The 101990-nt window shown below is 73.6% G+C and carries 79 protein-coding genes (1 of these 79 cut by a window edge); 42 read left to right on the forward strand and 37 right to left on the reverse strand.

Annotated elements, in window-relative coordinates; genetic code table 11:
* From ACFTWP_RS08495 to ACFTWP_RS08515, 5 genes are all read right to left on the reverse strand, one after another.
* Positions 1–6, reverse strand: the 5' portion of a protein-coding gene (locus tag ACFTWP_RS08495) for a VOC family protein (RefSeq protein ID WP_380263482.1). 930 nt of this gene lie to the left of the window's left edge; only the first 6 of its 936 coding nucleotides appear in the window; it begins with the start codon at positions 4–6; its stop codon lies off the left edge, out of view.
* An 11-nt stretch (positions 7–17) separates the two neighbouring features.
* Complete coding sequence (locus ACFTWP_RS08500; protein WP_380263483.1) at positions 18–1013, reverse strand: amidohydrolase family protein; 996 nt, start codon at positions 1011–1013, stop codon at positions 18–20.
* Positions 1010–2137, reverse strand: coding sequence for an FAD-dependent oxidoreductase (locus ACFTWP_RS08505; RefSeq protein WP_380263484.1), 1128 nt, complete (start codon positions 2135–2137; stop codon positions 1010–1012). The genes ACFTWP_RS08500 and ACFTWP_RS08505 overlap by 4 nt, the downstream gene beginning before the upstream one ends.
* Before the next feature lie 135 nt (positions 2138–2272).
* On the reverse strand, positions 2273–3244 hold the full coding sequence (locus ACFTWP_RS08510; RefSeq protein WP_380263485.1) for a cyclase family protein: 972 nt from the start codon (positions 3242–3244) through the stop codon (positions 2273–2275).
* Positions 3241–4182: a fumarylacetoacetate hydrolase family protein gene (locus tag ACFTWP_RS08515; RefSeq protein WP_380263562.1), complete on the reverse strand. Its 942-nt coding sequence runs from the start codon at positions 4180–4182 to the stop codon at positions 3241–3243. The genes ACFTWP_RS08510 and ACFTWP_RS08515 overlap by 4 nt, the downstream gene beginning before the upstream one ends.
* A 155-nt stretch (positions 4183–4337) precedes the next feature.
* Here ACFTWP_RS08515 and ACFTWP_RS08520 point away from each other — a divergent pair, with 155 nt between their 5' ends.
* The 3 genes from ACFTWP_RS08520 to ACFTWP_RS08530 all read left to right on the forward strand — a co-directional run bounded on the left by ACFTWP_RS08520 (position 4338) and on the right by ACFTWP_RS08530 (position 7847).
* Positions 4338–5237, forward strand: coding sequence for a LysR family transcriptional regulator (locus ACFTWP_RS08520; RefSeq protein ID WP_380263486.1), 900 nt, complete (start codon positions 4338–4340; stop codon positions 5235–5237).
* A gap of 256 nt (positions 5238–5493) precedes the next feature.
* Positions 5494–6738, forward strand: coding sequence for an MFS transporter (locus ACFTWP_RS08525; protein ID WP_380263487.1), 1245 nt, complete (start codon positions 5494–5496; stop codon positions 6736–6738).
* A gap of 164 nt (positions 6739–6902) precedes the next feature.
* Positions 6903–7847: a hypothetical protein gene (locus tag ACFTWP_RS08530; protein WP_380263488.1), complete on the forward strand. Its 945-nt coding sequence runs from the start codon at positions 6903–6905 to the stop codon at positions 7845–7847.
* A 34-nt stretch (positions 7848–7881) separates the two neighbouring features.
* On the opposite strand, the gene ACFTWP_RS08535 is transcribed toward ACFTWP_RS08530, so the two are convergent.
* The gene (locus tag ACFTWP_RS08535; protein ID WP_380263489.1) at positions 7882–10362 is read right to left on the reverse strand and encodes a glycoside hydrolase family 3 protein; all 2481 of its coding nucleotides are present in this window, start codon (positions 10360–10362) and stop codon (positions 7882–7884) included.
* A 620-nt stretch (positions 10363–10982) separates the two neighbouring features.
* On the opposite strand from ACFTWP_RS08535, the gene ACFTWP_RS08540 reads away from it, so the two are divergent.
* The 5 genes from ACFTWP_RS08540 (at position 10983) to ACFTWP_RS08560 (ending at position 17084) form a co-directional block, all read left to right on the forward strand.
* Positions 10983–12227, forward strand: coding sequence for an FAD-dependent monooxygenase (locus ACFTWP_RS08540; RefSeq protein ID WP_380263490.1), 1245 nt, complete (start codon positions 10983–10985; stop codon positions 12225–12227).
* Positions 12224–13255, forward strand: coding sequence for a cupin domain-containing protein (locus ACFTWP_RS08545; RefSeq protein ID WP_380263491.1), 1032 nt, complete (start codon positions 12224–12226; stop codon positions 13253–13255). Before ACFTWP_RS08540 ends, ACFTWP_RS08545 begins: the two co-directional genes overlap by 4 nt.
* A 36-nt stretch (positions 13256–13291) precedes the next feature.
* The gene (locus ACFTWP_RS08550) at positions 13292–14173 is read left to right on the forward strand and encodes a fumarylacetoacetate hydrolase family protein (protein WP_380263492.1); all 882 of its coding nucleotides are present in this window, start codon (positions 13292–13294) and stop codon (positions 14171–14173) included.
* A gap of 102 nt (positions 14174–14275) precedes the next feature.
* Positions 14276–14743 carry a MarR family winged helix-turn-helix transcriptional regulator gene (locus tag ACFTWP_RS08555; RefSeq protein WP_380263493.1) on the forward strand — a complete coding sequence of 156 codons (468 nt, stop codon included), beginning with the start codon at positions 14276–14278 and terminating at the stop codon, positions 14741–14743.
* A gap of 634 nt (positions 14744–15377) precedes the next feature.
* The gene (locus ACFTWP_RS08560; protein ID WP_380263494.1) at positions 15378–17084 is read left to right on the forward strand and encodes a SpoIIE family protein phosphatase; all 1707 of its coding nucleotides are present in this window, start codon (positions 15378–15380) and stop codon (positions 17082–17084) included.
* 67 nt (positions 17085–17151) lie between these two features.
* Here ACFTWP_RS08560 and ACFTWP_RS08565 read toward each other — a convergent pair whose 3' ends face one another.
* A complete protein-coding gene (locus tag ACFTWP_RS08565) occupies positions 17152–17403 on the reverse strand; it encodes a hypothetical protein (RefSeq protein WP_380263495.1) in 252 nt (83 codons plus the stop codon).
* Between the two features lie 236 nt (positions 17404–17639).
* Between ACFTWP_RS08565 and ACFTWP_RS08570 the strand changes: the two genes are divergently transcribed.
* Positions 17640–18443, forward strand: coding sequence for a hemolysin III family protein (locus tag ACFTWP_RS08570; RefSeq protein WP_380263496.1), 804 nt, complete (start codon positions 17640–17642; stop codon positions 18441–18443).
* Between the two features lie 303 nt (positions 18444–18746).
* On the opposite strand, the gene ACFTWP_RS08575 is transcribed toward ACFTWP_RS08570, so the two are convergent.
* On the reverse strand, positions 18747–19124 hold the full coding sequence (locus ACFTWP_RS08575) for a hypothetical protein (RefSeq protein ID WP_380263497.1): 378 nt from the start codon (positions 19122–19124) through the stop codon (positions 18747–18749).
* A 23-nt stretch (positions 19125–19147) separates the two neighbouring features.
* On the opposite strand from ACFTWP_RS08575, the gene ACFTWP_RS08580 reads away from it, so the two are divergent.
* Together ACFTWP_RS08580 and ACFTWP_RS08585 are read left to right on the forward strand one after the other, a co-directional pair.
* Positions 19148–19732, forward strand: a complete 585-nt coding sequence (locus ACFTWP_RS08580; protein WP_380263563.1) for a TetR/AcrR family transcriptional regulator C-terminal domain-containing protein — start codon at positions 19148–19150, stop codon at positions 19730–19732.
* Positions 19639–20454, forward strand: coding sequence for a class I SAM-dependent methyltransferase (locus ACFTWP_RS08585; RefSeq protein ID WP_380263498.1), 816 nt, complete (start codon positions 19639–19641; stop codon positions 20452–20454). The genes ACFTWP_RS08580 and ACFTWP_RS08585 overlap by 94 nt, the downstream gene beginning before the upstream one ends.
* Positions 20455–20572: 118 nt before the next feature.
* Here the strand turns inward: ACFTWP_RS08585 and ACFTWP_RS08590 are convergent, their stop codons facing one another.
* Positions 20573–21202: a response regulator transcription factor gene (locus tag ACFTWP_RS08590; protein WP_380263499.1), complete on the reverse strand. Its 630-nt coding sequence runs from the start codon at positions 21200–21202 to the stop codon at positions 20573–20575.
* Positions 21203–21466: 264 nt separating this feature from the next.
* Here ACFTWP_RS08590 and ACFTWP_RS08595 point away from each other — a divergent pair, with 264 nt between their 5' ends.
* Complete coding sequence (locus ACFTWP_RS08595; RefSeq protein ID WP_380263500.1) at positions 21467–24922, forward strand: BTAD domain-containing putative transcriptional regulator; 3456 nt, start codon at positions 21467–21469, stop codon at positions 24920–24922.
* Between the two features lie 103 nt (positions 24923–25025).
* On the opposite strand, the gene ACFTWP_RS08600 is transcribed toward ACFTWP_RS08595, so the two are convergent.
* Positions 25026–25382 (reverse strand): hypothetical protein, encoded by a 357-nt coding sequence (locus ACFTWP_RS08600; RefSeq protein WP_380263501.1) that lies wholly within the window; start codon positions 25380–25382, stop codon positions 25026–25028.
* Between the two features lie 300 nt (positions 25383–25682).
* Here ACFTWP_RS08600 and ACFTWP_RS08605 point away from each other — a divergent pair, with 300 nt between their 5' ends.
* Positions 25683–26312 carry a DUF6304 family protein gene (locus ACFTWP_RS08605; RefSeq protein ID WP_380263502.1) on the forward strand — a complete coding sequence of 210 codons (630 nt, stop codon included), beginning with the start codon at positions 25683–25685 and terminating at the stop codon, positions 26310–26312.
* A gap of 64 nt (positions 26313–26376) precedes the next feature.
* Here the strand turns inward: ACFTWP_RS08605 and ACFTWP_RS08610 are convergent, their stop codons facing one another.
* Positions 26377–27543, reverse strand: a complete 1167-nt coding sequence (locus ACFTWP_RS08610; protein ID WP_380263503.1) for an FAD-dependent oxidoreductase — start codon at positions 27541–27543, stop codon at positions 26377–26379.
* A gap of 136 nt (positions 27544–27679) precedes the next feature.
* Here ACFTWP_RS08610 and ACFTWP_RS08615 point away from each other — a divergent pair, with 136 nt between their 5' ends.
* Complete coding sequence (locus ACFTWP_RS08615; RefSeq protein WP_380263504.1) at positions 27680–28351, forward strand: TetR/AcrR family transcriptional regulator; 672 nt, start codon at positions 27680–27682, stop codon at positions 28349–28351.
* A 111-nt stretch (positions 28352–28462) separates the two neighbouring features.
* On the opposite strand, the gene ACFTWP_RS08620 is transcribed toward ACFTWP_RS08615, so the two are convergent.
* From ACFTWP_RS08620 to ACFTWP_RS08630, 3 genes are read right to left on the reverse strand one after another with little or no spacing between them, the layout of a single operon-like run.
* Positions 28463–29401: a RimK family alpha-L-glutamate ligase gene (locus tag ACFTWP_RS08620; RefSeq protein WP_380263505.1), complete on the reverse strand. Its 939-nt coding sequence runs from the start codon at positions 29399–29401 to the stop codon at positions 28463–28465.
* Positions 29398–30138 (reverse strand): hypothetical protein, encoded by a 741-nt coding sequence (locus ACFTWP_RS08625; RefSeq protein WP_380263506.1) that lies wholly within the window; start codon positions 30136–30138, stop codon positions 29398–29400. The genes ACFTWP_RS08620 and ACFTWP_RS08625 overlap by 4 nt, the downstream gene beginning before the upstream one ends.
* Positions 30139–30190: 52 nt before the next feature.
* Positions 30191–31600 (reverse strand): hypothetical protein, encoded by a 1410-nt coding sequence (locus ACFTWP_RS08630; protein WP_380263507.1) that lies wholly within the window; start codon positions 31598–31600, stop codon positions 30191–30193.
* 113 nt (positions 31601–31713) lie between these two features.
* Here ACFTWP_RS08630 and ACFTWP_RS08635 point away from each other — a divergent pair, with 113 nt between their 5' ends.
* Positions 31714–31935, forward strand: a complete 222-nt coding sequence (locus ACFTWP_RS08635; RefSeq protein ID WP_380263508.1) for a hypothetical protein — start codon at positions 31714–31716, stop codon at positions 31933–31935.
* Between the two features lie 72 nt (positions 31936–32007).
* Here ACFTWP_RS08635 and ACFTWP_RS08640 read toward each other — a convergent pair whose 3' ends face one another.
* The gene (locus tag ACFTWP_RS08640; RefSeq protein ID WP_380263509.1) at positions 32008–32610 is read right to left on the reverse strand and encodes a hypothetical protein; all 603 of its coding nucleotides are present in this window, start codon (positions 32608–32610) and stop codon (positions 32008–32010) included.
* Positions 32611–32788: 178 nt separating this feature from the next.
* Positions 32789–33796: an Lrp/AsnC family transcriptional regulator gene (locus tag ACFTWP_RS08645; RefSeq protein WP_380263510.1), complete on the reverse strand. Its 1008-nt coding sequence runs from the start codon at positions 33794–33796 to the stop codon at positions 32789–32791.
* 336 nt (positions 33797–34132) lie between these two features.
* On the opposite strand from ACFTWP_RS08645, the gene ACFTWP_RS08650 reads away from it, so the two are divergent.
* Both ACFTWP_RS08650 and ACFTWP_RS08655 read left to right on the forward strand, forming a co-directional pair.
* Positions 34133–35563 (forward strand): MFS transporter, encoded by a 1431-nt coding sequence (locus ACFTWP_RS08650; protein ID WP_380263511.1) that lies wholly within the window; start codon positions 34133–34135, stop codon positions 35561–35563.
* A 65-nt stretch (positions 35564–35628) separates the two neighbouring features.
* On the forward strand, positions 35629–36831 hold the full coding sequence (locus tag ACFTWP_RS08655) for an amidohydrolase (RefSeq protein WP_380263512.1): 1203 nt from the start codon (positions 35629–35631) through the stop codon (positions 36829–36831).
* 133 nt (positions 36832–36964) lie between these two features.
* On the opposite strand, the gene ACFTWP_RS08660 is transcribed toward ACFTWP_RS08655, so the two are convergent.
* The 4 genes from ACFTWP_RS08660 to ACFTWP_RS08675 form a co-directional block, all read right to left on the reverse strand.
* Positions 36965–38473: a SulP family inorganic anion transporter gene (locus ACFTWP_RS08660; RefSeq protein ID WP_380263513.1), complete on the reverse strand. Its 1509-nt coding sequence runs from the start codon at positions 38471–38473 to the stop codon at positions 36965–36967.
* A 43-nt stretch (positions 38474–38516) separates the two neighbouring features.
* Positions 38517–39110 (reverse strand): carbonic anhydrase, encoded by a 594-nt coding sequence (locus ACFTWP_RS08665; RefSeq protein ID WP_380263514.1) that lies wholly within the window; start codon positions 39108–39110, stop codon positions 38517–38519.
* A gap of 617 nt (positions 39111–39727) precedes the next feature.
* Positions 39728–40093, reverse strand: coding sequence for a S24 family peptidase (locus ACFTWP_RS08670; protein WP_380263515.1), 366 nt, complete (start codon positions 40091–40093; stop codon positions 39728–39730).
* Positions 40094–40339: 246 nt separating this feature from the next.
* Positions 40340–40912, reverse strand: coding sequence for an SMI1/KNR4 family protein (locus ACFTWP_RS08675; protein ID WP_380263516.1), 573 nt, complete (start codon positions 40910–40912; stop codon positions 40340–40342).
* A gap of 191 nt (positions 40913–41103) precedes the next feature.
* Here ACFTWP_RS08675 and ACFTWP_RS08680 point away from each other — a divergent pair, with 191 nt between their 5' ends.
* Complete coding sequence (locus ACFTWP_RS08680) at positions 41104–41331, forward strand: S1 RNA-binding domain-containing protein (RefSeq protein ID WP_380263517.1); 228 nt, start codon at positions 41104–41106, stop codon at positions 41329–41331.
* Positions 41332–41493: 162 nt separating this feature from the next.
* On the opposite strand, the gene ACFTWP_RS08685 is transcribed toward ACFTWP_RS08680, so the two are convergent.
* Positions 41494–42273, reverse strand: a complete 780-nt coding sequence (locus ACFTWP_RS08685; protein WP_380263518.1) for an NAD(P)H-dependent oxidoreductase — start codon at positions 42271–42273, stop codon at positions 41494–41496.
* Positions 42274–42457: 184 nt separating this feature from the next.
* On the opposite strand from ACFTWP_RS08685, the gene ACFTWP_RS08690 reads away from it, so the two are divergent.
* Positions 42458–43306, forward strand: coding sequence for a helix-turn-helix transcriptional regulator (locus ACFTWP_RS08690; RefSeq protein WP_380263519.1), 849 nt, complete (start codon positions 42458–42460; stop codon positions 43304–43306).
* Between the two features lie 129 nt (positions 43307–43435).
* On the opposite strand, the gene ACFTWP_RS08695 is transcribed toward ACFTWP_RS08690, so the two are convergent.
* Together ACFTWP_RS08695 and ACFTWP_RS08700 are read right to left on the reverse strand one after the other, a co-directional pair.
* Positions 43436–45751 (reverse strand): ABC transporter permease, encoded by a 2316-nt coding sequence (locus ACFTWP_RS08695; RefSeq protein ID WP_380263520.1) that lies wholly within the window; start codon positions 45749–45751, stop codon positions 43436–43438.
* Positions 45748–46473, reverse strand: coding sequence for an ABC transporter ATP-binding protein (locus ACFTWP_RS08700; RefSeq protein WP_380263521.1), 726 nt, complete (start codon positions 46471–46473; stop codon positions 45748–45750). Before ACFTWP_RS08700 ends, ACFTWP_RS08695 begins: the two co-directional genes overlap by 4 nt.
* A 137-nt stretch (positions 46474–46610) precedes the next feature.
* On the opposite strand from ACFTWP_RS08700, the gene ACFTWP_RS08705 reads away from it, so the two are divergent.
* The 3 genes from ACFTWP_RS08705 (at position 46611) to ACFTWP_RS08715 (ending at position 51086) form a co-directional block, all read left to right on the forward strand.
* Positions 46611–47432, forward strand: coding sequence for a sensor histidine kinase (locus ACFTWP_RS08705; protein WP_380263522.1), 822 nt, complete (start codon positions 46611–46613; stop codon positions 47430–47432).
* Positions 47433–47506: 74 nt separating this feature from the next.
* A complete protein-coding gene (locus ACFTWP_RS08710; protein ID WP_380263564.1) occupies positions 47507–48172 on the forward strand; it encodes a response regulator in 666 nt (221 codons plus the stop codon).
* Positions 48173–48353: 181 nt separating this feature from the next.
* Positions 48354–51086: a PKD domain-containing protein gene (locus ACFTWP_RS08715; protein WP_380263523.1), complete on the forward strand. Its 2733-nt coding sequence runs from the start codon at positions 48354–48356 to the stop codon at positions 51084–51086.
* Between the two features lie 182 nt (positions 51087–51268).
* Here ACFTWP_RS08715 and ACFTWP_RS08720 read toward each other — a convergent pair whose 3' ends face one another.
* Positions 51269–52357 (reverse strand): vWA domain-containing protein, encoded by a 1089-nt coding sequence (locus ACFTWP_RS08720; RefSeq protein ID WP_380263524.1) that lies wholly within the window; start codon positions 52355–52357, stop codon positions 51269–51271.
* Positions 52358–52609: 252 nt separating this feature from the next.
* Between ACFTWP_RS08720 and ACFTWP_RS08725 the strand changes: the two genes are divergently transcribed.
* On the forward strand, positions 52610–53044 hold the full coding sequence (locus ACFTWP_RS08725) for a VOC family protein (protein WP_380263525.1): 435 nt from the start codon (positions 52610–52612) through the stop codon (positions 53042–53044).
* Positions 53045–53389: 345 nt separating this feature from the next.
* Here ACFTWP_RS08725 and ACFTWP_RS08730 read toward each other — a convergent pair whose 3' ends face one another.
* The 6 genes from ACFTWP_RS08730 to ACFTWP_RS08755 all read right to left on the reverse strand — a co-directional run bounded on the left by ACFTWP_RS08730 (position 53390) and on the right by ACFTWP_RS08755 (position 59838).
* Positions 53390–54277 (reverse strand): MurR/RpiR family transcriptional regulator, encoded by an 888-nt coding sequence (locus ACFTWP_RS08730; RefSeq protein WP_380263526.1) that lies wholly within the window; start codon positions 54275–54277, stop codon positions 53390–53392.
* A 116-nt stretch (positions 54278–54393) separates the two neighbouring features.
* On the reverse strand, positions 54394–55686 hold the full coding sequence (locus ACFTWP_RS08735; protein WP_380263527.1) for a cyanophycinase: 1293 nt from the start codon (positions 55684–55686) through the stop codon (positions 54394–54396).
* Positions 55687–55934: 248 nt separating this feature from the next.
* Positions 55935–57143, reverse strand: coding sequence for a M20/M25/M40 family metallo-hydrolase (locus ACFTWP_RS08740; RefSeq protein WP_380263528.1), 1209 nt, complete (start codon positions 57141–57143; stop codon positions 55935–55937).
* Positions 57140–57892, reverse strand: coding sequence for an amino acid ABC transporter ATP-binding protein (locus ACFTWP_RS08745; RefSeq protein WP_380263565.1), 753 nt, complete (start codon positions 57890–57892; stop codon positions 57140–57142). The genes ACFTWP_RS08740 and ACFTWP_RS08745 overlap by 4 nt, the downstream gene beginning before the upstream one ends.
* A gap of 16 nt (positions 57893–57908) precedes the next feature.
* The gene (locus ACFTWP_RS08750) at positions 57909–58871 is read right to left on the reverse strand and encodes an amino acid ABC transporter permease (protein ID WP_380263529.1); all 963 of its coding nucleotides are present in this window, start codon (positions 58869–58871) and stop codon (positions 57909–57911) included.
* Between the two features lies 1 nt (position 58872).
* Positions 58873–59838 carry an ABC transporter substrate-binding protein gene (locus tag ACFTWP_RS08755; RefSeq protein ID WP_380263530.1) on the reverse strand — a complete coding sequence of 322 codons (966 nt, stop codon included), beginning with the start codon at positions 59836–59838 and terminating at the stop codon, positions 58873–58875.
* Positions 59839–60138: 300 nt separating this feature from the next.
* Between ACFTWP_RS08755 and ACFTWP_RS08760 the strand changes: the two genes are divergently transcribed.
* The gene (locus ACFTWP_RS08760; RefSeq protein ID WP_380263531.1) at positions 60139–61425 is read left to right on the forward strand and encodes a cyanophycinase; all 1287 of its coding nucleotides are present in this window, start codon (positions 60139–60141) and stop codon (positions 61423–61425) included.
* Positions 61426–61716: 291 nt separating this feature from the next.
* Positions 61717–62685 carry an ABC transporter substrate-binding protein gene (locus ACFTWP_RS08765; RefSeq protein ID WP_380263532.1) on the forward strand — a complete coding sequence of 323 codons (969 nt, stop codon included), beginning with the start codon at positions 61717–61719 and terminating at the stop codon, positions 62683–62685.
* A gap of 25 nt (positions 62686–62710) precedes the next feature.
* Here ACFTWP_RS08765 and ACFTWP_RS08770 read toward each other — a convergent pair whose 3' ends face one another.
* Entirely contained in the window at positions 62711–62905 is a 195-nt protein-coding gene (locus ACFTWP_RS08770; RefSeq protein ID WP_380263533.1) for a hypothetical protein, read from the reverse strand.
* 309 nt (positions 62906–63214) lie between these two features.
* Here ACFTWP_RS08770 and ACFTWP_RS08775 point away from each other — a divergent pair, with 309 nt between their 5' ends.
* Positions 63215–64840: a DUF4038 domain-containing protein gene (locus ACFTWP_RS08775; RefSeq protein ID WP_380263534.1), complete on the forward strand. Its 1626-nt coding sequence runs from the start codon at positions 63215–63217 to the stop codon at positions 64838–64840.
* A gap of 81 nt (positions 64841–64921) precedes the next feature.
* Here ACFTWP_RS08775 and ACFTWP_RS08780 read toward each other — a convergent pair whose 3' ends face one another.
* Together ACFTWP_RS08780 and ACFTWP_RS08785 are read right to left on the reverse strand one after the other, a co-directional pair.
* Positions 64922–67456 (reverse strand): glycoside hydrolase family 2 protein, encoded by a 2535-nt coding sequence (locus tag ACFTWP_RS08780; protein WP_380263535.1) that lies wholly within the window; start codon positions 67454–67456, stop codon positions 64922–64924.
* A gap of 71 nt (positions 67457–67527) precedes the next feature.
* Positions 67528–68502: an acetylxylan esterase gene (locus tag ACFTWP_RS08785; protein ID WP_380263536.1), complete on the reverse strand. Its 975-nt coding sequence runs from the start codon at positions 68500–68502 to the stop codon at positions 67528–67530.
* 563 nt (positions 68503–69065) lie between these two features.
* Here ACFTWP_RS08785 and ACFTWP_RS08790 point away from each other — a divergent pair.
* The 7 genes from ACFTWP_RS08790 to ACFTWP_RS08820 all read left to right on the forward strand — a co-directional run bounded on the left by ACFTWP_RS08790 (position 69066) and on the right by ACFTWP_RS08820 (position 80482).
* Complete coding sequence (locus ACFTWP_RS08790) at positions 69066–71501, forward strand: WD40/YVTN/BNR-like repeat-containing protein (protein ID WP_380263537.1); 2436 nt, start codon at positions 69066–69068, stop codon at positions 71499–71501.
* A gap of 414 nt (positions 71502–71915) precedes the next feature.
* Positions 71916–72881: an aldo/keto reductase gene (locus ACFTWP_RS08795; RefSeq protein ID WP_380263566.1), complete on the forward strand. Its 966-nt coding sequence runs from the start codon at positions 71916–71918 to the stop codon at positions 72879–72881.
* A 131-nt stretch (positions 72882–73012) separates the two neighbouring features.
* A complete protein-coding gene (locus tag ACFTWP_RS08800; protein WP_380263538.1) occupies positions 73013–75085 on the forward strand; it encodes an alpha-galactosidase in 2073 nt (690 codons plus the stop codon).
* A 125-nt stretch (positions 75086–75210) separates the two neighbouring features.
* Entirely contained in the window at positions 75211–76299 is a 1089-nt protein-coding gene (locus ACFTWP_RS08805) for a Gfo/Idh/MocA family protein (protein ID WP_380263539.1), read from the forward strand.
* A complete protein-coding gene (locus ACFTWP_RS08810; RefSeq protein WP_380263540.1) occupies positions 76296–77216 on the forward strand; it encodes a sugar phosphate isomerase/epimerase family protein in 921 nt (306 codons plus the stop codon). Before ACFTWP_RS08805 ends, ACFTWP_RS08810 begins: the two co-directional genes overlap by 4 nt.
* 141 nt (positions 77217–77357) lie before the next feature.
* Entirely contained in the window at positions 77358–79460 is a 2103-nt protein-coding gene (locus tag ACFTWP_RS08815; RefSeq protein WP_380263541.1) for a glycoside hydrolase family 52 protein, read from the forward strand.
* 203 nt (positions 79461–79663) lie between these two features.
* Positions 79664–80482, forward strand: a complete 819-nt coding sequence (locus tag ACFTWP_RS08820; protein WP_380263542.1) for a hypothetical protein — start codon at positions 79664–79666, stop codon at positions 80480–80482.
* A gap of 68 nt (positions 80483–80550) precedes the next feature.
* On the opposite strand, the gene ACFTWP_RS08825 is transcribed toward ACFTWP_RS08820, so the two are convergent.
* Positions 80551–81729: a helix-turn-helix transcriptional regulator gene (locus tag ACFTWP_RS08825; protein WP_380263567.1), complete on the reverse strand. Its 1179-nt coding sequence runs from the start codon at positions 81727–81729 to the stop codon at positions 80551–80553.
* A 374-nt stretch (positions 81730–82103) separates the two neighbouring features.
* On the opposite strand from ACFTWP_RS08825, the gene ACFTWP_RS08830 reads away from it, so the two are divergent.
* From ACFTWP_RS08830 to ACFTWP_RS08865, 8 genes are all read left to right on the forward strand, one after another.
* Positions 82104–83129 carry a LacI family DNA-binding transcriptional regulator gene (locus tag ACFTWP_RS08830; protein ID WP_380263543.1) on the forward strand — a complete coding sequence of 342 codons (1026 nt, stop codon included), beginning with the start codon at positions 82104–82106 and terminating at the stop codon, positions 83127–83129.
* A gap of 410 nt (positions 83130–83539) precedes the next feature.
* Entirely contained in the window at positions 83540–84505 is a 966-nt protein-coding gene (locus tag ACFTWP_RS08835) for an ABC transporter permease (protein ID WP_380263544.1), read from the forward strand.
* Entirely contained in the window at positions 84505–85482 is a 978-nt protein-coding gene (locus ACFTWP_RS08840; protein WP_380263545.1) for a carbohydrate ABC transporter permease, read from the forward strand. The genes ACFTWP_RS08835 and ACFTWP_RS08840 overlap by 1 nt, the downstream gene beginning before the upstream one ends.
* Positions 85483–85649: 167 nt before the next feature.
* Positions 85650–87335 carry an extracellular solute-binding protein gene (locus ACFTWP_RS08845; RefSeq protein ID WP_380263546.1) on the forward strand — a complete coding sequence of 562 codons (1686 nt, stop codon included), beginning with the start codon at positions 85650–85652 and terminating at the stop codon, positions 87333–87335.
* A 40-nt stretch (positions 87336–87375) separates the two neighbouring features.
* The gene (locus tag ACFTWP_RS08850; protein ID WP_380263547.1) at positions 87376–88572 is read left to right on the forward strand and encodes a Gfo/Idh/MocA family protein; all 1197 of its coding nucleotides are present in this window, start codon (positions 87376–87378) and stop codon (positions 88570–88572) included.
* 243 nt (positions 88573–88815) lie between these two features.
* Entirely contained in the window at positions 88816–89568 is a 753-nt protein-coding gene (locus ACFTWP_RS08855) for a sugar phosphate isomerase/epimerase family protein (protein ID WP_380263548.1), read from the forward strand.
* The gene (locus tag ACFTWP_RS08860; RefSeq protein ID WP_380263549.1) at positions 89565–90686 is read left to right on the forward strand and encodes a Gfo/Idh/MocA family protein; all 1122 of its coding nucleotides are present in this window, start codon (positions 89565–89567) and stop codon (positions 90684–90686) included. The genes ACFTWP_RS08855 and ACFTWP_RS08860 overlap by 4 nt, the downstream gene beginning before the upstream one ends.
* 255 nt (positions 90687–90941) lie before the next feature.
* Positions 90942–93212, forward strand: coding sequence for a tetratricopeptide repeat protein (locus ACFTWP_RS08865; protein ID WP_380263550.1), 2271 nt, complete (start codon positions 90942–90944; stop codon positions 93210–93212).
* A 158-nt stretch (positions 93213–93370) separates the two neighbouring features.
* Here the strand turns inward: ACFTWP_RS08865 and ACFTWP_RS08870 are convergent, their stop codons facing one another.
* The 3 genes from ACFTWP_RS08870 to ACFTWP_RS08880 form a co-directional block, all read right to left on the reverse strand.
* The gene (locus ACFTWP_RS08870) at positions 93371–94729 is read right to left on the reverse strand and encodes a hypothetical protein (protein WP_380263551.1); all 1359 of its coding nucleotides are present in this window, start codon (positions 94727–94729) and stop codon (positions 93371–93373) included.
* 526 nt (positions 94730–95255) lie between these two features.
* Positions 95256–99596 (reverse strand): molybdopterin-dependent oxidoreductase, encoded by a 4341-nt coding sequence (locus ACFTWP_RS08875; protein WP_380263552.1) that lies wholly within the window; start codon positions 99594–99596, stop codon positions 95256–95258.
* Positions 99597–99893: 297 nt separating this feature from the next.
* Positions 99894–100259: a hypothetical protein gene (locus ACFTWP_RS08880; protein ID WP_380263553.1), complete on the reverse strand. Its 366-nt coding sequence runs from the start codon at positions 100257–100259 to the stop codon at positions 99894–99896.
* 350 nt (positions 100260–100609) lie between these two features.
* On the opposite strand from ACFTWP_RS08880, the gene ACFTWP_RS08885 reads away from it, so the two are divergent.
* Positions 100610–101791, forward strand: a complete 1182-nt coding sequence (locus ACFTWP_RS08885; protein ID WP_380263554.1) for a cytochrome P450 — start codon at positions 100610–100612, stop codon at positions 101789–101791.
* Positions 101792–101990 lie beyond the last annotated feature (199 nt).

A 101990-nucleotide genomic window follows, 5' to 3' on the forward strand; every position in this document is an offset into this window, starting at 1 on the left:
GGTCATGGTGGTCCTCCTCAGCCGAGGCCCAGCAGGGCGGCGGCGTTGCCGCCGCGGACGGCGTGGTGGTCGTGGTCGGGCAGCGCGGCGGCGGTGAGGACGCCGAGCGGGTCCTGGTTGCCCATGTCGAAGGGGAAGTCGGAGCCGAGGAGCACACGGTCGGCGCCGGCGGTGGCGACGAGGTGGCGCAGTACGGCGGGGTCGTGGACGAGGGAGTCGAACCACAGGTCCCTGAGGTAGCTGCTGGGTTCGCGGGCGCAGCCGCGGGCGTCGGGGCGGGCCCGCCAGGCGTGGTCGGAGCGGCCGATGTGGGTGGGCAGGTAGCCGCCGCCGTGGGCGGCGATGATCTTCAGGCCGGGGTGGCGGTCGAGGACGCCGGAGAAGATCAGGTGGGAGAGGGCGACGGCGTTCTCGGTGGGCTGGCCGACGGTGTTGGAGAGGTACCAGGCGTCGAGGCGCTCGTCGAGGGTGCAGCCGAAGGGGTGGAGGAAGAGGATCGCACCGGTCTCGGCGGCACGGGTCCAGAAGGGTTCGAGGCGCGGGTCCGAGAGCTCAACAGCGGGAGCGTGGCTGGAGATCTCGACGCCGAGGAGCCCGTGGTCGAGGGCGTCGTCGAGCGCCTCGACGGCGAGGTCGGGGTGTTGGAGGGGCACCAGGCCGAGGCCGCGCAGGCGCTCGGGGGCCTTGGCGCAGTGGTCCGCGGTGGCCCGGTTGGCGGTCCGCCACACCTGGCGGGCCGTCACCTCGTCGGACCAGTAGTGGTAGTGCGAGGGCGACGGGCTGACCAACTGGACGTCGACCCCCTGGGCGTCCATCCGCGCCAGGCGGGCGGCGACGTCGGTGAGCAGCGGGATGCGCTCGCGCACCATGGGACCGCTGACCGCCAGGGCTTCGGGCCCGTTGCGGCGGGCGTCCAGGGCCTTGGCCTCGGCCAGACCGGGCCGGTCGGCGACGAGGGCTTCGACCTCGGGCAGCAGCAGGTGGGCGTGGACGTCCACGGTGGGCGTGGTCACGGCAGCTCCCTGAGGACGGTCATGGTGCGGCCCATCAGGCCGGGGACGTCGGCGTCGCGGACGCCGTCGATCAGCCACTGGCCGATCTGGCAGGAGTTGTCGACGACCATGCGCACGCGCGGAAGGCGACGGGCGTGGTAGTCGATCAGCAGCTGCTCCTCGAACTCGTCCTTCGAAGTGAGCAGTTGGGCGAGGACCCAGGCGTCCTCCAGGGACATGGCGGCCCCCTGGGCGAGGGTGGGCGGGCAGGCGTGGGCGGCGTCGCCGACGAGGACGACGCGACCGCGGTGCCAGGGGCCCTCGACGAGGTGCCGGTCGAACCAGGTGTAGTTGACCTGCTCCGGGTCGGTGATGCTCGCGGCGATGCCGGCCCAGTGGCCGCCGTAACCGGCGGCGAGGCGGCGCATCTCGTCGGCGTACGAGTCGGGGTCGATGGTGGCCCGATCGCGCTTGGGCTCGACGAGGTAGGCGTAGACGGTGTCCGGGCCGGTGGGGCAGTAGCCGGCGATGTAGCACGGGCCGCCGTAGGCGAGGTCGGTGCGTTCCACCCCGGCGGGGCGCGGCGCCGGGGTGCGCCAGATGGCCATGCCGGTGGGTTCGGGGCGCTCGGTGATGCCGATCATGGCGCGGGTCGCGGAGCTGATGCCGTCGGCGCCGACGACGAGGTCGTAGCGGCCGCCGGTGCCGTCGTCGAAGCGGACCCACACGCCGGTGTCGTCCGAGGACAGGGACTCGACGGTGGTGCCGAGCCGGACCTTCGCGCCGGAGGCCTTCACGGCGTCGATCAGGATCCGCTGCAGCTGCGGGCGCTGCATGCCGAGGGTGGCGGGGAGGTCGTCGCCGCCGGTGCGGACGTCCCGGGCGACGTGCAGCACGGTGCCGTCGGGGGCGGTGATGCCGACCGAGCCGAAGCCGAAGCCGGTTTCGCGGACCTCGTCCCAGACACCGATCTCGCGCAGCACGCGCAGGGCGTTGCCCTGGAGGGTGATGCCGGAGCCGGAGACGTTCCAGTCGGTCTTGGCCTCGACGAGTTCGACGTCGATGCCGGCCTTGCGCAGGAGGACGGTGAGGCCGTTGCCTGCGGTGCCGCCGCCGATCACGAGGACGGTACGGACACTGGTCATGGTGCTCCCTGACGGGCGGGCCGCGCTTCGTCGCGCGGCGGACGGGAGGGGTGGGGGTGGTGGGGCCGGTCGGTGGACGGCTGTCCGGGTGCGTCCGCCGACCGGCCCGGTCGGTGGGGCGGTCGCCGGTCGGTGCTACTTGACGGCGACCGGGTTGACCGGGGAGCCGACGGCGCCGGTGATCGGCAGCGGTGCGGCGGTGAGCCAGAACTCGTACACGCCGTCGGCGGCGCAGTGCTCGGCGAGGGCGTCCGGGTCCCACATCTCGCCGATGAGCAGACCCATGTTGGGGATGGCGACCTGGTGCAGGGGTTGGAAGGCCTGGTCGAACTCGTTGGGCCGCACCTCGAAGCCCCAGGTGTCGGTGGCGACCGCGGCGATCTCGGTGCGGTGCAGCCAGCCGGCGGTGGTGAAGGAGAGCCCGGGGGCGTCCCCGCCGGCGTAGTCGCCCCAGCCCTCGCGGCGGGCGCGGGTGAGCTGGCCCGTGCGGATCACCACGAGGTCTCCACGCCCGACGGCCGAACTCGGGCCCTGGGCCTCGATGGTGGCGCGCAGGTGATCCTCGGTGATGGCGAAGCCGTCGGGGAGTTCGCCGTCGGTGCCGAACGCCCGGCCGACGTCGAGGAGGACGCCGCGCCCGGCGACGTCGGCGGCCATGTGCTCGATGCCGGTGACCTGGTCGCCCTCGGAGGTGACGGTGGTGGCGGCGTCACGGCCGTTCCACGCCCGGCCGTGGTCGAAGATGTGGCCGAGGCCGTCCCACTGGGTGGAGCACTGCAGCGGCATGGCGATCACGTCGTCGGCGCCGCCGATGCCGTGCGGGAACGGCTGGTGGCCGGCGGCCGCGTCGGTGCCGGTGTCCAGCATGGTGTGCACCGGGTTGGTGCGCCGGCGCCAGCCCTTCTGCGGGCCGTTCATGTCGAAGCGCTGGGAGAGCGAGAAGCTGACGCCCTGCCGGACGAGGGCGGCGCCCTGACGGCGCTTGTCGGCGTCGAGGTGGTTCAGGGTGCCGAGCCGGTCGTCCGCTCCCCACCGGCCCCAGTTGGAGTACGCGGCGGCGGCCTTGGCGATCTCGCCCTCGGGGTCGCGCCGGTCGTGGGCGGTCACCGCTCCTCCGCGACGCAGCGGGTGCGCTGGGCACCGAGGCCGGTGACGGTCCCGTCCATGACGTCGCCGTCGCGCAGCAGGCGGCCCCAGTGCATGCCGTTGCCGGCCGGGCTGCCGGTGAGGACGAGGTCGCCGGGCAGCAGGCGGGTGGTCTGCGAGGCGTAGGAGACCATCCGCGCCACGTCGAAGATCATGTCCTTGGTGGACTCGTCCTGCATGGTCTCGCCGTTGAGCTTGAGGGTGACCTGCAGGTCGGAGGGGTCGGCGACGAACGCGGCGGGCACCAGGTAGGGGCCGAGCGGGGTGAAGCCCGGGGCGTTCTTGCAGCGCAGCCAGTCGGTGCCGATCTCCGGCATGTCCTTGCGGAAGACGAGCTCGCGGGCCGTGAGGTCGTTGGCGATGGTGTAGGCGGCGACGTGCGCGAGCGCGTCCTCGGGGCCGACCCGGTAGGCCGGCCGGCCGATGACGGCGACGAGCTCCAGCTCCCAGTCGGGCTTGGTGCACCAGGCGGGCAGCACCACGTCGTCGTACGGGCCGGTGACGGAGGACGGCAGACCGATGAACATGTACGGCTGGTCCTCGGCTGCGCGGCGGTCCATCATCGCAGCGACGTCCGCCCGCGCCTGCTCGACCGTCCGGGTGTCGTCCGGGGAGCGGTGGGCCACGGCCAGGTCGACGACGTGCTGACGGTAGTTGGCGCCGGACTGCAGCAGCTGGCGGGGCTCGACGGGCGGCAGGGTGCGCAAGCCGTCCAGCGGACGCCAGGGCCGGTCCTCGTCCTGTGCCAGACGGTGCAGCGCGGGCAGCGTCTCCTCCCAGCGTTCCAGCAGGTCACGGGTGGTGGACGGGTTCCCGGCCTCCGGAACCTGACCGAGGTCGAGCACGAGGTCGCCGGCCACCAGGCCGGGGAAGGGCGCGCCGTCGGCATCGGCGAACATGCCGAGCGCGAAGGGGCCGGAGAGTTGCGCTTGCGTTGCCACGAGGTTTCCTCCTGATGCGATGCGACTAATGTGGCCCCCGATCCGGCAATCACGGAAATCGATTCTCTGGATGCCGACCATCCACCGAACAGATGCAACGGCGGACCCCGCGAATGAACCTTGCGACCCTCGACCTGAACCTCGTCCCCGCCCTGCGCGCCCTCCTGGAGGAACGCAACGTGACCCGGGCCGGCACCAAGGTCGGCCTCAGTCAGCCCGCCATGAGCGCCGCCCTCGCGCGGCTGCGCAAGCACTTCGGCGACGAGCTGCTCGCCCGCTCCGGCAACAGCTACACCCTGACCCCGCTCGGCACCGTACTGCTCGAACTGACCGCCACCACCTGCGAGTTGTTGGAACGTGTCTTCACCTGCCAGGCGTCCTTCGACCCGGCGATCGAGCGGCGGGAGTTCACCCTGCTCGCCTCCGACTACGCCGTCGCCGTCTTCGGCGCCGAGCTGGCCCGGGTCGTGCACGACGAGGCGCCCGGTGTGCGGCTGCGCTTCCTGCAGGTCGGGCCGGCCCTCGTCGAGTCCATCGCCACCTCGCTCAGTTCCGTGGACGGGCTGCTGATGCCGCACGGTGTGATCAGCGGATTCCCGTCCATGGACCTCTTCGCCGACCGGTGGACCTGCCTGGTCGCCGACGACCACCCCGAGATCGGCGACAGCCTCACCCTGCGCGACCTGGCCCGCCTGCCCTGGGCCGTCTACCAGCGCACCCACGACGCGCCGGCCGCCCGGCAGCTGTCGCTGCTCGGCATCGACGCGCGGGTCGAGGTCTCCGTGGAGACCTTCCAGCTGCTCCCGGCCATGGTCGCCGGCACCACCCGGGTCGCCCTCGTCCAGGAACGTCTGGCAGCACGGCTCGGCCCGCACAGCGGAGTCCGGACGCTGCCGTGCCCGTTCGACGCCGTCCCGCTCAACGAGGCCCTGTGGTGGCACCACGCCCACACCCAGGACGCCGCCCACACCTGGCTCCGGGACACCGCCGCCCGGGTCGGCGCCGCCCTGTGAGGCAGCGTCATCCGGGCGTGCGTCATCCAGGCGAGGGTCATCCGGACGTGCGTCATCCAGGCGGCGGATGGCGTGCATCCGCACAACCGATCGGCACGACCGTTCCCCTCGGCACCTGCGGCACCCAGGATGGCTGCCACTGCGACCCGCCCGCACGGTGTCCGGCACCGGCCCCGAGGAACCCTCCCGACCGGCCGGCCCCCGCCACACCCGCTACCGGCGGGCGCGGTCCCCCGACGATCGACACGGAGCCGTCATGCCCACACCTGCCCCCGGTCCCACCGCCGTGGCGAGCGCCGCACCGACTGGCGGCCCACCCCCGCGCCCGCGGCTGACGGCCGCCCTGCTGATGGCCGGCAGCTGCCTGCCGATCCTGGGGGCGGTCCTCATCGCCCCGGTCCTGCCCCGGATGCAGGACCACTTCGCCACCACACCGGGCGCCGAAGTCCTGGTGCCGGTCGTGCTCACCGTGCCGGCCCTCGCCCTCGCCCTGCTCGCACCGTTCGCCGGTGTCCTCGTGGACGGACTGGGCCGCAACCGACTGCTGACGATCTCCACCGTCGTGTACGCCCTCGTCGGCACCGCGCCGCTGTGGCTCGACTCGCTGAGCGCCATCGTGGCCAGCCGGGTCCTGGTGGGCATCGCCGAAGCCGCGATCATGACGTGCTGCACCACCCTGATCGGCGACTACTGGTCCGGCCGCGAACGCGAGCGCCTTCTCGCCCTCCAGACCATCTGCGCCTCACTGTCGGCGACCGCCTTCTTCGTGCTCGGCGGAGCGGCCGGCTCGGCCGGGTGGCGGGCACCGTTCTGGGCCTACGCGGTCGGGCTCGTGCTGGCGCCGCTGATGGCCTTGCGTCTGCGACCCGTCCACCGGGAGTCGACGGCGGACGCGCGCATCGGAGGACGCCGCCCGTTCCCCCTGCGGAGCCTCGCCGCCCCCTGCGCGCTGACCTTCTTCGGCGCGATGGTGTTCTACACCGTCCCGGTGGAGATGTCGTACCTGCTGGAAGACCTCGGGGTGACGTCGGCCGCCGCGGCCGGACTCGCCGCAGCCGCCGCCAGCGCGGCGACCGTCGCAGGCGCCGCCTCCTTCCCCCGGCTGGCCGGGCGCGCCGAGGCGCTGCTGCCGGTGGTGCTCGCCGTCTGCGCCGCCGGCTTCGCCGTCATGTGCTTCGCACCCGGCACTCCCCTGCTGGTGCTGGGCGCGGTGGTCAACTGCCTGGCCACGGGGCTGCTGCTGCCCACCCTGGTGACCCGCACCCTGGCGCTGCTGCACCACGAGGACCGGGGCCGCGGCACGGGCCTGTGGAACGCCGCCTTCTTCCTCGGCGAGTTCCTCTGCCCGCTCGCCCTGCTCGGGCTCGCCGGGGCCGTCGGCACCCTGGCCGGCGCCGTCGGAGTGCTCGCCGCGGTGACCGGCGCGGTGGCCCTGGGCCTGGCGGCCACCCGCGCCCGGCGCGCAGTGCCGTCGGCGACGGCGGAGAAGGCGGCTGCCTGACCTCGGCCGGGGCCGGCGGACGAGCGGCGTCACCGGGAGGTGGCGCCGCTCCGCCATGGGGCCGTACCGGTCGTGGCCGGGAACCCCAACCCCGTCCGTGACTCCTTCGCCGGCAGGACCGCCCGCCTGCTGCTCTGTCGGTCACGGCCGGTTCAATGTCCGCCATGAGCGCACAGGAAGAACTCCTCGCGGCCGTCCACCGACTGACCTGGCCGGGCAAGGGCGGGCTGGATTGCGACGAGGCGGGACACCCCTCCGGACACGTATGCCTGGAGCCTACGGACGAGAACGACCTCTCCGCACTCCGGGAGGCGCTCTGTGCACGGTACGGGCGACCTCGCAATCTCGCCATGGGCGGGTACGTCGATCCGACGGTGACCGCCCGGACCGGGCTTCCGCTCCTCACCCCGTTCGGCGAGCGGGTCGTGGAGATGGGCGCGTGGGCGTACGGAGGCCGTTGGATCGGCTGCGGTACCGTCCGCTTCGGCGACGCCGTGCGGACCGTAGCGCTGGTCGCGGAGCGGGAGGTTCCGGCGGCGGACCCTTCGGCGAACCCGGCGGCGAACCCGGCGGAGGTGACGTCCTGGGTGGACGACATCGTCGCCGTCACGGGATGGGACACGACACGTGCACGCACCGTGGACTGGGCGGCGGCCGAGGCCCGGATCGGTACCGCACTGCCCGGTGACTACAAGCAGCTCGCCGAGGTGTTCGGGTACGGCGCCTTCGACGGCTACCTCCAGCTCCATCTCCCCGGTGCCGGTTCCACGAGCGGTGACATCGTCCTGTACGCCGAGTGGCTGGGCGAGTGGGCCGGGGCTCACGCCGGCGACCTGTGGAAGCCCTACGGGGTGTACCCGGTCCCCGGCGGGCTGCTGCAGTGGGCGGCCTCCGAAACGGCCGACCGGTTCTACTGGCTCACCGAGGGACCGGACCCCGACAGGTGGCCCGTCCTCGCGAGCGACGAGACCCACGACTCGTGGGAGCGGTTCGACGGGACGACCGCCGAGTTCGTCCACCGGATGCTCACGGACCGACAGCATCCGTTCTCGACGGCCCAATACTTCGACACCCACTGGTTCGAGAGCTACGAGGGCGAGGAGGGCTGACGTCCCACGCCGTGCACGACGGCGGCCGGACGGGTCAGCCGATCGTGAGGGCCCGCTGGGCGGCCAGGTCACGGGAGGACCGGCCGGCGTGGACGGTGTAGAGGCCCGGGACGAGGGCCCAGCCGCCGGACTGCCGGACGGACAGGTCCTCGGCGGGCACGGTGAAGGTCACCCGGGTGCTGGCCTTGGGCACGAGCCGGAGCTTGCGGAACCCGACCAGCCGGCGGGGTTCCGCACGGGCTGACGCGGGGAGGGCCGCGTAGAGCTGGACGACGCTCCAGCCAGTCCGGGTACCGGAGTTGGTCACGTTGACGGTGGCGGTGAGCAGCTTGGTGGAGGCGTCGTAGGAGGTGGTGAGGTCTCCCAGGGCGAAGCTGGTGTAGGAGAGGCCGTGCCCGAAGGGGAACAGGGGGCTCTGGCCGTTGCGGTCGTAGTAGCGGTACCCGACGGCGATGTCCTCGTCGTACGCGACGGTGGTGCCGTCGCCGGGGTAGGTCGCGGGGGTACTGCCCGGCCCCTGGGCGGGTGTGGCGGGGAAGGTGACCGGCAGGCGGCCCGCGGGATCGCTGTCACCGAAGAGGACTGCGGCAAGGGCCGTCCCCATGGCCTGCCCGCCGTACCAGCTCTGCACCACGGCCGCGACGCTGCCGAGCCACGGCATGGCGACCGGTCCGTCGGTGTTGAGCACCACCACGGTGCGCGGGTTGACCGCGGCGACGGCCGCGATCAGCTGGTTCTGGTCGCCGGGGAGGTCGAGGCCGCCGTGGTCCATGTCCTCGCCGGCGATGCGGTTGGCGAGCACGACGACCGTGTCGGCGGCCCGCGCGGCGGCGACGGCCGCCGGGATCAGGGAGTCGGGCTGCCAGCCGAGCGTGAGGCCGACCTGTCCGTACTGGGCGGTGGCGTTGGTGTAGACGACCTCGATGTCGACGGTGCTGCCGGCGGTGAGGGTCGCGGTGCCCTGGAGGGGGTAGTCGAAGGGGCCGAGGAAGAAGCGCCGCATGTGGCGGGTCCCGGAGACCACCGTGGTCCCGTCGACCGTGAGGCCGGCGGTACCGGAGGGCAGCAGCGAGAAGCGGTGCAGGCCGGTACTGGTCGGGGTGAGTCTGCCCGTGTAGCGCGCCGACCAGACCGGGGGCAGGCTTGCGAGCGGCGCCTGCGCGAAGTCGATGCCGGTGACGGTCTCCGTGGCGACGGGGGTCCCGGTGGCCTGGGCTCCGGCGTAGTAGGTGGCGGTCAGGCCGGCGGCACCGGTGGGCGTGCGGAGCACTCCGGAGGGCACGGGAGTGAGGGGGATGTCACCGAGGCTGCCCTGGCTGTGGGTGACCGTCGTGCTGCCCGCCCGGTTCCTGACGGCCTGGAGCGGGGTGGTCCACGAGCCGGGGTCGACATGGGAAGAGCCGGAGACACCGGTGACGGCGTCGACACCCGCCGGGCCGATGACGGCGACGGAGGCGGAACCGGCCAGCGGCAGGACGGAGTTGCGGTTCTGCAGCAGTACGGTGCCGTGGACGGCCAGATCGTGGGCGAGGTCCCGGTTCGCCTGGGTGCTGACGTTCGCGGACGGGACCGGGAGCGGGTCGTCGAACAGCCCCGCGGCGATCATGGTGGTCAGGATCCGACGGGCCGCGTCGTCCAGGCGGGCGGCGCTGATGCCCGAGGTGAGGCTGCCGGCGGGTATCTGCACGGCGCCGGGGCCCAGGCCCGCGAGGTCCATGCCGGCGCGGGCGGCGGCCACCTGGTCGTCCCCGGCCCAGAAGTCGGGGACGGTGTAGCCCTGGAGGCCGATGGTCGCCTTGAGGTCGGTGAACAGGGCTGCGTTCTGGACGGCGAAGGTGCCGTTGACCTTGGGGTACGCCATCATCACCGAGGTGAGCGGCGTGGTGGCGACGACGCGGCGGACGGGCGCCTCGTAGATCTCGTGGAGGGCCCGGTCGGAGACCGTGACGTCGACGGAGGTGCGGTCGGTCTCCTGCGTGTAGGCGGCGAAGTGCTTCACCGTGGCGACCACGCCCTGCTGCTGCATCCGTGCCGTCAGGTTGGCCGCCAGCGTCCCCGCGAGGTACGGGTCCTCGCCCATGCCCTCGGCCTGGCGGCCGAACCGCCAGTGCCGGGCGATGTCGACGGTGGGGGCGAGCAGGTTGTTGTAGCCCTTCGCGCGGCCCTCGACTGCGAGGGCCGCGCCCAGGTCGCCGACACGTTCGACATCGAAGGTGGCGGCCTGGGCGACGGGCACGGGGAACGCCGTCACACCCGTCTCGCCACGGAGGCCCGCCGAGGCGTCGGCCATGCTCAGCGCCGGGATGCCCAGGGAGGCCAGAGCGGCGAAGTCGCAGCGGACGAGGGCTTCCTTCTGCGCCGGCGTCATCACGGCGAGGAGCTGGGCCGCGCGGCTCTGCGGGGTCGAGGCCGACGCCGACGCGACGGCACTGCGACCGGGCGCCGCGACCGCGGGCACCACGGTGGTGGCCAACGAGGTCAGGACGGCTGTGGTGAGGAACGTGCGACGGTTCATACGACTCTCCAGTCGAGTCTAGTGCCGGCCGGTGGCGCAGCAGGTGGGGGCGTTCCGGAGACGTGGGGGCAGCACGGGACGGCCGGGCGGTGCCTCGGCGGGGCGCCCGTCGGGTACGGCGGCGCGAATCCACGCGGGCGATGCCGCCGGGACGACGGGGACGGCGCGACGGCAGGGACAGCGGGGCGTCGCCTCGTTCGGAGGGACGTCGGACTGAACGGCGACGGCGGCCTTGGCGGGTGGGGGCAGGCAGCCGAGTCGGTGGGGCCGGCGCGCGACAGACGGCAGAAACTGAGCTCACAGCCAGCCAGTGAATCGTTTCACGCCATTCGGGAACCTAGGGTCTCCAAATCCAGAGGTCAAGACTTCTGCCAGCACCTGGCACATTCCGATAGACCGATCTCGAAGCATCGACGAAACGAATACCCGCACCAGCCGACCAACTGAACCGTTCCAGCAATGAACCCCTCCACTCACCCGGAGGCGACCAGGCCATTGACCTCCCGACCCCATGCCTCCTATCGTCTATGCATCAACGATTGATGTACTGATTATCTGCCTTGATGCAGATCCGTCGACCGTTCACCTTCCTCCACCCGCCTGCCCACCGAGGAGGCCCCATGCCCTCATCCCTCCGGTCCTGCCGACTCGCCGTAGTGGGCGGAGGCATCGGCGGACTGGCCGCGGCTCTCGCCGCCGCCCGCGCCGGTCGCACCGTCACCCTCGTCGAGCGCGCCACCCGGTTCGGCGAGATCGGTGCCGGCCTGCAGCTGGCCCCGAACGCCTCGCTCGCCCTGGACGAGCTCGGCATCCTGGCCGACGTGCAACGCACGGCCGTCACCCCTCCCCGGCTGGTCATGATGGATGCCGTCAGCGGCGTCCAGATCACCGAACTCGACCTGCGCAGCGAGGCCTACCGGGAGCGCTTCCGCCACCCCTACCTCGTCACCCACCGCACGGACCTGCACGCCGCGTTGCTCACCGCCTGCCGGGCCCACCCGCTCGTCACCCTGCACACCGGCCGCACCGTGACCCGCGCCGAGCAGGACGACTCCGGCGTACGGCTGCACTTCGAGGAGACGGCCGAGGTGCTGACGGCGGGCGCGGTGGTGGCCGCCGACGGCCTGCGCTCCAGGCTGCGTCAGGCACTCGTCGGTGACGAGGACCCCGTCTGCTCACGCTACGTCGCGTTCCGCGGGGCACTGCCCGCCGAGCGGATGACGGGTCGCATGTCCCGGCACGCCGCGTCCGAGGCCGTGATGGTGTGGGCCGGCCCCCGGTCGCACCTGGTCCAGTACCCGGTCCGCCGAGGCGAGTTGTACAACCAGGTCGCGGTCTTCGAGAGCGACCACTACACACCGGACTCCGACGACTGGGGCACCGAGGCCGAACTTGAGGAACGCTTCGCCGGTACCTGCCAGGCGGTCCGCGACGCCCTGCCCCTGGTGTCACGCGACCGGCGCTGGCCGCTGTACGACCGGCCGCCCCTCGACGCCTGGGTCCACGGACGGATCGCGCTCCTGGGCGACGCGGCCCACCCCATGCTCCAGTACCTCGCCCAGGGCGCCTGCCAGGCGCTGGAGGACGCGACCGCCCTCGGCCGAGCCCTGGAGGAGTCGGCCGACACCACGGAGGCATTCGCCGCCTACGCCGGGCGGCGCCGTGAACGCGCGGGGCTGATCCAGACCAACGCGCGTCGCTTCGGCGAGATCTGCCACCTGGAAGGCACGGCGGCCACCCTCCGCAACACCCTGCTCGGCAGCCGTTCAGCGGACGGCTTCGACGACATCTCCTGGGTGTGGACGCCGACCGCCGGCAGCGTCACCGCCGCAGCCCGACGAACGACCGAACGGAGACAGGCATGACCGACGACGCCTACAAGGCGCTGGAGGACCTCGGCGCAGCCCCGCTGTGGCGCTTCTACGGCAACCTCTTCCCTGCCGAGCCCCGCAGTCGGGCCGTCCCCCACCGGTGGAGCTGGCAGGAACTGCGCCCGCACCTGCTGCACTTCGCGCAGACGCTCTCCCTCGACGATGCCGAACGCCGGGTGCTGATGCTGGTCAATCCGGGCCTCACGGACCCGCCGGCCACCGTCAACACCCTTTACGCCGGGCTCCAGATCATCCTCCCCGGTGAGACCGCCCAGGCGCACCGGCACACCTCCAACGCCTTCCGGTTCGTCCTGGAGGGCAGCGGTGCCTGGACGACCGTCAACGGCGAGCCCGTCCACATGGCTCCCGGCGACCTGCTCCTGACGCCCGGCTGGCACTGGCACGACCACACCCACCGGGGCGACGCCCCGATGATCTGGCTCGACGCCCTGGACTACCCCCTCGTGAACGCGCTGGAGGCCGGCTTCTACGAGAAGTACCCGCAGCGCCTGCAACCGGTCACCCGGCCGGACGACGCGGGCAGTCGCCAGTTCCTGCACGGCCGGCTCACCCCGGCCTGGCTGACCCCGGACGGCCCCAACTCGCCCGTGACCCGCTACACCTGGACCGAGACCGCCCGCGCCCTGGACGCCATCGCGGACACCGCCGAAGGCAGCGACGTCGACGGCATCGTGCTGGAGTACACCAACCCCTGGACCGGCGGCCCCGTCATGCCCACCATCGGCTGTCGGATCCACCGCCTGCGCCCCGGCTTCCAAGGAGCCGGCTCCCGTCACACGGCATCCACCGTCTTCAGCGTGGTCCGCGGCGAGGGCGCCACCGTGGTCGACGGCGTACGACTCGACTGGTCGCAGCACGACACCTTCGCCGTCCCCGGCTGGAGCTCGTACCGGCACCTCAACACCGGCTCCCAGGACGCCGTCCTCTTCTCCTACAGCGACGAGCCCGTGATGCGCTCCCTCGGCCTCTACCGCGCCGAGCCGGCCGACCCCGGTGCCTGAACGACTCCTCGCCCCACCACCCAGCAAGGAACCCACATGCGCCTCGCCCTCTTCAACCACGGCAGACTCGGCATCGTCGACGGCGACGACCTGGTCGACGTCACCGAACAGCTCGCCGGACCGGGGCCCTACGGACCCGCGGGCCCGCTGCACCGCCACATCGAGCAGTCGGCCGCAGGCACGCTCCGGCTGCCCGACCTCGCCTCCGCCCCCCGCACGCCCCTGTCCGGGGCGGCACTCGAAGCCCCGCTCCCCCTCCCCGGGAAGATCGTCGGAGCGCCCGTCAACTACCTCGACCACAAGGCCGAGATGGAGTACACCACCTCGGTCGCCGACCTCGGCGTCTTCCTCAAGGCCAACTCCTCCGTGATCGGGCCCGGAGAGGACATCCTCCTGCCCTACAGCGACAAGCGGACCGACCAGGAGGGCGAGCTGGGCGTCGTCATCGGACGCACCGCCTCCCACGTGAGCGCCGAAGAGGCCCTCCGGCACGTCTTCGGCTACACCTGTCTCCTGGACATCACCGTCCGCTCCGACGAGGACCGGTCCACCCGCAAGTCCTTCGACACCTTCACCCCCATCGGCCCGTGGATCGTCACCGCCGACGAGATCCCCGAGCCCGACGCCCTGGACCTGCGCTGCGACGTCGGCGGCACGACCCGCCAGCGCACCAACACCGCCGACCTCATCTTCGGCGTCCGCGAACTGATCGCCTACACCAGTTCGGTCATGACCCTGCATCCCGGCGACGTCATCGCCACCGGCACGCCGGCCGGCGTCGGTCCGCTCAGCCACGGCGAGCGTGTCGTGGTCGACATCGAACGCGTCGGGCGTCTGGAGGTCGGCGTGGACGCGTCCCGCGCGACCCCCTACGGGCAGCGGCCCGGGCGACGGCCGGCGCCCGCCGCGTCGCACTGACACCAGGTGCAGCCCTTCGAGGTGGCGCCGTCGACTTGTAGAATCACGGACGGAACCCGCCCGCGACCCCGGCGGCGCCACCTCGGCAGCAAGGACGAAGCTTTGGCCCGCGCGCTCGACCTGGAGAACTACGTCGGGCATCTCATCCGCCGAGCCGAGCAGGTCCACACCGCCCTGTGGGCCGCCCACGTCTCACGGGACGTCACCTCCCAGCAGTTCGCCGTCCTCAACGCCCTGGCCCGGACCCCCGGCATCGACCAGCGCACCCTGGCCACCGCCACGTCCCTGGACCGCTCGACGGTCAACCACATCGTCCGCCGCCTCACCGACCAGCAGTACGTCACCCAGGTCCGGGACGAGGCGGACCGCAGGCGCACCCTGCTCGACCTCACGCCGGACGGCGACCGCCTCCTGAGCAGCCTCACTCCGGCCGCCGAACGTGTCAACGAGCAGCTCCTGGAGGCGCTTCCCCCTGCCGAGCGCGCCATGGCGGTCGGCATGCTGCGGAGGATCGCCGGTATGGACAACGATCTTTCCAGCACCAAATGCGGGGCGGACGAACAGGGGTAGCGGAGCAGGACCAGGAGCGACGGAGATCCTCGGGCCGAACCGCAGCGGGCAAGACGGCCGGCAGCCATGCCACCGTGCACGTGGCCGCGGCGGACGAACGCCGGACCGGTGGTGCGGTCCGCGGCACGCTGACTTGGCGGACCTGTTGGTCGCCGCGCACAGAGGCCACCCGCACCCGCCGGCGGGACCGCACCGGGAGTCGGTACTGCCCGCGGACCGCGACCAGTACCGGCGGGACGCGACGGGTCCGCCGCCAGGGCACCCGCCGTCGACAGCAGCGACGCCGAGTACGACAAGGCAGGCCTCGGACCGGCGAGCGCGGCGACGGGAAAGGTCGCAGGATGGAGTCGTCCCGGCAGCCTGGACGTTCGACACCGGGCTGCCGGCAGAGTGCGGGAGGAGTCGTGATGGAGCGGACCGAAGCTCCGGCCCCGGAGCTCTCGGCGGAGGTGGAAGCGCGCACGGAGTCACCGAGGGCGACCCGTACGGAGATCGGTGCACCGGGCCGGTACGGCAGGCGGCGTCACCGCGCCCTGGTGGAGTCGGCCCCTGCTGATCCGCCGGTGACCGGGGGCGTCGGGGCGTCCACCCCCTCCAGCGGTTGCAACCGTTGAGGGAGGGAGCGTGCGGCCCGATGCAGGACTTCGGTGGGTGCGAGGGCGGGCAGCCCTTGCTGACCTCGGCGTTCGAGGGGCTGGCGGCCGGAGTGCTGCTGGTCGATGCCCGCGGGCGGATCCTGACCGCCAACCCGCGGGCGGAGGAACTACTGGGTCGCCGGGCCACGGCGATGGCGGGAGCGGACGCCCACGACCTGCTGCACCGCGGTCCCGACGGCGCCGAGATCCCGCGCTCGCGGTGCGTGCTGCTGGCGGTCGCCGAGCACGGAAGGCCGGCCTGGGGCGACAGCGACACCTTCCTGACCGGTGACGGCCGGGCCCTGCCGGTGCGCTGGTCGGCAGCGCCCGTCGTGCACGCGGGCAGGACGGTCGGCCTGGCCGTCCTGTTCGCCGACATGGCGGGAAGCAGCGCGCCCGTCGGGCGGGAGGCCGCCCGGGTGGACCTGCTGGAGGACCTGACCGACCAGCTGACCCTGGTGGGCGCGATCACCGAGGTGCTCTCCGAGACGCTGGACGTCGAGGAGGCGGTGGACCGGCTCGGCCCCCTGCTCGTACCCAAGCTGGCCGACTGGGTGGCGGTGGACCTGCGGACCACCGAGGGCGAGGTCCGCCGGGTCGCCGTTCTCGGCCCGCAGGGCCGGGACCCCGCTCTGGAGGCCTGGCGAGGGCCGCTGCCGGCACCGACGACCCTCTCGCGTTCGGCACTGGTACGGGTACTCCGCGGCGCGCAGCCCGTACTGCTCGGCCCGCGGGAGATGGCCGAGCCGCCGGACGCCCCGCTCGCCGCCGTCCAGGCGGGGTTCCTGCGCGTCCTGGGCGCGACCTCGGCTGCCGTCGTTCCACTCACCAGCGCACGCGAGATCACCGGAGCGATCACGGCGGTGCGCACCGGTCCGGACCGCCCCTTCACCGACCGCGAACTCGCCCTGCTCGCGGACATCGGCCACCGGGCGGGCGTCGCCATCGACAACGCCCGCCTGTTCGGGGAGCAGCGCGACGTCGCCACCGCGATGCAGCGCCACCTGCTCACCGAACTCCCGCAGAGCCGGGGCCTTCAGCTGGCCGCCCGGTACCGGCCTGCCCCGGCCGGTTCGCGGGTCGGCGGCGACTGGTACGACGCGTTCGGGCTCAGGGACGGCAGGACCGCGTTGGTGATCGGCGACGTGATCGGGCACGACCTGCAGGCCGCCGCCGGAATGGCACAGCTGCGCAACCTCCTGCGGGCGCTGGCCTGGGACCGTCACGAAACACCGGCCGCCATCGTCGGACGGCTCGACGACGCCATGACGAGCCTGACCGACGTGCCGATGGCCACCATGATCCTCGCCTACGTGCAGGGGCACCCGGGTGGGGCGCGGCGGTTGTGGTGGACCAGCGCCGGACACCCGCCGCCGCTGCTGCTGCCCGCTCCCGGGGCCCCGGCCGGTGGCGAGGCGCGCTACCTGGAAGCCGGCCAGGGGATCATCCTCGGAGCCGGCGGCGACCCCGGGCGCCCCACCGGCCGGCAACGTCTACCGGCCGGCTCGACGCTGCTGCTGTTCACGGACGGCCTGGTGGAGGTGCCGGGAGCCGATCTCGGGGCCGGCCTGGAGGAACTGCGCCGTCACGCGGCCGACCTCACGCGGTACCCCCTGGAGGAATTCTGCGACCGGATCCTGCAGGTCATCCCGAGCGGCAGCACCGATGACACCGCCCTCCTCGCGGTCCGGGTGCCACCGCACTGAGTTGCCGAGGCGACGGTCAGGGCGCCGGCCGGCCGCGAACGGGAACGGGCTGGGCCACCCGGGTGAGTCATTCGCGCGACCACTCGGTCTCGGCCCCGGGCTCGCCAGCGGCATCGTCACCTTCCCAGACGCGGATCCTGACCGCCCGCGGGCCGGGAGCAGGCCGGGAGAGCGAGCGCACGAACACGTCCCGCAGGTGGTTCGCCGCCTGCTGGGGCGGACCGTCGTACTCCAGAGGATTCGAGAGGCTGTCACCGTCCTGCCGGGACCAGTGGCCGTCGTCGTCCTGTACCTCCAGAGCCCACCTGAACTGCCTCATCCCGGCCTCCCGTGCCAACCGTCCCGCCGGAAGCAACGCTATGAGCGGGGCGGCTCCACCGCGACCGGTGCACCGGCCCGCCCTGCCGATCCGCTTCCCCTTCCGCCTGAGCGACCGTCGTGGCGATCGTGCTCGGGCCGGTCGGCGTCGCTGCCGAGGCGAGGTCGGCGGCGACGGCGGCAGGTTCGGGTGCGGCGTGGGCCGTTCGCCCACCGCCGATTTCCTACAGTGAGCACATGGTCACCGAAGGCACTCAACCGTCGGCACGCGGACGGGAGTCCCAGTCCCGCCCGGGTACGACGTCCCGCACCCTCCAGACCCCCGCGGTCGATCCACCCGCCGGAACGACCGGCCGGCTGACCGGCGGTCAGGCAGCGGCCGACCCGACAGGCGACGTGGAGCGTGCGGCAGCGGCGCTGAAGCCGAGGATGCGCGGCTGGCTGCACGCGGGCATGTTCCCCCTCTCGCTGGCCGGAGGCATCGTCCTGATCGCCCTTGCGCGCCCCGGTGCGGCAGTGGCGGCCTGCTCGGTGTACGCGCTCTCGGCCTGCCTGCTGTTCGGTACCAGCGCGGTCTTCCACCGCGGGACGTGGGGTCCGCGCGGGGCGGCGGCCCTACGGCGGCTGGACCACGCCAACATCTTCCTGATCATCGCGGGCACCTACACCCCGCTGACGGTGCTGCTGCTGCCCCCGCGCCGGCAGCAGGTGCTGCTGGCCGTGGTGTGGGCGGGCGCCCTGGCCGGCATCGCCTTCCGCACCTTGTGGATGGGGGCTCCCCGGTGGCTGTACACCCCGTGCTACGTCGCCCTGGGCTGGGTGGCCGTCTTCTACCTGCCCGACTTCGCACGCACCGGCGGCACCGCAGTCGTCGTCCTCGTCGTCGTCGGCGGCCTGCTCTACACCACGGGCGGCGTCGTCTACGGACTGAAGCGCCCCGACCCGTCACCGTGCTGGTTCGGCTTCCACGAGGTCTTCCACGCCCTCACCATCGCCGCCTTCGGCGCGCACTACACGGCCGTGCTCCTGGCGGCCACCTGACAGGTGAAGCCGTCGCCGGGGCGGGGCGCGGGCGTGGCCGGCGCCCGCCGGGCGATGGCCCAAGGTGTGCGTCTCGGGTCCCGGCGGGCGCGTGCCACGGACGTTACCGGCCGGCGGGCTCAGGGGCGTGGACGCCGCGGCGAAGGACCCGGGTGTGTTCTCAGCCGTCGGGCACGAGCGGCTCCCCGCACTCCCGGCACCGGAGTGGTGCGGCAGGGCGCCGCGGGGTCGCCGACCAGCAGGCCGATCGCTCCGCATCGGAAGCCGGCGGCCTGTCACCGCACGGTTCGGCCACCGCGCGGTTCACGGCCCGCCCAGTCCGCCCAGCCCCGCCAGCTCGGCCAGCTCGGCCAGCTCGGCCAGCTCGGCCAGTCGGGTGTAGGACTCGCGCCGGTCGGCCGGGTCGTAGGTGTTGGTCACCACCATCACCTCGTCGGCGCCGGATTCGGCGACGAAGGCCTTGAGCTTCGCCGCGACCGTCGCGGGGCCGCCGACCACCTCCGCGCGCAGGTCGTTCAGGGGTGGCGCGCTCTGCGCGGCCCGTTCGACCGGCGTCGGCCGGTACCCGAGCGCCGCCTCGACGGGCAGCAGCGGTGAGGAGTTGCCCGCGGCGTGCCGGGCCAGCGCGAGCCGCCACGGGGTGGCCAGCGCCTCGGCGTGCGCGTCGTCGCGGCCCACCACCACCGTCAGGGTGAGGATCGCAACTGGAGCGCGTCGCCCACCGGGTGGTCGAGTGCCAGCTCAGCGACGAGGGGTGGGCGCTTCAGCGGCTGCGCTACGGAGAGGCGGCGCGCCTGCCCGACCTCTACGACCAGGTGGTGGCCCGGGGCTCCCAGCCGGTGCTGGACGTGCTGGCCGGTCGGCTCTCCAGCCTGGCCAACCGGGGGCACCTGGAGCTGAACGATCCGGTGGTGGCCGCCGCCCAGTTCATGGCGCTGGTCTCCGGCAACCTCCCCGGCCTGTCCGCCCTCGGCACCCGTCCCGTCAGCGACGAAGCCCTCCACACCGCCGTGCGCACCGGGGGGACACCTTCCTGCGCGCCTTCGGCACCCAGCGCCGCCCCCGCCCGCGCCGGACCTGACGACACGCCGGTCGCGCCCACGGCCACGCCACCGCACGGGCCGGCCGACTCGCGAGCCGCCCGCACCGAGCGTGTCCACGACCGGGACCCAGCCCCCTGCGCCATCGTGGACGCATGGACGAGCAGCGCTTCGACGTGTGGGCGGCCGGGGACGCCTACGAGCGGTACATGGGCCGGTGGAGCCGGCCGGTCGCGGATCGGTTCCTGACCTGGCTCGACGGCGATGGCGGCCCGCGATGGCTGGACGTGGGCTGCGGTACCGGAGCGTTGACCGCGACGCTGGCCGCCCGGTACCGGCCCCGTGTCGTACTCGGGTTGGACCGCTCCGCCGGTTTCGTGGCCTCGGCGCGGGCCGCCACCCCCGCCCCGGCCCGCTTCGCGGTGGCCGACGCCCAGGCGCTGCCGGTGCGGGACGGATGGTGCGACGGCGTCGTCAGCGGACTGGCACTCAACTTCCTCCCGGCGCCGGGAGCGGCGGTGGCGGAGGCGGCCCGGGTGGTCCGGCCCCGCGGGCTGGTCGCGGCGTACGTGTGGGACTACGCCGACGGCCTGGCGTTCCTGCATCGCTTCTGGGACGCGGCGGTCGCGGTCGATCCGGCAGCCGCCGCACTGCACGAGGGCCGCCGGTTCCCGCTGTGCCACCCGGATCCGCTGCACGACCTGTGGACCCGGGCCGGGCTGCACGAGGTGGCGGTCACGGCGATCGAAGTCCCCGTCGTCTTCGCCGACTTCGCCGACCTGTGGGAGCCGTTCCTGACCGGTCAGGGCCCCGCCCCCGGCTACGTCGCCGCGCTCACCCCCCTCGCCCGGGACGGCCTACGGGACGAGCTCGCCCGGAGTGTCCCCACCCGTCCGGACGGGTCGATCGCGTTCACCGCCCGCGCGTGGGCGGTCCGGGGACGACGTCCGGCCCGCGGCGGGAGCGGGTGACCGCTCGGCAGTGGCCATCGTGGTGGGCCGGCAGGGAAGCACCCCGGACGGACGGCGTGGCAGAGCGCGGGACGACACGAAGCAGGTACCAGGTACGCGGTCGGCCGCCCGTCGGACGTCAGCGCAGAGTGCCGGACCGCAGGGCGAAGGCGACGGCGTGGGCGCGGTTGCGCAGCCCCAGCCTGCTGGTCATGGCGCTGACGATGTTCTTGATGGTGCGCTCCGAATAGCTGAGCCTCCTCGCGATCTCCACCGTGCTGAAGCCGTCCGCCAGCAGGCGCAGGATCTCCACCTCCCGGCCCTCCAGCCCGGACGACGTGACACCCATGGGCCGCAGCACGTGCCGGTAGACGGATCCGACGTGGTCGAGCAGCCAGCCCTGGACCGGAGCCGGCAACGCCGCGCGCCCGGCGGCCACGGTCCGCACCGCCTCGACCACCGCCTCGTACCCGGCGTCCTGGCGCCACATCACACTGCGCAGACCGCAGTGCACGGCCCGCATCACCTGTGCCTCGTGCAGGCCGCCGGTGACCAGCACGATGCCCATGCCGGCGTTGGTCGATGCCGCGGCGGCGCCCTCCATCAGGAGCAGCGTCTCCTCGGTCACCTCCACCGTCAGCACCAACAGGACGTCCGCCAGGCGGTGTTCCTCCTCCGGCAGGACCTTCAGGCCACGCTGCGCGCGCAGGTAGCAGGCGGCCCCCTCACCGGTGATCCGGTCACTGGCGACGACGGCGATCGAGACCATTCCCCATGTTCCTTCCTGATCCCGACCCCCGAGGGGCCGGCGTGCGCCCCGATGCTCTCCCATCCGCCTTGGCATCCACTTGGCAAGCAGTGGGAACGCGTCCGGCACCCGGTCGCCGGTCCCGCTCCGCCGCCGTACGCACGTGTGCGGCCGCGTACGTCCGACGGTCCGACCCCGGAGGGCTCCACGGCCGCCACCGTGGCGACAAAGCGGCGGCCCGACCCGGCGATTCGCTCGTCCGTGCATTCGGTAGATTGCTCATCCATGCTGCGCTTGCACGTCCTCGGCCCCGTGGAGGCCCACTCCGACGGTGACCAGGTGGCCCTGGGCGGGCCACAACAACGGGCCGTACTGGCCATGTTGCTCATCGCCCGCGGCGGTGTGGTGCCGGCCGAGCGCATCGCCGACCACCTGTGGCGCCACACGGTCAAGGACCGGGCGCTGACCTCCCTCTACCCGCTGATCTCCAACCTGCGACGCGCCCTGGAGCCCGAGCGTCCGCCCAGGACGGCGTCCCGGGTACTGCCGAGCGTTCCCCCCGGCTACGCGCTGCGGGTGCCGGAGGAGGCGGTGGACGCGTGGCGGTTCGAGGCCGCCGTCCGCCGGGCACGCTCCGCGGAGCCCGAGGCCGCCTGGCAGGCGCTGAAGGAGGCCCTGACCTGGTGGCAGGGCTCGGCCTACTCCGAGTGGGCCGAGCAGCCGTGGGCCGTGGACGAGGTGGTCCGGCTGAACGAGCTGCACCTCATGGCCCGTGAACTGATCCTCCGGGTGGGCCTGAGCGCCGGACACGCCACCGAGGTCGTTCCCAGCGCCGAAGTGCTCGTGCGCGACGCACCGTTGAGGGAGGACGCCTGGCGGCTCCTCGCCCTGGCCCTGTGGGCCACCGGCCGCCAGGCCGACGCACTGGAGGCGCTGCGCCGGGCTCGTTCGGTGCTGATCAAGGCCGTCGGCCTCGCTCCCGGACAGCCTCTCCTGGAGCTGGAGGAGGCGATCCTGCGGGGCCGGCGCGAGACCCTCCACCAGGCGGTTCCGTCCCTCGGACACCAGCGCGGCGCCGTCCCGCTCGGGGACCGGACGGCGGACGGCGATCGAGGGCACTCCGCCCCGCGGTCGGCCGCCGGCACGGGCCCCGGAGCGGATCCCGTGCCCGTTCCGCCGACCGTCCCCGCCCTGCCGACCGTCCCCACCCCGTCGGCCGTCCCCGCGCCGCCCGGGATCCGCGCCCGGGGGGACGGCCTGTTGATCGGCCGCCGGGCTGAGCTGCGGATGCTGACGGAGGCGGCGCGCTCGGCCGCCCGCCACGGCGCCGTGGTGATGCTCGCCGGCGAGGCCGGTTCGGGGAAGTCGACTCTGCTGGAGCACTTCGGGCGCGCGCTGCGCACCGAGGGCTGGACCGTCATCACCGGCCAGTGCCCCGAGGGCGAGGGCGCTCCCCCGGCCTGGGCGTGGGTGCAGGCCCTGCGGGAGCTCGCCAGGATCTCACCCCCCACCGCCACCGGACCGCTGGCCGCCCTCCTGCACCCGGGCGACACCCGTACGCCGGTGCCGGCCGATCCGGCCGCCGGCCGCTTCAGGGTGCACACCGCCCTGCAGCACTGGCTCGCCAAGGCGGCGGCCGAGCAGCCCCTCGCCCTCTTCATGGACGATCTCCACCGGGCCGACGCCGAGACCCTGATGCTCCTGAACCGCGCGGCCTCGCTACGGGCGCCGGTGCTGGTGGTGGCGGCCTTCCGCCCCGACGAGTCCGGGCCACTTCTGGGCCCCCTGCAGGCCGAACTCGCCCGCCTCGCCGCCCACCGACTGAACCTGCGCGGACTCGACACGCCCGAGGTCGCCGAGGTGCTGCACACCCTGTGCGGGGTTCCCGTCGGCGCGGAGACGGTCGCCGCCCTCACCGAACGCACCGGCGGCAACCCGTTCTTCGTCACCGAGAGCGCCCGCCTACTGGCCGCCGAGGGCAGCCTCAAGGCGGTCACCGAGGTGCCCGAGGCCATCCGCGACGTGCTGCGCCTGCGGCTGACCGCGCTGTCGGCCGCTCAGCTCTCCGTGCTGCGCCTGGCGGCCGCCTGCGGCCGGGAGGCGGACGTCAACGTCCTGGTGGCGGCGGCCGACCTGACGCCGGCCCAGGTGTTCGACGCGCTGGAGGCCTGCGTCGGAGCCGGTCTGCTCACCGAGCCGACACCCGGACGTGTCCGGTTCACCCACGTCCTCCTGCGGGACGTCGCCTACGCCGACCTGAGCGGTATGCGACGCTGCGCGCTGCACGGCCGGCTCGCCGAGGTGATGGAGCGGCTCCACCCCAACGATCTCGACGCCCTGGCCCTGCACTTCCTTCGGTCCGCCGACCCGGCCAAGGCCGAGTCCGCCGTCGAGTACGCCGTCCGGGCGGCGGAGCGCGCCGAGCGCCGGTACGCCCACGACGTCGCCGTGGACCTCATCACCAACGCCGTCACCGTCGCCGACCGCATCCCCAGCACCGCGGAGGGTCGTGCCGAGCGGCTCGTCGACCTCTACGGCCGGTTGATGCGAGCGCAGGTCAGGACAGGTTCCGTGGGCGCCGCGCAGGACACCGGCGAGCGTGCGGTGCAGGAGGCGCGCGACGTCGGACGGGACGACCTGGTGGCGGCCGCCTTCGCCGCGTGGACCGAACCGACGCCGTGGCTGACCCGGCGGCACTGGGCGGTCGACGACCACGTCGTCGACACCCTGGAGCGCCTGCTCGCCCGATCGGACCTGCCACCGGCCGTGGTGGCGCGCCTGTTGCAACGACTCGTGGAGGAGCTGGCCGACTCGGGCTCCGAGCGGGTGGTCGAGGCGGCGGAGCGGCAACTGGCGATCGCCCGCCGCGCGGACGACCCGGCCCTGCTCGCCGCGGCCTTCACCACGATGACCAAGTTGATGCCGCACGAGCACCAGCTTCAACGCTGCTCGGCGGTGGTGTCCGAGCTCCGGGACCTCGTCCGCCGCCACGAGCTGCCGGCCCATCAGTGGGTCTGCGAGCACGTCGACTCGATGATCGCGGCGATCCGCAACGACGCCGAGGCCGTGGCCCGTCACGGTGAGCGGGGACTGGGCATCGCCCGCCGCTTCCACATCGTGGGGGCGGAGGCCGCGAGCATGTCCACGCTGGCGATGCTCGCCCACGCGCGTGGCGAGTTCGACGAGGCCGAGGCGTCCTACCTTCGGGTCCGTGAGCGCCTCAGCGGCCACAACCCCTGGCACGGCGCGGACATCTACACCCGCGGACTGATCACCATCAGGCTCAACCAGGGCCGGGTGCGGGAGATCGAGCCGCACACGCGCACGGTGTACGAGACCTGGGGGCCGCACGGCGGCGAGGCGCTCGCCCTGGTCCTGGCCCTGCAGGGCAAGACCGACGAGGCCCGGGCCGTCCGCTTCCACCGCGACCCGCCGCGCGACCACTTCTACGGTGTCCGGCTCGGTGCGCGGGCGAGGCTGGCCTGCCTCTTCGAGGACCGCCGGGCGGCCGCCCGCCTGATCCCCCTGCTCGAACCGATCAGGGACCAGCTCGGCTCGGCGGCGACCACCGCGTTCTGCACCCGCCCCCTGGCCCAGGCGCTCGGCGAGCTGCACGCGCTGCTCGGGGACACCACCGCCGCCCAGGAGGCCTTCGCCGGGGCGCAGCGGGTCGCCGCGCTCTGGGGTGCGGATCACCTCGCCGCGACCGCGCAGGCCTCCGTCGCGGGGCTGCCCGTGTGACGCCCGCCGCGGCCCGGCTCCGCTGGCCGGCCGTGCAGGCCCCTGTGAATGCTCCGGGCCGGTGCCGTCCGCCCGCGGGTGGACGGCACCGGCCCGGGGGGTGTCACCAGCGGTAGTAGCCCGGGGAGGAGGCGTTCCCGGTGGTGGAGACGCCGGTGCCCGCGCCGCGCTGGTAGGTGAAGCCGCCGATGCCCTGGCCGCTGCCGGCCACGTAGAGCTCGACGTACTCCGTCCCGTCGCCACCGAAGTAGAGCGTGCTGCAGGTGCCCGGCGCCACGACCTTGGTGCTCAGGTGCCGGTACGGGAAGACGGCGTACGAGCTGAAGTACCCGTCGGAGCAGAGCGTGAACTGGCCCGACGTCGCAGCGTTCGCCGGCCCGGCGGTGATCAGGCAGGTGGCGGCGACCGCTGCCGAGACGGCCGCCGTGCCCATCGTCCGGATCCAGGTGGTCTTCTTCATGGCTGCCTCGTGATGTTCGTAGGAGTGCCGGCCGTTCGGCGGCGGCGCCCAGCCAACCAAGCCGGCACCCGCCCGACCAAGCCCGTCGGCGGCCTCTGCCCGTACGTCTCCGAATTCCTGCCCCAAGGTCACGGGAATTCCCGCGAATAGGTTCTGTTCGGATACGTCTTTCTGATGGAGACGTGTCCGCCCATGACCCGACGGGAATCCCGTCCGCTCGGCTTGGAATCCGCTTGGAATCTCCTTGGAGCGACCCGGCATCCGCTCTCGCCGGCGCGCCGGACCGGCCACACTGGCCCCATGGAGGAGACGTTCACCTACGCGCAGCCCTTGACCGCGGTCGCAACGGTCACCGATCGATGGGGCGAGACCCAGGGGACCTTGGAGAACGACGGTCAACTGCTTCGGCTGGAGTTCAGGGGGAACCGGTACGAGGGGCGCAGCCCCGACGCCCTGGAGCTGGTGGGTGCGCCGGCGCGGACCGCGGAGCCGCCCGAGACGGACCGGTTCAACGAACTGCGCGCATACGTCCTCACCTGGCAGACTCCCGTCGACGTCAGGATCGGCGGGGAGGTCGAGAAGCTCCCGATGACGGTGCGGTTCACCAGCACGGGCGGGGACCACGGCGTTTCGCTGGGCCTCTCCCTGCCGGAGGGTGACGTGGGAACCGAGCGGGTGGGCGATCTCGAATCCGCACTACTGGATCTGCGGAAGGGCGCGCGCGAACACGGCGCGGCCGTACAGGCCTGCGCGACCTGTTCCCTTTCCGAGTACTCCCCGGCCGGCTTCGGTTTCATGGGGGATCTCGCCTGTTTCCGGAACACCAGGGAGGAAATCCGGGCCGCCCGCGGCAAGCAGGATGTTTTCGACCTCTGGGAGGCGCGGGCGGGCCTCGTCCAGGAGATCTTCAGCTGCTCGGACTTCGAATAGCGCCGCGGGCCCCGCTGCGACCGGCGGGCGCCGTCGGACGCCACCCGTCCGATCGGGTGGCGGCTCAGGACTGCGCCTGCACCGCGTGCTGTGCCTGGGAGTCGCCGCCGAAGAAGTCGATGAACCCGAACGGCGCGCGGTCGCCGAGGCAGATGTCCAGGATCTCGCGCGCGTCCGCGTAGAAGGCCTCACTGCGCGGGAAGAGGGCCTCCTCGTAGGCGGTCAGTGCCGCCTCGACGTCGTCGGGGTGGGCGGCGATCGCCTTGCCGAGTTCGGCGCCGTCGAACATCGCGAGGTTCGCGCCGTCGCCGGACGGCGGCATCAGGTGTGCGGCGTCGCCCAGGAGCGTCACTCCCGGCACGCGCTCCCAGCGGTGTCCGTCCGGGAGCGTGTGGATCATTCGGGCGACGGGGGCGGTCTCACCGTCGGTGATCAGCGCGGTGAGGTGCGGCGCCCACCCGTCGAACTCCGCCGCGACCCGGGCCCGTGCGGCGGCGGGGTCGGTGAAGTCGATGTCGGCGATCCACTCGGCGGAGCGGTTCAGCTCGACGTAGGTGTGCAGGATGCCTCCCGCCTCACGGTGCGCGACGATCCCCTTCCCCGGGGTCAGCGCGTACATCGCGCCGGCGCCGACCGCCTCGGCCGTGCCGGGGTGCCGGGTGTCGACGTCGTACAGGTAGGTCTCGACGAAGGTCGTGCCGACGTACCGGGGCTGCGCGTCGGAGAGCAGCGGCCGGATCCGTGACCAGGCGCCGTCGGCTCCGACGAGGAGGCCGCTGGTCACGGTCGAGCCGTCGGCGAAGGCCAGTTCGTGCCGGCCGTCGCCGACGGACCGGACACCGGTGACCTTGTGGCCCCACTGCACCGTCCCGTCGGGCAGCGATTCGAGCAGGATCCGGCGCAGGTCGCCGCGGAGGACCTCGGGACGCCCCGCCGCGCCGTCGTCGGGGGCGTCGAGCAGCACCGCGCCGTCGGGGTCGAGCACCCGCACCGCCTCGGCGCCCTCGTGGATGATCGCCCGGAACTCCTCGGTGAGGCCGGCGTCCGCGAGCGCGCGCTGCCCGTCGTCCTCGTGGATGTCGAGCTGGCCGCCCTGCGTGCGGGACTCGGCCGAGGGGTCGCTCTCGTAGACCGTGACGGGGATGCCGTGGACGTGCAGGACGCGCGCGAGGGTGAGGCCCCCGAGGCCCGCGCCGACGATCGTGACCGGGGTGTTCGGTGTCTTCGTCATGTTCTTCTCCCTTTCGAGCTTCCGGCTTCGAGCGGTCCGGATTCGAGTGGTCCGGCTTCGAGCTGTCGAGCGGACTGGAACGCCGTTCCATGACTCCAGTGTGGAACATCGTTCCAGACGTGTCAAAATGGAGCCCATGACGACCAGGAGTGAGCGGACCGAACGACGCGCGGACGCGCTCTCGAAGGAGCGCATCGTCGAGAGCGCGATCGAGATCCTCGACGCCGACGGCGAGAGCGCCCTCACCTTCCGCGCCCTCGCGGCGCGCCTGGCGACGGGGAGCGGGGCGATCTACTGGCACGTCGCCAACAAGAACGAGCTGCTCGCGGCCACCGCCGACCACGTCGTCGCCGGGGTCATGACCGAGGTGGTCAGTGCCGCGCCGCCGCGGGAGACGATCCGATCCATCGCCCTCGGAGTGTTCGACGCCATCGACGCGCACCCCTGGGTGGGCACCCAGCTCTCCCGCGAGCCGTGGCAGTCGGCGGTGCTGCAGATCTTCGAGGGCGTCGGCGGGCAGCTCCGGGCACTCGGCGTCCCCGAACGAGCGCAGTTCGACTGCGCCTCCGCGCTCGTCAACTACGTCCTCGGCCTGGCCGGGCAGTACGCCGCGGGCGCCCGCCTCGTGCCGCGCGGGACGGACCGGTCGGCCTTCCTCGCCGCCGTCGCCGACCGGTGGGTGCAGCTCGCCCCCGCCGAGTACCCCTTCCTCCACCAGGTGGCGGCGCAGCTGCCCGACCACGACGACCGCGAGCAGTTCCTGGCCGGCATCGACCTCATCCTGGTCGGCATCGAAGCCGCCCGCTGAGCACCCGAAGCCGCCGGAATCCCGAACCAGCGGCCCACCGCTCCCCGCCCGGCCGCTCCCGGCACCGGGCGAGCGCCCGAGCCGGACGGGAGCCCGACCGGGACGGTCCGCTCAGGCCGGGGTCAGCAGCCAGTCCGCGACCGCCGAGGCGATGGGCACCCCGGTCTCCGCCTCGAACCAGGAGAAACCCGGTGACGGATTCACCTCGAAGCAGGCCACCCGCCCGTCCGGCATCACCTTGAGGTCGATGCCGGCGAACGGCAGGCGCAGGTCGGCGGCGAGCGCGACGCAGCGCCCCGCGAGCTCCGCGTCAAGTGCGTGCGGGCGCAGCCGCGCGTCCGACCCGACCTGCGCCCTGGCGTAGCGGTAGTCGACGGCGGCGGTGTCGAGGATGACCGCGAGCACCCGGTCGCCCACGGTGTGGACCCGGACGTCGGGGCCGTCCAGGAGCTCCTGGAACTGGACCGGGCACCAGCGGAGCCGGGCCAACCGGTCGCGGTCGCGGACCGGGTCGAAGGCGGTGACGATGGACCGGATGCCGCTCGTCGACTTGTAGACGACCCTGCCGTGCCGCTCGACGAAGTCGAGGACCTCGTCGGGGTCGTCCGAGACCAGCGTGGCGGGGATGTAGAAGCCGTGACGGGCGATCAGCTGGGCCTGGTACGGCTTGGACATGTTGGAGGCCATGGCCGACAGCGGGTTCGCCAGCCGGCAGCCGCCGAGGGCGTCGGCGAGCTCGGTGAAGCTCAGCAGGGTGTCGTGCACCCGTTGCGCGCGCACGCGGTCGCCGGGTGCGAGGCCGGGTGCGAACGCGGGCTCCACCGGGCGGAGGTACATGCCGGTGACCGATCCCAGTTCGATCACCCGGTCCCCCAGGCGCAGGACGCCGTCGAGCAGCCGCTCGCCGTGGGCACCGGACAGGGCCAGGTCGATGGCCGCGCCGGCGGCGCGCGGATCGACCACGGCGGGCTCGGCGCCGCGCGCCGCCAGCGCGGCGGCGACCATCGCCATCGGAGGTTCGCTGGGCACGCCCCAGAGCAGGGTGGTCATCGCTGCCCCAGCGCGGTGAGCAGCGGCCGGTAGAGGTCGTCCCCGCCGGCCCGGAGGTCCGGCAGGGGCGACAGGCCGGCGTAGCGCCAGTGGTCGCCGTCGACGAGGAAGTCGACGCCGATCAGGGCGCGGTCCGCGCCGACCGCGGCGCACAGGGCCGGCACCGCCGCGGCGACCTTCGGGGGGACGTCCGGAGTGACGACGTGTCCGTCCAGGCAGACCGCCCGGACGGCGCGCGTCGGCCGGGGCAGCGCCCGCCCGGCCCCGGCCGGGACGGCGTCGACGGACGTCCACGGGTGGTCGGTGCCGAGCCGGACCGGTGCGCAGTCGAGCCCGGCCGCCCGTGCGGCGGCCCAGCACCGCAGCGGGTCGGGGACGGGCCCGGCCAGGCACTGCGGGGTGGGTCGGTTGCGGACCGGGCAGCGCAGGCCGGCGAGCCAGCTGAGCGAGAAGGCGTGCAGCTCGGCCGTGGCGTACTCGCGCTCCTGCGCCGGCGCGTGCCGCCAGGCGTCGGCCGGCGGCGCGACCGTCCGGTTGAGCACGCCGGTGACGTCCGCGGTGTCGACGACCGCACCGTCCGTCAGTTCGATGACGGTGTGCGGGTCGCCGCTCCGGTGGCCGCCGAGCCGGTGGGAGCGGCGGCGCGCGAAGGACAGCAGCTCGGTGGGGAGCAGCGTGCAGCGCAGGCCGTCGGCCGCGACGCGCCGGGCGAACCACAGCGCGCCGGGATCGTTCAACCCGCAGAGGATCAGCAGCACCGCGCCTTCTCCCGTCTCGCCGGCCCGCCGGTCACATCTGGGGCGTGTCGAACGCGGCCTTGGCCGCCGCGGCGTCCGCCGCCTGCTTCTCCAGCGCCGCGCGCAGCTCCTCGGTCCCCGGGTCGGGCGCCTGCGGTTCGTTGGAGAACGCCGCACCGCGCAGGTCGGGGCGCTGCCCCGGTTCGATGAAGGTGCTCAGCCGGGCCAGTTGGGCCTCGATCGCACTCAGCCGCTGCTCGAACGCGGACGGGGCGCCGACCGGCGGCGGCCCGCCCGGCAGGCCCGGCGGGAGCTCCGGCGGCTTGTGGACGTCGATGACGTCCTTGAGCTGCTTGTGCTCCAGGACCTCCTTCTCCTTGATGAGCTCCTTCTGCAGTTCCTTCTCCTTGACGAGGTCCTTGTGCAGTTCCTTGTCCTTGCTGAGGTCCTTGTGCAGCTCCTTGTCCTTGGTGAAGTCCTTCTGACCGTCCTTCAGGTCCTTGACGATGCTCTTCCGGCCGACGCACAGCGAGATGTCGAGCTCCGACTCGACGGCGGCGATCGGGTTGCCCACGGTGTTCGACCCCGAGCCGCCGAACAACAGGGCGATCACGAAGCCGCCGTCGTCGACGATGACCGAGCCGGAGTCGCCGTGGTCGGAGAAGACCGCGTTGCGGGGGGTGTCGGCGGCGATGCTCACCTGGTTGGTCAGGACGTGCACGCCGAGCCCGTCGCCGTAGTCCAGCCGGACGGAGGCGGAGATGCCGTCCACCGTGCCGTAGGTCAGGCCCGTCGTCCGGCCGCGCTTGCGGACCGCCGTTCCGAGGGCCGCGGTCTTGGTGCCCCGCACGTCGCCGATGTCGACGATCTGGCACGAGGTGGCGCGGCCGGGGTCGATGGAGATGACGGCGCCGTCCACGGCGTCCGACAGGGTGGCACGCAGGATCGCGCCGAACTCGTCGGTGGGGACCACTCCCGTGTCGATGCGGCTGGGCTGGACCATCCGGTCGCCCGTCTGCCAGGTCGAGTCCACGGCGGCGACGTGGAAGTTGGTCAGCGCCACATGGGCCTGGGTGGTGTTGTCGATGACGACGGCGCCCAGTGTCCCGGCGTAGACGAAGCCGCCGACCGCTCGGCTCGGGCCCATGCTGACGCCGCCCTGGAGGGTGGTGTAGTGCGTCGTGTCGGACTGCAGGGACACCCCGAGCGGGCGGGCGGCGACGTGCAGCTCGTAGGTCCGTTCCAGCACGTCGGTGACCACGCCGTCGATGTCGGGCGGGACTCGCTGATCGAGTGGGACGTCGTCGGTCTTCCTCGCCACGTACACGCGGACGGCGATCTCGCCGGTCCGCTCGCCGCCGACGACCTTGTAGCCGACGTCGATCCCGGTCACGCCGGGCTGGTCGAGAAAGCGCTGCTCGACCCGCTCCTTGATGGCCACCAGCTCTTCTACGGAAGGCATCCTCGGTTCTCCTCTCGGGGACAACGAGGATCACCTTGGACCGCGCACGAAGGATCCGCGCAACGACATGAGCCAGCGGGTTGACATCTATACAAACTGTGCACAATAGGGGCATGGACACCAGCCACGAGCAGGCCGTGCGGGTACAGAAGAGGAACGAGCCGCACATCATGGCGCTGCCCGGCGTCACCGGGATCGGCGTCAAGCTCCGCGACGGCCGGCTCGTCCTGGAGGTCACCGTCGCCCCGGACGCCGAGACCCCGGCCGAACTGCGGGCCGCCGAGATCGACGGCCTGCCCCTCGTGGTGGAGAAGCGGCGGTACGAGCCTCAGTAGCCGGCGGCCCGCCCGTACCGGGTGGAGCACCCGCCGCCGTCGAGGCCCGGCCCTGATCGGCCGGCCCGGATTTCAGCCGTGGACCGCGCAGCCCGCCGGCCGATGCGGCCGCGAGGAGGCCCGTACCGGCTCCAGGGCCGCCTCCCAGCCGTCACCACGACGACGCAGCACGACCAGCCGGTTCGTACCGGCGGCCCGGTCGCGGCGGTAGCCGGCCAGGGCGCTCGCCTCCGGGCCGGCCAGCTCGGCCGTCACCTCCTCGACCAGGCAGACCGGGCAGCCGCCGGTCACCATCACCGCGTCCCGCCGGACGGCGTCCGGCCACACGCCGTCCATCATCACGGCGCCGCCCGGGGCGACGGCCAGCGTCAACTGCTGCCGCCCGTCGGCACGGCGACAGTCCGCCAGCAACTGCTCCTTCACCTCGGCCGGATCGGTCCGGGGCATCCGCGCGCTCAGGCGTGCGGCGACGACGAAGTCCAGCACCGTCACGCCCAACAGGCCGACCGCCGGCCCGAGCAGCCAACCCGGCCCCGGGCCCAGCCCCCGCCACAGGCCGAGCCCGCCGAACACCAGCGCCAGCAGCAACGGCCCCGGCGTCGGCCCCCGCCGCACCAGCGCCCGCAGCAGCAGCGCGACCGACCCGACGGCCACCACGACGTCCAGGATGCCCATCACTCCCCCTCGCCCCGGGCGCCCGACGGGCCGCCGTCGCACACGTTTGTCGCACGTATGGTGCCAGCCGGACCGCCGGGAGGACAGCCGTCGCGCACGACCGCGGGGATCCGACCGGACGGCCCGGGCCGGGCCCGACCACCGAGGTGCCGCCGACGGGCGGAGCCGCCCGGGGCATTCAGGCGGCCATCCGCCCGACGCGCTTGTAGCTGCGCATCAGCAGGGCCGTCTCGACCGCGCTGCCGGCGTCCCGGAAGGCGCGGGTGGTGAAGGCGTCCAGTTCCTCCAGGGTGCGGTGGCTGGAGTAGCCGAGGAGGCTGTGGGTGCCGGTGGTGAGGACGAGGTGGCGGACGGCGGGCTCGCGGCCGAGCGCCCGCAGGACGGCGGAGCGCTCCTCCGGCGCGGCGGCCAGCCGGAACCGGGCCTCGACCGGGAAGCCGAGCAGTTCGGGTTCGGCCTCCAGCCGCAGGTGCAGGATGTGCGAGCCCATCAGTCGGGCCATCCGGCGGCGGGCGGTGCTCTCCCCCACCCGCAGCTCGCGGGCCAGGCGGGTCATCGACATCCTCGCGTCGGCCTGCAGCAGGGCCACCAACTGCTCGTCCAGTTCGTCGACGGCGATCGGCTCGGGCAGCGGCCGGCCCTCGCTGACGGCGCGGCGCAGCTCGGTCGGTTCGTCGTCGAACGGCGCCCAGTCGTTGGCGGTGAGCAGCAGTCGCAGGACGACCTGGGAGTGCACGCCGGTGACGCCGTCCATCCGGGCGATCGAGCCGTCGACGACGTTCAACAGGTGGCGCTGGTCGGGCACGGCCATCTCCACGAAGACCTCCGGGGTGCCGGTGGCGACCTCGACGGAGTGCGTGTCGGAGCGGCGGGCGAGGGCCAGCGCGGTGTCGTGGAGCCGGCCGGGGGCGCAGCGGACGGCGAGCTCGGCGATCAGTGAGCCGCCGAGGAAGTCGTGGATGAGCACGGCGGTGAAGCGGATCCGCCCGGTGGCGGTCAGTCGGTCCAGCCGGCGGGCGACGGTGCGTTCGTGGATGCCGAGAGCGGTGGCGACGTCGGCGAGCGGTGCGCGGGGGCGGCGGCGCAGCAGTCGCAGGACGGCGAGGTCGATGGTGTCGAGGACGGGGGTGGGGGAGGCGACGGAGGCGGAGGCCGGGCGTGGGGGTTCGGCGGGGGGACGGCTCATGGGGGCCTCGGTGGGTGGTTCGGAGCTGGTTCGGAGCTGGCGAGGGGCCTGCGAGGGGCTGGTTGGGGAGTTGATCGGGGGGCGGTCGGGCGGGCCGAGGGGCGGGCCGAGGGCGTACCGGCGGGGCGTCGGGGGCTGCATCGGGGTGTCCGACACCGGTTCCGGCGAGGTCCCGCACGCCGGTTTTCCGCCGCCACAACGGCCCCAGTGCTGCTTTCGCCCGATCTGGAAGGAAGATATTGCCCTGAAATTCGCTCGGGGTCCACATTTGCAGCCTGTTTCCGCCACTCCCCCGCGGCGGCCCCGGCCGCCCATCGAGAACAGGTACCGCCCCGTATGAGTGAGACCACCGTGCCGGCCGTCGTGGCCGGGAAGAGCGCGAGACCACTGTCGACCGCAGCCGTCCTGGCCGCTGTGGCCGTCGTGGAGCTGACCAGCGGCATCACCCAGGGATTCCTGTCGCCGCTGCTGAAGGCCCTGACGTCCGTCCTGCACGTGAGCGCCGCGCAGCTCAACTGGCTCAGCATCGCGAACCTGCTCGCCAGCGTGGCGTTCACGCCGGTGCTCTCGCGGCTGGGCGACCTGTACGGCCACCGCCGGGTGCTGCGGTGGAATCTGGCGATCGTGCTGGCCGGTTCGCTGCTGGTCGGCGCCGGCCGGTCGATCGGGATCCTGCTGGTCGGGCAGGTGCTGCAGGGTGCGTTCGCGGGCTTCTTCCCGCTGCTGATGGGGATCCTGCGCGGCCGCGGCACGGCGGCGGAGGGCCGCCGGGGCGTCAGCCTGATGGTCACGGCACTGGTCGCCGGACTGGCGGTGGGCCTGCTGTCCAGCGGCCTGATCGCCCGGTTCGTCGACAGCCCGACGGCGGCGCTCTGGCTGCCCGCGGTCGCGGTGTCGGCGGCGATGCTGGTGACCTGGCCGCTGCTGCCGGAGAGCGGACACCGGCCGGGCGGCCGGGTGGACTGGGCCGGCGGGGTGCTGCTGAGCGCGGGCATGGTGGCGGTGATGCTCGGACTCGGGCAGGGCGGTGCGCCGGGGTGGGAGTGGACGTCGGCGCGGACGCTCGCCTGCCTGCTCGGCGGTGTCGCGCTGCTCGCCCTCTGGGTGGCGGTGGAGCGGCGCACGGCGGAGCCGATGATCGACGTGCGGATGTTCGCCCGGCGCGGCGTGGCGGTGGTCTCGGTGGTGACCCTGGCCTTCACGTTCTGCATGATCGGGCTCCCGGTCGCCAACGCCGTGTTCCTCGGGACGAGTGCGGCGGAGTCCGGGTACGGCATGGGCCTGGACCCGCTGGGCATCGCCGTCGCCTCGGTCCCCGGGATGCTGGCGCTCGCGGCGGGCGCGCTGGCGGGCCCGGCCGTCGCCCGGGCGCTCTCCGACCGCGGCACGCTGGTGATCGGTTCGCTGCTGATGGCCGCCGGGTACGGATCCCTGGCCGCCTGGCACGGCTCACTCCCGGTGTTCCTGCTGCTCGGCGTGGTCTCCGGGGTGGGGACGGGCTTCCTCCAGCACTCCACCCGCACCCTCGCGGTGGAGGCGGTGCCGCACGACCGGACGTCGGTCGGCTCCGGGATCAACGAACTGCTGATCAACGTGGGCGGTTCGATCGGCGCCGCCGTGGTGCTGTCGGTCTTCGCCGCGCACACCGCCGCCGGCCAGGTGCTGCCGGGCGTCGGGGCCTACACCACGGCCTGGACCCTGGCCGCGGGCGTCGCCGCCCTCGGCGCCGCACTGGCGCTGCTCTACCGCGCGCCGGACACCCGGTGACCGGCGCCCTCTCCCCCACTCCCCCGACCGCTGCCGCTCCCCCGACCCCTGCCCGGAGGCCCCCCGTGTCCCTGTCCACCGAAGCCGAGTCGCTGCGCGAGCGCGCCAGGGCCCGACTCACCGCCCGTCAGGACGACGTGCTCGCGCTGAGCCACAGCCTGCACGCCGAGCCCGAAGTCGCCTACGAGGAGTACCGGTCCGCGGCGAAGATCGCCGACCTGATGGAGTCCTCCGGTTTCGCCGTGCGGCGCGGCGTGTGCGAGCTGCCGACCGCGTTCACCGCGACCGCCGGCAGCGGCGACCTGGTGATCGGCATCTGCGCGGAGTACGACGCCCTGCCGGGGATCGGCCACGCCTGCGGGCACAACGTGAACGGCGCCGCCTCGGTGGCGGCCGCGCTGGCCCTGGCCGAGGTCGCCGACGAGCTCGGCGTCACCGTCAAACTGCTCGGCACCCCGGCGGAGGAGTACGGCGGCGGCAAGGTCGACCTGCTCCGCGGCGGCGCGTTCGACGACGTCGCGGCCGCGATGATGGTCCACGCCGCACCCGAGGACGGCGTCGGCATGACCTCGCTGGCGATCAGCAGCTGGCAGGTGTCGTACACCGGCCGGGCGGCGCACGCGGCCGCGATGCCGCACCGGGGTGTGAACGCGGCCGACGCCATGACCCTCGCCCAGGTGGCGATCGGCCTCCAGCGACAGCAGATGCTGCCCGGCGGTGTGGTGCACGGCGTCGTCCACACCGCCGGCGACGCGCCGAACGTCATCCCCGCGCGCGCCACCGCCTCGTACGACTGCCGCGCGGAGAGCGCCGAGGACCTGCGCGAGCTCCAGCGGGCGATCCGCGCCTGCTTCGAGGCCGGGGCCCTGGCCACCGGCGCCGAACTCGACCTGCGGACCGTCGGCAACGACTACGCCGACCTGCGCCAGGACGTGGAGATCAGCCGGCTCTACACCGAGGCGGCCGGCCTGCTCGGCCGGACCGTCGCACCGGCCACCACCGGGATGCGCGGCGGCTCGACCGACATGGGCAACGTCTCCCACCTCGTCCCCACCATCCACCCGGCGATCGGCTACGGCACCGGCGACACGATCATGCACCACCCGGACTTCACCCGGTACGGCACCGGTGCCGGCGCCGACCGGGCCGTCCTCGACGGCGGCCTCGCGATGGCGTGGACCGCCATCGCCCTCGCCGCGGACGAGACCCACCGGGCTTCGCTGCTGGAGCGGCTGGCCCGCCGCCCCCGGCAGGCCGCGCTGGTCTGACCGGCGCACTCCGCGGGCCGTCGACCCCGGAGGAGGTCGCTGCGCCCCCTGCCCTTCCCGGCGAATTCCAGGGGCGCAGCGGCCTCCCGGCCCGGGCCGGACCCGGCCGCCGACAGGCCGGGGGCACCCGCGCTCAGACGCCGGCCGTGACGCGGACGACGACCGACTCGCCCACCCGGTTGTGGCGTTCCTCCCAGGTCTCCAGCGCGCTCCGGCAGGCATGGTCGAGGTGCCGCAGACCGCTCAGGTCCAGGTGGACGATCCGCCCGGTCGGCAGTTGCTCCAGCGTGTCCAGCAGCCGGGGCAGGCGCAGGAAGGTGGCGTTGCCGGCGAGCGTCACCCGGACCGGACCGTCGCCGCGCCGGTCGACGTCCACGTGCAGCTGCGAGGTGTCCCAGGCGCTCTTCAGCACGGAGAGCAGCAGGCCGAGCAGCACCCCCTCGAAGAGGTTGGTCACGACGACCGCGAGCGCCGTGGCCACCAGGATCACCGCCTCCCCGCGGTGGGCCCGCCACAGCGGGACGAGCGCCCTGGCCGGCACCAGTTTGGCCCCGGCGTGCACCAGGACGCCGGCCAGCGCGGCGAGCGGAATGACCGAGAGGGCGGCGGGGAACAGTGCGGCGAACAGCAGCAGCCAGACGCCGTGCAGGACGCGGGAGGCCTTCGTCCGCGCCCCGGCCTGGACGTTGGCGGCGCTGCGCACGATGACGGCGGTCATCGGGAGGGCGCCGAGCGCACCGCAGACGGTGTTGCCGACACCCTGGGCGATCAGCTCCCGGTTGTACTGGGTGCGCGCGCCGTCGTGCAGGCGGTCCACCGCCGCGGCGCTGAACAGGCTCTCGGCGGAGGCGATCAGGGCGAACGCGAGCACCGTGCCGAGGACGGCGACGTCGCCGAGCGCCGCCAGGTCCGAGCCGCCTGGGACGTCGATCACCCCGGCCAGGCCGGCGACCTCGACCTTGCCGACGGAGAGGTCGAACAGGGCGGTGGCGGCGGTGGCCGCGGCGACGGCGACCAGCGGCGCCGGCACGATCCTGACCCGGGCGGGGAGTCTGGGCCAGAGCACCAGGACGGCCACCGTGCCGAGGCCGACCGCGGCGGCGGTGAGCGCCCCCGGCGAGGCCGCGGTGTCGGCGAGGAGAGCGGGTAAGCCGGCGAGCTTGCCGAGTCCGCCGGCCGGCGCCTTGGCGTCGGCCAGGGCGTAGAGCTGACCGGAGATCAGCACCAGGCCGATCCCCGCCAGCATGCCCTGGACCACCGAGACCGAGATGGCGCGGAACAGCCGCCCCAGGCGCAGGGCGCCCATCGCGAGCTGGAGCAGCCCGGCGGCGGCGGTGATCACGCCGAGGGTGGCGAGCCCGTGCTCCTGGACGGCGGCGAACACCAGGACGGTGAGCCCGGCGGCGGGCCCGGACACCTGGAGGCTGCTGCCCGGCAGCAGACCGGTGAGCAGCCCGCCGACGATGCCGGTGATCAGGCCGAGTTCGGCCGGCACGCCGGAGGCGACGGCCACGCCGACGCAGAGCGGCAGCGCGACCAGGAAGACGACGAGGGAGGCCGGCAGGTCGGCTCGCAGGTCGGCCAGCCGGAGCTGGCCGGGCGAGCGGTCGGCGGCGGGCCGAAGGGCGGGACGACGGGTCATCATGTCCTCGGATCGATGGAGGGGACGCAGGGCAGGCGCCCGGTCACAGCGGAAGGAAGAGTCCGGAGTCGGCCCGGTGCGCGAGCACCAGCCCGGTGTGGACCTCGTAGAACCAGCCGTGCAGCCGTACCCGGCCGTCGAGCAGCCTCCGGGCGATGCCCGGGTAGCCGCGCAGCTGCTCCAGCTGGGCGAGGACGTGCCGCTGCACCGGCCCGGCCACGGTCGGGTCGAAGACGTCCGTCCCGTCGGCCCGCAGAACGCTCGGGTCCGCGTTGCGCAGCCAGGAGCGGACGGCGGGTGTCACGCTGAGGTCGTCGCCGCGCACCACCGCGCCGACCGCCCCGCAGTGCGAGTGGCCGCACACCACGACGTCGCGCACTCCGAGGACTTCCACGGCGTACTCGATGGTGGCGGTCTCACCGGCGGCGGCGTCCGCGCGGTACGGCGGGACGATGTTGCCCGCGGTCCGGAGTTCGAAGAGGTCGCCCGGGTCGGCTCCGGTGATCAGGGTGGGCACCACCCGGGAGTCCGAGCAGGTGATGAAGAGCGCTTGCGGCGACTGGCCGGTGGCGAGTCCGTCGAGATCGCGGCCGGCGCGCTGCGGGAAGGCGCGGGCGCGGTCGATCAGCGGTTCCATGAGGGGGTGCCTCCTTCTGCCCCCTCGCCGTGGACGGCGGGGGCGGGCGGTCGGATCGGGCTGGGTACCCGTCAGCACAGGCCTTGGGCCCCCGAGGACCGCAACCGCCACCGGGCACGGCTGACCCGCGCGCCGCTGACCGTCGGTAACCCCCTGGTGACCTGATGCTGCGTCAAGCGCCAGTAAAGCACGGGTATGCGGATGGCAAAACCCGTGCCCGCGAGGAACCCGTGCTGGTCCGGTTAACATCTTGTTACCGTGCCGTGCTGTCATTCCGACGGAAGCAGCTGTTCCGGTTCGACGCGCGCACGGCCCCGGCCGGGAGGCGCCCGCGTGGTCGGGAGCGCGCGGAGTTCGAGGTCGTGCACCCGACCCGCCTGCTACGCGACGGCGCTCCGCGCGGCGTCAACCGCCCTGCCCGGAGCCACGGGTGGCACGGCGAAGACCCGGGGCAACCCGGATGCCGTTGTCACCCCGTGCGACGTGGAGAGGGCGTCGCTCTCCCGACCGGGACCGGAGCTGATCGTCCCGCGGCTGATCGGGATGCTCCAACGCCTGCTGCCGTCAACCGAGTACAGGGCTACCAGCTCATTCGATCCCGCTACAGTGGACTTCGGTCAGCGAGCGGCCGACGAGGAGCCCCCGAGAGTCTTGCCCTCCGCACCGGTCCGGGCGACACCCTCGACCGCCAGACAGATACCGAAGACACGGTCATGACCGGTCCAGCCGTTGACGCGGCCGCGGTTGTTGCTGATCTGCACCCGTCCACGGGCCTGGTCCACCGCTGACACCAGGTGCAGGTACACCGTCCCGGTGACCCGCGCGAGAACGATGTCGCCGACTTCCACCTTCGACGGGTCGACCGGAGCGACGACCACCTGCTGCCGGCTACGTATCAAGGGAACCATCGACGCCCCACTCGGCCGGAACACCACGGTCGCCCCACCCGAGACTCTGCCTGCAACCGCATCCAACATGCCCATCCGCTGATGGTGCCCGATCAGGGCTCGCCGCAAGGCAGAGTTTTCTCGGCGGCCGGCGACAGCTCGGCATGGCCCCAGCCCCCGGGGGGAACACCGAGGGAAGCAGTCCGCCCGCCGCCGAGCAGCGCGTTCGCGCAGGTCAGCCACCAGCCCCGACCGGCTTCCCACCTCCGACCGAAGATCCGCACCCACCAGCACGGCGCCCTCCCTGCCGGCCCCGGCGTCCGCCGCCTGCCTGCCCCGTCCTCACCGGGCAATCACCTCGGCACGGACCTGGGGCAACGCCCACGGCTCCAGTACGCCACCGACCAGGTCGGCCAGGAACTGAACCGCCCCTCCCGTGTAGTGCCACCAGGCGGAACTCCGCGAGGCGACGGTCACGGTCCACTCCTGCGGGCCGGCCGGGCCGGTGCTCCAGAGGAAGAGGTCCCCCTGCGTCGAACCGGCCCAGGGAAGCAGGCCGCCCGGGGTCGGATACGGATGGAGCGGAACGGCCAGGTCGGCCTCCTCGCACCACTCCGCGACGATCTCCAGGCTCTCCCGCGCGCCGTGCACCCAACGGACCTCGAAGCCGGGTACCGGACCGCCGACACCCAGGAAGTCGCCGATCACGAGGGACGGATAGCTCTCACAGAAGAGCTTGTAGTCGGCCGGCAGGACCGCCCCCAACTCGGCCTCCAGTACAGACCAGTTGATGGCCCTGCGGCACGGGAGCCGCAGGGCCGCCAGGCCCGGCAACGCAAGCTCCAACGCTGCGATCGCCTCGTCGGGATCGGTCAAACGGCGGGCCGGTGCCTGAGTTCCCACGAGATCGTCCATGCGGTCAGCGTGCCAGAGCGGCACCTCGCCACTGCCACGGGCCCCGGCCCTTCGAATCTGCCGACTCGGCCGGGAACCGCGAGCCGCACATCGCCGGCGCCGCCCGCGTCGGCCCGGAACCACCGGTCGACGGCCGCGGCCTGGCCGACCTGCTCCCGGACGGCGTGGCCGGGTTCCACGACGGCGCACAGGTGCCGATCACCGTAGGCCTGGAACTCGTCCGGAACATGCTCCGCGGCAACGGCGTCTTCGTACGCGTCGAAGACCGGGAGGACGGCTTGCAGGGGCTGGTGCACACCGGTGACCTCGACGAGTCGCCCGGATGCGTCGAGGTCGGCGACATGCTCACCGTGAAGATCACCGATGTCGATCTCGCACGGCGTCGCATTGCCTTGTCGCAGGCGCGGGAAGAAGCGTAGGAAGAGGCGTAGGAACAGGCGGAGGAACGGACAGCAGGCCTGTACGGATCCGCTGGAGGGTGGCGTACCCGTGCAGGGGGTGGGCGGGATCGGTCGGCGCCACCTCCGGCAGCGGGGCGGCCTGCCGACCGGGGCGACATGCCACCCCGAGCCGACCGGCGGTCAGCCGCGCACGTGCAGCCCGAAACCCGTACGGCCCGCGGTCTCCAGTCCCTCCTTCAGGTGCAGCGAGGGGATCTCGTAGTCGCCGAAGTTCTGCCGCCGGAACGCGATCGGCTCGGTCGACTCCAGGGTGAGCAGGCGCTCCACCCAGGCCTTGGCGACGTCCGGGTAGTCCTCGTCGGTCATCCGGTCGCTGCCGTACAGCACGAACGGCGGCAGCGCCTCGATGCCCGGGTAGTAGAGGATGCCGTGGTGGATCGGGAACAGCAGGTCGTCGATGGGGCCGTTGATCCCGCGGGCGGCGTAGTGCGACTCCGGGCCGCCGGCGGTCACCGACAGCAGGGCCCTCCTGCCCGCGAGGGTGCCCTCGCCGAAGCGCTCACCGTACTTGGTGGCACTGTGCTCGCCGACGCCGTACGCGAAGTGGTAGGTGAACACCCGGTCCACCCAGCCCTTGAGGATCGCGGGCATGGAGTACCACCACAACGGGAACTGGAGGATGACCGTGTCGGCCCAGAGCAGCTTCTCCTGCTCGGCGAGGACGTCCGGGGTGAGCGTACCGGCGTCGAAGGCCCGGCCGGAGTCCAGGGCGACCTTCAGCGGACTCGACGCGTCGGGGCCGAAGTCCGCGGCGTCCACGACGGCCTTCCAGTCCATCGCGTACAGGTCGCTCACCCGCACCTCGTGCCCGGCGCCCTCCAACGTGGAGATCGCGAGGTCCTTCAGCGAGGCGTTGAGCGACTTCGGCTCCGGGTGGGCGTAGACGATGAGCGTCTTCATGGGAACTCCGTAAGGTGTTAAGCGGCCGATGCCCCCGAATCGGGCGGGGCCCTCGGATCGGGGCGTGCCTTCGAGTCTGGGCGCCGCCGCACCCGTCGTTCAGGGGCGCCCGTTCCGTCGGACGGGACTTCCTGGTATCCGCAGGGCCACCCTCACGGGCAGCGCCGTGGCCGATACTGGAGCCATGGACGATCTCGCGGGCTTCCTGCGGACCCGGCGCTCCCGGGTCGACCCGGCCGCCGTCGGCATCCCCACCGACAGCCGGCGACGGGTCGAGGGGCTGCGCCGCGAGGAGGTCGCGCACCTGTCCGGAGTCAGCGTCGACTACTACGTTCGGCTGGAGCAGGGCCGCGCGACCCAGCCGTCCGAGCAGGTCCTCGACGCGCTCGCCCGCGTCCTCGGCCTCGACGAGACCGAGCGCGGGCACCTCCACCGGCTCGCGCGGCAGCGCCGTCGCCGCGCGAAGGCACCGGGCGGGCGGGTACGGCCGGAACTGCTGCGCGTGCTCGGCCTGGTGCCGCACGCACCGGCGCTGATCATGGATCACCACCTGGACGTGCTCGCCGGGAACCGCCTCGCCGAGCTCCTCTACGGCCGGCCGATACCGGGCCTGAACACGGCCCGTCACATCTTCCTGGAGGAGGCCGAGCGCGGCCTCTACGCGGGCTGGGAGAACTGCACCCTCGACGTGGTCGGGCACCTGCGCCTCGCCGCCGGCAAGTACCCCGAGGACCCTCGTCTGACCTCGCTCATCGGCGAGTTGGCGATGGGCAGCGAGCGCTTCCGCCGGCTCTGGGCCCGTGCGGACGTGCGCGCCCGCACCCACGGGCCCAAGGTGTACCGGCATCCGCTGGTCGGACTGCTGGAGCTGCACCACGAGAACTTCGCGCTGCCGGACGACTCGGGCATGGAGCTGCTGGTGCTCTCCGCGGCCCCCGGCAGCCCCTCCGAGGACGGCCTGCGCCTGCTCGCGGGCCTGAGCGCGGACGGCGGTGACGCGCGCCCCGCCGTGAACGCCCAGGCCCGGACATGACTCCCCGCCCCCGGGGAGTCCCGACAGCGACGACCGTCCCGCCGCCGGCCCGCTCCGGGGCCGGGCCGCCCCCGCCCGGTGCACCGCGCGGGGCCGGACGGGGGCGGCGTGAAGGTGTCCGCGGTCGCGTCACTCGTTGTGCAGCACCTCGGCGATCGGCAGCCGGGCCGCCGACCGGGCCGGGACGAGGGCGCCGAGGACGGCGATCACCACGCCGGCCAGCGCCAGGCCGGTCAGCAGCGGGGCACCCCAGACGTTGATCATCCCCTCCGGGAAGTCCATGATCCGCACGTGTTGGACGATCAGCCGGTGCACCCCGATCCCGACCGGGATGCCGATGAGCCCACTGACCGCGCCCTGCCAGGCCACCGAGGTCACCACCATCGTGACGACCTGCCTCGGCGTCATCCCGATCGACTTCAACATGCCCAGGTCGCGGCGGCGTTCGCGGATGGTGAGCAGCAGCGTGTTGAAGACGCCGAGCGCCGCGACCACCGACAGCAGGACGGTGAAGATCGTGGTGAAGGACTTGATGGCGACGATCCCGCCGTCCGTGCCGGCCATGACCACGGAGGCCGAGAGGCTCGGGTCGGCGTCCGTCACGGCCTTCAGGTACGCCTTCGGATCGGCGCCCGCGGCGAGTTGCACGTCGTACTCGGCCACGTGCGGGTCCGCGGTGACCAGCGCTCTGGTGGCGTCGTTGGACGTGAACGCCCGGGCGTTGCCCTGGAGCTCCTCGCCGACGATCGTGACCGTCACCCGGCGGCCCTCCAGGGCCAACGTGAACCGGTCACCGAGCTCCAGCCCGTGCTGGTCGAGGAACGCCGGCCCGGCCTCCACCTCGCCGGGCCCGGTCGCGGCGCGGCCCTTCACCACCTGGAGGCGGCCGGGCGCGTCGATGTCGTCGCCCCCGTAGAAGTTGACGAACGCCCACTGGGTGTGGCCGACCAGGGCGATCCGGACCAGTCCGCGACTGGAGACCCGCTCGGCGCCGGGGGTGGCGCGCAGCATCGCCTCGGTCTGGGCCGGGGTCAACCGGCGCGCGGTGGCGCCGCCCGTGAACTCGGCCATCTGCACGTCGACGTGGGTGTGGCGGTCGTCGGCGTGCGTCATGGCCTTGTCCAGGGTGCTGCTCACCCCGGTCGTCACCGTCACCGTGACGACGCCCAGCATGATCGCCGCCATCGTCAGCGCGGTGCGGGCCGGGCGGGCGAAGGGCTGGCCGAGGCCGAGGCTGACGGCGCGCGGCAGCCGGGTGCCGCTGAGCCGGCGCTGGACCTTCAGCCCGCGGCCGGTGCGCGGCGCGCTGCCGGCCGAGATCGCCTGGGCCGCGGAGAGGCGGTGGGCGCGCGAGGCCGGGACGAGGGCGGCGACGGCGACCAGCAGCGGCACGCCGAGCAGGGTGGCGGCGGGCAGCCAGCCGGCCGGCTCGATCACGGCGGTGCCGGTCACGATCCCGCTGAAGGCGGTCTGCAACAGCGGCTGGGACGCCGCCCAGCCGGCCGCCGTCCCGAGGGCGGTACCGGCGACCGCGGGCACCGAGACCATGGTCAGGTAGACCACCACCACCTGGCGCGGGGTGAAGCCGATCGACTTCAGCACGCCGATGTGCCGGTAGCCGGAGACCACCGCGCCGCTCACCACGTTGCCGACGATCAGCACGGCGACGACCAGGCCGAGCACGCCGAAGACCGTCATCAGGGGCAGGTAGGCGTCGGCGCCGGCGGAGAAGGCGTGCTTGAGCACCAGGTACGACTGCGCACTGGCGAGCGCGTCCTCGGGCATGCCCTCGGTGGCCGTGCCGAGGGCGGCGGTGAGCTCCTGCTCGGTGGCGGCGTCGGAGAAGCGGTAGAGCATCTGACGGCCCGTGGGGTTCAGGGCCGCGGCCTGCTCGGGGGTGACCCAGCCGCCGGCGGACTGGCTCATGCTGGAGGCGAAGCCGACGACGGTGAGCCGCAGCCCGCCGCCGGTGGTGACCGGCTTGTCGAGGAGCGCATCGTCCCAGCCCCGGAACGGCTGCTGGACGACCACCTCGCCGGGCGCGGTCGCCCAGCGGCCGGCCAGCAGCTCCACCCGGTCCACCGGACCGGCCGGGTCGGCCCGGCCGACCAGGGTCAGCGGGCCCGGCGGGCGCCCGGCGAACGGGGTGGGGATCTCCACCACGGCCTGGTCGAACGGTCCGGCCGCCGCCTCGACGCCCGGCCGGTGGGCGGTGGCGGCCAACTGCTCCGGCGAGGCCCTGGCCGGGTCGAAGGCGGCCACCACGTGTGCGCCGCGCTGGCTGCCGAAGGCGTCGTCGAAGGGGGCCCGGGCGGCGCTGATCACCGCCAGGGCGAGCAGCACGGTCGTGGTGGAGCAGAACACCACCAGGCCGATCACGACGGTCTGCACCCGGCGGCGCTTCACCGCCGCGCGCGAGGCCCGCCACACCGCTCCGCCGTTCACGACTGCGCCTCCAGCATCCGCTCGCGCGCCACCCTGCCGTCCGCCATCTCGACCAGCCGGCTGGCGCAGCGGGTGGCCAGGTCGGGGTCGTGGGTGACGATCAGCAGGGTCTGCCCGATCTGGTTGAGGTCGATCAGCAGGTCCATCACCTGTTCGCCCGAGCGGCTGTCCAGCGCGCCGGTGGGCTCGTCGGCGAGCAGCAGCGCCGGGCGGTTCATCAGGGCGCGGGCCACCGCGACCCGCTGGCGCTCGCCGCCGCTGAGGGTGGCCGGGTAGAGGTCCTTGCGGTGCGCGACGCCGAGTTCGTCCAGCAGTTCGAGTGCCCGACGGCGCGCCTGGCGGGCCGTGGTGCCGGTCAGCTGGGCGGCCAGCGCGACGTTGTCGAGGGCCGGGAGGTCGTCGATCAGGTTGAAGAACTGGAAGATCATGCCGATGTGGCGGCGCCGGAACAGCGCCAGCCCGGTCTCGTTCAGTCGCCCGAGGTCCTGCCCCTGGACCCGGACGGTGCCGGAGGTCGGCCGGTCCAACCCGGCCACCATGTTCAGCAGGGTCGACTTGCCGCAGCCCGAGGGGCCCATCACGGCGACCGCCTCGCCCGCCCGGATCCGCAGGTCGACTCCGTCCAGGGCCTTGGCGTCCCCGAATTCCCTGTGCACCCCGGACAACTCGACGACGACCTGCGCGCCGTCCTGCCGGGTGGTCCCGTCGTGATCATTGCTCATGGCACCGACGGTAGGAGCAGCGCCCCGGCCGGTCATCCCACCCCGGATGTAAACCTCCGGGGCCGTAGTACCGGGGATGTACCCGGGCAGCACCCCCGGATGATGTGGATCAGCTCCCGGGCTGCGAAGCTGACGGGGTGTGGGGAACTGAGACGGGCTGGGTCACCGCCCTGGTGGCGACGGCCGCGGCCGGCTGGCTGGGGGTCGCGCGGGCCCGGGCGCGACGGGCGCACCGGGCGGCCGTCGGCGAGCGCGGCTGGCTGCTGGAGCGGGAGCGGGAGAGCGCGGCACGCACGGCCGTCGACGCCGAGCGGGCCAGGATCGCGGCCGAGCTGCACGACATCGTCAGCCACAACGTGAGCCTGATGGTGGTGCAGTCCTCGGCGGCCCGCGAGGTGCTCACCAGCATGCCGGAGGAGGCGTCCGCCGCGATGGCCGCCGTCGAGGCCGCGGGCCGGAGCACGATGACCGAACTGCGGCACCTGCTGGGCCTGCTGGCCCCCGCGCAGGACGGGCGCGACGACCCGGCCGGGGCCGGGTTCGCTCCGCAGCCGACGCTGGCCCGGCTCAGCCCGCTGATCGACCGGTTCGCCTTCGCCGGCCTGCCGGTGGAGGTGCGGATCTCCGGCGAGCCGAGGCCGCTGCCCGGCGGCATCGACGTGACGGCGTACCGGATCGTCCAGGAGGCGCTGACCAACGCGCTCAAGCACGGGGACGGGGTGAAGGCGGAGGTGACGGTGCGGTACGCGGACCACTACCTGCGGGTGGAGGTGCTGAACAGCGGGCCGAGCGTGCTCGCCGGCGCCCCGTCGGCCGAACGGCGGCCGGCCGACGGGGCGGGGCGCGGGCTGGTCGGCCTGCGCGAGCGGGTCGCGGTGTACGGCGGCGACCTCGACGCCCGGCGCAGGCTCGGCGGCGGCTTCCGGGTCCGCGCGCGCATCCCGTTGGACCGACCGTGACGGGGGCGGCTCGCGCGGCCGACCCGGGGCACGGCGAGCACACGGAGCACGGGGAGGCGGGGCGCCGCCCCAGGGTGGTGATCGCCGACGACCAGGAGCTGGTGCGCACCGGCTTCCGGATGATCCTCACCGCGCGCGGCATCGACGTCGTCGCCGAGGCCGCCGACGGCGCCGAGGCCGTCGCGGCGGCGGTCGCGCACCGGCCCGACGTCGCACTGCTGGACATCCGGATGCCCACCATGGACGGTCTGGAGGCCGCCCGCCGGATCCTCGACCGGGTCCCGCCGTGCCGGGTGATCATGCTGACCACCTTCGATCTGGACCACTACGTGTACGCGGCCCTCGCCGCCGGCGCGAGCGGCTTCCTGCTCAAGGACGTCACGTCCGCCCATCTCGCCGCCGCCGTACGGCTGGTGGACACCGGGGACGCACTGCTCGCACCGTCGATCACGCGCCGCCTGGTCGAGCGGTTCGCGGCCGGCGCCCCGCGGCCGTCCGCCGACGCCGACACCCCGGCCCTCCACCGCGACCTGACCCCGCTGACGCCGCGCGAGGCGGAGGTGCTCGCGCTGCTCGGACGCGGGCTGTCCAACACCGAGCTGGCGGCCGAGCTGACGCTGAGCGAGTCGACGGTGAAGACCCATGTGGCCCGGATCTTCGCCAAGTTGAACCTCCGCGACCGGGCGCAGGCGGTGGTCCTGGCCTACGAGACCGGGCTCGTCGCGCCGGGGGGTGGGTGAACGGGCGGGACCGACCCGCGCTCGCCCGCCCCGCGCCTCGTACCGCTCTGCTCGGAGGCGCCCGTTCGAGGCTGCGTCGGCACCCCGGGCAGCTCGGCACGACCAACTCGACTACGTACTCGGTGTGATGAGAAGCTGACACGCTGATCTTCACTGTTTCTCCCAGGGGGAGCTTCACATCGTGCGTCTGCGACTACTCGTCGGCCTGACCGTGACGGCGGCCACCGCCGTCCTCGGGCTACCGGCCCCGGCACTCGCGGCCCCGGCCGCCACCGTTCTCCTCGTCAACAACGCGGACGACTCGCACTGTTCCGACTCCGGCACCGGCACCGTCGCCGAGCCCTACTGCACGATCTCGGCCGCGGCCGCGGTCGTCCAGCCGGGCCAGACGGTCAAGGTCCTCGACGGTAGGACCTACAACAACGACGAGATCCGGCTGACCCGTTCCGGCACCCCGGAACAGCCCATCACCTTCCTCGGCGCGCCCCTGCTGGACAGCGAGCACTTCCAGCCGACGCTGCAGTCCAGCGACGCAACGGCCGGCAGCTTCGTGCTGTCCGGCGTCCACGACGTGGTGATCCGGGGCTTCCACCACGTCGGCAGGAAGAACGCGTTCATCATCAAGGACTCGTCCCGGATCACCGTCGACCAGAACCAGTTCAGCAGCTCTCGCGGCACCGCCGACATCCGGATCACCGGCACCAGCGACCACGTCACCGTCAGCCGGAACCTGCTCAACTACGGGATCGGCGTAGCGCTCGACGCGGGCACCCACGACAACCTGGTCACCACCAACGACTTCAACCGCACCCCCACTTCGGCGGTGACGGCCAAGGACAGCCCTGGACTCACCCTGACCAACAACACCATCGCCTACTCCTGCCAGGAGAGCGTGCTGATCGACGGCGCCTCACCGGGCGCGGTGGTCAAGAACAACGTGATCACGGCCGACAACCCGGCCCGGACCCAGTACGACCCCGCCCACTGCACGGCCGAGCGCCGGGGCGAGGCGGAGATCTCGGTCTCGGCCGGCTCCACCACCGGCACCACCGTGGACTACAACACCGTCCACCCGTGGCCGGACGCGGCGGGCTACCGCTGGGCCGGCACCGCCTACCCGACCGCCGCCGCCTTCAAGGCCGCGACCGGGCAGGGCGGGCACGACGCCGACCTGAACGTCGACCTGGACCAGAACACGAACTGGCCGTTCGACCGGCTGGCGGACAGCGACGTCGCGGCGATCGACTCGGCCGACCCCACCGCGCCCGGCGTGGGCACCGACCTCGTCGGATCGGCCCCCGTCGATCACCCGAACGTCGCCAACACCGCGCCCGCCGGCGGGGTCCGGGACCGCGGCGCCTACGAGCGCACCGGCCTGCACTACGCCGTCCTGTCGCTCACCGGCGCCACCACGCCCTCCCCGGTCGGCCCGGCACCGCTGACCGTGAGAGCCACGGCCACCGCGATGCAGGACTGGCAGACGCCGCTCACCGGCTACTCCTTCGACTTCGGCGACGGCAGCGACCCGGTGGTCACCACCTCCCCCGAGGCGACCCACACCTACCGGACCACCGGCTCCTACCAGGCGGCCGTGACCGTCACCGACGCGAACGGCGCAAGGACGATCAGCACCACGCGCCGGGCCGGCGTCACCCCGCCGGGCCAGCTCGCCGCGGACTTCACCACCACGGAGAACGGCGGCGGCCAGGTCGTCGTCACCCCGACCGTCAGCTCGCCGTGGGCGCTCGCGGCCCAGCAGGAGGACTTCGGCGACGGAGACGGGTTCATCAACGGCCAGTGGGGGGACGGGAAGCTCTACCACCAGTACAGCCTCCCCGGCACCTACACCGTGCGGCTGGCCGTGACCGACGAGGCCGGCCACAGCCTCACCGTCACCAAACAGGTCCAGGTGACCTTCGACACCGAGCACCAGGTGGTCCTCCCCGGCGAGCGCGTGCAGCTCCTCGGCCGGAACACGGACGGGCTGTTCAGCACCGGCGCCAACTACACGCGCGGCCTGTGGGCCGGGGTCAGCCAACTGGTGAACGTCGGCGGGTCGCTCCCGCCTGCGGACCAGGTCACCAGCCTCGCCACCGCCACCGGTGACAACTGGCTGCGGGCCTTCGCCGCGGCCAACGGGAAGGTCTACACCGTCGACCGCAACCTCGGCCCCACCCGGCCCGGCGGCATGGGGTACGCCACTCCCGGCGCCTGGACGATGTGGCGCGACTTCGCCGTCACCTCGGGCCCCGCCGATCTCCCGGGCCTCACCCAGATCGCCGCCACCCGGATCAACGGCAAGACGCACGTGGTCGCGCTGGCCGGCGGACGGGTCTACGAGTCCTCCAACCCCCAGACCAGCTTCTACAGCGCCTGGAGCCCGTGGGGTGACATCACCGCGGCCAGCGGCATCCCGGCCGGCACCACCCAGATCACCGCCGTCGGCACCGGCAACTCCCTGCACGTCGCGGCGCTGGGCCCGGACGGACACATCCGCGTCGCCGACGGCAACTACGACCGCGGCACCTGGAGCGCCGGCGACGTCACCGCCGTGCGCGGCGGCCCCGCCCCGATCACCCAGCTCACCGGCGTCGGCATCGGCAACCAGTTCCACATCGTGGCGCTCGCCGGCGGCAACGTCCACGAGATCACCGGCGACTACGCCGCCGGCTACTGGACCACCTGGGGCAACATCTCCGCCGCCACCGGCCTCGGCGGCGCCGTCACCAAGGTCACCGCCGCCACCACCGGCAACAACATGCGCCTGTTCGCCGTCTCCGCCGGCCACATCCACAGCACCCTCGGCGACTACGGCAAGGGCTACTGGACCGGCTGGACCGACATCACCCAGCCCGGCATCGTCGGCACCACCACCCCGGTGGACCTGCTGACGGCCGCCGGCACCACCGGCTGAGCCACTCGTCCGGCAGGCCCGGACAGCGAGCGGTCGAAGGCGGTCCGGAACACGCCCGACAGGCCGGTTGGCAGGTGACCCACCCTCAGGAGGGGCCCTGCCAACCGGCCTGCCGGCCCCGCCGTCCGCCGGAGGCCCAGGCCCCGGACCCCGGACCCCGGACCCCGGACCCCGGACCCCGGCTAGAGGATCACCAGCAGTTTGGTGCCCGACACCAACTTCCGGTTGACGGAGGTCGACTGGACGAACACCGTGTACGACGGGTTGTCGCCCGGCTTCACCGTGGTCTCCGACGCCGGCAGGCCGAGGAGCTGACGAGCCGCCGGGCCCGAGAAGACCCTGCCGGTCATCCGGCCGGTGGCCGGGTCCTTCTCCGCCACGGCGAGCTGCTTGTTGCCCTGGATCTTCTCCCGCTTGGACAGCTCGTAGAAGGCGCAACCGGTCTTGTACGGGTGCCCGGAAGTGGTGACGAACTCACGGATCGGCATCTGCTGGTCGACCGGGACCAGGATGTACTTCCCGGTGTCCAGCGCGTCCAGGTTGGCCTTGACCTCGGCAGTGCTCAGGTCCTGACCCATGGCGAACAGGTTCCTGGTACCGCGCACGCCCTGTTCGCGGCCCCGCAGGAAGCTCGTGGCGGCACTCTTCACCGTGCCGATCGCCTCCTCCACGCCCTTGGTGGAGTCCGCGTCCCAGATCGCGATGTTGCCCGCGGGGAAGCCGTACTCCTGGGCGGTGCGCTTGGCCAGGGAGTTGGGCACCAGGATCGCCGAGGTCCAGTGGTCCGGGAGGTCGTCCATGGCGCGCTGGATGCGGTCCATCCACGTGCGCAGGACGGCGGCACCGCCGGTGCCCATGCGGATGTGCATCTTGCCGGTCTCCGAACAACCCGAGGCGTTCTCCTCGCCGTCGGTGACGACGACCTGAAGGAAGGAGTGCTCCCCGTAGCCCTCCCAGATGTTCTTCAGGTCGTCGATGGACTTCACGGCCGCCTCGATCAGCGCCGTCGCACCGTTGTCGACCCTGTAGAGGCCCTTGAGGGACGGTAGGTGCTTGACGTCCATGTCCCAGACGAGGTTCTGCACCTCGTGGTCGAATGCGTAGAGGCTGATGCGGGTCTCGTGACCGAGGCGGTCGGATTCCTCCTGAAGCCCCTTCACGAACTCGTCCACCACCCGAACGAGTTGCGCCTCGTGCTTGCGCATCGAGCCGGAATTGTCGACCACGAGCGAAACGTGGTTCACCTTGTGGCTGATCCTCTTCGCGGACATGGTTCTCCCCCTTTGTCCAACGCCTTTTCCGGCGCCTTTCCGGCGCCCTCTCCAACGTTGTCCCCAGACTACGAGGAGGTACTGACAATGCGTTCCGACCCGGGTTCGACGGCTGCTGCCCACCCGTCAGCCCACCGGGACGACCGAGGGCCTGTCGCGACTGCGGACGCGGCCCGACCGGACGATCCTTCCGCCATGCAGCCTGCCCCCACCGGCAGTTGGGCATTGGATCACCCCTGCTATGGTGGCCCGATGGCAACGATCAGGCAGGTACAGGTCACTTTCGACTGCGCGGAACCCGTGCGCGTCGCTCGTTTCTGGTGCGAGGTGTTGGGGTACGTCACTCCGCCGCCACCGGAGGGGTTTGCCACCTGGGACGACTTCGACAGCACGCTGCCGCCCGAGGAGCGGGGCGCATGGTTCTCGTGCAGTGATCCCACCGGCGTGGGACCGCGACTGTACTTCCAGCGCGTTCCCGAGGGAAAGGTCGCCAAGAACCGGGTGCATCTCGACGTGCGGGCCGGCACCGGACTCGTGGGTGAAGAGCGGCTGGCCACGCTTCAGGCCGAATGCGCACGACTGGTCGCGCTCGGCGCGGTGTGCGAGCGGGTGCTGTTCGCCGACGAGGAGAACGAGTCGTGCATCGTGATGAAGGACGTCGAGGGCAACGAGTTCTGCCTCGACTGATCCCGTTCTCCGGGGTATTGAGGCGGGTATTCGCCCCCCCGGCCCGCTCAGGGCTACCCCGGATGGAGCGGGAGACATCCCACCCCGGCGAGGCTGTGAAGTAGGGCGAATTCGAGCGCGACCTGGTGGACACTGTGATCCCCCCACGCTGGGACGTTCGGCCGGACCGGTCGCCATCGGCCGGAGAGCCCGGTGCCGACCGGCTTCCCGATCGAGGACGTCCGGCTGCTGCCGTACGGCTCCGCCCGCCTGCGGATCACCGAGTTCCCGCAGGCCGCCCTCGGCTACGACCCGTCGGCCGGGCACTGAGGCTCCGATGGGTCCGCACCAGCGGTGGCGCGGGTGTCAGGTGAGGCCGGCCCGCTTGGCGGTCTCCTCACCGCGCTGCATGTGCTGGTGGGCGCTCTCGCCGAGGGCGGTGATGATGCCGGCGACGACGGTCTCCACCACGGCCAGGGTGGGCACCAGGCTGTCGTACGGCGAGGGGGCGCCGACCTGGCTGGAGAGGACGACCTCGGCCTGGGTGCTGACCGGGGAGAGCCAGGTGTCGGTGAAGAGGATGACGCGCCCGCCGGCGTCCTTGACGAGTTCGGCCATGGTGACCTTGTCGTCCTCGTAGCGGCGGTAGTCGAACACGACGATGACGTCCCGGCGGCCCAGCGAGGCGAGGTGCGCGGTGCGTTCGACCGGGCGGTCGGGCAGGAAGCGGACGTCGTCACGCAGTTGCATGAGGTGCAGGCCGAGGTACTGCGCGAGGAGGTGGGTGAAGCGGCCGCCGACCAGGGTGATGTGGCGCTTGGGGTCGGACAGGAGCTGGACGGCGCGTTCCAGGTCGTGCGGCGGCACTTCGGCGAGGGTGCGGTCCACGGCGGCGGTGAACACCTCACGGCCTCGTCCGAGCAGCGCGGCGGGCCCGGCGTCCGGTTCCGCGGTGCCCTCGGCCGCCGCGCTGCCATAGCCGCCGGCGGTGTACAGGGTCAGCGGCGAGGCGTGCCGCTCGTCCAGTTCGGCGCGCAGGGCGGTCTGGAAGTCGGGGAAGCCGCGGTAGCCGAGGCGGGTGACGAACCGTAGGACGGTGGGCGCGCTGACGTTGGCGCGTTCGGCGATCGTGGCGATGGTCTCGAAGCCGGCGGCGGGCCAGCCGGCGAGGAGCACCCGGCCCACCTTGCGCTCGGCGGGACTGCACTCGCCGAGCCTCTGCCGGATGTCCTCGGCGAGCGTGGGGGAGGCCATGGTGCGCGGTCCTTTCGCGGGGCGGCGGCTGCCGCCCGGTCGGGCGGGGACATACGTGATCTCCGCAGCCTAGCGGCGTGCCGGGCTGCGGAGAGCGTCCTGGTCGGATTCGTGGGTCAGGGAGCGATCGGGGCGACGGCCAGTTCGAGCTGGGTGAGGGAGGCGGCGCCCAGTCCGTCCCTGGTCCAGGCGCGGGTGGCACCCGTCCTGGTGAAGGTGACCCGGAAGGCGGGGCCCGACTCGAAGGTCGTGGCGGTGGCGCTGCGCTGCGCCGCGGTCGCGGTGAGGGCGCGGGCGGTGCCGCTGAAGGAGTACGGGACGCCGTCGGCGTTGTCGACGGAGTAGAAGACGTCGGTGTTGGCGGGCACGGGTGCGGTGCCGGTCGGACGCAGCGGGCTCTTGCCGTCGGCCGGCCGGGCCTGCCAGGTGCGGGGGTCGTAGCGGTCGCCGTCGGTGAGGTAGCCGTAGCGGACGTGGTCGACGGACCAGCCGGTCGGGCCGGCGTGGGTGCGGGCGCGGCGCAGGTCGAGGATGGAGACGCCGTGGGTTCCCAGCACCCGCAGGGTCTCCTGGCGGGTGCCGGTGTGCTCGACCTCCACCGCGGTGTCCTCGTCGAGGGCGAACACCCGGTCGTGGCCGGTGTCGGCGGCCAGCCGCAGGGCGCGGCCCTCCCGGCCGTTGGTGCCCGTGTGGGTGTCGATCAGTCCGGCGCCGAAGAAGCCGAACCCGCCCTCGGGCAGGTAGCCGAGCTTGCCGGCGTCGTCGAAGTAGCCGGGCGCGGAGCCGTCGCGCAGGGCCTGGTAGCTGTCCCCGCCGGTGACCATGTCACGGCCGGCGGCGATCTGCGCGCCGGCGCTGGAGCCCGCGACGACGGCGCCGGCGGCGAGCTTGGCGCGGATCGCGGCCAGCACCTTGGAGTCGGTGTGGGAGGCGCCGTGCAGCAGGCTGGTGACGTAGCGGTACTGGTCGCCGCCGCCGAAGAAGAACCCGGTCATGGAGTCGACCTGGGCCACCACGGCGTCCGAGTCGGCGGCGTCGACGTGCTCGATGTCGATCGGCACCCACTGGGCGTCGGACGCGCCGTAGCGCTTGAACAGGTCGGCGTAGTAGGCGCCGTTGCAGGCGGAGTTGGAGCAGTTGGCCGGGTCGTTGGCGTCCGGGTCCTGGCTGGGCGGCACGGAGGCGGCGGTCAGCACGCCGATCCGGGCCCGGCCCGCGCCGCCGGCCCTGGCGACGATCTCCCCGTAGATCTCGGCGTTGCCGTCCTTGAGGCCGCCGCCGACCAGGATCAGCGTGCCGCCCGCCACCGGGCGGGGGGAGGCCGCGGAGGCGGCCGGGGCGGCGGTGAGGGCGAGCAGGCAGGCCGCCGCGAGGGCGGTGGTGACCCTGAGGGTCCGGTGGGTGGGCATGCGGGACTCCTGGCGAGGCGTGGCGGGGGGATGGGCGGGGTGGGGGGGGGGGGGGCCCCCCCCCCCCCGGGGGGGGGGGCGGGGGCGGGCCGGCGGCGGGGGTGAGCGGCGGGGGGGGGGCCCGGGGGGGGGGGGGGGGGGGGGGGGGGGGGGGGGGGCGGGGGGGGGGGGGGGGGGGGGGGGGGGGGGGGGGGGGCGGCCCCCCCCACCCCGGGTTCCGGCGGCCGGATCCGGGCCGGCGCCGGAGATCAGAGCCGGCGGCCGAGCTCGGCGACGGTGGCGGCCAGGATGGCGACGCGGGCCGGCACGCTGGAGGTGTCGAGCCACTCCTGCGGGGTGTGGTCGGCTCCGCCGACCGGTCCGAGACCGTCCAGGGTGGGCACCCCCATCCCGGCGATCAGGTTGGCGTCACCGACTCCCCCGGTGGCCGCGGCGCCGAACGCGACGCCGAGATCGGCCGCCGCGCCGCGGGCGACGGCGTACATCGCCCTGGCGGCCGCGGTGTCCTCCATCGGCGGGCACAGGTCGACCCGGGTGACGGTCGTGGTGGTGCCGGCCACGACCTCGCGGGCGGCGAGCGCGCGGACGGCGTCCGCCGCCAGGTGCAGGCCCTCGGTGGTCGTGGCGCGCACCTCGACGCGCAGTTCGGCTTCGGGGCAGACGATGTTGGCCCGGGTGCCGGCCCGGACCACGCCGACGTTCACGGTGACCCCGTCCCAGCAGCCGTTGAGGTCCTGGAGGGCGACGACGTGGTGGGCCGCGGCGAGGGCGGCGTTCGCCCCGCGCTCGGGCTCGATGCCGGCGTGCGCGGCCCGCCCGGTGACGGTGAGCTGGAAGTCGGCGACGCCCTTGCGCTCGATCACCAGGTCGCCGTTCTCCCGGGCGCACTCCAGGGCGAGGGCGTAGTCCGCTTCGGCGGCGACGCGTTCGGTCACGGGGCGGCTGGCCGGGGACCCGATCTCCTCGTCCGGCGTGGCGAGGAGCAGGATCTCGCCGAAGTCCTCCCAGCCGGCGCTCAGGAGGATGTCGACGGCGGTCAGACCAGCGAGCAGTCCGCCCTTGTCGTCGCTGACGCCGGGGCCGTGGGCGATGGCGCCGACCATGGAGAAGGGCCGTTCGGCGGCGGTGCCGTCCTCGAAGACGGTGTCCATGTGGCCGGCCAGCAGGATCCGCCGGCCACCGGCCGCGGCGGTGAGGCCGCCGGCTCGGCGGGCCACCAGGACGTCGCCCACCGGTGGCCCCTGCTCGGGATCGGGCCGGGTGCGCTCGATGGTGAAGCCCAGCCCGTGCAGGCGGGTCACCAGGAGGTCGGCGACGCGGTTGACACCGTGCGGGCTGTAGGAGCCGGAGTCGACGGCGACGAGCTCGGCGAGGTCGGCCAGGTACCGGGGCAGTGCGGCTTCGGCGAGCGGGAGGAGCTCCGCGGCGGTGACGGCGCTGCGTGCGGGGGCGCTCACAGGACCTTGGACAGGAACGCCTTGGTGCGCTCCTGCTCCGGGTTGCCGAGCACCCTGCGGGGCTCGCCGGCTTCGACGACGACGCCCTCGTCCATGAAGACGGCGGTGTCGCCGACCTCGCGGGCGAAGCCGATCTCATGGGTGACGACGACCATGGTCATGCCGTCGGCGGCCAGGTCGCGCATGACGTCGAGGACGTCGCCGACGAGTTCCGGGTCGAGCGCGGAGGTGGGCTCGTCGAACAGCATCAGCTTGGGCTTCATCGCCAGTGCCCGGGCGATGGCGACCCGCTGCTGCTGGCCGCCGGACAGCTGGGCGGGGTAGTGGTCCGCGCGGTCGGCGAGGCCGACGCGGTCCAGCAGGCGCAGGGCCTCGGCGCGGGCGTCGGCCCGGTTGACGCCCGCGACCCGGACCGGGGCCTCCGTCACGTTCTGCAGCGCGGTGAGGTGGGGGAAGAGGTTGAAGCGCTGGAAGACCATGCCGATCTCGCGGCGCCGCTGGGCGACCTCGCTCTCGCGCAGTTCGTGCAGCCTGTCGCCGCTGCGGCGGTAGCCGACCAGGTCGCCGTCGACGGTGAGGTGTCCGCCGTCGACCGACTCCAGGTGGTTGATGCAGCGCAGGAAGGTGGACTTGCCGGAGCCGGACGGCCCGAGCAGGCAGCACACCTGGCCGCGTTCGACGGTCAGGTCGATGCCCTTGAGGACTTCGAGCCTGCCGAAGTGCTTGCGCACGCCCTGGGCGTGCACCATGGGCTGGGCCATCGGTTCAGCCCTTCCGTTCGGTGGTGGGGCGAGTGGTGACGCCGGCGAACATCCGGCGCAGCGGCGAGACGTGGGCGGCGCGGGCGGTGCCGCGCCCGTAGCGGCGCTCCAGCCGGGCCTGCGGGTAGCTCAGGACGGTGGTGAGGGCGAGGTACCAGAGGGCGGCGACCACCAGCATCGGGATGACCTGGTAGTTCTGGGCGTACACGTCCTGGATGTTGGACATCAGGTCGTGGGCGGCGATGACCGAGACGTAGGCGGTGGTCTTGAGCATGTTGATGGTCTCGTTGCCCATCGGGGGGATGATGACCTTCATCGCCTGCGGCAGCACGATGCGGCGCATCGTCAGGGCGGGTTTCATGCCGAGCGAGTGGGCGGCCTCCTGCTGTCCGGGGTCGACGGACTGGATGCCCGCGCGGACGATCTCGGAGGCGTAGGCGGCCTCGTTGAGGCCCAGTGCCAGCAGGGCGGCGATGCTCGGGGTGAGCAGGCTGTTGGTGTCGAACCGGACGAACGTGACGGTGGTGAAGGGGATGCCGATCAGCACGTGCTTGTAGAGGGCGGCGGCGTAGGCCCAGAAGATGATCTGGACCAGCAGCGGGGTGCCCCGGAAGGCCCAGACGAACAGTGAGGACAGGCCCGCGAGCACGGGGTTGGCGGACAGCCGCATGACGGCGACCAGGGTGCCGAGCGCGAGGCCGACGGCCATGGCGGCGACGGTGAGCCACAGGGTGGTGACGAGGCCGTCGAAGATGAGGTCGGCGAAGAGGTAGTGGCCGACGACGTCCCAGTGCAGGTTCTGGTTCTTGGCGAGCGAGCCGAGCAGGCCGATCAGGGCGAGTGCGGCCAGCACGGCGGCCACCCAGCGGCCCCAGTGGCGCACCGGGACGGTCTGCAGCCGTTCGGGGTGGGCGCCGTCCCCGCCCAGGCGGGGTACCGCGTCGACGGTGTGCGTGGATGGGGCCATGTCAGTCCACCGCGCTGTTCTTGGTGGCCTGCTTGACGGCGATGGAGGCGACGCCGTACTTGCCGTAGATCTTGGCGAGGGAGCCGTCGTCGATGAGCTGCTGCAGGGCCTTCTGCACGGCGTCGGTGAGCTCGGGCAGGTCCTTGGAGACGGCGATGCCGTTCGGGGAGGCGTTGTAGCCGCCGAGGGCGGCCGGGTCGTCCACCACCTGGAAGGCCTTGCCGTCGTCGGCCGTCTTCGCGGTCCAGCCGGCCGCGGGCTTGGTCAGGACGTCGGCGATGACCTTGGCCGAGCGGAGGGCGAGCTGGGCGTCGGAGTCCTTGGGGAAGGCCTGGACGTCGATGGCGGGCTTGCCGGCGGCCTTGCAGGCGTCCTGCTGCTTGTCGAGGAGCTTCTGCTGGTTGGTGCCGGTCTGCACGGCCACCGGGCGGCCGCACAGGTCGTTCAGGTTGGTGATGCCGTGCGGGTTCCCGGCCTCGACCAGGATGCCGGTGCCGGAGGCGGAGTAGTCGACGAAGTCGACCACCTTCTCGCGGTCCCGGTTGTCGGTGATGGCGGAGATCGCCGCGTCGTACTTGCCGGCCTGGATGGCGGGGACGATGCCGTCGAACTTCTGGGCGGTGAACTCGAACGTGACGCCGAGCTTGGCCCCGAGGGCCTGGCCGAGGTCGTAGTCGAGGCCGGTCATCTCCGTCTTGCCCTCGGCGATGTACATCTCGAAGGGCGGGTAGGGGATGTCGGTGGCGACCCGCACCTTGCCGGCCTTCTTGACGGTGGCCGGGAGGGCGGCGTGCAGGGCGGGGTCCTGCTTGATCTCGACGCCGGCGATCGTCACCGCCTTCGCGTCGGCCGCCGAGCCCGCTCCGCCGGCCCCGGAGCCGCTGCTGGAGCAGGCGGTGAGGAGGAGGGCGCCACAGGCGGCGAGGGCGGCGGAGGCCGTACGTCTGCCGCGGGGGGTGTTGAGCACGGAGGGACCTTCTCTCTCGGGATCTCCCCCGGGGGCGGGGGTTTGCCTGTCGAGAAGAAATTACACATCCTTCAATTCATTGGCTAGATGTAACGACTGTTTCATGTTGGTAACGGGGACATGTCCGGCACGTTCGACCTTGACCAGCCTGGTGTCCAAGCCGTCGATTACACCTTCACAGCAGGCACGGCGATCTGTATCTTCCGTTTCAGGCCCGCCGTTGCCCCACCTTCGGAGCGGGCCCTCCCCGCCTGCCCGCCTGCACCCACGGGCCGTCAGGCCCTCCCCCATGGAGCACCCATGCGCCTCTCCCCCACGGCCGTCGCCGCCCGCCGCGCCGCCCTCGGCACCCTGACCGCGGCCGCCCTCTGCGCCGGCGTCCTGGTCCCCGCGACCGGTGCCGCGGCGGCCACACCCACGGGCAGCCTGGTGCTGGCGGGCGGCGCCGTCGCCGCCGACAACGCGCAGGTCTACGGCGCCTTCGTCAACCTCGCCGGCGGCGCCTCCAACGCCCGGATCGGCATCATCACCGCCGCCTCCGACGTCCCCGCCAACGACCCGAACGCGTCCGACCCGGCCACCTGCAGCAACTCCGTCTGCAACGGCACGTACTACGCGGACCTGCTCAAGAACACGTACCACGTGGCCGACGCCCAGTGGATCCCGATCGACCTGGACCACATCTCCAACAACGGCAGCAGTTCGGTGGTCAACCAGATCAACTCCCTCAACGGCTTCTTCTTCGGCGGCGGCGACCAGAGCCGGCTCGTCACCACCCTGTTGAAGAGCGACAACACCGACTCCCCCGCCCTGGCCGCGATCCGGGCCAAGTTCAACGCCGGCGCCGTCATCATGGGCACCAGCGCCGGCACCGCCATCGCCAACGGCCGCGACATGGTCACCGGCGGCGAGAGCTGGGACGCCCTGCGCTACGGCTCCAACACCAGCATCAGCAGCAGCTACCCCGACGACCTCTCCTACCGGCCGGAGGGCGGCTTCAACTTCTTCACCTCCGGGCTGCTCGACACCCACTTCGCCGCCCGCGGACGGGAGGGTCGCATCACCCGGCTCGCCGCCGACACCGGACACACCCGGGCGTTCGGCATCGACGAGGACACCGCCCTCGTGGTCACCAACCCCGGCGCCGCCAACGAGAGCGACAAGGTCGTCGGCAGCCACGGGGTCTCCGTCTTCGACCTCCGCAGCGCCACGGTCGGCACCTCGGCCGGCTACTGGGCCGTCGACAACGTCAAGTGGAGCTACCTGACCAGCGGCGACACCTACACCCCGGCCACCTGGACGAGCACCTCCGCCAAGCCCGCGTACGCACCCTCCAGCGGCACCGTCGGGACGCGCTGGAAGGACGTGTTCTCCTCCCCGAACTCGACCACCGACCACGCGTACCAGATGGTCAACATGGCCACCGAACTCGTCAACGCCGGCCGCAGCACCACCCAGTACGGCATCAGCTACGAGAGCGGACCCACCTTCGAGGCCGACCTCACCAAGGGCACCGGCTACAAGGCCTGGAAGAGCGGCAGCGCGGTCTCCTTCGCCAACCTCACCACCCACCTGTACGTCTACTGACCGACCGCCCCGCGTGACGGCCCGACGGACCGGCTCCGGACCGGACGACCCACGGGGCCGTCACACCGCGACCACGGCCGTCACACCGCGACCGCCGCGTCCCCCGAGCCTCCCGGCGGGGGACGCGGCTCGCGCCGCGGAGGAGGACCGGCGCGAACCGCGCCGTACCCTCCGGTCCCTCCCGCGCCGCACCCTCCCGCGCTGACACCGCGCTCCGCACCGCACCGCGCATCGCCGTTCACCCGCGCCGACACCGCGCGGACCCCTCCCGCACCCTCGAAAGGCCCCGCCATGCCCGTCCCCAGCACCGCCGCCCTGCCCAGAACCGCCGCCCTCGCCGTGGCACTCGCCTGCTCACTGGCGCTGACGGCCTGCGGCTCGGACGCCGAGGCGCCCGCCGCCGGCGCGGGTTCGGCGCCCGCCACCGTCGCCGTCCAGGGAGTGCCGATCACCGCGAACCCCGCCCTGGCCGCAGGCCTCCCCGAGGCGATCCGCAAGTCCGGGGTCGTCCGGGTCGCCACGGACGTGCCCTACCCGCCCTTCGAGATGTACGCCGCCGAGGGCAGCACCCGGATCACCGGCATCGACTACGACCTCGGCCAGGCCGTCGGCGCCCGCCTCGGCCTCAGGTTCGACTTCCAGGCCCAGAAGTTCGACGGCATCCTGCCCGCCGTCCAGGCCGGCAAGTTCGACGCCGTCATGTCCGCCATGACCGACAAGAAGGAGCGCCAGAAGGCCGTCGACTTCGTCGACTACATCAACGCCGGCCCCGGCTGGCTGGTCAGGAAGGGCAACCCCGACGGCATCAGGCTCGTCACCGACGTCTGCGGCAAGTCCGTGTCGGTGCAGAGCGGCACCAACCACCAGAAGATCCTCGAAGCGCGCCAGGAACTCTGCAAGTCCTCGGGCAAGCCCCCCATCGAGGTCCTCGCCTTCCCCAAGGACTCCGAGGCCCAGCTCGCCCTGCGCAGCGGCAAGGTCAGCGCCGACTTCCTCGACGAGGTCACGGCGGTCTACGTCTCCGACACCGCCGACAACGGCGCCGCCTTCGAGGCGGTGACCGGCAGGGACGCCGTCGGCGAGACCAGCGCCTCCCCCATCGGCATCGGCATCTCCAAGGACGCCCCCGGCCTCAAGGAGGCCGTTCAGGCCGCCCTGCAGTCCCTGATGGACGACGGGTCCTACGCCAGGATCCTCCAGGCCCACCACGTCCCCGGCATCGCCATCGCCAAGGCCACCGTCAACGGCGCCGTCGACTGACAGTCGCCCCCGAGTCCCCGCGGGGCTATCCGGCGCGCTCCCGGGGGGCCTGGACGATGATCTCGTACAGGCCGGGTGCGACCTTGCGGAACCGGCCGCCCACCGACCGGGCCAGGCGGGCCCGCTGCAGGTCGGCCCGGTCGGCCGCCAGGCCCGGCGGGATGTCCACGTAGTCGCGTACCAGCGCCGTTTCCTGCGGGGTCAGCGCACCGTCGGACATTGCGGCCACCTCCGTTTCGACGGGTCCTGTCCCCTTCCAGCCTCCGAGACGGATCGGCGCCGGCCAGGCGCAGCGGTTGTGCGTCGGTTCCGCACCGGCTGCCCGCGGCCGGCCGGCACTCCGGTGCCGCGCTCGTCGGGCGCGCCGGTCGTCCATGCTCCGGTGATCAAAGGCCATGGCCGGTGCCGCGGGCCGGCGGCGACGATGGCCGCAGCGGCGCCCCCGGGCGCCCGATCCGAAGCGGCGCGGCGGTGTCGGCCGGCAGCACCGGCCCCCGTCCCGCCCGAGCGCGACTGCGTGGGGAGAGCGATGACGACGACCGGCGAGGGCCCCGACCGGGTGGTTCGCGGGGCGGTGGCCGAGTGGGTGCTCCGTGCCCACCAGCCCCGTGCCAACCCGTACACCGAGGTGGTGGTGTCGGCCGAGTTCCGCGGCCCTCGGGGGCAGGTCCGCACCATCGAGGGGTTCTTCGACGGGGAGGCGTTCCGGGTGCGGTTCAGCCCGGACGAGTCGGGGCCGTGGACCGTCGGCGTGACGAGCCTGCCCCGCGACGCCGGGCTGCGCCTGGAGGCCGGCTTCGAGGTCCTGCCCGACGCCGGGACCGGGGCCGGCGGGCCGGTCCGCGCGGTGCCGGGCACCGGCTGGGGGTTCACGGACGCCGACGGCCGCCCGGTGTTCCTGCTCGGCGACACCGCCTACCACCTCTTCGGCATGGCGCACTGCGGCGCCGACGTGGCCGGCTACCTGCGCCGGCGGCGTGACCAGGGCTTCGACCTCGTCCGGGTCCGCGTACCGGTCAGCCCGTTCCATCCGCCGGACGGGCACAACGACTGGCAGACGCGGTCCTGCTGGCCGTGGGGCGGAAGCCCGCAGTACCCGCTGTTCGACCGGTTCGACGCGGCCTGGTTCGAGACCGTCGACCGGGTGGTCGCGGAGGCCTCCCGGATCGGCATCGGACTCGAACTCATCATCGAGGGCTGGGGGATGGAGTTCCCGTTCAACGCGCGCGGGTCGTTCACCGCCGAGTGGGAGGACCTCTGGCTGCGGCATCTCGTCGCCCGCTACGACGCCTGGGACAGCGTCTGGGTCTGGACCCTGATGAACGAGTACGAGTTCTACCCGGACGGCATCGCGCAGTACACCAGGGTCGCCGACCTCTGGGCGCTGCGGACGGCACGCCGGCTGAAGCAGCTCGGCGCGCACGGCAAGGCGGTGGCCGTGCACAACGGCCCGGCCGGGCCGCCGTTCGCGGAGCGCTTCGCCGTCGACCCCGAGGCCGTGGACGTCGTCATGGTGCAGTCCTGGGGCGGCCATGACACGCAGGACGGCTGGCTGGCGACCGGGCTGGAGGCCCGGATCGGTGAGCTGCTCGAAGGCTGGAAGGGATCGGCCCTGCTGTCGGAGTACGGGTACGAACGCAATCCGGACCTCCCCCTGCTGTTCCCGCTGCACGAGTACTGCGACGTCGAGCACACCCGGCGGGGCGCCTGGCGCGGGGCGATGAGCGGGCTGGGCGTGGTGCACGGCTTCGACAACACCTGGGGCCCGTTCCTGGAGCTCGGGGACGACCAGGAGGGGGTGGCCGCGCTGCTGCACCTGGCCCGGTTCTTCCGCGAGCACGTCGAGTTCCACCGGCTGCGTCCCGCGCCGGGTCTGGTGGCCGGGCCGCCGGCCGCGGCCGGGCGGTCGGCGCTCGCGCTGAGGGACGCCGGGTCGGGCACCGTCGTGCTCTACCTGCCGGTCGGCGGCAGCGTCCGCCTCACCGGGCTGGGGGCGCCGACGGCGGCCGTCCGTGACTACGATCCGCGCACCGGGGTGCTGTCGGAGCCCCGGGTGCAGTCCTGCGACCTGCCGTTCGGGGCGGCCGACCGGGCCGACCGGGCGAGCGGGGACCTCCGGGACCAGGTCCTGCTGATCGAACCCGCTGCTCGGTAGCGACTGCCGGCCGGTGTGCCGGCGGCCCCTTCCCGCACCTGCCGGGAAGGGGCCGCCGTCATGCCGGTCGGCGGTCCGGTCTCAGGCCTTCGTGAGGTCGTTGACGCACCGCAGGGTGAGCGGGTGCTGCCAGCGCGGGTCGTCGGCCGGGGCCGTGGTGCGGACCCGGAAGACGTGCTCCTCACCGGGCAGCAGGGTGATCATCTGCTCGTCCACCCGCGCGTCGTCGTCGAGCCGGTCGGCCTGGAGCACCAGGTCGCGCAGCAGCGTGTGCGCCCGCACCCGGACGAGCACGCCGCCGTCCGGCGCCGGCTCGGCGGTCACGGTGGACCGGGCGGGGGGCAGCTCCGCGGCGATGTCCTCCTCCGTCAGCATCCGGTCCAGGACGACGCCGTCGCCGCGGACGGTCACCAGCAGGGCCGGGCGCGGCCCGCTGTCGGGGTGCCCGGCCGGCAGCGGGACCGGCAGCGCGGTGGTCGCGCCCGGCGCCAGCAGCACCGGGTGCTCCGCGCCGGCCAGCAGCTCGCCCGCCACCGAGTGCACCTCGACGGTGAGGCCGGTGCGCCAGGTGTCGACGTCGTTGTTGGTGAGCCGCACGTACGGCCGGCTGCCGGTGGCCTGCGAGACGGCGGCGTGCCGGGGGCGGTAGGCGGCGCGCAGCGCGTACCATATCAGCTTGCGGTGGCCGTCGCCGTCGACGGCCGCCCAGGAGGCCACCGGCCAACAGTCGTTGAGCTGCCACAGCACGGTGCCGGAGCAGCGCGGCCACTGCCCGCGCAGGTGGTCGATGCCGAACCGGACGGCCCGCGCCTGGTTCAGCTGGGCGAGGTAGATCCAGTCGGCGATCTCCAGTTCCGGGTCGTCCCGGCGGCGGTCGGGCAGGTGCGGGACGACGCCTCGTTCGAGCTTCTCCGTACCGGACTTGGCCTTCTGGTGCGCGTCGGCGACCGGCCCGAAGGGCACCGGGGGCCCGTCGTTGATCGCCCGCCGGACGGTCGGCCAGCAGGCCGGGCCCTGGAAGCCGAACTCCGCGACGAAGCGCGGCTGGTACTCCGCGTAGGCCGTCCAGTCGCGCTCGTTCCAGACGTCCCAGATGTGGATCGGGCCGTGCAGCGGGTCGTTGGGGTGCCGGTCCACGGTGCCGGAGTACGGGCTGCCCGGCCAGTACGGGCGGGTGGGGTCGAGCTCGGCGAGGATCGCGGGGAGCAGCTCGGTGTAGTAGCCCAGGCCCCAGGCGCGGTCGCCGAGGATCTCGGGCCAGCCCCAGTCCCGGTGGCCCCAGAGGTTCTCGTTGTTGCCGTTCCAGAGGATCAGGCTGGGGTGCGGCGCGAGCCGGGTGATGTTGTCGCGGGCCTCGGCGAGGATCTCGCCGCGCAGCGGTTCGTCCTCGCTGTAGGTGGCGCAGGCGAACGGGAAGTCCTGCCAGACCAGCAGGCCGCGCTCGTCGCAGAGGTCGTAGAAGGCGTCGGCCTCGTAGATGCCGCCGCCCCACACCCGCATCAGGTTGACGTTGGCCTCGACGGCGTGGTCGAGGGCCGCCGCGTAGTCCTCGCGGGTCAGTCGTGCGACGAAGCAGTCGTCCGGGATCCAGTTGACGCCGCGCACGGGTGTCCGGACGCCGTTGACGACGAACTCGAACGGGGTGCCCGCCCGGTCCGGGTCGGTGTGCAGGGTCGTGGTGCGGAAGCCGATCCGGCGCCGCCACCGGTCCACGGGCGGCGCGGCCGCCTCCGCCGGGTCACCGTCCGCCACCGGCCGCAGCTCGATCTCCAGGTCGTAGAGCGGCTGTTCGCCCATGCCGATCGGCCACCAGAGCCGGGCGTCGGGGACGTGCACGGTGACGGTGGCGGTGTCCTCGTCCGGCCCGACCGCGGTGGCGGCGGTGCGGCCCGCGACGGTGGCGGTGACGAGCTGCGCCTGCGGGCGGACGCCCGGCGCGCGGCGCAGTTCGACGCGCGCGGTGACGGTGGCGGGGCCGTCCTGGCCGGTCCGCTCGACGGTGACGGCCGGCAGCACGCTCGCCAACCGGGCGCCGCTCCAGCTCAGCAGTTCGACCGGCTTCCAGATGCCGGCGGTGACCAGGGTCGGGCCCCAGTCCCAGCCGAAGTTCGACGCCATCTTGCGGACGTAGTTGAAGGGCTCGTCGTAGGTGGAGGGCATCTCGCCCGACTCGGCGCGGCGCGCGTCGGTGTAGTCGTACACCGAGCCGATGTGCACGGACAGTTCGTTGCCGGTCGGGGTGACGAGGTCGGTGACGTCGAAGGCGTACGTGCGGTGCATGTTCGCGGTGCGGCCCACCGGGCGGCCGTTGACGCGGATCTCCGCGACGGTGTCCAGACCGTGGAAGAGCAGCTCGCGCCGGAGGTCGCCGTCGCCGGCCTCCGGCAGGTCGAAGGTGGTGGTCCAGGTCCACTCGGAGCGGCCGATCCAGTGCTGGTCGGCCTCGTTCAGCCCGACGTACGGGTCGGCGAGGAGGCCGGCGGCCATCAGGTCGGTGTGCACGCATCCGGGGACGGTGGCCGCGACCGTCCGTCCGTGCAGGTCGGCGGGGGCGTCGGGGTGGGGGTCGGCGAGCCGGAGCCGCCAACCGGTGTCGAGGACGGTCCTGAGCGTCATGGGCTGCTCCCGGGGTGTGGTGTTCGTCGGAGGGGTGAGCGGGGAGGGCGCCGCGGGTGCGCGGTGACCGCTCACCGGGTCACCCGGGCCGCGAACGCGACGTGCTCGGCGAGCTGGTGGTCGCCACCGCCCTCGTGGGCGCTGTACTCCCACACCCGGATGGCCTTGTCGGCGCCACCGGCGTGCTCGCCCCAGCGGTGGAAGGCCGCGAAGACGGTGGACGGCGGGCAGACCGGGTCCATCAGGCCCACGGAGAACCGCACGGGGGCGCTCGCGCGGGCCGCGTGGTTGGCGCCGTCCAGGTAGGACAGGGTGTCGAACACCTGCTCCACGGCCTCGCGTCGGGCCTGCAGGTAGTCGGTGATCTCGCGGTAGGGGTGGGCGTCGGTGATCTGCGTGGCCCGTCGGAAGTGGCACAGGAACGGGACGTCGATGCAGGCACCGGCGAGGTCCGGGCGCAGTCCGGCGACGGCGAGCGCGATGCCGCCGCCCTGGCTGCCGCCCTTGACCACCACCCGGGCGGCGTCCACCTCGGGCAGGTCGGCGACGGTGTCGACCGCGCGGACGGCGTCGGTGAACAGCCGCCGGTAGTAGTGGTCCCGGGGATCGCCGATGCCCCGGGTCATGACGCCGCCCACCTGCGGCGCGATGTCCCCGTCCGGGGTGTCGGCGGATCCGTACGAGGTGGACTGCCCCCGGCTGTCCATCAGCAGGTGCGCGTAGCCGAGCGACGACCAGAGGGTCGACTGCAGCGCGCTGCCCCGCGCGCAGCCGTAGCCGAGGTACTCCACGACCGCGGGCAGCGGGCGCGGCACGCCGCGCGGCAGCCAGAGCCAGGCGCGGACGGGCTGCCCGTCGAACCCGGAGAAGGTCACGTCGTAGGTGTCGACGTGGATCAGGCCGGTCTCGACCGGCCGCAGCACGGGCGGGGTGGCGGCCCGGCGGGCGGTGGCGAGCGTCTGCGCCCAGAACGCGTCGAAGTCCGCCGGTTCGGCGCCGTCGAAGCGGTACGCGGACAGGTCGGCCGGCGATAGGTCGGTGAACACGGAAACCCCAAGGGTGGTAGCCGGGGAGGTCGGATGCGGCCGGTCGGCGCCGGGGCCCCCGGGAGCCGCCGGCGGCCCGGCCGGGGTGCGCCCCGCGCCCGGTGGTCCTCCGTGCCGCGGTGGTTCTCCGTGCCGGTGGTCCTCCGTGCCGGGGGCGCTCCCGACCGACGGTAGTCCGCCGGGGGCGGCCCGGGACACCGCCGGCGCGGGACTGCGCACGGTCGTCCATGTTCCCGCCCACCGGGCGGGCAGGACGGCCCGGGAGGCCGGTGATCTGCGCCGACGCGCGGGGGCACGGCCGTCCGTACGTCCGGTCACGTTCCGCCATGGCGCGGCCGGCGGGCCCTCCCCTACGCTCCAGGCTCGGCGACGACGCCCTCGGCCGTGCACCGGCCGCGCCTCGGACTCCCCGCCCACGGCCCGACCTTCGGCCGCCGGGCACCCGCGGCGCCGTCGCCCCCCTGTCCGCACCTCTGCCGCTCCGTGCCCGGTTCCGGTGCCGGCCGCCGAGGTGCCCAGTCCGACCACCGGCCCGCCGGTACCAGGCACGCGGAGGCACTCGCATGTTCGAACGGATCCTCATCAGACCGCGACCCGGCGGCCCGCCGCCGACCTCACCGGGCGCCCGCCGGCCGCGCCGCGCCGCCGCGGCCGCGCTGACGGCGGGTCTGCTGCTCGCGGTCACGGCACCCGCCCTGCCCGCGCAGCAGCCGGCCTTCGCGGCCACCGCCCGGCCGGCCGGCGACAGCTGCGCCGGTACCGACCCCGGGGCCGCGCCGGCCACCACCGCGCGGGACTCGGCCGCCTACCGGTGGAACCCCCTGAAGATCGGCGGCGGCGGATTCGTCACCGGCCTGGTGGTGCACCCCCGCACTCCCGGCGTGGTGTACGGACGCGAGGACGTCGGCGGCCTCGTCCGCTGGGAGGAGAGCACCCGCAGCTGGACCCAGCTGCTGCGCGCCGACCGGGTGCCCGCGCCGCGGGCCGCGGACTACGGCGTGGAGAGCGTCGCGGTCGCGGCCGGCAACGACCGGGTGGTCTACGCGGCCGTCGGCGACGGCGGCCCCGAGGGGCGCGTCCTCGCCAGCCGCGACCGCGGCGAGCACTGGAGCGACGGCGGGCAGCGCTGGCTCGTCGAGGGCAACAACGCCTACCGCACCGGCCCCGAACGGCTCGCGGTCGACCCGGCCGACGACCGGGTGGTCTACTTCGGCACCCGTACCCAGGGGTTGTACGTCAGCCTCGACGGCGCCCGGCACTGGACGCAGGTGGCGCCGGGCAGGGTGCCGGCCGGTGACACCGCCAACCGCGTCGGCGTGGTCTCGGTGCTCTTCGACCCGGCCTCCGGTCGGCTGCACGGGCGCACCCGGGGCGTCTGGGCGACGGTCGCCGGTGCGGGCGTCTACCACTCCACCGACGCGGGCCGCAGCTGGCAGCAGGTCTTCACGGACACCGCCCGCACCCCCACCGACGCGAAGATCGCCGACGACGGCACGCTCTACGTGGCGTACGGGCCGGGCGGCGGAGCGGGCACCTCGATCCGCCGGTTCACGGCCGCGGAGCCGGCCGGCAGCGACCTCACCACCCCGCCGCAGCAGGGCGGCTCCTACTTCCTCGGCGTGGACACCGCGAACTCGGCGCGGCTGCTCGCGGCGGACGACGCGGTGCGGCCGGGCCACCTGTTCCGCTCCCTCGACGGCGGCCGGACCTGGCAGGTGGTCGAGTTCACCCTCGACTACCCGGACGCCGCCTGGCCGAAGTCCACGACGGAGGGCGGCTGGCTCTCCACCGGCACCCTCGTCCTCGACCCGACCCACCCCGGGCGGGTCTGGTTCCCCCAGGGCATCGGGGTGTGGCGCGGCGACGACGCGTTCACCGGCGGCGCCCCGCTGCACTGGGACTTCGTCAGCTCGGGCATCGAGGAGATGGTCACCTACGACCTGATCGCCCCGCCCGGCGGCGCGCCGATCAGTGCCGTCGCCGACCGCAACGGGTTCCGCCACACCGACCCGGACGGCTACCCGGCCGCACCGATCCTGACGGACCAGTTCTCCGCCGGCACCAGCCTGGCCTACGCGGGCCTGCGGCCGGGGTACGTCGCCGCCGTCTCCAGCGACACCCGCGCCCAGTACGCGCCGCTCGACGCCGGCTGGACCAGCGAGCCGGCCTCCGGGTACTCCACCGACGGCGGCGTCACCTGGACGAGGTTCGCCGGCGGCAAGTCCGACATCACCCGTCGCTACGGCGGCAACATCGCCGTCTCCGCGGACGCCTCGTCGATCGTCTGGATGCCCACCATCCCGGCGAACCACGCCGCCGACCCCGCCAACGCCGGCCGTACCGGGGACGACGTCAAGTCGTTCAACGTGCCGTACGTCAGCCGCGACAACGGCCAGACCTGGACGGCGGCCACCGGCGTCGACCCCGGCCCGGGCATCCACGACATGATCTGGTGGGGCGCCAAGCGGGCCCTGGACGCCGACCTGGCCGCGCCCGGCACGTTCTACCTCTACACCACCCGCGGCGACGGCGAGTTCCTCCGCTCCACCGACGGCGGCGCGACCTGGGCCCGGGCCGCCGGGACGCCCCCGAACAGCCGCGGCACCGACGCGCACGTCTTCGGCCAGATCCACGCCGTGCCCGGCCACGCCGGACACGTCTGGGCGAGCACGGCGCAGGGCGGACTCTGGTTCACCGAGGACGGCGGCGGCTCGTGGTCGAAGGCGGCCGCGGTGCAGGAGGCCCGTGCGTTCGGGTTCGGCAAGGGCGTCGACGGCGGCTACCCGACCGTGTTCGCCCACGCCAGGATCCACGACGCCTGGGGCGTGTGGCGCTCGACCGACCGGGGCGCCACCTGGACCCTCGTCTCCCGCAACCCGGCGTGCTACTACACCGGCGTCAACGTGGTCACCGGCGACATGAACGTGCCCGGCCGCGTCTACGTCGGCTTCACCGGCAACGGCTTCGTCTACGGCGACACCGGCCGCCGGGCGCGCTGACCCACCGGGGGCGCCCCCGTCCCACCGCGGCCGTGTCCGGCACGGTCGTCCATGCACCGACGCCCCTCGTTCATGGACGACCGGCCGGGCCGGCGGCGAAGCTGGGCCGCAGCGGTGCCGCCGGAGTGATCATCCACCCCGGCCGTGGCGACGACCTGCGCGCCCTGCACGGGACCGGCCTCCCGGTCGGCGGCGTGGGCCCTGCCCTCGCCGCCGACCGGCGGATGCTCGCCGACCACGCCCGGTGGGCGGCCGCGGGCGCCGCACTCACCGACTGTTCGGGCCTCGGACGGGACGCCCTGGCCACCGACCGCAGCCACCACCCGCATCACCGACCGCATCCGCATCACCGACCGCATCACCGACCGAGGACATCCGTTGCCCTACACCCCCGCACCCACCCGCTACGACGCCATGCCCTACCACCGGGCGGGCCGCAGCGGTCTGAAGCTGCCGGCCGTCTCCCTCGGCCTGTGGCACAACTTCGGTGCCGACACGCCCTTCGACCTCCAGCGCGCCGTGGTGCGGCGCGCCTTCGACCTCGGCGTCACGCACTTCGACCTCGCCGACAACTACGGCCCGCAGCCCGGCGCCGCCGAGGAGAACCTCGGCCGGATCCTCGCCCGGGACCTGCGGCGCCACCGGGACGAGATCCTGGTCTCCACCAAGTCCGGCTTCGACATGTGGGCCGGGCCGTACGGCGAGTGGGGCTCGCGCAAGCACCTGCTCGCCGGCCTCGACCAGAGCCTGCGCCGCACCGGCCTGGAGTACGTCGACGTCTTCTACTCCCACCGCCCCGACCCGGACACTCCCGTCGAGGAGACCATGGGCGCGCTGGCCACCGCCGTCCGGCAGGGCAAGGCGCTCTACGTCGGCGTCTCCAACTACTCGCCCGAGCAGACCAGGGCCGCCGCCCGGGCCCTGGCCGGGGAGGGCGTGCCGCTGCTGCTCCACCAGCCCGCGTACTCGATCTTCAACCGGTGGGTCGAGGACGGCCTGCTGGACACCCTCGACGAGCTGGGCGTCGGCTCGGTCGCGTTCTCCCCGCTCGCCCAGGGCCTGTTGACGAACCGCTACCTCACCGGGATACCCGCGAACTCGCGGGCGGCGGGCCCGAGCCCGTTCCTGTCCGCGGCCAACGTCAAGGACGAGACCCGGGCCAGGATCGGCGCCCTCGACGCGATCGCCCGCGAGCGCGGCCAGAGCCTCGCCCAGATGGCGATCGCCTGGGTGCTGCGCGGCGCCCGGGTCACCTCCGCCCTGGTCGGTGCCAGCAGCGTCGCCCAGCTGGAGGACAACGTCGCCGCCGTCCGCAACCTGCACTTCACCGACGACGAACTCGCCGCGATCGCCGAGCAGGCCGACCCGCCCGCGCAGTGAGCCGGAGCGCGCGCGGGCACCCGGCGATCCGTCACGTCACAGGTCAGCGGGGGCCGATCGGTCACGATCCGCCATGCTGCCGCACCGCCGGGGCCCCTACGCTCGGAGTGTCGATCAGCAAGGAGAGCACGATGACCGCGGTCCACCACGACTCGGCCGCCCGCCTGTGGATGCTCAGCACCCCCGGCAGCTCCTACGTCGTCCGTCTGGACGACGAGGGCCGGCTGCGCCATCTGCACTGGGGCGCCCGGCTCACCCCCGAGCAGGCCGCCGCCCTGCCCCACCTCCTGGACGTCGCCACCAACTTCGACGGCGAGCTCGCCGAGGAGTACCCGGGCGAGGGCGGCGCCCGCTTCGGCGTCCCGGCGCTGCGGCTGCGGTACGCCGACGGCACCCGCACCACGCAGTGGGACCACACCGGGCACACCGTCGACGGCGGGCTGCTGACCCTGGCCTTCCGGGAGCGGCTCAGCCCGCTGGAGCTGCGTCTGCACTACCGTGTGCACGACGACTGCGAGGCCGTCGAACGCTGGGCCGAGCTGCACCACGGCGGCGGCGCCGACGACACCGTCCGGGTGCAGCAGCTGGCCGCCGCCCGCTGGACGCTGCCGCTGCTGCCCGACTACCGCATCAGCCACCTGACCGGCGGGTGGAGCGCGGAGAACCAGCTCGCCCGGGCTCCGCTGGCCCGCGCCGAGACCGTCCTGACCAGCCGCCGCGGCATCACCGGCCACCAGGCCAACCCGTGGGTGGCGCTGGACGCGGGCGACGCCGGCGAGGAGCACGGCGAGGTGTGGGGCAGCGCCCTCGCCTGGAGCGGAAGCTGGCGGATCACCGTCGAGCGCACCGTCCACGGCCTGGTGGCGGCCACGCACGGCGCCGGCCACGAGGGCCCCGAGGTGCTGCTCCGCGGTGGCGGGTCCTGGCGCACCCCGGTGTCCGTGGGCCTGTACTCGGCCGGCGGGTTCGGCGGTGCCTCCCGCGCCTGGCACGCCTACGTCCGCGCGCACGTCCTGCCCCGGCCGGACGAACTGCGGCCGGTGCTGTACAACTCCTGGGAGGCGACCGGCTTCGACGTCGACGAGCAGGGCCAGCGCGACCTGGCGCGCCGGGCCGCGGCGCTCGGCGTCGAGCTGTTCGTCATGGACGACGGCTGGTTCGGGGCCCGCAAGGACGACTCCGCCGGCCTCGGCGACTGGACCCCCGCCCCGGACCGGTTCCCCGACGGGCTCGCCCCGCTCGCCGCCGAGGTCCGCCGGCTCGGCATGCGCTTCGGCCTCTGGGTGGAGCCGGAGATGGTCAACCCCGACAGCGACCTGTACCGGGCGCACCCCGACTGGGTGCTGAACGAGACCGGCCGCCCCCGCACCGAGCTGCGCAACCAGCTGGTGCTGGACTTCGCCCGCCCCGAGGTCGCCGCCTGGGCGCACGACCGGCTGGACCGGCTGGTGCGCGACCACGGCGTCGACCACCTCAAGTGGGACATGAACCGGGTCCTCACCGAGGCCGGCCGGCCCGGCGACCCGGACGCCGACCGGCTCTGGCACGACCACGTACGCGCCGTGTACACCGTCATGGACGAGCTGCGCGCCGACCATCCCGGGCTGCGCATCGAGGCCTGCTCCGGCGGCGGGGGCCGGACCGACCTGGGCATCCTGGCCCGCACGGACCAGGTGTGGACGTCCGACAACACCGACGCCCTCGACCGGATCGCCATCCAGCACGGCTACGGCCAGACCTACCCGCCCGGCACGATGGGCGCCTGGGTCACCGACAGCCCCAACCCGCTGACCGGCCGCGCGCTGCCGCTGGAGTTCCGCTTCCACCTGGCGATGACCGGCGCGCTGGGCATCGGCGGCGACCTCACCGAATGGAGCGAGGACGAACTCGCCCGCGCCGCCGGGTTGGTGGAGCGCTACAAGCGGATCCGCCCGGTCGTCCAGCGCGGCCGGCTGTACCGCCTGGCGGACGCCGTCCAGTACGTCCACGAGGACGAGGTCGTGGTCGTGGCCTGGCGGCTCGCCCGGCGGCACGGCGCCCCCGTCGTGCCGCTGCGCCTGGCCGGCCTCGAGCCGCGGGGCCGCTACCGGGACCTGGACACCGGCGAGGTGCACCACGGCGCCGTGCTGACCTCCCGCGGGCTGACCACCGGCCTGACCCGGGACCACACCAGTCTCCTGCTGCACCTGCGCCGCGACAGCTGACCGCGGCCCCCTTCCACCGGTGCGGGCCGGCAGCGGCCCGCACCGGTGATCCGGGCTGCCCGCGCACGGCCGGCCCCTGCCCGGCGGCGCCCGCCGCCCCCACCCGACCAGTACGGAGGACCCCCATGTCCGATCGGCCCCGCGTGGGCATCGTCGGCACCGGCTTCATGGGCGGTGTGCACAGCCGGGCGGTCACCGCCGTGGGCGCGACCGTCACCGCGATCCTCGGGTCGACCCCGGAGCGGTCCGCCGAGGCCGCCGCACGCCTGCCGGGCGCACGGCCCGCCGCCGACCTCGCCGACCTGCTGGACGACGTCGACGTCGTGCACCTGTGCACACCCAACCACCTGCACGCCCGGGACGCCGAACAGGCCCTCGCCGCGGGCGTCCCCGTGGTCTGCGAGAAACCGCTCGCGACCACACTCGCCGACGCCGAGCGGCTGACCGCCGCCGCCGGGGCCGCCGCACTGGTGACCGCGGTGCCGTTCGTCTACCGCTACCACCCGCTCGTCCGGGAGGCACGGGCCCGGATCGCCGCCGACCCGGACGCCGGGCTGTGGCTGCTGCACGGCTCGTACCTCCAGGACTGGCTGGGCGACCAGGCCGCGGGCAACTGGCGCGTCGACCCGGCACTCGGCGGCGGCACCCGGGCGTTCGGCGACATCGGGGTGCACTGGTGCGACCTGATGGAGTACGTCACCGGCCACCGGATCACCCGCGTCCTGGCCCGCTTCGGCCGCGCGTTCGAGGAACGCGGCCCGCAGGGCGCACGCGGCGCCGTCCGCACCGAGGACGGCGCGGTCGTCTCGTTCGAGACCGACCGCGGCGCCATCGGCTCCCTGGTGGTCAGCCAGGCCAGCGCCGGCCGCAGGAACCGGCTCTGGTTCTCCTTCGACGGCCCCTCGACCTCCTACTCCTTCGACCAGGAGGGCCCGGAACAGCTCTGGATCGGGGGCCGCACCGCGAACACCACCGTCCTGCGCGACCCCGCCCTGCCCAGCGCGCACGCCGAGCGCTTCGACCCCCTGCCGGCGGGCCACCCGCAGGGCTACCGCACCTGCTTCGAGGACTTCGCCGTCGACGTCCACGCCGCCCTCGCGGGCCGACCCGCGCACGGCCTGCCCACCTTCGCGGACGGCCTGCGCGCCGCCCGCATCAGCGCCGCCGTCACCGCGTCCGCGGCGAACGGCACCTTCACGGAGGTCCCCACATGAAACTCGGCTTCCTCACCGCCTGCCTGCCCGACGTTCCCCTGCCGGAACTCGTCGCCTGGGCCGCCGACCACGGCTTCCAGGCCCTGGAGGTGGCCGCCTGGCCCGCCGGCGGCGACCGGCCGTTCACCGCCTCCCACCTCGCGGCGGAGTCCCTCGACCGGGCCGGCGCCGACCGCCTCGCGGAGCTCTTCGCCGGCCACGGCATCACCCTCTCCTCGCTCGCCTACTACGACAACCCGCTGCACCCCGACCCGGACGAACGCGCCCGCGTCCACCGGCACCTGCGCCGCTGCATCGACGCCGCCGCCCTCATCGGCGCGCCCACCGTCGGCACCTTCGTCGGGCGCCACCCCGGGCGCACCGTCGCGGAGAACCTCGCCGACGCCGAGCGGATCTTCCCCGAACTGACCTCCTACGCCGGCGAGCGCGGCGTGCGGATCGTCATCGAGAACTGCGTCATGGAGGGCTGGCACCCCGACGGGTACCCCGGGAACCTCGCCTACTCCCCGGAGCTGTGGGAGTGGATGTTCTCCCTCGGCCTGTACCTCAACTACGACCCCTCCCACCTGGTCTGGATGGGCATCGACCCGGTCGAGGCCCTGCGGCCCTACGTCGACCGGGTCGCGCACGCCCAGGCGAAGGACATCGAGCTCGACCCCGCGGCCCGCACCCGCTACGGCTGGCCGGGCCGGGCCGTCGGCCGTACCGACCCCTGGGACACCGGCTGGTGGCGCTACCGGGTGCCGGGCCGCGGCCAGGTCGACTGGAACCGCGTCGTCGACACCCTCTACGCGGGCGGCTTCGACGGTGTGCTCTCCGTCGAGCACGAGGACCCCCTGTGGTCGGGCGACCGCGCCCGCACGGAGGCCGGCCTGGAGATCGCCCGCCGCACCCTGGCCCCGCTCGTCATCCGCTGACCCGCGCCACGCCCCGTCGGTGCCCCACCCCACCGCCGACCACGCCCCACCGGTGCCCCCGGCCCGTCGCGCCGGGAACCCACCGCCCACCATCCCCCCGCCGGCGGAGCGCCTGCTGCGTCACGTGCACGCACCGCGCCCGTGACCGGCCCTCTCATCGAGGAGCGCACCACCGTGGACCTCACCAACGTCCAGCACAGCCCCATGGGGGCGCACGCCTCCTTCACGCTCGGCCACGCCGGCCCGCACGGCGGCCTCGGCCTCGGCCTCGCCGGCCCGGCGGGTCAGAGCGTGTACGTCGCCGTGGAGGACGCCCCCGGCGCCGGCACCTACAGCGCGCTGCCCTTCTTCACCGCCGACGACCAGGACGACCCGCTCGCCCGGTTCCAGGGCGGCGAGGAGGCACGGCCCCCCGTCACCACCGGCCCGCTCACCGCCCTGCCGGCCGACCGCGTCCGGCGCACCCTCGACGCGGTCACCGACCGCTGGACGGCCGGAACGCTCGACTTCGCGGTCCACTCCCCGCTCGGCGCACTGCCCGAGCCGCCCGGCGCCGGCGACCCGGACGCCGGCGACCGGGACGCCGACCCGGCGCTGCGCCTCGCCGTCCTGCCCGCCGTGCTCGCCGAGTTCACCGTCGACAACACCGCCGGCACCGGCCCGCTGCGCGCCTTCGTCGGCTACGCCGGCTCGGACCCGTACTCCGGCATGCGGCACCTGGCGGCGCCCGCCCTCACCGGCGTCGCCGAGGGCATCCGCACGGCGATCGTCACCGACGCACCCGGCGCCCGCACCGCCATCGGCTTCGACATCCCCTTCCTGCTCGGCGACGGCCGCGGCCAGGGCGCCGGATTCGGCCTGGGCCAGACCGGCCTGCTGGTCTTCGAGGTACCGGCCGGCGAACGCCGCACCCACCAGCTCGCGTTCTGCTTCCACACCGCCGAGCAGGTCACCGCCCCCGAACGCTGCCGCTACCTGTACAACCGCTACTACCCCGACCTCGACTCCGTCGCCGCGACCGCCCTCGGCAGCTTCGACACCCTGCTGACCGGCTGGCGCCGGGCCGTCGACGACCTCGACGCCACGCGGCTCAGTGCGGACCGCGCCTACATGCTGGCCCTGGCGATCCGCAGCTACTACGGCAGCACCGAGCTGCTGGAGGACGCCGGGGGCCGGCCCGTCTGGATCGTCAACGAGGGCGAGTTCCGGATGATGAACACCCTCGACCTCACCGTCGACCACTCCTTCTTCGAGGCCCGGCAGCACCCCTGGACGCTGCGCAACGTGCTGGAGCAGCAGTTGGCCCGCTACAGCTACCGCGACCGGTTCGGGATCAGCTTCACCCACGACATGGGCGTGGCCAACGTCTGGTCGCCGCACGGGCACTCCTCCTACGAGCGGCCCGGTCTCAGCGACTGCTTCTCCTACATGACGGGCGAACAGCTCCTCAACTGGGTGATCGCCGCCGCCGTCTACACCGGAACCGGCGACACGGCATGGTGCGCGGCGCGGATCGACACCCTGCGCGACTGCCTGGACAGCATGCTCGCCCGCGACCCCGGCGCCGCCGGGGTCCAGACCGAGGACTCCGACCTGGTCGCGGGCGGCGCCGAGATCACCACCTACGACAGTCTCGACACCTCCCTCGGCCAGGCCAGGTCCAGCACCTACATGGCCGTCAAGGGCTGGGCGGCCTACCGCTGGCTGGAGCGCACCCTGCACCTGCTCGGCGACACCGCCGGCGCCGAGGAGGCCGGGTTCCGGGCCGGACGCGCCGTCAAGACGCTGACGGCGTCGGTCGGCGCGGACGGCACCCTGCCCGCCCTGCTGGACGACCCGGACGGCGCCCGGATCATCCCCGTCGTCGAGGGGCTGGCCCTGGCTCACCTCACCGGCACCGACGTGCACGCCGAGCCGCAGCTGACCGGCCTGCTGCGCGAACACCTGCGCACCGTCCTCGACTCGGGCCGCTGCCGCTTCCCCGACGGCGGCTGGAAGCTCTCCGAGACCAGCGACAACTCGTGGCTGTCGAAGATCTACCTCTGCCAGTTCGTCGCCCGCGCCCTGCTGGGCCTGCCCGACGACGCGCAGATGGCCGCGGCCGACCGCGCGCACGTCGGGTGGCTGCGCCACCCCACCGAGTCGCGCTGGTCCTGGAGCGACCAGATGATCGCCGGTGTGGCCGCCGGGAGCCGCTACTACCCGCGCGGCGTCACGGCCGTCACCTGGCTCCTGGAGCGCTGAGGGCCGACCGGCCGGCAGCACACCATCGTCCATGCAGCAGTGCCCATTCGTCATGGGAGGCCGGGCCCGCCGTCGCCATCCTGGTGGTGGAACGGACGGGCCCGGCGGCCGCCCGGCGCACCCCGTCAGGGAGGGCGGCCGCCGCCCCGGGAAGTCCGCCCGTCCCACCCCCCACCCCACCCCCACGGACCAACGGAGCCACCGTGAACCTCCTCCACCGAGCCGCCCGACTCCGCGGCGGACTCACCGCCGCCGCCCTGGCCGGCGTCCTGCTCGCCGGCCTGGCCACCTCCCCCGCCCAGGCGGCCACGCAGCAGAACTGCAACGTCGAGGGCGCCATCATGTACGGCAAGTACTACGCCCACAACAGCCAGTGGGGTAACACCTACAACGGCTGGGGCGTCGGCAGCCAGTGCGTGTCGCACTCGGACTCCGAACTCGGCAACAACTGGTACTCCAGCTTCAACTGGTCGAACAACACCAACATCTCCGACGACGAGTGGCACATCAAGGCGTGGCCGTCCGTCGTCAGCGGCTGGCAGTGGGGTTACGCCAACCCCGACCACGGCGGCTTCCCGGTGCGCATCGGCGACGGGCACCAGGTCGTCACCAACTGGGACTTCGAGGTCAACGCCGGCAACTGGAAGGGCGACTCGATCTACGACCTGTGGGTCGACCCCTCGCAGAACCCCGGCGGCCAGCCGCAGAACGAGGTGATGATCTTCCTCAACTACAGCGACGGCGCCATCCCGAGCTCCGCGGACAAGGTCAGCACCGTCTGGATCGGCGGCGCGAGCTGGGACGTCTACCGCAGCTGGGGCTCCTGGCAGGTCATCAGCTACGTACGCACCAGCCAGACCTGGAACGTGTCCAACCTGAACCTGGGCGAGTTCACGGCCCACTCCCAGAACTCCGGCTGGCTCGACCCCAACCTCTACCTGGTCAGCGTCCAGGCCGGCCACGAGATCTGGCGCGGCTCGGGCACCACGCACACCTGGAACTACAGCGTGGACGTGTACTGACCCGTCCTGAACGGCCCGCGGCCGCCGTCCGCCCCTCGGGGCGGGCGGCGGCCGTCGTCGTTCCCGGATCAGATGCCCGTGAGCCGGAGCAGCGCGCGGACGGCGGGGCCGTCGCACCTCGACGTGGCGGCGCCCGGGTCCTGCCGGAACACCTGGGGCGCGAGGCCGTGGGTGGCGCGGAAGCGCCGGGAGAAGTGCAGCGGGTCGGCGAACCCGCAGGCGCGCGCCACCTGGGAGACGTTCAGGTCGCCGACGGCGAGCAGGCGTTCGGCACGGGCCAGTCTGACCTGCTCCAGCGCCGTGATGGCGCCGACGCCGAAGTGCGCCTGGAACATCCGCGCGAAGTGGCCGCGCGAGACGGACGCGGCACCGGCCAGCTCCACCAGGGTGAGCGGCCGCGGCCCCTCCCGCCAGGCCTCGCGGACGTACCGCAGGGCCGCCGCGAGCTCGGGCCTGGCCCGCTCGGGGTCGGCCCGGTCGGCGTCGGCCCGGTCGGCGTCGTCGGCGGCGGCGCGCACGGCGATCAGCGCGGCGCGCGGCGGCAGGGCGGCCGGCACGCGCGGCGCCGGGGAGCCCGGATCCCCGGCGGCCGGGCCGTCCTGGGTGCCGCCCTCCAGCAGCAGCGACAGGACCATCCACAGCGACTGCGCGGCCATCTCCCGCCAGCGCGAGGTGCGGGCGGTGCCCAGCCACAGCAGGTACTCCAGCAGCACCGGCGAGGGATCGGGGGACCGGGGCAGCCGGACCCACGGCTGCGACTGCTCCGGCGGGCTGCCGGGCCAGCAGAACTCGACCTCCCCCAGCGTGCTGGCGGCAGCGGCGGCCTCGATCCAGTCGACCCGGTGGGGCGGCACCAGGGCCACGGCGCCGGGCACCAGCAGCGGCCGTCCGGGCCGGCCGTCGTCGTGCGGGTCGCCGCCGGCTCCGGGTACGGGTGACGGGCCCAGCGACCAGACCAGCCGCCAGACCCGTTCGCCCGGGGCGCGGAGCACGCCGTCGGTCCGGCCCGCGGTGGCGGCCGCTCCCGCGCGATCGTGGCCCGGGTACCCGCCGGGGGGCTGGTCGTCGTACCGGAGCGGGCGGCCGTGCAGGGCCCGGGCGGGGCGCAGCGGCCGGCCGACGGCGGGGGCGGGGGCGGGGGCGGCGCGACCGCGCGCCTGCCGGATCCCCGGACCGGACCGGAGGATCGGAAGGGCTACGGCCTGGGCGCCGACGGAGCGGACGGGTACGGCGGCAGCAGGGGCCATGGACACGCGATACCTCCTGAAGGCCCGGTCACGGGCTGCGCGGCTGCGTTCGAGGACGGTCGGCCGGGCTCCGGACGGGCGGCGTGCGGCACTCGTCGGTTCGGCCGAATCGGCATGCCCGGGCGGGCCGGGTGCGGTGGCGGGCCCGCCAGGGAGAGAAAAGTTTCGGTAATGTTGCCGTCCGAAGTGTAGAAGCGCCGTTTGTGACGGTCAACATCCGTGCGACGCTCTCCGGCAACCCGCACCGACGGCGACCGCCGGAGCACCGGCCCGTGCTCGCTACCCTGGCTCCCACCCGACTGGGCCGCCCGGACGGGCCGCGCCCGCAGGGGACGGGCACACCCCGGCGCGCCCACAGGGAGAGGAACCGCGACATGGCAGACGACACGACGGGTACCGGCAGGACCGGCCGGATCACGCTGGCCTCGGTGGCGGCGGACGCGGGGGTCTCCGTGGCCACCGTCTCCAAGGTCCTCAACGGCCGCGGTGACATCTCCGCCCAGACCAGGAGCAAGGTGCAGAGCCTGCTGGTCCGGCACGGCTACCAGCTGCCGGCGGCCCGGCGCCGGGTCGGCATCGTCGACATGCTGATCGACAACATGGCGAGCTCGTGGTCCGCGGAGCTGACCCGCGGCGCCGTCGAGGCCGCCGCCGAGCAGGAGGTGAGCGTCGCGATCACCACGCGCCAGCTGCGCGGGAACCCCGAGTCCGGCTGGATCGACCAGGTGCTCCGGCGCGGCACGGACGGGCTGATCGTCGTCCTGGACTCCCTGACGCCGGCCGAGCGCGAACTGCTCGACGCGGGCATCCCGTGCGTCCTGCTCGACCCGGTGGGCGAGCCCCAGCCGGGGTTCCACATGGTCGGCGCGACGAACTGGCAGGGCGGGCTGGACGCCGCGCTGCACCTGGTCGAGCTGGGCCACCGCTCGATCGCCTGCCTGGGCGGCCCGCCGGAGCACTGGTGCGCCCGGGCGCGCCTCGACGGGTACTACGCGGCGCTGGCCCGCAACGGCATCCCCACCAGGCCGGAACTGGTGCGCACCGGGCCGTTCCAGGAGGAGTCGGGCCACCGCCTGATGGCCGAGCTGCTGGAGCTGCCCGAGCCGCCCACGGCGGTGTTCGCCTGCGACGACGTGCTGGCCATGGGCGCCATCAAGGCGGCGGCGGAGCACGGCCTGGAGGTGCCCGGCGACCTGAGCGTGGTCGGCTTCGACGACGTGCCGTTCACGCGCTGGACGGCGCCGCCCCTGACGACGGTCCGCCAGCCGCTGGCCGCGATGGCGGGCACCGCGGTGCGGATCCTGCTGCAGCAGCGCGACCGGGCCGTGACGGAACCGCAACGGATGGAGATGGCGACCACGCTGGTCGTCCGGGGCAGCACCGCGCCCCCGGCCCGCTGAGCGCCCCTCCCCCGCCGGCCCCGGGCCCCGGTCCCGGCAGGGCCGCGACATGGACGATCGTCGCCGCCCTGCCGCGATCGTCCAGGGTGCGCCGCCCACATCCCCGTGGAATTTCGGAAACACGCCGAAAACTCTGTGTGATCCCTTGACAGGCAGGGGCGCCGGGGCGGAGCCTCACTCCGGTCGGGATCACAGCCCTGACCGGCGGACTCACCTCCGGAACCCGCTCCCGGGCCCGGGGCCGCCGCACCCCACCCACCGCAGAACTATTTTCGGCCCCACGCCGAAACCGGGACGACGCCGCAGGACGCGGCACCGGCCCGGTCCCGGACGCCCGGGAACGCCGGTCCTGCGCACCTCACGCCGTCCCCGGAGACCGTCCGGGCCGCGGCCGGCAGGGAAGGAAGACGATGTCCATAGACCCGGTCGCCGCCCGGCGAGCCACCAGCAGCCGCACCCCGAGGGTCCGCCCCGGGACCTCACTCGGCTCCCGGATGTGGCGCGCACGGCTGATGTACCTGATGATGCTGCCCGGCCTGCTGTACTTCGTGGTCTTCCGCTACCTCCCGCTGCTGGGCAACGCCGCCGCCTTCCAGGACTACTCGCCCTTCCTCGGCTTCTCCGGGAGCCAGTGGGTCGGGTTCCACAACTTCGCCGTGATGTTCGACGACCCCCAGCTGGTCACCGCGGCCAAGAACACCGTCGTCCTGAGCTTCCTCCAGATCGCCTTGGCGTTCCCGGCGCCGATCGCCCTGGCGATCCTGCTGAACAGCATCATGAGCGACCGGATCAAGCGCTGGGTGCAGGCCGTGGTCTACCTGCCGCACTTCGTCAGCTGGGTGATCGTCATCGCGATCTGGCAGCAGCTGCTCGGCGGTGACGGCCTGTTCACCAACCTCTTCTCCGACCACGGGACGCAGTCGGTCGCGATCATGAGCGACCCGCACTGGTTCAAGTCCCTGATCACCGCCCAGGTGATCTGGAAGGACACCGGCTGGAACACCATCATCTTCCTGGCCGCGATCACCCGGATCGACTCCCAGCTCTACGAGTCGGCGGCGGTCGACGGGGCCGGACCGTGGCGGCGGATGTGGCACATCACCCTGCCCGGCATGCGGGCCGTGCTCGTGCTGATGCTGATCCTGCGCCTGGGCAACGTCCTGACCGTCGGGTTCGAGCAGATCCTGCTCCAGCAGAGGACCGTCGGCGCGGACACCGCCCAGGTCCTGGACACCTTCGTCTACACCCGGGGCGTGGTCGGCGGTGACTGGGGGCTCGCCACCGCCGCCGGCCTGCTCAAGGGGGCCATCTGCACCGCCCTCGTCGTCGCGGCCAACAAGTTCGTCAAGCGCACCGGTTCGGAAGGGGCCTTCTGATGGCCGACACCACCACCCGGCCCCGGCCGGCGGTCACCGCCCCACCGACCGGCGAGACCACCCGCCGACCCCGCCCCGGCCGCCGCGGCCGCGCCGAACGCCCGGCCTGGTCCGAACGGCCCTCGGCCGCCGCCACCATCGGCAAGGGACTCGTCCTCACCGCGATCTGCCTCGCCGTGCTCTACCCGATGGTCTACATCCTGGCCGTCAGCCTCAGCGACCAGAACGACCTGGCGGGCGGCGGTCTGCTGCTGTGGCCCAAGCACTGGTCACTGGAGTCGTACCGGACGATCCTCGCGGGCGGCCTGGTCACCCGGGCGTTGGTCGTCAGCATCCTGGTCACCGTCGTCGGCACCATCGTGTCGATGGTGCTGACCGTGCTCACGGCCTACTCCCTCACCCGCACCCGCGACGTGCCCGGGGCCCGCTTCGTGCTGTGGCTCATCCTCGGCACCATGCTCTTCAGCGCCGGCATCATCCCCAACTTCCTGCTGGTGCGCGCGACCGGCATGCTGGACAGCTACTGGTCGCTGATCATCCCGGGCGCCGTGAACGCCTTCAACCTCGTCGTCGTCCGCAACGTCTTCATGGACCTGCCCGCCGAGCTCTTCGACTCGGCGCGGATCGACGGCGCCAACGAGTGGCAGATCCTCTGGCGGATCGTCCTGCCGCTGTCCAAGGCAGTCCTCGCCGTCGTCTCGCTCTTCTACGCGGTGGCGCTGTGGAGCGACTTCTTCAGCGCCATGATCTACCTCAACGACACGGCGAAGTGGCCGATCCAGCTGGTGCTGCGCCAGTTCGTCCTGGAGGGCCAGTCGATGACCCAGCTGGCTCCCAACCCGAACCAGCCGCTGCCGCAGCCGCAGACCCTGCAGATGGCGGTCACCGTCGTCGCCACCCTGCCCATCCTGATCGTCTACCCCTTCGTGCAGCGCTTCTTCACCAAGGGAGTCCTGGTCGGCGCGGTGAAGGGCTGAGCCCACCCCCGACCGACCGCGGCACCGGAGCACCGACCGGGCCGCCCCGCACCACGCATCTCCCCCCGCACCACCCATGACGCCGCGCACCCGACGGCGCGGTCCGGCACGCCCGGCCGCCTCGGGACGCGCACCCACCCCTCACGGACCAAGAAGGGCCCACCCCCATGAGACCGTCGTTCCCCTCGGCCGCCACCACCCGCCGCACCGTGCTGACCGGCATGCTCGGCGCCGGCGCCGGCCTGGCCCTCGCCGCCTGCGGCAGCGGCGGTGGCGGCAGCAGCAGCCACACCCCCGGCGGCGCGTTCCGGACGCCGGCCGCCGGCCCCGCCACCAACCCGCTGCCGGGTGAGCACCGCGACCCGGTCCTCGGCGTTCCCGCCGCGTACGACCGCTACCCCTCGGTCTCCGAGCAGTTCGACTCCGTGGCCAAGGCCCCGGGCCGCGGCGGCACCATGACGGCGCTGATGCAGCTCGCCACCACCCCGCCGCCCGGACGCGACGCCAACCGCTGGTGGCAGGAGCTGGAGAAGCGGCTCAACCTCACCTGGAAGCCCACCCTCGTCGGCGGCTCCGACATCGGCGACCGCGCCCAGACCATCATCGCCGGCGGCGACATGCCCGACCTCTTCAACGTCAACCACTACTTCTCCCCGGCCATCGACCGCAGCGTCAAGCAGGGCGCCTTCACCGAACTCTCCGACTACGTCGGCGGATCGGCGATCCTGGAGTACCCGAACCTGGCCCGGCTGCCCGCCTGGGCCTGGCGCAACAGCTCGATCGACGGGGCCATCTACGGCGTGCCCCGCCCCACCCCGCTCGTCAACAACGTCGCCTTCTACCGCGAGGACTGGCGCAAGGCGCTCGGCCTCGACATGCCGAAGAACGCCGACGAGGTGTTCGCGCTGCTCACCGCGTTCACCAAGTCCTCCCCCGCCGGTGCCGGCGTCAAGACCTGGGGCCTGTCCGACCTCAACAGCGGCTTCTTCGCCTCCATGCACCGCGTGCCCTCCACCTGGCGGGTCGAGAAGAGCGGCAGCCTGGTGAAGGACCACGAGACCGACGAGTGGGAGGCGATGCTCACCTACATGCGCAAGCTCTGGGTCGGCGGCGCCTTCCACCCCGACGCCCCCACCATGCCGTGGGACCAGCAGCGGCAGCTCTTCCTGAACGGCTCGATCGGCATGCACGCCGAGGGCTTCAACGGCATGGTCTCCGTCGGCGGCGACCTCGGCGTGATCCAGCGCAACAGCCCCGGCGCCGACCTCCAGCCGATGCTTCCCCCGGGCTTCGACGGCGGCAAGCCGCTCATCACCCAGGACACCGGCTACTGGGGCTACTACAGCATCCCGGCGAAGCTGCGCGGCGACAAGGACAAGGTCCGCGAGATCCTGCGGGTGTGCGACTACTTCGCCGCGCCGTTCGGCAGCAGCGAGTACACCTTCACCAACTACGGCGTGGCGGACTACCACTTCACCTACGCCCAGGACGGCTCCCCGGTGCCCACCACCAACGCGGCCCGGCTCTCCGAGCTCAGCATGGCCTACATGTGCCAGCCCTCCGAGCTGAACTTCTTCTTCGCCGGCCAGCCCGCCCAGGTCGCCATGAACGCGCAGTCCTTCCTGCACAACGCGATGCCGGTCAGCGAGCCCAACCCGGTGGTCAACCTCTACTCCGAGACCTCCATCACCAAGGCCCCGGTGCTGAAGCAGATCATCGACGACGTGATGGTCGCCGTCGTCACCGGCCGCAAGCCCATGGGCGCCCTCGCGGAGGCCCGGCAGGCCTGGAAGAGCCAGGGCGGCGACCAGGTCCGCGCCGAGTACGAGAAGGCCATGGCCAAGAAGGACTGACCCGCCGCCCCGCCCGCACCACCTCCCAGGAGCCATCACCGTGACCATCAGCATCGGCGTCGTCGGCGCCGGACAGTTCGCCCGCGCCTTCATCCCCCTCTTCCAGGCCCACCCGGGCGTCCACGACGTCCGCCTCACCGAGGCCGTGCCCGAGCGCCTGGAGCGCGAGTCCGCCCGCCACGGCATCACCACCACCTACCCGTCCTTCGAGGCGATGCTCGCCTCGGACGTCGACGCCGTCGCGATCTTCACCCAGCGGTGGACGCACGGCCCCCTCGTCGTGCAGGCCCTGGAGGCCGGCAAGCACGTGTACTCCAGCGTGCCGATGGCCGTCTCCGAGGAGGAGATCGCCGCGATCGTCGACGCGGTTCGCCGCACCGGCCTCACCTACATGATGGGCGAGACCAGCTACTACAACCCCGCGGCGGTGTACTGCCGCAAGCGCCGCGCCGAGGGCGCGTTCGGCGAGATCTTCTACGCCGAGGGCGACTACGTCCACGACATGGACCTCGGCTTCTACGACGCCTACCGGTTCAGCGGCGGCGACACCTGGAAGGAGACCGCCAGCTTCCCGCCGATGTACTACCCGACGCACGCCCTGGGCGGCGTCCTGGCCGTCACCGGCTCGCACGTCACCTCGGTCTCCTGCCTGGGCGTCGCGGACACCCGCGGCGACGGCGTGTTCGACCGCGAGGTCAGCCGCTGGGACAACGACTTCTCCAACGCCACCGCGCTCTTCCGCACCGCCGACGGCGGCGTGGTGCGCACCAACGAGATGCGCCGGGTCGGCTACCCGTCCCCGCTGCGCGAGTCCCGGTTCCGGTTCTTCGGCACCGAGGGCAGCTTCGAGCAGCTCGCCACCACCACCCTGTGGCAGGACCGCGAGAAGGCCGAGGACATCGAGGAGCTGATGCGGACCGTGCCCACCGCGCGGCTGGACGACGAGGCGCTGGCCGACATCGACCCGTCGCTGCGGGACGCCTTCGTCAGCGGCTTCGCCCCGGTGCACGACCTCGGCCGGCTGCCCGCCGAGTTCACCGGACAGCCGAACGGCCACGAGGGCTCGCACCAGTTCCTCGCCGACGACTTCGTGACCGCCTGCCTGACCGGGGAGGCCCCGCCGGTCAACGCCTGGACCGCCGCCCGCTACACCCTGCCCGGCCTGGTCGCCCACCGGTCGGCCCTCGCCGGCGGTGTGCAGCTGGAGGTCCCGGACTTCGGGGACGCCCCCAACTGACCACCCCCGGGGGGGCGGGGGGCCCCCCCCCCCCCCGCCCGGGGGGGGGGGGGGCGCCCCCCCCCCCCCCCCCCGCGGGGGCGCCCCCCCCCGGGGGGCCCCCCCCGGGGGGGGGCCGGTGGCGGCCCCGCACTGCGGGGAGCCCCCCACCTGACCCCCCCCCCCCCCCCGCCCCCCCCCCCCCCCGCGGGGGGGGGGGCCCGGCGGCACCCCCCGCCACCGCATCGGAGGAGCCCGACCACCGTGACCGCAACGACCCCGCTGGCCGTCCAGCTCTACGGCCTCGACCAGGCCATGACCGCCGACCGGCACGACACCCTGCGGCGGCTGGCCGCCATGGGATACACCGGCGTCGAACCGTACGACATCCTCTCCGACCCGCACGGACTGCGCGCCGACCTCGACGAGTTCGGGCTGCGCGCGTGCAGCGTGCACGCCTGGATCACCGGCGAGCAGCAGGACGAGATCCTGCGGGCGCTGCCCGTGGTCGGCGCCGACACCGTGATCCTCCCCTACGCCGCCCCGGAGCGGTTCGCCGACCGCGCCGCGGTCGCCGCCCTCGCCGGTGAGATCAACGCCGCCGTCCGGGCCGCCGCCGAGCACGGCATCCGGGTCGGCTACCACAACCACGAGTTCGAGCTCTCGACGCTGCTCGACGGCGTCCCCGCCCTGGAGGTGCTCGCCGACCTGCTGGACCCGGCGGTCGTCCTGGAGGTCGACACCTACTGGGCGGCGGCCGGCGGCCAGGACGTGCCCGCGCTGCTGCGCCGGCTCGGCGACCGGGTCCGCCACCTGCACGTCAAGGACGGCCCCGTCACGGTCGACCGCGAGCAGCCCAACGTGGCGGTCGGCTCGGGCCGGATGCCCGTGCCCGCGATCCTCGCCGCCGCCCCGGCGGCGGAGTGGCACATCGTCGAACTCGACCAGTGCGCCACCGACCTGTTCGACGCCATGGCGCAGAGCCACACCTACCTCACCACGAAGGGCGTGCGATGACCCGGCCGCACCAGCACCGCACCGGACCGATGGGTGTCGCCGTCGTCGGCTGCGGCATCATCAGCGACCAGTACCTGACGAACCTGACCGCCTTCCCCGACCTCCGCGTGCTGTTCTGCGCCGACCTCGACGCGGAGCGCGCCCGGGCCCAGGCCGAGGCGTACGGCGTGCCCGGCTGGGGCTCGGTGGACGATGCCCTCGCGCACCCGGACGTCGAACTGGTCGTCAACCTGACCGTGCCCGCCGCACACGTGGAGGTCGGCCTCGCCGCCGTCGCCGCCGGCAAGCACGTCTGGAACGAGAAGCCGCTGGCCGCCGACGCGGCCGGGGCCCGCGCCCTGCTCGCCGCGGCCGACGCGGCAGGGCTGCGGGTCGGCGGCGCGCCCGACACCTTCCTCGGGGCGGGCCTGCAGAGCGCCCTGCGGCAGATCCGGTCCGGCGCGATCGGCACGCCGCTGACCGCCCTGAGCCTGATGCAGACCCCCGGCCCGGAGTCCTGGCACCCGAGCCCGGAGTTCCTCTTCCGGGCGGGCGGCGGGCCGCTGTTGGACATGGGCCCCTACTACCTCACCGCCCTGGTGAACGTCTTCGGGCCGGTCCGCCGGGTCAGCGCCGTCGGCAGCCGGTCGCGGGACCGCCGGGTGATCGGGTCCGGCCCGCGCGCCGGGACGGAGTTCGAGGTCACCGTGCCGACCCACGTGTCCGCGCTGCTGGAGTTCGACGGCGGCGGATCGGCGACCGCCGTCTTCAGCTTCGAGTCGCCGCAGCTGCGGCTCGGCTTCGTCGAGGTCACCGGCCTGGACGCGACGCTCGTCCTGCCCGACCCCAACCACTTCGACGGCGCGTCGCGGATCGAGGACGGCGGTCCCGGCCGGGAGGCCCCGGAGGCGGGAACGGCGGCCGGCCGCGGCATCGGCGTGCTCGACCTGGCCCGCGCGGTGCGGGGCGGCACGGCACACCGTGCCACGGGCGAACTGGCCCTGCACGTCCTCGACGTGATGGAGGCGATCGGCACCGCCGTCGACACCGCCCGCCCGGTCGAGGTCACCGGCGGCCCCACCCTGCCGGCCGCCCTGCCCGAGGACTGGGACCCGTACGCCAAGACGCTCGCGAGCTGACCGGCCGCCCCCGGCGCCGCCGAGCGGACGTCGTGGCGCGGGCACCCGCCGGGGGCCGGCACTCCGGGCCGCACCGCGCTTTGGACACCGCGCGCGCTCCGGGAGTAGGGTGCGCGCGCCGCGGCTTCGGGGGGCCGGAGCGGCGTGCCCGAAGGGGGTTGGGATGTCTCGTCCGGTTCGGTGGGTGGCGACGGCGGCGCAGGACGGGCGGGTGGACCCGGTCGCCGGCGACCGGCACCCGTCCCCGGCCACGCCGTGACGGCGCGGGAGGACGCGCTCGGACGCGTCGACCAGCACGCGACCGCCTCCGGCGACGCCCGGATCTACCTGTCCGCCCGCGACCAGCACATCACCTACGTCACGCAGCTGCGCCCGCCACCGCAGGCCCTGGCCGCGCTGCCCGCCGCGCCCGGACACCTCGTCGGCCGGCAGGCGGAGGTCGACGAGCTGCTGGCCGCCCTCGCCCCCGACCCGCCACCGCGGGAGTCGTCGGAGCCCGGATCGGCCGGGTCGGCGCCGGAGTCGGCCGGGCCGGCGCCGGTGGTGGTGTCGGCGGTCGTGGGCCTGGCCGGGATCGGCAAGACCGCCCTCGCCCTGCACACCGCCCACCAGGCGGACGAGCGGGGCATGTTCCCCGGCGGGGTGCTGTACGTGACCCTGCGCGGCTACGACCCCGCCGGCCCGGTCGGCGCGGAACGCGCCCTCGGGATCCTCCTGCGCCAACTGGGGATCCGCGACGAGGACCTGCCCGGTGAGGTGCAGGAGCTGGCGGCGCTGTACCGGTCGGAACTCGCCCGGCGGGCGGCCGAGGCCGGGGCGGTCCTGATCGTCGCCGACGACGCCTCCGGCCCAGCCCAACTGACCCACCTCGTCCCCGCGCACCGCGCCCACCGCCTGCTCGTCACCTCCCGCGACACCCTCACCTCCCCCGCCCTACGGGCCCGGCTCGTACGCCTGGACGAGCTCGACGCCACCGCCGCCGCCGAACTCGTCCGCGACGCCGTCGCCCCGGCCCTGCCGGGGGACCGCCGCATCGCCGCGGAGCCGGCGGCGTTCGCCGAGGTGGTGCGGCTCTGCGGACGCCTCCCGCTGGCCCTGCAGATCGCCGCTGCGCAGCTGATCGAGGATCCGGGTCTGACCGTCGCCACCCTCGCCAAGGACCTGGCCGGTGCCCTCGACGCCCTGCAGTTCCACGACTCCGACGGCCGGTCGCTGGCGGTGCGCGCCGCCTTCGACCTCTCCCACCGCCGGCTGGCCCCCGAACCCGCCCGGCTCTTCCGCCTGCTCGGGCTCTGCGCAGGGCCCCACCTCGCCACCGCCGGCGCCGCCGCCCTCGTCGACCGGCCCCTGCCCGACACCCGCCGCGCCCTCGCCGCGCTCGCCGCCGCCGGCCTCCTCACCGAACACCCCGTCGGCTCCGGACGCTGGCGCATGCACGACCTCATCCGCCGCCACACCGCCGAACTCGCCGACCCCGACGGCGCGGAGGGCCGGGACGCCCTGGGCCGGCTCCTGCGCCACTACACCGTGCTGGCAGCAGCGGCCGACGACCACCTCGGCGCCCTGCCGGGCGACCCGGCCCCCGCCCACTTCGACGACCGCGCCCAGGCCCTCGGCTGGCTCGACGCCGAACACCCCACCCTGGTCGCCACCGTCGCCCGGCACCAGGACGCCGCCCTCGACCTGGCCTTCCACCTCCACCGGTTCCTGTGGCTGCGCCGGCACCTCGACGACGCCCTCAGCACCGCCGAACGCGCCCTCGCCGGCTGCCGGGCCCTCGACGACAGCCACCGCGAGGGCCAGGCGCTGAACAACCTCGGCAACACCCTCCAGGAGGTGGGCCGGTTCGGCGAGGCCGTCCACGCCCACAACCAGGCCCTCACCATCCACCGCGACCTCGGCGACCTCCACGGCGAGGGCGCGGCGCTGACCAACCTGGGCACCACCCTGGCGGCGGTGGGCAGGTCGGAGGAGGCCGTCGACGCCCACCGGCAGGCCGCGGCGCTCTACGCCCATCTCCGCGACCGCCGCAGCGAGGGCATGGTGCTGAACAACCTGGGCATCGCCCTCCGGGCCTCGGGGAGGTTCGCGGAGGCCGTCGGCGTCCACGACCAGGACCTGGCCATCTGCCGCGAGCTCGGTGACCGACCCGGCGAGGCCACGGCGCTCGACAACCTCGGCACCGCGCTGCAGGAGGTGGGCAGGTTCGAGGACGCCGTCGACTGCCACACCCGGGCCGCGACCGTCCACGTCGAGCTCGGGGACCGCCACGGCGAAGGCCGGGCCCGCAACAACCTCGGGATCGCCCTGCGGGAGGTCGGCAGGTTCGCGGAGGCCGTCGAAGCCCACCGGCGGGACCTGGCCATCTGCCGTGCACTCGGCGACCGACCCGGCGAGGCCACGGCGCTGGACAACCTCGGCGCCGCCCTGCGGGCCTCGGGGAGGTTCGCGGAGGCCGCCGAGGCGCACGCCCGTGCCGCGGTCGTCCACGCCGACCTCCCTGGGGAGGGGCGCGGCGGAAGCTGACCGATCCGGCGGCGCCCGGGCCGGGCGGGCCACGGGTAGCGCCGCCGGTCCGGCGGACGGCCCCCGTGGTGCGCGCCCTTGCCCACGGCGCGCACCACGATCGCCTGCGGCGGGCCCGTCCGGCGCGGGGCCGGGTGCTACCGGCCGCGGGTGGCGGGTCAGCGGGTGCTCTGGGTCCACAGGGTCGCGGCGACGGTGAGCCCTTGGTGGTCGATGCCGGGCTTCGCGGTGACCTTGAACCAGACCAGGGAGCCCGCCTGGGTGACCAGGCAGTAGGCGGAGCCGATGTGCACCTGGCTGAGCGTCACGGACTCGCCGAGCGCCTGGCGGCTGGCCTGGTCGAGGCACTGACCGGCGGTCGGCGCCTGTTCCGAGGCCGTGCCCCACCGCTTGACCTGGGCGACCAGGACGGCGGTCGCGTTGAGGGTGAAGCACGCGTTCTGGGTCTTGAGGTCGTGCCCGACCAGGAACTCGTTGGCGTCGTCGTCGTTGCGCGGGCCCGCCTTGGGCGGCTCGAAGTCCATGTTCGCGCCCTGGCAGGGACCGTCGACCTGGGGCATGGTGATCGCGGTGTCGCGGTAGCTCACCGCCCAGCCGGAGGAGTCGGCCTCCACCGACGGCGGCGGGGAGCTCGGCCCGGCGCCCGGCGCGGACGGCGCGGCGGAGGCGGCCGGTGGGGCCGGGGTGGCCGGCGCGGCCGCGGGCGCGGTCACCGTCACGGTGCTCTGCGCGGAGGGCGACTGGGTCGGGTCGGACTTCGCGGCGGTGTTGAGCAGCACCGGCCGCAGGACGACGCCGGCGAGCAGGCCCACGGCCACGGTCAGCACCCCGACCAGGATCCACGGGACCCGACGGCCGGCCTTCCCCCGGGGCGCGGGCTGCGGCGCGGGCGGAACGGGCCACCACGGCGACGGATTCGGCTGGGCCGGTCGGGATGACGGGCCGTACGACACGGGCGGAGCGGAGGGCCGGGGCGGAACCACCACGGCAGCGGCGGCAACCGGCGGCAGCAGCCGCTCCAGGTGCTCGATCCGCCGCTGCACCTCCTGCTGCGCGCCGATCAGCTCACCCTTCTCGCGCAGCAGGTCGACGCCCTCCCGGCGCAGCGTCTCGCCCTCGTCGGGATGGACGGCGCCGCCGGCGGCCACCCGGGCCTGGAGTTGCTCGTTGCGGTACTGGAGGTCCTGGGCCCGCAGGTAGGCGGCTTCGACCTTGTAGGCGAGTTCCTCCTTGCGGAGCTCCGAGTCGTAGAGGTCGGTCAGTACGGAGCCCTTGGCCGGCAGGGCGTTGCGGTAGAGGGTGTGGGTCAGGCGGCGTACGTCGGGGGTGAGCTGGGCCCCCGCGCTCCGTTCGACCTCGCCGTGGAGGGTGTCGAGGTACGCCTTGCGCGGCAGCCGCTCGCCGTTCTCGTACGCGGAGACGTCACTGAGGCCCTCGCCCTGCCTGGTCAGGTACTCGGCCATGCTCAGCCCGGTGGACTCGCGCAGGCCGCGCAGGTGGGCCCCCAGTGCCTGCATCGGAGTGACGGGAAGCCCGCCGGGGCGAGGGGGCGGGGTGCCGGGGCGGTTGGGGACGGGTTTGGGGACCGGTGGCCGCGTCCCACCACCGCCACCCGTCGCCGAACCTCTTGGATACCCGTTGCCGTCGGACACCACTGTGCTCCCCACCCACGCATGGATCGTCTGAAACTTCCGCCCCCGGATCGCTCTGTTCCCCGCGGAGAACGGAGCGTCGGCGACCAACCTAGAGGCAGGCCGCGCACCCGTGCCACTCCCGCGCCACACCTGACCGATCGTCACCGATCTGTGCCCTTGGGCGCCTTGTCCACCCGTCATTCGGCTACGATCGACGCCCTGCTCGGCGAGGCCCCTGCCACCGGCCGGGCCCGACCGGCCTCGGGAGCGACGGTGCCGGGCGCGGTCGAGGCGGCGTGCGTGCCGGACGCCCGTTTCCCACAAGGGGCCCGACCGAACGCGACACCGACCCCACCGAAGTCGGCGGGGTCGGCGGGGTCGGCGGGGTCGGCGGGGCGGGCGACGCGGTTCAGTACACGTCGCGGACGTAGCGCTTGTCGCTCGCCAGCTGTCGGACGTACGCGGCGGCGGCCTCCTCGTCCATGCCGCCGTGCGCGGCGACGATCTCGCGCAGCGCCTGGTCGACGTCCTTGGCCATGCGGCCGGCGTCGCCGCAGACGTAGAAGTGGGCGCCGTCCTGGAGCCAACGCCACAGGCGGGGGCCGTGTTCGCGCATGCGGTCCTGCACGTAGATCTTGTTGCGCTGGTCGCGCGAGAAGGCGAGGTCGAGGCGGTCCAGGTGGCCGGAGGCCCGGTACGCCTCCAGCTCCTCCCGGTAGTAGAAGTCGGTGGCCTCGCGCTGCTCGCCGAAGAACAGCCAGTTGGGGCCGGTGTGGCCGCGGGCCTGCCGGTCCTCCAGGAAGCCGACGAACGGCGCGACGCCGGTCCCGGGGCCGACCATGATCATCGGTGTGGCGGAGGCGGCGGGCGGGCGGAAGTGCGGGGAGCGCTGGACGAACACCGGCACCGGGCCGTCGTCCGCGCAGTCCGCCAGGTAGGTCGAGCAGACGCCCTTGCGGTCGCGGCCGAGGTCGTTGGTCCAGCGGACGACGGACACGGTGAGTCGGACCTCGCCGGGATGCGCCAGCGGGCTGGAGGAGATCGAGTACAGGCGGGGCTGGGTCCGCTTGAGGACCCCTGCCCACTCGGCGGCGGATGCCCGGACGGGGAAGGCGCCGACCACGTCGGCGGCCTGCCGGCCCCAGCTCCACTTCGCCAGCTCGCCCTTGTTGTCGGGCCGCAGCAACCGCTTGAGGTCGCGGTCCCCGGTGCGGGTGGCGACGAACTTGAGCAGGTCGGGGGTGATCCGGGCGATGTCGAGGCGGGTCCGCAGGACCTCGCCGAGGGGGAGGTCGTCGCCGTCGGACAGCGCGAGGGTCTCCTCGGGATCGAGGCCGGTGAGGGCGAGCCATTCGGCGACGAGTCCGGAGCCGTTGGCGGGCCACACACCGAGGGCGTCCCCGGCCTCGTAGGCGAGTTCGCCGTCGCGGGTGTCGAAGGCGAACTGCCGCACCTCCTTCTGCGAGCCCGGCAGGCTGAGCAGCCGGTTGCCGATCAGCAGGGTGGGGAAGGGGGACGCCTTCGAGTAACCGGCCGGCGCGGCGGGCCGGATGCCGGCGGGGACTGCCGCGGGGGCCGGCGAGGCGGCGGCCGTCGGCGCCGCGCCGGGCGCGGGCTGGGCCGCGGCCCCGGCGGTCACGGTCGCGGTGCCGGCCAGGGCGGGTGCGGGCTGCGGTCCGGTGAGGGTGCCGGTGACCTCGTCGAGCCACTGCGACGCGGGCTCGTCGTAGTCGGGTTCGCAGTCGGTCCGCGGGTGCAGGCGGGTGGCCCCGAGTTCGGCGAGGCGCTCGTCCAGGCGGCGCCCGTGCCCGCAGAAGTCGTCGTAGCTGGAGTCGCCGAACGCCAGGACGGAGTAGCGCAGGCCCTCCAGCCGTGGGGTGTCAGGGGCGGTGAGGCCCTGCCAGAAGTCGGCGCCGTTGTCGGGCGCGTCGCCGTCGCCGAAGGTGCTGGAGAGGACGAGGAGGTCGGCGTCGGCGGGCAGGCTCCCGGGCGGGCAGTCGGCCATGCTGCGCACGGACGGCAGCCGGCCCGCCTCGGCCAGGCGGGCGGCGACGGTGGCTGCGTACTCCTCGGCGTTGCCGGTCTGCGAGGCCCACAGCACGATCAGCTCCCGGGCCGGCGCGGCGACGGTGCCGGTCGCGGCGCCGACGGGGCCGGCGGCCGGGCCCGGCAGGACCGGGACGGCCGGCCCGGGTGTGTGCGTGGCCGGTCCGGCCGTACGGGAGAACATGCCGGCCAGCACGCCGTCCACCCACAGGGCCGTCGCGGGCTCGAAGGGCGCGTTCGCGGGCAGCACCGGGACGCCGCCGGGCGGGGCCAGGGCGACACCGGAGAGGTACCCGGACAGGAAGCGGCGCTCCGGCTCGCCGAGCGCCGGCGGCGCGAGGTCGGCGATGCCGAACAGTGCGGCGAGTTCGGGGAGGGCGGCGGCCACGCCACCGGTCCCGGCCGGGACGGGCGTCGCGGCGGCCTGCGGCAGGGCGGGCGCGGCCTGGGACTGCTGCGCCGGGACGGTGGGGTCGGTGGTCGCCGGCACGGGCGTGGGCTCCTCGGGTGTCGGGGCGGGCACGACCCGCATCGCCACGGCGCAGACCTTGAACTCGGGTTGGAAGGAGATCGGGTCGACGGCGTCGTTGGTGACGGCGTTGATACTGAGGTACTCGCCGAACAGGTCATTCCAGTGGAACGGCGCGAAGCAGTTGCCGGGTCGGACCCGGTCGGTGACGACGGCGGGCAGGACGGCCCGGCCGCGGCGGGAGGCCACCTCGATGTGGTCGCCGTCCCTGGCGTCCATCGCCGCGGCGTCGTCGGGGTGGAGTTCGACGAACGGGCCCGGGTTGAGCTTGTTGAGCTTGGCGACCCTGCCGGTCTTGGTGAGGGTGTGCCACTGGTGCTGGAGGCGGCCGGTGTTCAGGACGAACGGGTAGTCGTCGTCGGGGAGTTCGGCGGCGGGCAGGTGCGGGCGGGCGAAGAACTGCGCGCGGCCGCTCGCGGTGGGGAAGACCAGCCGGGGGCGGCTGCCGTCCGCGCGCTCCAGCAGGGTCTGGCTGACGCCGTCGTTGCGGTAGCGGATCGGGTTGCGGTCGCTGCCGTCCGGGGTCGGGGCCGGCCACTGCACCGGCGTCTCCCGCAGCCGCTCGTACGTGACACCCCGCAGGTCCCAGCCGGTCTTCGGGTTCCAGGCCCGCTTGAGCTCCTCGAAGACGTCCTCCGAGCTCCGGTAGGTGAAGGAGTCGGCGAAACCCATCTCGCAGGCCACCCGGGCGATCAACTGCCAGTCGGGCAGGGCCTGCCCGGGCGGGTCGACGACGCCCTGGACGAGGGTGAGGTTGCGCTCCGAGTTGATCAGGATGCCGTCCGACTCGGCCCACAGCGTCGCCGGCAGCACCACGTCCGCATAGGCGTTGGTCTCGGTCTCGACGAACACGTCCTGGGTGATGACGAGTTCGGCGGCCTCCAGGCCGGCGATGACGGTCCGTCGGTTGGCCACGGAGGCGACGGGGTTGGTGCAGATGATCCAGCACGCCTTGATGTCGCCGGCGGCCATCTGCTCGAACATCTCCACCGTGCCGCGGCCGACCTCGGTCCGCAGCGTGCCGGACTCGACGCCCCACAGGTCCTCGACGAAGGCGCGCTCCGCGTCCACCAGGACGGAGCGCTGACCGGGCAGGCCGGGCCCCATGTAGCCCATCTCGCGACCGCCCATCGCGTTCGGCTGGCCGGTGAGCGAGAACGGGCCGCTGCCCGGGCGGCAGATCGCGCCGGTGGCCAGGTGCAGGTTGACCAGCGCGTTGGTGTTCCAGGTGCCGTGGGTGGACTGGTTGAGGCCCATCGTCCAGCAGCTCGTCCACTCACCCGCCTCCCCGATCCACTGCGCGGCCTGCCGGATGTCGGCCTCGGGGATGCCGGTGATCTCCGCGACCTTCGCCGGCGGGTAGTCGGCGAGGAAGGCGGGCATCTCCTCCCAGCCCTCGGTGAACTCGGCGACGAACTCCGGGTCGGTGTGCCCGTTCTCCACCAGCAGGTGCAGCAGGCCGTTCAGCAGCGCCAGGTCGGTGCCCGGCCTGATCTGCAGGAACAGGTCGGCCTTGGCGGCGGTGGCGTTGCGACGGGGGTCGACGACGATCAGCTTGGCGCCGGCCGACTTGATCCGGTCCATCATCCGCAGGAACAGGATCGGGTGGCAGTCGGCCATGTTGGCGCCGATCACGAAGAACGCGTCGGCCCGGTCGAAGTCCTGGTAGGAGCCGGGCGGGCCGTCGGCGCCCAGCGAGAGCTTGTAGCCCGTGCCGGCGCTGGCCATGCACAGGCGGGAGTTGGACTCGATCTGGTTGGTCCGCACGAAGCCCTTGGCCAGCTTGTTCGCCAGGTACTGCGCCTCCAACGACATCTGCCCGGAGACGTAGAAGGACAGCGCGTCCGGTCCGTGCTCGTCCAGGATCGCCCGCAGCCGCCCGGCCACCGCCGTGATCGCCGCGTCCACGTCCACCTCGGCGGGCTCGGTCCCGCGCTCGGTGCGGATCAACGCCTTGGCGGCCCGACCGGTGGCCGCCATCATGTCGGCACTGGTCGAGCCCTTGGTGCAGAGCCGCCCGAAGTTCGTCGGGTGCTGCTTGTCGCCCGAGGTCTTCTTCACGGTACGGCGCCCGGTGGCGGCGTCCCTGCCGATGTCCAGCACGATGCCGCAGCCGACGCCGCAGTACGAGCAGACCGTCCGCACGCTGTCCGCCTTCGAGCCTGGCGTCGTCACCGAGACTCCCTCCCCAGTTCGCAGTCCTCGCCCCGGGCGCACGCTGGGCGAGGCACGGTCGGCGGTGGGGAGTTCCCACGATCATCACCGTAGGAAGGCCGCATTACCGAGGCATCACACCCGGTGGGTACGGGAAGTTAAGCCGACCGCACAGGATGCGCCGCCGGTCTGTGAGCGGGGCGGCGGCCGGCGCACCCGGGCCCCGGCGGACAGGCGGGCAGGCGGGAGCCCTGCCGGGCACGGGCGGGGCCTCGCTCCCGGGTCCCGGAGTGCCGCGACGGCGCCGCAGGCGGACGGTCAGACGCTCATCAGCACCAGTGGGGTCGGGGCGCCGTCCGTCCAGTCGTCGGTGATCACCACGAGGGCGTCGCCGACCGCGGCGCCGTGCAGGAACGCCGCCCGGTGTCCGCCGGTGACCCGGGCGCCGGGGCCGTCCCAGACCACCGGCACCAGCCTGGTGAGCCCGCGGGTGGGGCGGACGTCGCCGTGCACCGGCATCCGCGGCTGGGCGGGCAGGGCGCGCCCGGTGAGCCCGGCCGGCAGGGGCGCGAGCAGCGTGTGGGCGGCCACCAGCGCGGCGTACGGGTTGCCCGGCAGCCCGACCAGCCAGCGGTCCGCACCCAGCCGGGCGAGCACCTGCGGGTGTCCCGGACGGCAGGCCACGGTGTCGACGACCAGCGGCTCATATCCTGCACATGCGAGACTGAAGGGCAAGTCGGACGAGCACCCGCAGGCCTTCGGACGCCATCCTCCTTGCAGGGCTGAAGGGCGGACAACTTCTTTCCGACCGAGCGAACTTGACCCTCGGGACCGGAGGGCCGACCTGCCGCCCGAGGGGCGGACACCCACCGTCCGCAGGACGGACCCGGTGGCGATGCCGCCCGCGGGAGACCTGGGTGCCGAGTCCGTTTGGCTACGGTGGGCTGCCGAGCAGTACGTCGGCACCGAGATCGTCCACGGCACCGCCGCCGCCCACCCGCCCCCGGCACCGGACGACGCACCGAAGGAGCACCATGGCCTCCCCGTTCACCGACCCGGCCTTCTACGCGGACCGGTACCCCACGTACGCGGAGCTGCGGAACCGCTCCCCGGTGCTCCGGGTTCCGCTGGACGGCGGTACCGGCCCGGCCGCCGTGGTCACCGGCTTCGACCAGGCCAGGGCGGCGTTCGCCGACCCCGCGTTGTCGAAGGACACCGCGCGGTTCTTCGCCGGCCGCCCGTCGGGGCGCTCCCTGCACCCCGCGCTGGCCACCACGATGCTCAACAGCGACCCACCCGACCACACCCGGCTGCGCCGCCTGGTCACCCGGGCTTTCACCCCGGCGACCGTCGGCAGGCTGCGCCCCCACATCGGTTCGCTGGCCGAGCAGTTGGTCGAGGAGTGGTCGCCCGGGCAGCGGGTGGACCTGGTCGAGGGTTTCGCCGCGCCGCTGCCGGTCACCGTCATCTGCCAGCTCCTCGGGGTGCCGACGGCCGACCGGGACAGCATCTGCCGGTGGTCGACGGACCTGTTCGTCACCGGGGACCACCGGCGGATCGACGCGGCCTCCCACGCGCTGGCCGACTACCTGGGCGAGCTGGTGACGGCCAAGCGTCGTGACCCGGACGAGGCCCTGCTGTCCGCCCTGGTCGCCGTCCGCGACGGGGACGGCGACCGGCTCGGCGAGCAGGAGTTGGTCTCGCTGGCCGTGCTGCTCCTGGTGGCCGGGCACGAGACGACCACCGCCGCGATCGGCAACGCCGTCCTGGCGTTGCTGCGGCACCCCGAGCAGCTGGAGCTGCTGCGGTCCGACCCGCACCGGATCGCGGGCGCCGTCGACGAGTTGCTGCGCTACGACTCCCCGGTCAGCATCGCCACCTGGCGGTGGGCACCGGAGCCGGTCCGGATCGGCGGGACGGACGTGCCGGCGGGCAGCCCGGTGTTCGTCAGCCCCGGCGCCGCCAACCGCGATCCGGCCAGGTTCGCGGACCCGGACCGGCTCGACCTGGAGCGGGAGGCCCGTTCCCATCTCGCGTTCGGGCACGGCATCCACCGCTGCCTCGGAGCGCCGCTCGCGCGGGCGGAGGTCGAGATCGCCCTGCGGGTGCTGCTGGTGCGCTTTCCGGGCCTGCGGCTGGCCGAGCCCGTCGACCGGCTCCGCTGGCGGCACTCGCGGCTCGTCCGCGGCCTGGAGGCGCTGCCCGTCCTGCTGTAGGACGACGAGGGTGCTGCCGGGTACGTCCGGCAGCACCCTCGCCCCACGCGACACCCGGCCGGCGCCCGTGTCCGACGGCGGCCGAGACGGTACGGAGTGCCTAGAGGAGGTCGGTGTTGGGTTCGAGGCCGCAGAGGATGCGGCCGTAGGTCTCGGCGACGGTGTTGGGGTGCAGGACGCCGTTGAGGTTGAGCGCCTG

Source organism: Kitasatospora sp. NPDC057015 (assembly GCF_042673745.1).
Classification (GTDB): Bacteria; Actinomycetota; Actinomycetes; order Streptomycetales; family Streptomycetaceae; genus Kitasatospora.

What these genes read in the sequence shown, in the direction of transcription:
- ACFTWP_RS08505 (WP_380263484.1), bottom strand. Translation starts at nt 2,137, where the DNA reads ATGACCAGTGTCCGTACCGTCCTCGTGATCGGCGGCGGCACCGCAGGC.
- ACFTWP_RS08515 (WP_380263562.1), bottom strand. Translation starts at nt 4,182, where the DNA reads ATGTTCGCCGATGCCGACGGCGCGCCCTTCCCCGGCCTGGTGGCCGGC.
- ACFTWP_RS08520 (WP_380263486.1), top strand. Translation starts at nt 4,338, where the DNA reads ATGAACCTTGCGACCCTCGACCTGAACCTCGTCCCCGCCCTGCGCGCC.
- ACFTWP_RS08525 (WP_380263487.1), top strand. Translation starts at nt 5,494, where the DNA reads ATGCCCACACCTGCCCCCGGTCCCACCGCCGTGGCGAGCGCCGCACCG.
- ACFTWP_RS08530 (WP_380263488.1), top strand. Translation starts at nt 6,903, where the DNA reads ATGAGCGCACAGGAAGAACTCCTCGCGGCCGTCCACCGACTGACCTGG.
- ACFTWP_RS08535 (WP_380263489.1), bottom strand. Translation starts at nt 10,362, where the DNA reads ATGAACCGTCGCACGTTCCTCACCACAGCCGTCCTGACCTCGTTGGCC.
- ACFTWP_RS08540 (WP_380263490.1), top strand. Translation starts at nt 10,983, where the DNA reads ATGCCCTCATCCCTCCGGTCCTGCCGACTCGCCGTAGTGGGCGGAGGC.
- ACFTWP_RS08545 (WP_380263491.1), top strand. Translation starts at nt 12,224, where the DNA reads ATGACCGACGACGCCTACAAGGCGCTGGAGGACCTCGGCGCAGCCCCG.
- ACFTWP_RS08550 (WP_380263492.1), top strand. Translation starts at nt 13,292, where the DNA reads ATGCGCCTCGCCCTCTTCAACCACGGCAGACTCGGCATCGTCGACGGC.
- ACFTWP_RS08560 (WP_380263494.1), top strand. Translation starts at nt 15,378, where the DNA reads ATGCAGGACTTCGGTGGGTGCGAGGGCGGGCAGCCCTTGCTGACCTCG.
- ACFTWP_RS08565 (WP_380263495.1), bottom strand. Translation starts at nt 17,403, where the DNA reads ATGAGGCAGTTCAGGTGGGCTCTGGAGGTACAGGACGACGACGGCCAC.
- ACFTWP_RS08570 (WP_380263496.1), top strand. Translation starts at nt 17,640, where the DNA reads ATGGTCACCGAAGGCACTCAACCGTCGGCACGCGGACGGGAGTCCCAG.
- ACFTWP_RS08585 (WP_380263498.1), top strand. Translation starts at nt 19,639, where the DNA reads ATGGACGAGCAGCGCTTCGACGTGTGGGCGGCCGGGGACGCCTACGAG.
- ACFTWP_RS08590 (WP_380263499.1), bottom strand. Translation starts at nt 21,202, where the DNA reads ATGGTCTCGATCGCCGTCGTCGCCAGTGACCGGATCACCGGTGAGGGG.
- ACFTWP_RS08595 (WP_380263500.1), top strand. Translation starts at nt 21,467, where the DNA reads ATGCTGCGCTTGCACGTCCTCGGCCCCGTGGAGGCCCACTCCGACGGT.
- ACFTWP_RS08600 (WP_380263501.1), bottom strand. Translation starts at nt 25,382, where the DNA reads ATGAAGAAGACCACCTGGATCCGGACGATGGGCACGGCGGCCGTCTCG.
- ACFTWP_RS08605 (WP_380263502.1), top strand. Translation starts at nt 25,683, where the DNA reads ATGGAGGAGACGTTCACCTACGCGCAGCCCTTGACCGCGGTCGCAACG.
- ACFTWP_RS08610 (WP_380263503.1), bottom strand. Translation starts at nt 27,543, where the DNA reads ATGACGAAGACACCGAACACCCCGGTCACGATCGTCGGCGCGGGCCTC.
- ACFTWP_RS08615 (WP_380263504.1), top strand. Translation starts at nt 27,680, where the DNA reads ATGACGACCAGGAGTGAGCGGACCGAACGACGCGCGGACGCGCTCTCG.
- ACFTWP_RS08620 (WP_380263505.1), bottom strand. Translation starts at nt 29,401, where the DNA reads ATGACCACCCTGCTCTGGGGCGTGCCCAGCGAACCTCCGATGGCGATG.
- ACFTWP_RS08630 (WP_380263507.1), bottom strand. Translation starts at nt 31,600, where the DNA reads ATGCCTTCCGTAGAAGAGCTGGTGGCCATCAAGGAGCGGGTCGAGCAG.
- ACFTWP_RS08635 (WP_380263508.1), top strand. Translation starts at nt 31,714, where the DNA reads ATGGACACCAGCCACGAGCAGGCCGTGCGGGTACAGAAGAGGAACGAG.
- ACFTWP_RS08640 (WP_380263509.1), bottom strand. Translation starts at nt 32,610, where the DNA reads ATGGGCATCCTGGACGTCGTGGTGGCCGTCGGGTCGGTCGCGCTGCTG.
- ACFTWP_RS08645 (WP_380263510.1), bottom strand. Translation starts at nt 33,796, where the DNA reads ATGAGCCGTCCCCCCGCCGAACCCCCACGCCCGGCCTCCGCCTCCGTC.
- ACFTWP_RS08650 (WP_380263511.1), top strand. Translation starts at nt 34,133, where the DNA reads ATGAGTGAGACCACCGTGCCGGCCGTCGTGGCCGGGAAGAGCGCGAGA.
- ACFTWP_RS08660 (WP_380263513.1), bottom strand. Translation starts at nt 38,473, where the DNA reads ATGACCCGTCGTCCCGCCCTTCGGCCCGCCGCCGACCGCTCGCCCGGC.
- ACFTWP_RS08665 (WP_380263514.1), bottom strand. Translation starts at nt 39,110, where the DNA reads ATGGAACCGCTGATCGACCGCGCCCGCGCCTTCCCGCAGCGCGCCGGC.
- ACFTWP_RS08670 (WP_380263515.1), bottom strand. Translation starts at nt 40,093, where the DNA reads ATGGGCATGTTGGATGCGGTTGCAGGCAGAGTCTCGGGTGGGGCGACC.
- ACFTWP_RS08675 (WP_380263516.1), bottom strand. Translation starts at nt 40,912, where the DNA reads ATGGACGATCTCGTGGGAACTCAGGCACCGGCCCGCCGTTTGACCGAT.
- ACFTWP_RS08685 (WP_380263518.1), bottom strand. Translation starts at nt 42,273, where the DNA reads ATGAAGACGCTCATCGTCTACGCCCACCCGGAGCCGAAGTCGCTCAAC.
- ACFTWP_RS08690 (WP_380263519.1), top strand. Translation starts at nt 42,458, where the DNA reads ATGGACGATCTCGCGGGCTTCCTGCGGACCCGGCGCTCCCGGGTCGAC.
- ACFTWP_RS08700 (WP_380263521.1), bottom strand. Translation starts at nt 46,473, where the DNA reads ATGAGCAATGATCACGACGGGACCACCCGGCAGGACGGCGCGCAGGTC.
- ACFTWP_RS08720 (WP_380263524.1), bottom strand. Translation starts at nt 52,357, where the DNA reads ATGTCCGCGAAGAGGATCAGCCACAAGGTGAACCACGTTTCGCTCGTG.
- ACFTWP_RS08725 (WP_380263525.1), top strand. Translation starts at nt 52,610, where the DNA reads ATGGCAACGATCAGGCAGGTACAGGTCACTTTCGACTGCGCGGAACCC.
- ACFTWP_RS08730 (WP_380263526.1), bottom strand. Translation starts at nt 54,277, where the DNA reads ATGGCCTCCCCCACGCTCGCCGAGGACATCCGGCAGAGGCTCGGCGAG.
- ACFTWP_RS08735 (WP_380263527.1), bottom strand. Translation starts at nt 55,686, where the DNA reads ATGCCCACCCACCGGACCCTCAGGGTCACCACCGCCCTCGCGGCGGCC.
- ACFTWP_RS08745 (WP_380263565.1), bottom strand. Translation starts at nt 57,892, where the DNA reads ATGGTGCACGCCCAGGGCGTGCGCAAGCACTTCGGCAGGCTCGAAGTC.
- ACFTWP_RS08750 (WP_380263529.1), bottom strand. Translation starts at nt 58,871, where the DNA reads ATGGCCCCATCCACGCACACCGTCGACGCGGTACCCCGCCTGGGCGGG.
- ACFTWP_RS08760 (WP_380263531.1), top strand. Translation starts at nt 60,139, where the DNA reads ATGCGCCTCTCCCCCACGGCCGTCGCCGCCCGCCGCGCCGCCCTCGGC.
- ACFTWP_RS08765 (WP_380263532.1), top strand. Translation starts at nt 61,717, where the DNA reads ATGCCCGTCCCCAGCACCGCCGCCCTGCCCAGAACCGCCGCCCTCGCC.
- ACFTWP_RS08770 (WP_380263533.1), bottom strand. Translation starts at nt 62,905, where the DNA reads ATGTCCGACGGTGCGCTGACCCCGCAGGAAACGGCGCTGGTACGCGAC.
- ACFTWP_RS08775 (WP_380263534.1), top strand. Translation starts at nt 63,215, where the DNA reads ATGACGACGACCGGCGAGGGCCCCGACCGGGTGGTTCGCGGGGCGGTG.
- ACFTWP_RS08780 (WP_380263535.1), bottom strand. Translation starts at nt 67,456, where the DNA reads ATGACGCTCAGGACCGTCCTCGACACCGGTTGGCGGCTCCGGCTCGCC.
- ACFTWP_RS08790 (WP_380263537.1), top strand. Translation starts at nt 69,066, where the DNA reads ATGTTCGAACGGATCCTCATCAGACCGCGACCCGGCGGCCCGCCGCCG.
- ACFTWP_RS08795 (WP_380263566.1), top strand. Translation starts at nt 71,916, where the DNA reads ATGCCCTACCACCGGGCGGGCCGCAGCGGTCTGAAGCTGCCGGCCGTC.
- ACFTWP_RS08800 (WP_380263538.1), top strand. Translation starts at nt 73,013, where the DNA reads ATGACCGCGGTCCACCACGACTCGGCCGCCCGCCTGTGGATGCTCAGC.
- ACFTWP_RS08805 (WP_380263539.1), top strand. Translation starts at nt 75,211, where the DNA reads ATGTCCGATCGGCCCCGCGTGGGCATCGTCGGCACCGGCTTCATGGGC.
- ACFTWP_RS08810 (WP_380263540.1), top strand. Translation starts at nt 76,296, where the DNA reads ATGAAACTCGGCTTCCTCACCGCCTGCCTGCCCGACGTTCCCCTGCCG.
- ACFTWP_RS08825 (WP_380263567.1), bottom strand. Translation starts at nt 81,729, where the DNA reads ATGGCCCCTGCTGCCGCCGTACCCGTCCGCTCCGTCGGCGCCCAGGCC.
- ACFTWP_RS08830 (WP_380263543.1), top strand. Translation starts at nt 82,104, where the DNA reads ATGGCAGACGACACGACGGGTACCGGCAGGACCGGCCGGATCACGCTG.
- ACFTWP_RS08835 (WP_380263544.1), top strand. Translation starts at nt 83,540, where the DNA reads ATGTCCATAGACCCGGTCGCCGCCCGGCGAGCCACCAGCAGCCGCACC.
- ACFTWP_RS08840 (WP_380263545.1), top strand. Translation starts at nt 84,505, where the DNA reads ATGGCCGACACCACCACCCGGCCCCGGCCGGCGGTCACCGCCCCACCG.
- ACFTWP_RS08845 (WP_380263546.1), top strand. Translation starts at nt 85,650, where the DNA reads ATGAGACCGTCGTTCCCCTCGGCCGCCACCACCCGCCGCACCGTGCTG.
- ACFTWP_RS08860 (WP_380263549.1), top strand. Translation starts at nt 89,565, where the DNA reads ATGACCCGGCCGCACCAGCACCGCACCGGACCGATGGGTGTCGCCGTC.
- ACFTWP_RS08870 (WP_380263551.1), bottom strand. Translation starts at nt 94,729, where the DNA reads ATGCAGGCACTGGGGGCCCACCTGCGCGGCCTGCGCGAGTCCACCGGG.
- ACFTWP_RS08885 (WP_380263554.1), top strand. Translation starts at nt 100,610, where the DNA reads ATGGCCTCCCCGTTCACCGACCCGGCCTTCTACGCGGACCGGTACCCC.